Source organism: Aeribacillus sp. FSL M8-0254 (assembly GCF_038008845.1).
GTDB classification, from domain to species: domain Bacteria; phylum Bacillota; class Bacilli; order Bacillales; family Aeribacillaceae; genus Aeribacillus; species Aeribacillus composti.
This window is the reverse complement of record NZ_JBBOZY010000001.1, coordinates 1,855,245-1,970,587: the sequence shown is the minus strand read 5'-3', so window position 1 is coordinate 1,970,587 and position 115,343 is coordinate 1,855,245. Positions and strand designations below refer to the sequence as shown.

The window sequence follows — 115,343 nt, the reverse complement described above, 5'->3', positions numbered from 1 at the left end:
TTCTTATGCGTGTATATACGCATAGGTAGCGCTGTAAAGCTTGGGGTTTTCCCTTGTCGTATATTAAGTTATTCATTTGTTTTGTATTTTATCAGATTATGATGAAAAGTCAACAATTATTTTGCAAAATATAATAATAAGAGCAAAGAATCTGCAATCATAAGTGACGATTATTACCAATCATCAGCCATCCTTTTCTTTTAAATCAACCTTGTAATATTCCAACCCTCTTTGCAGCAAAACATTTACTAGTGCATTTATTTTAAATGATTTTTCTATACTTAGATTTTTTATTGTGTTATACATTTTTTCTGTTAAGAAAAAGGTCTTCTTCTCTGTTAACAACGAATGATCTACTTTTAGATAATCTTTGAACATTTTATATTCTAAATCGAAATCCTCTTCAACGTTTATTGGCGTTCTATTTTCTTGTTTCTTTTTTACAAAGGGTTTATCAGCTAATAAAACGACGATTTTACTTTTTACATCTCTACTCAATGATTCCTCTGGTGCAATGCCTTTATATTTATATTCATTTTCTTCTTGATCAAATTCAATTGCTGCATTTGCCAGTTTTCTTTCTAAGTCTTTTTTATTTATTCCTGCCATAGCTGCAACTTCTGCAATTGATTTTCCGTTGTTTAACTGTTCTAATGCTTCTATTAATTTCATTTAAATCACCTCCGATTGTTTTAAACATTATAACTGCGCTTGTGCTAAATTTTAATAACTTTTGTAGAATATTTGTGGCAATTTATAGCCATATAAATTCAGATGTGCTACGGATTCTGAAAAGAATGTATTCAAAATTTATCATGATATTTTGATCAATCTATACTTAACCGATGGCCTTATCAGCAGTTTTACAATGCCCGGTCGAACGATACAAATAAAAGATACGAATTAAAATACATCCGCCCCATCACTTATCGAAATAGTATTGGCCGTCATGCAACCTTTCTTTTATTGAGCGATTTAAAAGTGTATTTTTTTCTATTCGACTCCAATGAAATGCTAAAATATCTCACATTGAGTTACAGATTCATAGGGTTAACTGGGTATATTAAAACCTACCCAGTTAACTGTATGAACAACTTCATATACCTAATAGTTTAAAAACGTCCTCAAATCAAGTGTTCTCAAATTTAGAAGAATGACCTATCCAGACGACTATTACTATCCCCTGACTCCTAATTTGACCTAAATTTTCTATTAAAATAAATTACACTTTCTGGGTTGGCACTTACCCATTCCATTTAAGGGAATTGTTTTCCTTACCAATGAGAAACAGCAAATGTAATGTATTATGAAATGCCTTGACGTTGAATGAACGTATTATCTACCTTTAAGAGTATGGCCACCGGATTAAGCAACGGATATTCGCCTGCTTATGACATCGTTGAATAGGTTGGAAGAAACCATACGTTTTGAAATGAAATGAAGTGTATGCAATTCAACAAAGCAACCAAGCAACTGCTTAACGAGGTTATCATTGTGTTCTTCTATTTATTAGAAAATCAGGCCAATTATTTAAAATCGTTTACGTACATGTGAGCAATGCATATGACTCATCCTTGTACACCAACTTGCATCAATTTATTCAAAGACTAATGGAGATTTATCGAAATGAAGTGAAACAACTGTAGCCAGAGGAAGTTGAACAAATCGTACTTCATTCGGAGCGAACTCCGTATATCATCCCTGCTCCGCAAGGTGATCATGATTTAAAGGACATAGAGGAAGAGTTGGAGATGCCAAGTGAGAACATCACATTTATCCAGTTAGACACTGAGGATACGTAGGACATATCATCCAAAGCTTCGATACAATAATGGGTCACAATAAATCGTAACGATGACCGCGGCAATAATAATCAGGTTTAAGAAAAGATCCTTTATGATGGATTATGATGATCGCCCGTAACCATCGAAGGAAATGAAAAAAGATGGCTTCTAAACCATTCAGAAGCCTTCAAATCTCCAGATGATATGTAAAAACAAAACAGAAGGCTGTCCTCAAAAGGTTTTTACGACCTTTTGGAACAGCCTCTTTCTTTTTGCTTTAAGACAATTTGTGAATGATCGCCATTCTCCCTCTCGGAAATTTGACTTGATGATTCTTATCAAATGTCAGCGGTCCGTCCGGTTGAAAAATAAAGAACGATTCACCTTTTTCCATGTTTTCTTTAAACGTTTTATAACGCACTTCAAAAATGGCATTGGCTTCATCCAAAGATAAAGCATCGATTACTGCAAATTCTTCATCTCTCCCTTTCACTCTTCTCACGACATAATACTGATTCATACACAATCCCTCCAACATATTTTGTAAATAAAAAAACATCGGCAAGAATGTTAACGACTGTTTTCGCCATACATCCTTACCGATGATTTTTCACCATTTTTCTGGACCAAAAAGGCCTTCTGTTATATTAATTGTAAAAGGAAAGAAAAGTAAAAAACAAAATCGATTATCTATTATCATTCTATCTTACCCTTTGCCTTTTTTTAACCCATTTCATCGAATTTCTCCCTGTAAAATAACAAATCTGCTCGACAAAAGTGAAGACTGGGTAGATAACATAATGGCCACCTAGGTAGGGAATTCAATATAGAGGCAAGCAAAAGAAACTTAAAGTATATTTGTAGTAATGAAATGAAAAAGAAACGGGAAGAAGTACGAATACATCCAAGAGAAAAATTAATCGAATAATCAAATGACAATGTCCAGATGACAAACAGGAGCGAGAGGAATAGGTGGAAAGTAGTTTTTACATATTTTCCGTACCAGCCATCCCCTTCTTTTTACAAAAATCCCGTACCAGCAAAGCACTTTTTACAAAAATCCCGTACCAGCAAGGCACTTTTTACAAAATTTCCGTACCAGCAAGGCACTTTTTACAAAAATCCCGTACCAGCAAGGCACTTTTTACAAAATTTCCGTACCAGCAAGGACTTTTTACAAAAATCCCGTACCAGCAAGGACTTTTTACAAAAATCCCGTACCAGCAAAGCACTTTTTACAAAAATCCCGTACCAGCAAAGCACTTTTTACAAAAATCCCGTACCAGCAAAGCACTTTTTACAAAAATCCCGTACCAGCAAAGCACTTTTTACAAAAATCCCGTACCAGCAAAGCACTTTTTACAAAATTTCCGTACCAGCAAGGACTTTTTACAAAATTTCCGTACCAGCAAGGACTTTTTACAAAAATTCCGTACCGAGAAGAGGTTTTTACATATTTTCCGTACCCCGAGTTCGACAGCCCATTTTAGGCAAGGACAATTTAGAAAAAGCCTTTTAAGTCTATACACTAGAAAAATACGTTGATTTTCGTAGGCACACACTTCGTATGTCAAGGTTGATTATATTTTCCCCAAAATCGCCGGTTTAACATTCCCCAGAAAGATCTCATGGAACCCTTTGTTTTTCTTTTTTGGATCCTCTTTTCCTGTAATCGATAGCTTTCCCCTCTTTAGGTAATGGAATGACGTAGCAATCGATCTAACATCGCCCGAGTCTCCCACAATTTCTTCCCATTCCCCAGAGATTTTGTTGGGATATGCTCGTACCGCTGGGTGATCACTAGAAATAAGCAATGAGCGCTGTTCGGATCCAGTTTTAGGTACCCCATTTCATCGATCATGAGAACAGTTGGCTTCACAAAGACACGAAGCTTTTTCTCCAACTTTCCTTCTTGGCCGCCTCTTCTTAACTGAGTGACCAAATCACGGGCGGTAACAAAATACGTTTGATATCCTCTTACTATTGCCTCCATTCCAATCGAAATCAACCAGGTGTGTCTTTCCAATCCCCGGTGAGCCGAGAAAAAGGATATTTTCTTTTCGGTCAATACACGACAACGTAAGCAGCTCTCGAATCCATCGCTCATCCAGCGAGGGTTGCGCGGTAAAATCAAACGTATCGATCGTCTTGCGATACGGCAGTTTGGACCTTGATGAGCGTTTGGATCGATCGTTCCTGCCTTTTGACGATTTCTGCCTCTAATAAGCGGAACAAAAACTCCGAATATGGCATATTAAGAGTAGCTGCGTATTCTGCCATGGCGAACTATCGTTCCGCCATGGCAGGCAAATGGAGTCGGTGGCCATACTCGTGTATTCGTTCTTTCATAAGCTTTCTCCTCGCAGGAATGCGTCATAATTCGTAATCATGAACCATTACTCCTCTCATTGACACTATGGTTCTATTGTAAAGTGGGGAATTTTATTCGGCTATAGTGGGGATTTTATCGGCTTTAACACATATATATGGAATTTATATACTGCAATGTTCTGCACTTTTTTCTTGTAAAAAACAAATGGTAACGAAAGTGCGTATCGATTCATCGTGGCCATTCGGTTTTCCTTATCCTGATCCTCCTGCGTTTTTACTCATTTTTTCCTTTTTGTTTCCTATATGCGTTACCACGTCGATCACTTCAGAACAGAATGGTTTGGCGCCATGGCTGCTTGTTGATCCCTAATCGGGACCAACAAAAGGGACGGATCATCGTGATGAATGAACGTAACGATAAGGTGTTTCCAAATGTTGAACTATAGGTATCTATTGCTCGTCACGATGATTAAAAACAAAAAATGACGCCTGTCAGAATCCCGACAGGCGTCAGCTCGATTGCCCCCTTTTTACCCCTTCACTTCGAACTTCTTCCTGTAAAATAACAAATCCACTCCACTTTTTTGATCCGTTGAGCGGATTTTGTCCGTTATGGTGAAGCTTTCCTCTATAATCAATAGCGGCCGCGTCATCCGCTCCATCCCTCCGTCATCGATGATTTGGACGTATTCCTCTTCCCTCTCACTTTTATTTTTTGTCTGACGTAAAATATCCATAAACATAGGCTTGCCCATTGGCCAGCCTCATCCACTCTCAGTCATTACCGTCTTCCTTTTTCACGATATGGTTGAACATCATCACTTGAAAAGAGATTTGGAGGCTTTGTGTATCGGCTTTACACCCCATGTTCTACGATATGAAAGAGGCCATTTTACGATTTTATTTCTCCCCGTTTTCTTTGCCCGATATAAGGCTTGACCGGCTTTCTCCAGAAAACCACTTATCGATCGGATCCTAAGAGTTATGGTATCCTGATTACAAAGATAAAAATAAATCCAAAGCCCAATCGAAAGGAGCAAAAGAAACATGGATGATAGCAAAGAATACTGTCCGTTTTGTGGAGCTGATTTGCAAGGACCACCGATCCCGAAAGAAATCCAGCATCATTACGGCGCTACTCATGGATCCAGAAAAATCGGTATTTGCAGTCGGGAAGAAGATCATGTCATCAAATGGCGATGTCCGGATTGTGGGAAGGAATGGGAGCGGGAGTGAATCCCCTTTTTTCTTTTTTTACTTTCGATCCTGACAGTATGAGATTCGGTGCAAAGCAGATTCAAACAACGTGTCGTAGATTCCGATTTTCCGTTCCCTCTCTTACCGTTTCGTTTGGTCGCAGCTGAACCAGCTTCATCCACTTACCGTTGCTAAGCTTCTTGTTTATGGCAAAATAAATGGACAGGGAGAGGATGGGACTTTTCCTATATCCCTTGAACATGGAAGTGTTGGGGTGATTGCCTCTTAGGCAAAACAGCCCTTGATACGGCGCTTTACCACGCCCGCAGCGGCTTCATGTCAAATTGACATTCTCTACACTTTTTACAAAACGCCGCTTTTTTCTTTGCGGTCCACACATGCCTGCAGTATACCACAACAAATTGAACATACACTCGAACGGTGGCAAGCACCGTTCTCACGATGACAAAATGATCGCCTACATGAAATGGGGGGGAAGAGATATAATAGATAATAAAAAGGCTTTGTTAGTCATATCCAGCATAAATAGCAGAGGTGACGGAGATGAGAAAAAAGAAAACGTGAAACAGAAACTCGGAAAACAACAAGAAGAAAATCGAAAGGAGCTACAAGAAATCAGCATCCATTTTGTTTCGCTCGAAGAATACCAAAACCGTCCAGATCAATACCGTTGTGCGATCGTATTAGTCCCCACCTGCCAACCGGGAGGGAAATGGAAAACTTTTTTACAAAACTTGTTTTTTTAATTCTGTTTCTTGTCACCCCAATCCATGTTTGCAGTCTAAATATTCCCCGCATTCGTTTAGAGGGGGACATCCATGTTCGCGGTTCTAAAATCCCTAGGTATAAATCTGTCATCCACGTATTTTTCGACATCTCAACTAATCGCATGAAGATCAGATGATGACAGGCATCCACCCCACCCTACTGCACATTATGTCTGCCTACCGCCATGATTCCCAATGTCTGTTTGGTTTGATAACGCATCAATGGAAGACCAGATCACTCGGAGTCCGTTTGTATTTGTAGCGGAAGAAATGGAGAGCTGCTGACCTTGCAACTGAAGCCCATGCTGTCTCGCCACCAATACCGCCGGAAGCACTCCGTCTGTCTATCAGCAGTAGCGTCCCGTCTAACGACAACGCTCCTATAAACGTCTCATGCAGCAAAATCGGATCCTTGATCTGTCCTTTCACCTTTAACATCCCGATGGCTATCGCCAAATCAAATAGCGGACTATGCTTTTTCCGCTCCAGTGGTGGCAAATGAGTAATCCCTTTCGAAACCATCACTACCCAGCGGGTACAGCACGGCCAAAACCTGCTCCTTCACCTCTTTGAACGATACATCCGACAGCACGGACATCACCACTGCCGCCCCGACACCCTATCCGCCCCCGATTCAAATTGTTCAATAAGACTATTTAACCGATGCTCATGCTTTCACTGCTCATACCTCTGCTTGCTTTCTACCGCTGTTTTCTTTATTTTTTGTCTGACAAAAATTTATCTTACACAAAACAACAAAAAAGAAGAAGGGAAGGATAATGAGGTTTATCCATTGCATTTTGCTTTGATATCAGAAGAAGATGGATTTCCCCATAAGAAAACGAAGTCAGCGGCAAACGATTATTCTTTCACTCCTCACTGAAATGATTGTGATTAGAAATAAATAGCTACCGGAAAATGACAGAAACAGTGATCGATCTCGCCGCCAAGCAACTGTCGAAAGAAGAAGGGAGACTATTCACGCCATGTCAGACAAAGCAACTGCCGATCTCCGGCGGCGATGTCAGCTGTTCGCATCGGCTGTTGGCGTTCATCGTAGAAAAAGCCGAAGAAGCGGTGCGTTACGGGATGATGAAAGAAGAAGGGGAGCAGTTGGTGAAACAATAGTACGTCGATCAGCCGTTTGCCTTAAGCCGACAATGCGATTCTTCATGCAGCCTGCCGTGCGAGCTGTTCGTCCACCTCGTCTAGAAGGCTGTGAAAAAAGGTGGTTTGCCTCTAGCCGGCGTGGGACGGCACGAAATGGGAAACCGATGTGACAGTGTTTCTCAATTTGAGAAACACTGTCAGGGAGCGTGAGTTTTCGTTAAATCACCAGCCTTCTAGGTGATCGATGAAGAAATGCAACCAAGCCAGTTGATTACTTTCATCCGCTGCACCGGCGCACTTTTGTTTGCCATTGATTCCACGGGCCGGGAAAAAGAGAGTGTGATCGCCTTTACGGCGAGCTATTTGCACTGGACTCCAGAACAAACCACAGTTATGGGCCGAACTTGAGCAAGCGCTAAATGAGGTGGTGCTTTAGCCGAAATCGGCACAAATTACTCCAGTTGCTTTTTCTTTTCCTCCACAAATTTATTGAAATCTTGATTTGTCCAATTTGTAAATCCATAGGTGTGATGGAATTCTTCATGTAATTGAGGCTTTAATGGTATCCCTAAGCCATATTTAAAATGTAAATCTAGACAGGTTTTGCTTAATAAGGTCAGCTCTTCTTCTGTATATTGACCGATAGTCGGATATATTGGAAGGCCTGTTAATTCAAAAGTTTCTTGTACTATTTTATAAAAAGGATGATGTTCATTTGCATGATGAATCACAAGGTCGCCTTCTTCATTTGAAATATAACACTTATAATTTGTTGATTGTAAACTTGCCTGTTTCCATTCTTTAATGCTTCTTCTTAAAAACCTTGAAACAGAAGATACTCCATTTTTCCAATTGTGATGTTTTTCCAAACTAAAATCTTTTAAACATCCACATGACTTCGTATGTCCACTCATGAATTTATCTCTTGTTGTATAGGTTACTCCGCCACAATCACAGATAAACTCCCATAATACTTCGCCCTTTGTATTTCTAAAATCTGCTACCCTCTTTGCAGTTAACATATTTCTTTTTACACCGCTTATATCTTCTATCTCATGGTTCAAACAACCACAACTTTTTTTAGCTCCACTCATTAGATGCCCTGTTGTGGCCTCATCAGTATTTCCACAGTCACATAGCACTTTCCAAAGATAATATCCATTTCGCTTTTTATTCAATTTCTTTATTACAGTTAATCTGCCAAATTTTTTCCCTACTAAGTTTGGTGACTTTAGACATCCACACGATCTTTTTTTCCCGCTTGTTAAATCTCTAGTTCTAGCAGTGGTAATTTCACCACAGTTGCATAAGCATTTCCAAATAAATTCCTTTGTTTCTGGATTATAGTGAAAACCAACTACTAATAAGTTTCCAAATTTCTCTCCTAATAGTTCTGCTCGATTTCCATGCCGGCAGCCGCAATCAGTCTTTCTCCCCCTTCTCAAGTCACCTCCATTAACAGGTAAAGAATAATTCGGATTACAATCACAGAAAACGTTCCATATATAGCTACCATCTTTAGCTTTTCCTGCGATCCCAATGACAGTTAAATGACCAATTTTCTTTCCAGTTAAATCAATAAACCGATTTCCATGTTTGTTTAAACAACCGCAGTGTTGCTTGGAACCATTTCTAAGGAAAACCCCATTAACCTCACCTTCTTTCCCACAATCAAAAATGACTTTCCCTATTAAAGATCCGTCTCTGGCTTTTCCAACAACTGTTGTTGCCGTTAATAATCCAAACTTTCTCCCTTTGATATCCTTCATTTTTTCTATCTCTCCTTGATTCACACTATTTAAATTTAGTTTTGGCAACTTTGGAAGGTTTTAGTCCGAAATATTTTATTATTACTACTCAAGCCGAATGATACATAATGAACAATTTGATTGATAATCCAAGATATTAGATCCAGATTAAAACAATACGATGCAATTCCCCCTCACCTAGATATAGGCGATTATGAAGACCCTGACAAAAGAGAATGGAAACAATATATATTACCTCTGATATAAATGAAAAACGTGTGATGAGGTGTCCATTAAATAAAAAAGGTTTTTTATGCAAAGCCAATATTATAATATAAATAAGAGGACAAAAAAGGAGTTGAAGTGTCCTCCAACACCTCAACTCCATCAGCACAGCATATCCGCTAGATAAACGGCCTCTGTGGTACACGGTGAATAATAAAAATCCATCCGAACTTTTTTCCTTTTTAATTAAGTGAGTGGTTGTTTAGTGCAAAATGAAAGTACAGAGTTCTGCAACCAAAAAGTGCAGAGCTTCATTGCATAAAAAAAGGCTTGCCAGCTCCTAAAATACCCTCTACTGTTAAGGTTGTGAAGAACAAAACAGTGGAAGTATAGAAAGGATGCTAGCAATGCCTGACATTCATCATATCAAACATTTACGTGAAAAGAAAGTGCTATCCTGTTCTCGTTGTCACGCATTCATCGGCCAGTCTTTATATTGCTGTTCGGCTTGTTCCATGAATTTGTTTGTTAAGAATTGCAATTGTTGACCCGTAATTTTTTCTCTGATGAGTACTTGCTTGACAGCTAATTTGACCTTGGCGTAGACATCTCGGCGGTGAGGGCTTGTCCAGTCTACGGCTAATTGTTTCTTTAAGGCTTTGACCACCTTATGGATTAAACTAGCAAGAAACTCGTTTGAGAACGCTTCCTGCTCCATAGCAGTGATCGCTTTGTAAAATTCAATTTCTTCCTCTGACAGTCCTAAGTCGTGTCGCTTGCGTATTTCTTCTTCCATTTCTTTGCGCATGTTAATCATAACCCTGACCACATCGGCAGCCTGAATAACACGATTATGATAATCCCTTAACGTTTTCTCTAGAAGTTCGCTTAACGCCTTTGACTGTGGGCTTCCTTGGCTAAATGTCACTTTGATTTGGTCCTCTAAAAGTTTTTTCAGCAACTTTAAGCGCAAGTCTACATGCTCTTTTTTCGTTAAATCTGCCAAGAACGCATCATCCAATATGCTGATATCTGGGCGTTCAATTCCTGCTATTTGGAAAATGTCAACAGTTTCTTTCGCTAATAGACTATTGTCAATCAGTTCTGATAATCGCTCTTCTAATGTTTTGTTTTCCTTAGATCCCCCAGTTGACGGGCGTAAATGTTTGCGAAGCTGTGCTTTCATCATGAAATAAAGCATGACCTCATCTGCAAGTTCAAGCACTTCCGACTGATGCTTCACCAACTGATATGATTTTTCCAGTTTGGTGGCTGCTTGGATATATTCCTCGAGATCTCGGTTTAAAAGAATGTTAACAAGATCTGCAATGAAGTCTTCGCGCTCTATCTTTGGTTTTGCCCGCCAGTTTTGCACATCAATCTCGCTTGGAATAAATCCTCTTACTGCCTTCAGATGATCCATGAAGATATTAACGGCCTCTGAAATATCATAAGTAGGACTTCCCGTGCCGCCACTTTGCGTATATTTATGAGTTGCCTCTTTCAGAGAAGTGGCAATGCCAATATAATCAACGACTACACCGCCTTCTTTTCCCGGAAATACACGGTTTACACGGGCAATGGCTTGCATAAGGTTGTGGCCTTTCATTGGCTTATCGACATAAAGGTAAGAAAGCGGTTTTGCGTCCATTCCTGTCAGCCACATATCGACAACAATGACAAATTTCAAAGGGTCTTCTGGGTCACGAAGTTTGGCTTTCACTTCTTCTTGCTCTTTTTTCGATTTAATATGCGCATATTTGCTTCCCGGCTGAACTTCGCGCCACTCTTTAGGATCCTTTGATACATCCCCTGTCATAATCACTTCAACAGGAGGGCATTCCGGAATTTCTCTTAGATAATGATACAAATCCACCGCAATGCGTCGGCTCATACAAACGATCATCGCTTTTTGAAACGGATTGGCGACTTGGTTAAAATGTGATACGATATCTTTGGCTAAACGACGGAGCCGTTTTGGAGTACCGACGACTTTTTCCAGAGCGGCCCATTTTCTTTTATAGCTCTCTGACTCTTCATCGTCTCCCCCTGCTTCTTCGATAATTTTTCTGTATTTTTCATCAATGTCCCCAGCGGATAAATCAAGCGGAATTAGGCGGCTCTCATAGTAAATGGGCAATGTCGCTTTGTCTTCGACCGCCTGAGCCATATCGTAGCGGTGGATAATATGTCCGAAAATTTCTTCTGTATTGTTATCAACAAAATCGACCGGGGTTCCCGTAAATCCAATATAGGAAGCGTTCGGCAAAGCATAACGCAACTGAGCGGCAAATCCGCCCGCAAAACCGGCTTGGGTGCGATGTGCTTCATCGGCAATCACAACAATGTTTCGTCTTTCCGATAAAACAGGGTGTCGGGTTTCTCCTTCTTTTTTACGGAATTTTTCAATAGTGGAGAAAATAATTTGTCCCGCTTCCCCTCTCAGTAATGTTCGCAACTGTTCGGTACTTTCCGCGTGATGCACATGGCCGATGTATGATTTCCCTTGCACAAACGTATCATGCAACTGTTCGTCTAAGTCATTACGGTCCACTTGAATGACAATTGATGGATTTTCCATTTCCGGATGGCGAGACAAAATTCCTGCGAAAAATAACATGCTTAGCGATTTGCCCGAACCCGTTGTATGATACATTACCCCGATTTTCCGATCTCCATCCGGCCGTGTCGCACGGATCGCTTCATTGACAGCGAAGTTCACACCGAAAAATTGGTGATATTTTGCGCCAATTTTTGTAATTTTGCTTCCTTCCTCCAAAAAGACAATAAAATTACGAATATAATTTAGCAGACGGTCTTTTGGAAATAATCCTTCAATCAGCGTGCGCATCGTATTGGCGCGGTTGTTATCGACATTTCGCCCATCAATCGATTTCCATGAAGCAAAGAAATCGTAATCAGCAAACGGCATCCCATGCTTCGTTTCCACGTTATCGGAAATGACAACAAAAGCGTTGTAGTTAAATAATTGCGAAATATCATATGTATAGTTTTGAATTTGGGTATATGCATCATAAACAGTCGCCTGCTCGTTGTTCGGATTTTTCAACTCAAATACAATCAGCGGTAAACCATTAATGTATATAACGATATCTGGTCTACGGGACATGCGCCCTTCAATCGGCAATTGATTGACCACTAAAAAATCGTTGTTCTCCGGATGTTCCCAATCGATTGGGAAGACATGAGGCGTGTACGTTTCATCGTTTACCTCATAAGAAAATTCAAGTCCTTTCGTCAACATTTGGTGAAAATGCATATTTCGGTTAATCAATTTTACACCATCTGGCGCTGTTAGTATTTGTGCAAGTCTTTTTATTTCATGTTCAGGTATGGCCGGATAAGCCTTCTTTAAGAAGGCTTCCAACCGACCGTAAAGAACTACCTCGTGAAGACTATCCCGCTCTCCGCGCTGAAACAATTCCTGCGCATGAAGATAGTCATAACCTAACCGTTTTAAACGTTCAATCGTCGTCTCCTCAAATTCCGTTTCACCTAGAGGTCTCGTCATGTTGCTTGCACCTCCTAGTCGAATTTAAGTTTGTTTAAAGCACTTCTTCTACTTGTTTTTCTGCTTGAGATACATCAATTTCACCGGATAAAAGGCGAGGGAGGAGGTAATCTCTTAATCCCTGTAATTCTTCAATTTCTTTTGTATTACTCTCTATTAATGAGTCAAACTTCGATACATGTTTTTCAAAATTATCAAGAACTTCTTGAGATGGTCGAATAAATTTGAGTTGTTCAATATCCTTTTTGCTAATGGAATTAAATACTGTACCTGAACCGTATTGATCTTCAAAAGCAAATATTCTTTTAAGTGTGTACAGTAAAAACGAGTTATGCCCACTTTTGGAATTAAGCGCAGATAGACCTCGACCGATTACCAATTTACTATCCCGAAAATTTAAGTCCATGAAAAAAGCACAAAAAATCCAGGGGGTGTTAACACCAGCAGATTGGTATTTGCTGGAATAAGTCATGTTTATGCACCTGATGGTTACTGTTTCGGTTAACTACGCTGTTTGATTTGACGGCTCTACCATGACCTTAAACCCTAGTGTTTCCAACTTCCGAATCGCTTGTCTGGCGACTTGATGGCGCTTGCGTTCTTCGTAGTAATGTGGACCAAGTTCGATGTAAGTCTGCTTCTTTTTGAGGAGATGGTAGACAATAGTCAGGATGCTATGAGCGACCGCAACCGCTGCACGATTGGCCCCCCGGCGTGCAGCAATACGGTGGTACTGGCTGGATAGATAGGTGTGTTTGGACCTAGCAGCGGCACGGGCGGCTTCCACCAGGGTGCTACGAAGCTTCTGGTTTCCCTTGCGGGTTTTCCCTGACTTTCGTTTTCCGGCACTTTCGTTATTCCCTGGGGCGACTCCTGCCCATGAACACAAGTGAGCTGCCGAAGGAAACTGTGTCATGTCAGGGCCAATCTCAGCCAAAATATGCTCCGCTGTGCGCCGACCAACGCCGGGGATCGTATCTAACCGCTCCAGGTCATCTTCAAAAGGGCGCATCCGCTCCTTGATTTCAGCATCCAGTTCTTCAATCAAGGCATCTAAGTGATCAATATGCTCAAGCTGGGTTTTAAGCATCAGGCGTTGATGAGGGCCGATGAGGCCCTTCAGGGCCTTTTTCAACTCCTCTTTCTTCCGTTTGAGACGGCGCTGAGCCAGTTCGGATAGCACATCGGGGTCAGTTTCACCATTAATTAAAGCCTCGATCATGGCTCGACCCGATTTGCCCAGCACATTGGTCGCCACCGAGGAGAGTTTGATGTTAGCCCCTTCCAGTACCTTCTGGATGCGGTTGATTTCGCGAGCCCGCTCTTCAATCAGGCTGCGACGATAACGGATGAGTTCCCTCAACTCCCGTTGCTGGCGGTCAGGGATGTAACTACCTTGTAGCAATCCATGGCGTAAGAGTCCAGCGATCCACTCGGCATCCTTTACATCTGTTTTGCGACCAGGCACATTTTTGATATGTTTGGCATTGACCACTAAAATCTTGATGTCTTCCATCTCCAACAGGTTATAAATTGGCTTCCAGTAGGAACCTGTACTTTCCATGGCCACGTGAGTGACGCCATGCGCCTTGATCCAGTCTACAAGCATAAGCAAGTCTTCAGTCATGGTAGAAAACGTGCGGATCTCTTGATGATCCGGAGTAATAATACAAGCGACGACGTTCTTCTTATGAACGTCTAATCCACAAACATGAGTATGGATAATGTCCATGTTCGTTCCCCCATGCCTAACATGTAATAAACACAGGCTGGCGGTGCAACGACCATACACGTCATTCTATCCCGCGTGCTTCCCCAGGGAGCAACAGTCTGTGGTGCACCAGGTCGTCGGGGTCTGTCTAATTAACGGGCTCATGGCACCAAGGTAAGACGACCTCGCTGGCCAGCCTAAGATTAAGTATACATGGACGAACTATTTTCATCATCTGCTGGTGCCGCTTTTGCGGCATGGGGGTCTATTAGCAATATTTATCCGTCCAACTGGAGCGCGTACACTCAAAAGGATGTCTCCTTTTTTTGCAACTCGTAATTCTTGTGTGCAATAAACCGTATGAACCGGATAACGAATACCAAAGTCTTTAACCCCTTGATGAAACGGCAATCCCTTTCTTTCTCGATTGTAGAATTCAGACTTCGGAGACTGTCCCATTAGGATATTAGCAAATTCTTTAAGACTGCTTACTTTCCATCCTTTTGGAATCATCCCTAATTCCGACTCCACAAACTCTCCGTCTTGAAACGGTCCAAAATCAACAAACCAATGCTTGTAAAGCGTCATTGCCATTTCTTCGAGGGTTTTGTTCATCCGAATATTAATATCGATTTTATCGTCTATTGTTTCGAGTATCTTACCTATTCTTTCCTGTTCATTGACATCTTCAGGTATACTTATCTCTAGATTCTGAAGCATTTTCCAATCAGCCCTTGGCATTTTTGTACCACTTGAAGAAGCTGTAGCAAGATCAATCATCTCTTTTGAAGCCATTAGATAAAACAAGAAAGTTTGATTGAACTTCCTAGGATTTTTACTTGTTAATACAAGAATATCGGTTGAACATACGCCATTGAATTTAGGTCTTACTACTTTGCGAAAATATGGGCGTAATTTCCCAAATAAAATATCTCCCTTTGAGAAATAACTTTTTGTACTCGTTACTTCATTTGATTTTCCAACACTGATTAACCGTAATGTTCCTTGACCTATATGTTCTAACCCAATATAAGGTAGAACCTCATCAGGTTTGGGGTGATATGACTCTCTTTTTAGTTCAATAATATCTCCTAATTTCACTTTAATCCAATTACTCACAGTAATTCCTCCAAGTCTTTCCTAATCTTCTCTTGAAGGCGATTAGACTCTTCAAACTGTTCTAAGAGACGCTGAGTTAATTCAGCCATTTTCTCTTCAAATGGTATATCGTCTTCATTGGATACTTCCGTCCCAACATAAATCCCCGGTGTTAATTTATAGTCATTGGCTCGTACTTCATCAATTGTTGCAACTTTACAGAATCCAACAACGTCTTCGTATCCTTCTGCCCCTTCGTATTTGTAGGCACGATAAACGGCTGCGATTTTATCAATTTCCTCTTTAGACAGCGCTTTTTGCTTGCGGCTGACGAGCGTTCCCATTTTGCGGGCATCTATAAACAAAATTTCATTTTTTCTTGCCCGATAGCCGTTTTTGCCGTCACGGTTTTTGCTTAAAAAGAATAAGCAGCATGGAATGCCTGTGGTAAAGAACAGTTTTTCAGGCAATTGAACAATGCAGTCAATATATCCTTCATCCACTAATTTTTGACGGACCTCTTTTTCCTCTTTGACATTCGTTGTCATTGCTCCGTTTGCCATCACAAATCCTGCGGTGCCTGCATCGTTTAAATGGTATAGAAAGTGCTGCATCCACATATAGTTCGCATTGCTGTTTGTAACAGGCCCGATTAAGCGCGGGTCATTTTTTGATAAACGGTCTGCTCCCCAGTCTCTTTGGTTAAATGGCGGATTGGCAATCACGTAATCGGCCTTTAAATCAGGGAACTGATCGTTTAATAGCGAGTCTCCTAAGCGAATTTCTGCATTGATGCCATGCAACAAAACGTTCATTTTTCCAAGACGTACGGTCGTTACTACATTTTCTTGCCCGTAAAACGACAGAGCATGTTTGTTTGGAGCATATTCTTCACTTTGTATAAACATCCCGCCGCTGCCGCACGCCGGATCAAAAACAATCCCGCTTTTCGGTTCCAGCATGGCAACAAGCAATTTAACGATACTTGACGGTGTAAAGAATTCTCCGCCTCTGTTGCCTTCGGAAGCGGCAAAAGAACTAATAAAATACTCATATGTACGGCCCAAGATATCTACACTGTCATCCGTATTGGCGCTAAATACATCACGGGAAAAAATTTCGATTAATCCCGCCACGTTTTCAGGCGGCAAGTTCGAACCTTGGTAAATTCGCGGCAATATGCCTTCCAGTTCTGGGTTTTCCTCTTCAAGACGCTTCATTGCGTTATCAAGAATCTCTTTAATATTCGGCTGCTTGGCGTTTTTCATAATATAAGACCAACTTGCTTCTTCAGGCACTACAAAGACATTTTCCGCTTTATATTGGTCCGGATCGGTGATAATGACTTGCCGCATTTCATCGTCTTCCGTATACCAATCGCTGCTTGGATCTTTTACGATTTGCTCTAATTCTTTTCGGCGCTTTTCGTACTTGTTAGAAAGGTAGCGCAAAAAGATTAACGGAAGAACATAGTGTTTATAATCAGCAGGAGCCACACTCCCGCGCATTTTATTGGCTGCCTCAAATAAATCCTTCTGAAAATCGATGTCTGCTTTTACAGTCATACTCTGCCTCCTGTTTCTTTATCTTTTTCATACTAGATTTGTTGAAAAACAAAAGTAAAGACTTGAAATCATTAGGATGCTCCAAAGTGTTCCAACTTTAATTATACAGCGTTCCCTATTCCTTAGAAACTCTATTATAACGACTCAACTTCTTACCAGCAGATGCAGAATAGTTTTTATAAATGTATTCTGATAAAGCTAATGCATCATCCTGTATTTTCTCCACATCCCATTTATCTTTGGATAAACGCCTCTTTGCAGTTAGAACAATATTTCTATATCCTTTCTTTATTTCCCAATCATACGCAAAACTGACTTGTTGATTAGCTTCCATAAGTATGTTCCGGATTGTTTCGGCATAATCCTGTCTGCGTAGCCAGATGTTTGGCTCTCTTTGCCCATGGCCGTCACAACTCATAGAAGTATATAACCCGACTTTATTTAATGCAAATACTAGGCTAGCAATCCCGCTGTCTAAATCCAATATAGAGAGGTCATTGTCCGGATTATGGTTCCATGCAGCTGGGACTTCTTGTGGTCTTAAAACAGAAAACCAGTTCCATCCTTGTCGATGAAAAAACTCTATTTGCTGGAACAGTTCATCCGAAACAAGGGTATTCGGCTTTAGCCGAATCCCTTGTTCGCCAATGTTGATGCCTATTTGTAATACTGCTAATAAACTGACCATTTCGATGAAGTTAGATTTTGAATACCATAGATCCAAAACTAATTCCTCATCTACTACGTTCACCCAAAATCCTCGTCTTCTTAAACTATTTCTTAATTCAAGAAGAAGTTTCTTTTTCAACACTCATTCCCCCTACTTTGTCATTGGTCGGATAAAAGCTCCGATGCCAAATTTTTGATAAGCATCAAAGTATTTTTTCTTTCTCTCTTCATAAGCTTTGCGAATTAATTCATCTGCCTCTTCCAATTGTCTAATCATCTCCTGTTGCTGCTCAATAGGAAGCAAAGGCAGCTCAATGGAGCGAATATCATTTGGAGTTAAAACTGTTGCAATGGATCCGCTTTGATGAGCTTCAAAAAAGTATTGGCCAATCGGACTTTCTAAGAAACGTTTGACGTAGACAGGATCGACTTCTTTTGTAGAATGAAGGCGAATGATAATAAACATATTCGATACTAAAATCATTCCGTCGTACTCTGGAACAACGGCAATTTTCTGTTGGGTTCCCCTGCTTGACACTAAAATGTCCCCCGGCTGTGCGGTAACGCGCTGTACATCTCTTGTTTGAATTGGAAATTCATCGATGGTTTCAAAGCGTATTTCTCCATTTTCGATATCTCGTATTTGAATAACAGGGAATAACTCCCCGTCTGTATTTTCGATTTGTCTGCGGGATGGAAGATTCACGCCGCGGATGACCTCCGCAATGTCCCCGATCTGCACAAGGTTTTCCGCTTCGCCTTCGTATTTTTTCTTATTAAAAACGATCTTGCCGAATTCTGTGTCCAGTTCCACATGAATGAAGTATAAGGATGGGTTTAAGTCCCAATTGTTTTCGGCAATTTCATCTATAGTAACAATGCGTGAGTATTTTTCTTTGTTTTCATATGCCTCAAGCGTTTCAATAATTTTCTGGACATGTTTGGAAGTCAAATATTTTTGTGTTCTTGTCCGCTCATAATCCCCTTCGGCATTAATGAATTGCACTTTGCCTTTTTTGTGGCTTGGTTTATGTTTATTCAATAGAAGAAGCGCCACCTGAATACCCGTTCCGCTAAATAAATTGTTTGGAAGGGAAACAATGCTTTCGATTACATCGTCTTTTAATAGGATGGAACGAATTTTTCTTTCTGCCGCACCTCTAACCAGTGTTCCAAAAGGAACGATTAATGCCGCTTTCCCTTCCTGATTTAAAGACGCCAATGCATGTAATATAAAGGAATAATCTCCTTGTGATTTAGATGGAAGATCATATAATTCAAATCGATGATAAGGGTCATTGATGGCAAACTCATATCCCCAATCTCTTAAACCGAATGGGAAATTCATCATAATATAGTCAAATTGCATCAGACGCCCATTTTCGAGCCATTTCGGGTCACGAATGGTATCACCCAATTTCATATCTCCCTGTTCTGGCAAGATATGATTGACAAACAAATTCAGCTTGCCAATAACATATAACTCTTCGTTAATCTCTTGTCCATAAACAGAAATATCTTTTCCTTTGCCTTTAGCGTATCGGTAGGCATCAACCAGTATATTTGCAATTCCAGCGGTTCCGTCATATACGGATCCCGTAATTGGCTTTAATGCCTGAATCATTAGCTGTGACAGGCCATCAGGTGTGAAGTCATAACCTTTTGAAGATGCAAGCAGCTCTTTTATTAATGTTTCAAAAAAAACTGTCGTAGCCTCGTTATTTTGATACTCCGTTTTCGTTAATCCATATCGTTCAAGAAGGACCACTAATTTATAAAGAGTAGTTTCCTCGATGTTCTTGAATGTATCGTTAAGAAACACGCCAGAGAGTGAAGGCTCTATGCTTTCAAGCGTACGGTATAAAGATTGGATGGTCTCTTTTACATTTCCGCGGCGATTTTTAAGTTCTTCCCTTGTTATGATGTTTGTGAGCTTCTCACCATATTTTTCATTCTCCATGGCAAAAAACAAAGTATGCAGCTTTAATAATTCGACTGCTAATCCTTTTTCTACTTCAATTTCTTTCTTATTAAATTGATTTTCGAATTCATGAATAAATTGCAACGCTTTGTCACGGCTCATTATTTTACCTCCTAATTTCCTAATAAAGTATTATCAATTCCTTTTTAATTTTGATGCAAAAAAAGAAACTTCATTATGCAATAATTCCATTGTCGCAAGGATTGCCTTCAAAGACATTACTTCTAATGAAATAACTTATGGTTGACCATCTCTGTGTTTTTAATGTAACATACAACAAAATTTTTGTAAAGGGTATTTTTAATTCTTTTTTGGCTTTGTTATAATTCCTCTATAAAAACAAGAATTGTGAACTATAATTTGAGCTACAACAAATGATATAAGGGGATTTTATTCCATTACCTATCAAATTACGTGAAGGCATGGATCAAAAATTCGTCAACTCCTTTCCGCCAAAGAACTGACCCTTCTGGAATGAGAAGTAGGACTCATTCAACGGCAGCATTCCTTAACTGCTAAAGCCTTCCTGACGCTATGTGTATAGGGAGATGGTTCGCTTGGGGGTCAGTCGCTTCAGCGGCTATGCGCCAATTTGGCGCTCTGGCATGGTTGCTCCCTCCCTGTTCCAAGCTCGAATGTATTGGCATCAACGGGAGGGAATCGAGATCAGTGAACGGAAAGCGCCCGATCTCCCCCGATCGTATTAGCATCGGTTTCTTTTGCATTCTCAAACGATGAAAACCGATCTTCCCTCTCTCTCTGATGTTAGTCTAGATTATACAACGAATAGAGAAATGAATTGAGCGTTTTTCACAAAAAATGGTGAAGAACCATAAATAAAAACTGCATTCTCATGATAAAAATAGTGAAAAATTATTGAACTTTAATATTTACTGCTTTTTTTCTTAAATATTTTGTAATAAAATCAAGGTTCAAAGTGAAGTAATTGTTAGGAGTGTTAAACGTGTTGTCAACTAAGGTAAAGTGGTTAAGTTTTACTATCGTTATTCTGATAATCCTACTTGGCGTTTTTTTCTTCGTACCTTTTAAACAAACTCCACCAGACAATACGAGAATGATACTGGACCATGAAACAAAAACATACATTGCTCCAATCTGTTTTGAGGAATCGATTGCATCCAACTTTCTTGAAGAAACTACATTAAAAAAAGTGAAAGAAACAGATTATAAAGCAAGCACAAAATGTACAAAAGAGGCTTTAGAAGGAAAACAAACAACACTATTTATTATGCTTGCTGAAAAATTAGGGATAGATAAAAACAATAAACCTCATTATCCGCAAAAAGATAATGAGGTTTATTATTCCTTAACCAAAGAATGTTTGGAACAATAAATATGCGTTTAAGCTGATAATCACAACCGCTACCATCCAAGCAAGAACTTTCAACCATAATGGATTTGCGAACTCACCCATTTTCTTTTTATCGCTAGTGAATTGAACGAGAGGCACTACCGCAAAAGAGAGCTGTAAAGAAAGAATCACTTGGCTCAAAATAAGTAATTGAGCCGTTCCGCTTTCGCCATAAAGAGCAGTTACAACAACGGCTGGGACAATGGCAATCAATCGAGTTATCAGTCTTCTTAACCAAGCAGGAAGGCGAATATTTAGAAAACCTTCCATCACAATTTGACCAGCTAAGGTTCCCGTTAATGTGGAGTTTTGACCAGAAGCCAACAAAGCAACTCCAAATAAAATACTTCCAAGTGTTGTTCCAAGCAGTGGAGAGAGCAAGTGATAAGCATCTTCAATCTCCGCAACATCTTTCATTCCTGCTTTATGGAACGTAGCAGAAGAAACAATAAGGATCGCTGCATTAATAAATAAAGCGAAGAATAGGGCAATCGTTGAATCCCAAGTAGCATATTTGATCGCTTGTCGTTTACCCGAGCTGGTTTGTTCGTATTGACGTGTCTGCACAATGGAAGAATGCAGATAAAGATTATGAGGCATTACGGTTGCACCTAAAATCCCGATTGCAATATAGAGCATGGATGGATTGTTAATAATCTCTTTGCTTGGAACAAATCCCTTCAATATGCCACCTACATCTGGTTTAGAAAGAAAGATTTCAGTCGCAAAGCAAGCACCAATGGTTAGAATTAAAACAATCACCAACGTTTCAATATAACGAAAACCTTTATTCTGCAGTAGCAATACGACCAGTACATCCAGAGCTGTAATAATCACTCCATATATTAACGGAATGCCAAACAACAATTTCAAAGCGATTGCCGAACCGATCACTTCGGCTAGATCACAAGCTGCTATCATTAATTCACATAAAATCCATAAGAATATCGCCACTGGTTTGCTGTAATGATCTCGACAGGCTTGTGCTAAATCCCTTCCCGTTACAATTCCCAACTTGCCAGCCAATGCTTGAAGCAATATTGCCATTAAATTGGAAAGCAAAATAACGGAAAGTAACGTGTATCCGAACTGGGAACCTCCCGCGATATCAGGTTGGTTGTGTCCGTTTATTTCTCCAACCTTCTTTATCTGCTAACGACAGCTTTTTTATATTTTCACTCATGATGCTCACCTCATGATTGGTTTTCACTAAATATTTTGCATTAAGGAAACTTTTAGGCTAAAAAAATTGCTCCTACATTTAGAATTAGATATATGTAAGAGCAAAGAAAATGTTGCCTAAATAAATTGTACATCAGAAAATTTTTTAGTCAAGGAAAACTTTTATCGTTTATTAGTTTAAGTTTGCTAAAATATGAACAATGACTGATCTTGCTCTATATTGATTATACTTTTCGTTAGATTTTCATGTCCTCGTGATGAATTTGAGAAGTCTCAATTTGAATGGTTGTATGCTGAATTTTAAAGTGTTCCTCAATAAAATGGATCGCTTCTTGTAAAACCTTTTGGCTGTCTTGATGATCTTCAATCAAAATATGGCAACTTAATGAATCCAGCCCTGATGTAATCGTCCAAATATGGAGGTCGTGAACATTAATAACTCCGTCAATACTTTCTAAGACTTTTTTTACTTCATTTAGGTCAATGGTAATGGGCGTTCCTTCCATCAAAATGTGAACCGTATGTTTAACAACTCCCCAAGCGCCTTTCAAGATTAATAAGGCAACTAGAACAGAGATAATGGGATCAGCTACATACCAACCAAAGAGCCACATGATGAGCCCTGCAACAATGGCTCCAACAGAACCTAAAGCATCACCAATAACGTGAAGGTACGCACTACGAAGATTGACGTTATTTTTCACATCCCCTTTTCTCATTAACGCCCAGGCGCTTAAAAGATTGGCAAAAAGACCAATGGACGCAATCAACATCATAGAACCGCTAGCTACGGTTGGTGGGTTGTAAAAACGTTGAATAGCTTCCCATACGATAAACCCGGCGATAATGAACAAGGTAACTCCATTAAATAAAGCCGCTAAGATTTCAAAACGATAAAAGCCATACGTTTTATTAGGAGAAGCTGGTTTGGTGGCAAACCAAATTGCAACTAAGCTAAGAGCAAGTGAACTGGCATCATTAAGCATATGACCAGAATCAGAAAGAAGGGCTAGACTGTTTGTGATTAAACCTCCGAAAAACTCTAACAACATAATTCCAGCAGTAATGAGAAGTGCAATCGTAAGTCCTTTTTTATTCCCTTCTCTGCCGTGATCATGATGGTGTACGTGATGATGGTGATGACCATGATGGTCGTGAGAATGATGGTGGTGGTGATGATGCATGATAAAACGCCTCCTTAATGATGTTCAGAATGTTCAATGGCTTGTTTTAATAATGAAATAACGTGTTCGTCATCGCAGGAGTAAAACAGAGTTTTTTCTTCACGGCGATACTTAACTAGTCTCAGATTTCGTAAAATACTAAGTTGATGGGAAACGGCTGATTGAGACATTTCCAACACTTCTGCAATATGATTAACATTGCACTCTTCTTGCGATAACAAGTAAAGAATTTTGATTCGTGTTGGATCGGCTAATACTTTAAATATGCGCGATACATTTTCAATGGTTTCAGATTTTAGGAAAGAATGGTCTTCGGTCTTCATGATGATTTCCCTCACTTTATTTATTATATATGAGCATATATTCATATGTATGTATCATATTTTACATTCAGTTTTTTGTCAAGTTTAGGAAATGTTTTTTCATGAAAATGAGGGATTTAGATAATAAATGAGGGGGGATGATGACAACCGTTCAGGTGGAAAAATCAGACTTGCAACATGCCGATTTAAGGGTATAAAAAGGACAGCAGTGAGCTGTCCTTTAAAATATCAGCACATCTTTTGTAAATTCTTCTTCAAGTTCCCGTATGACGTTATCCTCATTACTTGTTTGTTGTGTTTGTTCCTCTTTTTTCTCAGTTTCTTTCTTGTCTTTATCCCTGTTCATTAGAAACCTCCGTATGAATGCAGTTTATCGATCGATTCAAAATGACCACTTTTTATTGCTCGTTTTCGATTTCATTTTTAGCATCCTTCTTGTTACGTTCTGTATACCATATCATCTTCACATTTTAATTGTGTCACATCCGCTTTCATACTTTTAGCGATGTCTTGAGTTCTGATGAAATAACATCGTTTTTGATAAAAAACTCCCGAAAGAACCATTTTTTGGATTATTTTCTCTACACATCCGCTAGATTATTCTTTGGGATAACATACAAAAAGGCACAATTTAACATAACGGGTTCGGTTGTTGAGTATAAAATTGAAAAAAGTAATACAAAAAGGAGTTCAATTCGCATATGAATTGGACTCCTTTTATTTGTTGATATATCAATGTTTTATTGAATTTATCACCATTAATCGCATTATAATTAGCAAGTGACTGCTGACCAACAGACAGTATTCCAAATATGTGTTAAAATTGATGCTAATTGGACATAAATTCATTGATGACTTCCCTTTATCGTGTATTTGCCAAAGAAATTCACTTATCTAATGCCCACCATTTTCTTTGTCAAACGGATAAAACAAAATCTCGGAAACAAGCTCGTGAGGAATTTATTCAAGCAGGAGTGGATTTAATCAACTGGGGAATTAACTTTGGTTATGATTACAAGTTCTTTGCAGAAATTGGCTTTTCTGAAACTGGAAGAATTATTTCATACACACCAATTTCATAAGAAAGTCATTTCAGGTGGCAGCAGTCATTATGAATACGCTGATAATTCGATTGAACATCCACTTGCGACAATTGACAGAAGATTTCGATGAATTGATTGTACAACCAATCTTTCATCATTCGAACCAAAGGACATTGCTAATCGTGAATGACAACGCCACAAATACCTTTATCCAGCACATTCGAAGACGGCTATCTATTTTAGAAAGACCATTGATAACAGCTCGTGGTGACGGAAAAAGCTATATCTATTCAAACTTTAACTCAAAGTATGCTCAAATGGCTCTTACCATACTTCGGACTTACTACAATTTTTGTTTAGCATACAAAACAAAGGAGACAGTAGGAACACCTGCTCAACGATTAGGCATTGCAAAAAAACAATTTGATTTAAAAGAAATAATCTATATGCAATAACCTTAAGGGATTTGATATTTTATAGGACCAAATCAGTATACGATTTGTTTTTTATTTTTTGCTGAAATATCAATATTTTTTGACTAAATCCTTTTTAATGATTTTGGTATTTTATGTTAAACTGAATATATAGATTACTCAGAAAATTAGCAAAGGGAAAATTAACCCATGAGGGGGAAGTGTATGAAAAAATTTTTAATTACATTATTAGTATTAATTGCGTTAGGCATTGGGGGGGATTTTGTTACTGAACTATTTAGTGCTAAACCACCTTTACCAACCATAACTGTTGGAGAAAAAAAGGTAGAAGTGGCACAAGGTTCGTATTGTTGGAATGGATTACTTAGTTCTGTTTGTGCCGATACAAGTTCTCCGCCAGAACTCATTAAAAATCAAGAACTAAAACCTGTGGTTGTACCACCAGATTCCCAATTGAAAATAGAATTCAAAGATGAGCCTAAAGAAAATACATTAGTAGTAAATAGATGGCTTACAAATGAAAAAACAGAAAATGTTCCAATAAATGATAATGTGATACTATTACCAAAAGAAAAAGGTGTATATGTGTATGATGTTTCAGCGAGATGGGAAAAGGGAGATTCAAGTTATGCCTTTGTAATTGAAGTACGGTAGTAACATTTTAGTAACAGTCTTAATTTAACAAGTCAATATAATTTTAGTTTAAAACGCTTGGAATAAACCCAAGTGTTTTAATGTGCTTTTTACTTTGTTAAATTTGGTTCGAATTTTGTGCTAATTACGCTGTTATTTGTACTGTTTTTCTTGATTTTGTACTTCTGAACCGAACCCGTTAACTTAACATGCACCTTTTTAGTAAAGTCTTTTATAGAAAAAACAAGTAAAATGAAACCAATACAAAACCGATTACAGCCATGATAACGCAGTATATTTTGGTAGATGTGCGTAAAGCTGTTCCAAAAATTTCTTTTTCCGTCACGGAAAGCATTACCCCCATCGCCAATGCGATAATCATTGCTACTAGCCAAGGGACACCCATCCCATAATTACTTCCGATGAAGGCTCCAACTCCTATGGGGGCGGAGGCTATGGTTGCCCCAAGTATGATGCTGAAAATTCCAAACCCAGCCATCAGCAAGGGAGTAAAAACAGCAATCCCTTCTGGAATATTGTGAAGCATGATCGCAGTCATCATTGGTTTAGTCAATGAATCGTGAGTATTGGCTCCAAGTGCGATGCCTGTTGGAAAATTGTGCAGGGCAATACTGAATGTTAAAAATAGACCAGAATGTACAAATAAGTCTTTTTTAGCGTCATTGGTAATAATGATCACATGATGGGAAACCTTTTCTAGATGCTTATAAATAAAATAACCAAAAATCAATCCGACAATAGCAATAAACCAACCTCCAATTTCTATGCTTTCAGGCAAAATTTCCATCGTGACCAGTCCAAATATCATACCACTACATACTGAAAAAATGGTTGGCGTTCCTTTTTGCCAGCCTTTAAACAACCAAGCAATCACTCCGCCAGATAACATTCCAATAGCAGAAGCAGAAAACCCTAAAAGCCAAAGTGAGTTCATCCATCATCCCCCTTGTACTAAGTTGTCTTTACTTTTATATCTGCCAAACTTATAAAATATGCCTTAAGAAAACAAAAAATCCTCTACCGTGGGAGGATTGTAAAGCCTTCGTTTTCGGAAAAGTGAGGTTTGTTTATTATAAAGGCATTGGAGTTTTAGTTGGTTTTGCGTAACCTTCTTTGTACTTTTCGTCAATGTAGTGGCGAATTTCCTTTATAGACATACCTTCTTGTTTCATTTTAATGGATTCCGCGGCGATTTGTAAGCAAACGCCACAACGAGTACCGTGGTCATTCCAGACAACAGAACCATCTTCATTGATTTTTTTGACAAAGCAATTCATACTACTTTTATGTCCTGCACTCTTCTTTTGTTTGGTTATATTGATTATTTAGCACATAGTTCTATTTTTTATAATTCTAAAATAAAAAAAACAGTGATTGCTTAACCTTGACTTAACACAATCAATAAATTTTTTGACGGCTGAAGAGATGTTTTTCAGAGATATTACCGCAATCCCTATGGTACGATAAATGATCTCTTTCTAAATGAATAAAATACAATGTGTGATACACGAAACAAAAGCATTTCAGGAAGTATACTGATTCCAAGATCAGCTTGATTTTCAGCTACTTCATATTTCGATCTTTGGTGGCACTTGATTTTCCTTTAAAATCCGCCTTACATTGTTATCGCTCCCCCACTCTGGCATAATAAACGCTTCTTCTTCCAGTTAGGGAAAGGAAATCATCTGTTGTTCGTGTTCGTGAAAGTGGGTTCATCCGCCAACAATGCAAACTATTATGTCTTTTTTAAAAAGGATGATGTCAAACGATTTAGATGTAGGTAAAGACACAAACACGAAATCTACTGCACCATTCCATTGATCAATATCATTGTAATCCCCTTCTAATAGTCTAATTAGAAGGATGCTGCATCTGGAATTGTTTTATAATTCTGGACAAACTGCTGTGATCAACTAGACAAATAAGAACGAATATGCTATTATCTTAGTAATCTTATCCAATTTTTTGGCGGTAATTATCATTTTTTTATACGATTTATCAAAGATTATACGCTATTATTTAAGTTAACTTACTGTTTTATCATTTTTTTATCGTTTCACTTTATATTATGTAAACTAAAATTTGAAAAATATAAAGCAGCTATTGACTACTTAACTGCCCTTTCGTTAATTTTAAAATTCTTCGCTAAATGATTTGTCATGTTTTAACAACCATGTATAATACGTTTCTAATGTAATTCAAGCAGTTCCACATGCTCGATGAATGCAATAATTTTTTTTCGATATTCATCGATAAAAGCTTTTTACTTTCTGCAACAGCATGTTTTGTCTTTAATTTTGCGTTTTGTAATGTTTCTGTATCCAAATTTTGATCCGGGAACACTTCAAATTTGCGTTTTAAGTACAATCCTTTGTCATGAGATAAATCCAGTCGTAAAATTCCTTAATGGTTTTACGACCGCTCATATATAAACGAATTTAGTTAAGTTTACTTCAAATCCACATGCTTTTAAATGATTCTCCAATGCAGTTACAATAACTTTTCTATAAATCTCTATCACCAATGCAACAAGCATTTCAAAGGAATCTGAACTAGAAAAAAATTAATTTAAGTTATTATTGTTGGTGTATTCACAATATTTATTAATTATCTAGTTAAGAAAGTGAACATCGTTAAAAAGCAGTTAATTTAACAAACCGATCGACTTGATTTTCTTAGATTTCATGCATTAATATTCAACCCGCAAATTATAACACCGCGTTTTCCTGTAAGAAAATCCGATTAAACGATAATTTAAATTTCCTGGTTCTTTTTGATACAGTTCTTCATATAAGCGCAATGCTTCCACGTACTTTTTCATGTTTAAGAAAATTCTTACTTTTTACTGCTGTTGCAAAGCTTTCATGGTGTGTATCCTTAATGGTTACTCCTTCAAATTCGAGAATTTCTTCAGGGGGTTCATTTGTGTCGTGAATTTATGAAGTTAGAATCTATTTGATTAATGCAATATTGTTGTCTTAACCTTTTTTTCTTTTATTCGCAGGATGGTTGAGGTTCTTAACAAAGATTCCTTTCTGCATCTGCTTAGATAATTTATCTAACTTCTCCAAGTTTTCGAATACAGACATGTCCCCTTCAATTGCTTTTCCAAACAACTCTTTTATGATATCCGTTTGGGCATTCTTTTGACCTTCTTATTGAATACTTTGGTGATAGATGGGCTTCTTCTACTATCTTGAACATATTGAAATTGTAGAACGTGCAAATTTAAAACATTCGAAGAAATGGATTTTACTCCTTCTATCAGTAGAGCATTTTTTACATCATGAGCGTTTATTTTGAATGACGAAATGAACTTTTTATTTGGGAAAGTTTATTTTGTAAGTTTGCGTGATCACGTTTCATTTGACTAAGGCGATTCGTTACAACTTTTTTTCCATATCCATGTGGTGCGGAGGCGATTAATATTACATTTTCTTTATAATTATTCATTTGAGAGACCTCCTAACAGCATTTTGATAAAGTAACAATAAGAATATCCTTTTGATTCAAGTATAGCATTAAATATATTCTCTTGGTAAGCCTTCAGTTTATAATAATCCCACTCTCCTAGCAGGGGCAGATGAAAGCAAAATACATAAGTCTTTACCTTAAACAAGAAATAGCATATTCTTTTTTCCAGTGAATAGTATAGCTTTTCATTATGATTATGATCATTATATGTTTGCACAACGTAAGAAGAAGTATCATCTAATGAAAAGTTCTCAGGAGTTGTTAATCCATCATATTCTTTGCAAATCATCTGGTTATCTCTTTTTTCGTAAAGAGTTACGGCTTTACAGTCCATTAATTCCTATAGCTTCTTGTTGGTACTTTGTATTTGTAGAGTAAATATTGCAGCCGACCATCTTAGATCGTAAAAGCGCTAATAGCCTTCTCCAATTTGTAATTTGCCCATTCCGCAATAAACTTATGAATTCAAATGATAGTTCATAAAAATCCCCGTATAATTCTACATGTTCTAAGCTCCGTTCTATTTCAGAACGAATATTTAAGTATTGAAGGCTTTCTTTGAAAAGAGCTGAAAGATAGCTTTTTATGTTTGAAAGAATTTCGACACCTAATGAGCATTTTTCGAAATATATGCCTTTTTGTTCTGCATCATAAAGAAAGTACCATACATAATTTTCGGCAATATGAGGCTCCTCTTTAATATTTTCGCTTATAAAATTCAACATTGAATCCGGTTCTTTACCGTGTTCGCTTAAATACTGTACTAACGATTGTTTTATTTGAGGTCTGATCGTCCGAAAATAGGTATCAAGAACTATATCGTGAACATACACGATAAGACGTTTATTTTCGTGATATGCACGTAAAAATTCAAGGTGAGTAACAGTTTTCCCTTCATCCTCTAAGAATGTTCCTGCTTTATCCGCGATAAATAGCAGAAAGATATCACTTCTTGATACGTACTCCAAACAAGTTCGGATGGCATCTTGGTGAATATATCGCATACTATCCTATCCTGAAAACAAAATTTGGCAAAAAACAACCCCCACCTAGCCTTTGGAATATAATTTCCAAAGGAAGGTATTAAAGTTTATATATGGTTTAATTCCCTTATGCACCCACTTTTTCTAACTTCACTTCGTACCCTAACCCCTCTAATTTCTTCACCGTTTGACGCACGATCTTTGCTTCCCGTTGACGATCCCAATAGTCTGCCCCTAATTCTTTATACGGTTCCTTCCGAGTTAACAGGTAATAGATGATTTCTAATATCGTTCGTCCAACTGCCATACTCGCTCGATTCGCCCCTCTTCTTGCGGCTATGCGGTGATATTTCGCGGATAAATACGTATCCTTCTTTCTCGCGGCGGCACGGGCACATTCTACTAAACACGCTCTCAGCTTCTTGTTCCCTTTCCTCGTTCGGCTTGATAACCGTTTCCCCGCACTCTCGTAGTTTCCTGGTGCCATGCCTGCCCACGATGCCAGATGGCTCGCTGATGCAAAGCGACTCATATCGGTTCCGATTTCCGCCAAAATTTGTTCCGCACTTTTCCGCCCGACTCCCGGAATCGTATCTAAGAGCTCCAGCGCTTCTTCAAAAGGGCGCGTTCTCTCCTCGATCTCCTGATCTAATCGCGCAATCGCTTCATCTAGGTATTCCACATGCCGCCATTGTTCGGCTAACATCATCCGTTGATGAGGGCCGATTACCCCGTGTAATGCGCGCTGGAGTTCTTCCACTTTTTGTTTCAATTTCCCTTTTGCGAGCTGAGCGATGACCATCGGATCGTTTTTCCCTTCGATCAACGCACGAATCATTTTTCGTGCCGATGCCCCATTGATATCGGAAACAACGGACGACAACTTGATGTTCGCTCCTTCCAATACTTTTTGAATCCGATTCAATTCCCGCGCTCTTTCTTCGATCAAACTGCGACGATATCGAACGAGTTCTCGCAGTTCTCGTTGGGCTCGGTCCGGAATATAACTTCCTTTCAACAATCCATGGCGAAGCAAGTTGGCGATCCACTCGGCATCCTTCATATCCGTCTTCCGTCCAGGAACTGCTTTAATATGCCGGGCATTGACGACAAGCGTTTCGATTTGTTCGAGTTCGAGCAAATTGTACAACGGTTTCCAGTACACGCTTGTCGATTCCATCGCCACGTGCGTCACCCCTTTTTCTTTCAACCAGTTCACAAACTCCAGCAATTCATCGGTCATGGTACCGAATGTTCGTATTTCTTTTCCTTCAGGGGTGATGGTACAAGCGGTAATGGATTTTTTATGCACGTCTACTCCACAACAACGTTCATATAATACCTTCATCGCTTTCCCTCCCTGCTTCATTTCATCTTCAGCTGGTGCAGTAGCCTATGACGAAGCATTCTATCCTGCGTGCTTCCCAACTCGGGAGCGACATTCCGTGGTGCACCAGGCTACTGGGGTCCGTCTATCTTTCGGACTCTTGCGTACCATAGATGCATCGACCTCATGACCCCAGCTGCAAGGAGTTATTTCGACAATATTCGTTTTCATCCTTCCGATGGTGCCGAATTTTTTTCGGCATGGGGGTCTATCTTCAAAACGAATAGGTTCATGCCCCATATTTTTTAATTCCTCAAATACAGCGTTTCGTATAGAGGAAAGAGCATCTTGTGCAACAGAACTTATAAAAATAGTAGTTCTATCCATATTACAAAACCACCTTACTTTTTAAACAACCTCCCGTGAATCTATTTGATTAATAGAACATTGTTGTCTTAACCTTTTTTCTTTTATTCGCAGGATGGTTGATGTTCTTAACAAAGATTCCTTTCTGTATTTAGCTTACGACAAAAGCTGCTAAATTCCTCCGCTTCCAATGATAAGTCTTTCTTCCTTACAGTGGTTTAAATGAATTAAGTAGTTTAATTAAATACTAGCATGAAGAGTTGCTTAATTTACACATCTAACTCAATACTTTACAATATCATTACAGTTAAATAAATGTTTTAGAGGTAAAGTCATGGATATCCGGATTCAGTTGCAAGAAGCTCTTGCGGAATGCGAACGTTTAAGGAAAGAAAATGAATATTTAAAACACATTCTTTCAACGATGATGCAAAAGAAAGAAAAAAGTAATTCTGTAACTACGGCTAGTTCTATAGTCAACAACCAATCGTCCCCTGAAGAAAAGATACGATTATTCAAGCGGCTTTTTCGAGGACGGACTGATGTATTTGCGGTTCGCTGGGAGTCAAAAAACGGCCGTGCGGGATATACACCTGCCTGTGCCTATGAGTGGCAACCACCTCTTTGTCGAAAACCGGAGATCAAATGCAGTGAGTGTCCGCATCGAACATTGCTACCGCTAAATGATCAAGTACTTTACGATCATTTAAGTGGGAAGCATACTGTTGGAATTTATCCGATGCAAAAAGATGAAACGTGTTTCTTTTTGGCGATTGATTTTGACAAAAAGAATTGGCAAGAGGATGTGTTGGCGTTTGTTCGTGTATGTAAAGAGTTTTCCGTACCGTATAGCATTGAACGCTCAAGATCTGGGAATGGTGCACACGTATGGATTTTCTTCTCCGAAGCGATTCCTGCTTCATTAGCTCGCAAAATGGGAATGACATTGCTCACTAAAACAATGGAAAAACGATATGAAATAGGTTTAGACTCCTATGATCGATTATTCCCGAATCAAGATACGCTTCCAAAAGGCGGATTCGGAAATTTAATCGCATTGCCGCTTCAGCGAAAGCCAAGGATAAACGGCAATAGTGTATTTGTCGATGAATCCTTTACTCCTTATCCAGACCAATGGCTGTATCTATCTTCTGTTCAAACGATCACAAAAAAAGAAGTACAAGATGTGGTACAGCTTTACGAAAATAAATCTATTACTGTAAACGAAGTTTATCCAGAGAAAATTACTATTGAATTAAAGAATGGTCTATACATTCCAAATGATAGAGTCCCCTCTTCTCTTTTAACTAAGTTGACGAAACTAGCAACATTAGCGAATCCTGAATTTTATAAAGCTCAGAAAAATCGCATGTCTACATACGGAATACCACGAGTGATTAATTGCTCTTGGGATGAGGAAGGATATTTAGTCTTACCGCGCGGCTGTTTGGAGGAGGTTATTAACCTTTTATCGTCATTGTCCATTCAAACTGAAATCATTGATGATCAATTCGATGGACAGACGATTGAGGTGGAATTTCAAGGTGAGTTAACTTCTCAGCAACACGATGCCATATTGCAATTATTGAAACACAATACAGGTGTTCTTTCAGCAACCACTGGTTTTGGTAAAACAGTTATAGCGGCCGCTCTTATTGCGGAACGAAAAGTTAATACGCTAGTCATTGTTCATCGGACACAGTTGATGCAACAGTGGTTGGAGCAATTATCAACGTTTCTTAATATTTCATCAAAAGAAATCGGACAAATTGGCGGCGGAAAAAACAAAATAACAGGAAAAATTGATATAGCAACCATTCAAAGCTTAAATTACAAAGGTCAGTTGAAGTCATTTATTACCCGATATGGCCAAATCATTGTCGATGAATGCCATCATATTTCTGCCTTTAGCTTTGAGAAAGTGTTAAAACAAGTTCGCGCCAAGTATGTGTATGGGCTAACGGCTACACCGATTCGTAAAGATGGTTTACACCCTATTATTCACATGCAATGTGGTCCTATTCGTTATAAAATTGACGGGAAAACCCAAGCAAAAGTAAGGCCATTTATTCATCGTTTAATTCCGAGGTATACGAACTTTACGTCCTCACACAACGATATTCAGCAACTTTATAAAGAAACAGCACTCAATGAACAGAGAAATCAGCAATTATTTGATGATGTGTTGTCTGCGCTTGAAGAAGGCCGTTGTCCGCTAATCTTAACAGAACGAATTGAACATGTTGAAATTTTAAAGCAATTATTTAAAGGATTTGCTAAAAATATTATTGTACTCTCCGGGAATATGACGAAAAAAGAACGGATGGAACAATTGCATCGACTTTCTTCCATTCCTGATGACATGGAAAGATTAGTGATTGCAACAGGAAAATATATCGGTGAAGGATTTGACGATGCGAGGTTAGATACTCTATTTTTAGCCATGCCGATTTCATGGAAAGGCACCCTGCAACAATATGTTGGACGCTTGCATCGAATTCATGCGAATAAACAAGAAGTACGTGTATATGACTACGTGGATAAAAACATCCCGATGATGCAAAAGATGTTTGAAAAAAGATTGGCGGGATACCGCGCCATGGGCTATGTGTTAGATGAAAAAAACAGTTTGTACAACGAACAGATGAAGTTGTTTTAATCTTAGTTATAGAAATGTGTGTATGTTTCATTTCACTTCACTTACACAAGATTACGATTAAATTAGCAGAACCCACCTCGACTCTTAACAATGTGTACCAAGGTGGGGCTTTTTCATTTATTTATGGGGGTTAGAAAATACAGCAAATGTTAAACGTCCAACTACATTTGATGAGCAACTAGAGATTTTAAGAGAACGCCGGTTGAAAATACGAATGTAGCAAGGGCGATTTTGACGAGAGTAAATTATTATCGATTATCATCCTCTACGTTCTATGTTAACTTGAAAAAATTTGGTCTTTATTAAAAATCACTTAGTAATTGTTCAACATGTTGTTTTAACTTAGGAATCTTATTCTGAACAACATCCCAGACAATTCGATAATTAATGGAGAAATAGCCGTGAATCATCATATCTCTCATGCCAGCCATCTTTCTCCATTCGATATGCGGGTGTGCTTGTCGGATTTCGTCTGGAATGTTTTTCGTTGCTTCACCAATCACTAATATATTTTTAATTACCGCGTCCGACACTAAGTCATTGTTTAGAAAATCATCATAAGATAAGCCCTTGGTGTATTTTTCAACTTTTTCTGCAGCCGCAAGAATATCTTGTAAAAAGACTTTAGGCTCTCTCCGCATACTTAGCACTCCTTAAAATACTCGACTTTAATGATGGCTTGATATCATCTAAAATGACTAAATCTACCGGCTTTTGAAAATGATCTTCCAGATTGAATTTTAACTCCATATAATTATCGAATGTCATGGCATGATCCATAAATTCTACTAACACATCAATGTCACTGGACTCCTTTTGTTCTCCCCGGCTATACGAACCAAACAAACCTATCCGTTTTACACCATATTTTTCCTTCCATATATCTAAGTTTCTGGACATTTCGTTAAGTATTTCTTGCTGTGATAACAAATTTATCACCACCGTTTTCTTAATACTCTATATCCTCATTATAGCATCCCTCATTTTAATTATTCTTCATCAAATTGTTAACTGCTACTTTTTTGCTATTTCTTTAGGATAGCTTTTTGTAGGCTTTATGAATACTTAAAACAAGTTCTCTCAGCTATGATGCAAAAGAAAGAAAATAATCAGTCTGTCACTTCGACTAGCTCGATAGTTACTAACCAATCGTCCCCTGAAGAAAAAATACGCTTGTTCAAGCGGCTTTTTCGAGGACGAACAGATTGTATATGCGGTTCGCTGGGAGTCAAAAAACGGCCGCGCGGGATATACTCCTGCTTGTTCTTTGTCGATTAGAGAATCTCTCAATAATTTGACAATCAAAACAGGGAATCTTTTTTTACTATCTATTTTTCTCCCTAAAATCTGCCCCATTGCAGCAGATCTAATAATCTTAATGTTGATATTGTCTTGCAACAGCCAATGCTATATGACTTTTTCGTTAATTGTCTAATTTTTCTCCTAAAAAACACGAAGAGCCCAAGAAAGTTCTCCAGGCTCTTTTTGTTATTGATATGGAGGGACTGAAGGAAGTTATTCACCAGTCTCAGCAAAACGTTTAATTCTTTCACCGATTTCATCGCGAACACGACGGAATACAGCTAATTTTTCCTCTTCCGTTCCTTCTGCCTTTGCCGGATCATCGAATCCCCAATGTACGCGTTTCACATTTGGCGGGGTTACCGGGCAATGGTCTGCGGCATGACCGCATAATGTTACGACTAAATCAGCATTATTTAAAATTTCCGGATCAATCACATCGGATGTTTGATTAGAAATGTCAATCCCTACTTCTTTCATGACTTTTACCGCGTTTGGATTTAATCCGTGAGCTTCGATACCGGCGCTGTACACTTCCCACTCGTCGCCAAGATATTTTTTTGCCCATCCTTCTGCCATTTGGCTGCGGCAAGAGTTGCCAGTGCATAAGAAGTAAATCGTCTTTTTGTCTTTCATGTTTCATTCCACCTTTGTTGTTAATATGATACTGATTCGGTTTTGAAGTATTTTCGTTGAAACCATAATGCTACGTTAACCAATGCAATCATGACAGGCACTTCCACCAGTGGTCCAATAACAGCTGCAAACGCTGCACCAGAATCGATTCCAAACACGCCAACAGCTACGGCAATCGCTAACTCAAAGTTATTACTGCCGGCTGTAAAGGCAAGCGTTGTGGTTACAGGGTAGCTCGCTCCAAATTTCTTCCCCATGAAGAAGGAAACAAAGAACATCAACACAAAGTAAATGAACAATGGAATGGCAACTCTCACTACATCCAACGGCAAACTTACGATAGCGTCTCCTTTTAAAGAGAACATGACGATAATCGTAAACAATAAAGAAATCAATGTAATCGGGCTGATTTTTGGAATGAATACTTTTTCATACCATTGTCTGCCCTTTGCTTTTACCAACAAAAAGCGCGTCACCATTCCGCCAAGAAACGGAATTCCTAAGTAAATGAACACCGACTTAGCGACTTCCATCATTGTAATATCAACGACAGCACCTTCTAGTCCTATCCATTCTGGAATGATTGTCACAAACACATACGCATAAACAGAGTAAAATAGCACTTGGAATACAGAGTTAAACGCCACCAATCCAGCCGCGTACTCTCTATCTCCTTTCGCTAAATCATTCCAGACGATCACCATCGCAATACAACGCGCCAGACCGATTAGGATGAGTCCGACCATGTATTCGGGTTTATCCGGCAAAAAGACAATCGCCAATACAAACATCAATATTGGTCCAATAATCCAATTTTGTACAAGGGACAAAACCAATACCTTGATGTCTTTAAAGACGCGTCCCATCTCTTCGTAGCGAACTTTTGCCAATGGAGGATACATCATTAAAATTAAGCCAATGGCAAGTGGAATCGATGTCGTTCCTACCTGCAAACTGTTCATTACGTCTATAAACCCCGGAAAGACGAATCCTAAGCCGATCCCTGCTGCCATAGCAAGGAAAATCCATAGTGTTAAGTATCGATCCAAAAACGATAGCCGTTTTTTCCCCGTATTACTCATTTTTTCCTCCCCATTTAATTAGTAGGTTAACAACCGCAACGGAGCGTAGGGTTGGTTTCCTCAATCTTACGAATATTCTCTGTTTGATCTGGAATGTGCTGCAGAATTTCTTGAATGAAATCATATAACTCATTTTGTGGGTTGAGGGAATAATAAATCCACTGTCCCCTCTTATCCTCTTTTACTAATCCTGCATCTTTTAACTTGCGAAGATGCTGACTAATCGCCGGCTGACTCATGTCAAACACTTCAAGAAGCTCACATACACAACACTCACGTTGTTTTAAAATGGCCATGATCGTTAAACGTGTTTTATCACCGAGTAGCTTTAAAACGTGTGAGGCTTTTTCTATTTCCACCACTGCTTTTTGCATTTGGAACACCCCCTATACATATAGTTATATAAATATTTACTTATATATCAATCTACTTTATGGTTCATCGCACACTAAAAAATGTCTTTTCATATCCACGACATGAATACTGTTTAGTATTATCATTTCCTTATCTTCAATAAGTATATAACAATATACTTATATAAATCAACGGAAAATACGATTTTTAACATAATTTTTATAATTGACCCGAAAGTATGAAAGAAATTTTTAAAGTCAGTGCAAATAACTTTACGCGAAACAGAAATTTTCGCTGCTTCGCCTGCATGAAAATCAAGTTACAGTCAAGTGATGCTCAACTTTACTAAAACTTCCGACCAGCTCCCCCAATATTTTCAGACCAGTATGGATATTCTTCTGTAGCTGCTGTTGTACGTGCTACTGTTTCTCCCAGTAATTTTGCTACGATGTATAAAGACATATCGATTCCAGCTGACACTCCAGCAGAAGTTAGAATATTGCCTTCATCCACAAATCGGACATTTTGAACTACTTCAATGTCCATTTAATTAGATTTCATGTATTCATTTGCAAATGAATGTGTAGTTGCCTTTTTGCCGGATAATGACCTGCTTCTGCCAACAATAGTGCACCTGAACATACCGATGCGACCATGCCGCCAGACTTGTGAAAATTTGAAACCTATTTAAGCAGCTTTTGATTTTTGAAACATGACCTGATTGCAAATAATGGTCCTCCCTGACAACTTAGTTTACACGGCTTGAATTGCAAAAATTTGCACTTTTCATATCGATTGTCCTCGACCATCTTTTGTTCCCGCACGTACATAGCTTCAACATGCTTTCGATCTCGCAGAACTATTTTGATGATTTGATTTACTGATATCACCTCTTGACTACATTTTTATACATTATACCGGTGATGGGTATAAAATACAATTTATGAGGAAAAAAATAAAACGTTAAAATTCCCTTTTTTAAGAAGCCAATACTATGTTTAAAACAAGAAGCTGTTGAACAATAACCCATGTCAACAGCTTCCTTCATCTATATAAAATTAAAAGAGGGGGAACAATTGTTAATCGCATTTTCTTATTCAGACTGGATTTTACTAAAACTTTATAGAAGATCTCGATTCAAGCAATGCTTTGAAACAAATCATCATTTTGTTAAGACACTATGTTCAAAAATCCCGCAATAAATGCCTCCGTTTAGCTTATCGTTTATCCAAAAAACTGGCTAAACGGCTGCCGCTAATTTGAATAATGGAAACTAAAATGATCATGATAACAACTGTAGCAAGCATAATATCCGGTTGATAACGATAATAGCCATTTCGAACGGCAAAATCTCCGAGACCGCCTGCGCCAACAACACCCGCTATGGTAGAATAAGATATTAAAAGAATAATAATATTAGACCCCCATGCCGCAAAAGCGGCACCAGCAGATGATGAAAATAGTTCGTCCATGTATACTTAATCTTAGGCTGGCCAGCGAGGTCGTCTTACCTTGGTGCCATGAGCCCGTTAATTAGACAGACCCCGACGACCTGGTGCACCACAGACTGTTGCTCCCTGGGGAAGCACGCGGGATAGAATGACGTGTATGGTCGTTGCACCGCCAGCCTGTGTTTATTACATGTTAGGCATGGGGGAACGAACATGGACATTATCCATACTCATGTTTGTGGATTAGACGTTCATAAGAAGAACGTCGTCGCTTGTATTATTACTCCGGATCATCAAGAGATCCGCACGTTTTCTACCATGACTGAAGACTTGCTTATGCTTGTAGACTGGATCAAGGCGCATGGCGTCACTCACGTGGCCATGGAAAGTACAGGTTCCTACTGGAAGCCAATTTATAACCTGTTGGAGATGGAAGACATCAAGATTTTAGTGGTCAATGCCAAACATATCAAAAATGTGCCTGGTCGCAAAACAGATGTAAAGGATGCCGAGTGGATCGCTGGACTCTTACGCCATGGATTGCTACAAGGTAGTTACATCCCTGACCGCCAGCAACGGGAGTTGAGGGAACTCATCCGTTATCGTCGCAGCCTGATTGAAGAGCGGGCTCGCGAAATCAACCGCATCCAGAAGGTACTGGAAGGGGCTAACATCAAACTCTCCTCGGTGGCGACCAATGTGCTGGGCAAATCGGGTCGAGCCATGATCGAGGCTTTAATTAATGGTGAAACTGACCCCGATGTGCTATCCGAACTGGCTCAGCGCCGTCTCAAACGGAAGAAAGAGGAGTTGAAAAAGGCCCTGAAGGGCCTCATCGGCCCTCATCAACGCCTGATGCTTAAAACCCAGCTTGAGCATATTGATCACTTAGATGCCTTGATTGAAGAACTGGATGCTGAAATCAAGGAGCGGATGCGCCCTTTTGAAGATGACCTGGAGCGGTTAGATACGATCCCCGGCGTTGGTCGGCGCACAGCGGAGCATATTTTGGCTGAGATTGGCCCTGACATGACACAGTTTCCTTCGGCAGCTCACTTGTGTTCATGGGCAGGAGTCGCCCCAGGGAATAACGAAAGTGCCGGAAAACGAAAGTCAGGGAAAACCCGCAAGGGAAACCAGAAGCTTCGTAGCACCCTGGTGGAAGCCGCCCGTGCCGCTGCTAGGTCCAAACACACCTATCTATCCAGCCAGTACCACCGTATTGCTGCACGCCGGGGGGCCAATCGTGCAGCGGTTGCGGTCGCTCATAGCATCCTGACTATTGTCTACCATCTCCTCAAAAAGAAGCAGACTTACATCGAACTTGGTCCACATTACTACGAAGAACGCAAGCGCCATCAAGTCGCCAGACAAGCGATTCGGAAGTTGGAAACACTAGGGTTTAAGGTCATGGTAGAGCCGTCAAATCAAACAGCGTAGTTAACCGAAACAGTAACCATCAGGTGCATAAACATGACTTATTCCAGCAAATACCAATCTGCTGGTGTTAACACCCCCTGGATTTTTTGTGCTTTTTTCATGGACTTAAATTTTCGGGATAGATAAGCTGACTACCATTCCTGCTCTCGCTTCAACAAACATTACTTTCCATATAATTTGAAATATATTAGCTCCCATTGAAATAGCTGCTTCGATGACCCCTTTATTTACTTCCACTAAAGATTGTTCTATTAGTCTGGCGAAATAAGGAATAATAGCGATCGAAAGCGGTACAGAGGCAGGAACCGTTCCAACGGATGTTCCTACCAACAGCCGAGTAAACGGAATGACAGCTACGATTAAAATTAATAATGGAAATGCGTTAATTAAATTCACTAATGAATTTAAAATATTGAAAATATGCGGCTGTTCTAATAATTGCCCTTTTCTTGTTAAAAACAGAATCGTTCCTAAAGGAATTCCAAATAGTATGCCAGCTGTTACTGAAATACCTACCATAATGGCTGTTTGCTTAGTGGCTTCTATTATATCAGGAATTTGTTGAATGATGTTTTCAAACATTTAGGATCATCCTTTTGTCCTTATTAAATATTAATTTAGCAATATCAGACTTAGGATTATATTGATTGTCTGATAACGAAAATTCCTCTAAAATACTTCCTTTTTCCATTACGGCTACTTTATTGCAAATTTTTCTCACTACATCCATTTCATGTGTAACAATAACCATCGTTATATTTAGCTCTTGATTAATTTTCTTTAAAAAGGATAGAATATTATCCGTTGTTTGTGGATCTAAAGCTGATGTAGGCTCATCACATAACAAAATTTTCGGGTTCGTTGCCAAAGCTCTTGCGATGGCAACTCTTTGTTTTTGTCCCCCCCCCCCGCTTAAATTAGAGGGGTATTGATTTGCTTTATCTTCTAATTGAACTATGGAAAGACATTCTTCTATTATACTTTTACGTTTAACGGATGGTATTCCGGCAATTTCTAATGGAAAAGATACATTGTCATAAACCGTTTTATTATGAATCAAGTTAAAATGTTGAAATATCATGGAAATCGATTGTCTCATATGCCGCAGCTCTTTCTTCTTTAAAGCCATTATATTTCTTCCTTCAATAAGAACCTCCCCTTCATCAGGCTTTTCAAGGAGATTGATTGTACGAAGAAGAGTTGACTTTCCTGCTCCGCTAAATCCGATAATCCCATAGATATCCCCTTTTTCCACTTTTAATGATACGGATTTAATTGCTTCCAATTTCTCATCTTTTTTAATTTGATAAGTTTTCTTTATATTTTTTAAATGTATCATTTGTGACAGCCCCCATTATTCAAATACTGGGATTATGTCCCCATGGAATGTTTCCTCAATGAATTTTTTAACCTCCGGTGTGTGCAAAACCTTTTTTAATTTTTGGATTTTTTCGTCATTTTGATTGTCTGGTCTAGTCGTGATAACGCCTATAAATTCAGAGCTAGAGTCTTCCGCTATTTTATCTTTTCTTGATGTCTCTTTGAAATTCCTCATGCTCGACATGTCTAGATATTCAATTGACTTAAAATTTAAGTTATCATATAGTTCGTAAACTGGGCGCTTGAGAGAAAAATAATTAACAATACCACTTTTGCTTCTCCGGTTGTTTCATCATCTGTATCGTTTGCAACATGATTTCCTTTCTTGCAAAGGGTAATAAACATTTCATGTAGTTAATAATCAAGCAGTCTTTGTAATGAATGTATTGATTGGTTTCTCTAGTATTTTCAAGAGCCAAAATAATTTTGCAAACATATTTCCGAACGAGTGGAACATTATTAAAATTGAATTGGGGTCTTTTGTTACGTTCTTCCGTATTCTTTACACAGATTGACTAATATGTCTCATTTACAAGCGAAAAAATTATTTAGTCCGCTAAATATCAACGCTTATTGTATACTATCATTATTCATTTATTGTAATTGTAGTTTTAGATGCACAATAAAAGAAGGAGTAGTTTCATGGGTGATATTAAATTATTTCGTATAAATGGAGAACATGTAAGTGAATTGGAAGGCACTTCTCTGACAATTGAAAAATCGCTGCAAACCCTTATTGAGCGTAATCTTGAAACATTTTTAGGTGTACGGTTTTTAGCATCAGAATATTCTACTGGCAAGACACATGGCGGCAGAATCGATACATTAGGTATTGATGAAAATAACTCTCCAGTTATTATCGAATATAAACGAGCTGTCAATGAAAATGTCATTAACCCAGCTCTGAGGAGTAAAAATTCTTCGAGATAAATTGAGCTTCTAGCCCCCATATTTTGATAAATATGCGATAATTTATCTGGATTTATCAAGATTTAAGGGGGATTTGTGAATGTTAACAAGGAAAGAAAAAAGAGAAAGAGAAAAAAACCAAAACTTTTTCTTCGACTTCGTTAAGATTCAAAATCATTTCTTTAAAGACTTGGTAGATCAACTAAAAAAAGTAAAAGATAAAAGGCATCAAAGCTACATTACCTATGGTCCAGAAACAATCCTTTACACCATTCTTCTTAAAAGTGTATTTGGAATCAAATCAATGAGAAGTATGACCGAATTGTTTAATAAGGATGAATGTATCGAAAATATTCGAGTAGTTTTGGGTTTGAAAGAGCTCAACGAGCTCCCGCATTATGATACAATTAATGACTTTTTAGCAAAGTTGGAGCCAAAAGAGCTTGAAACCATAAGGATTTATCTAATCAAAAAACTTTTTGAAAAAAGATGCTTAGAATCCCTCCGGATTCTAAATAAATATTGGCCAATTGTTTTCGATGGGACAGGTATCCATACATTTAAGGAAAAACACTGTGAACATTGTTTGAGAAGGGAATACAAGGATAAGGAAACCGGAGAAACAAAAGTGGCATATATGCACCATGTTCTAGAAGCCAAGCTTGTGGTAGGAGATATGGTTCTTAGCATCGCTACAGAATTTATAGAAAATGAGTCAGAAAATGTTCCAAAGCAGGATTGTGAGTTAAAAGCTTTTATGAGGCTAGTCGATAAATTAAAGAAAACATTTAAACGTCTTCCTATTTGTCTTATCGCAGATAGCCTTTATGCTTGTGAACCAGTATTTGAAATTTGTGATAAACACAATTGGAAATATATTTTCCGGTTCAAAGAAGATCGGATTAAAACGGTTTCTCAAGAATTCAGAGCAATCCAATCTTTAGAAACGAATGGTAAAAGCTCAGAATATTTCTGGGTCAATGATATTGCTTATAACGATCGTTTGGTAAATCTTGTGGAAAAAGTAAAAGTAACTGAGAATGAGAAAAAACAGGAGTTTCTGTTTATTACAAACTTTCGAATAACTGAAAGGAATGCAGAAATACTTGTTCAGGCAGGTCGAAGACGCTGGAAAATAGAAAATGAGGGTTTTAATAACCAGAAAAATGGTTGGTATGAAATTGAACATGTGAATTGTCATAATTACAATGCACTGAAAAATCATTACTTACTTGTTCAAATAGCTGATATCCTTGTTCAACTATATAAATATGGGTCAAAACTTTTGAAGCAGCTGAAAAAGTCAGCAAAAGAAATATCCTCGAAGCTGTTAGAAGCGATCCGAACCCGCATTATAACAGTCGAGGATTTGAAAAAATGTAAAAAAATACAGGTTAGGTTTACATATACCTAACAATTCTATTATAGCAGAAGGGTGTGATGAATAGGGAGTAAAAAAGCAAGTTATCCACAACTTTATAGAAAAATCGCATTAATAGGACTAGTTTTTAAAAATTTTAGAAGGAAAGTAACTGGAAAATTTTACCAACTGTGGATAATTTGAAAATCCCTATTTTGACGAAAAACTTTGAAATATACTCTTCATAGCTGTCATTAACCAAGGATTATATTATCTGGACTGGCTGTTGGATCATAAAGCAGAATTCACTCTTATGGTAATGCGCAAATACGGCAATAACTTGGCTGACGCAATTGATTGGACGAATCCGCGCTTATTATGTATTGCGGGTGGATTCACAAAATATGACGAACATGCTGTTCAACAAATTAATCGGAACATTGAGTTGTACCAGTATAAGTTTTATAAAGATGGATTTCTTTTGCTCGATTTAGTAAATGCAACAACTGCACAACCATTACTGGAAGTTGAAAACCATATTAACTCATCGAAGCCCGGATATAAGACAGTCTCCGAATATCTGGAACAATCCAGTACAGAATTAAAAGACCGGTTTGAAGCAATAAAAGCATATATTATGGCACTAGGCGATGATGTACAAATGGCTGTATTAAAATACTACATAGCCTTTAAGCGCATTAAAAATTTTGTCTGCTTAGAAGTGCATCCTCAGACAGAAAAAATCGTCTTATTTTTAAAAGTGAATCCAGATGAAATTGAACTCGAGCCAGGATTTAGCCGTGATGTTCGAAATATCGGTCATATCGGAACAGGGGATTTAGAAGTCAGTATTTATAATGATGAAGATTTTGAAAAGGCAAAGCGACTTATTCATATGAGCTATGATAGAAGTTAAAAATCGCCGGTAATTATTATACTTGGCGATTTTTAAGTGTTTTTCAATATCACTAGCGTTGCATTAATTTAATTCGAAAATTCCGAATTGAAAAAAGTCCATAAAAAACAATCATGAATTTTCATTCACAACCCTGGCATGAAAATGGATATTTCTTTCCCATAATGTAGATAACACAAACAGTTAACAATACGTAGGCTTTTATGGTGGATGATACCCTGAATAAAAAACTGTTTGAGTGGATTTGGTGAACAACCCATTGTTAGCTCATTCCTTTAGAATGATGACTACGTACAGAAAAATGCTTATATTTCAAATTCACTCGCTGTTTGTGAATCTACTTTATGGGAGGGATTATATTGGATGTACTGATGACACGTTGTGCAGGATTAGATGTACATGCTGAAACAATTGTTGCTTGTGTCATGATTGGCGAACAGGACGATGAATTATTCATTGAAACAGAAACTTTCCCCACTTTAACAAAGGATCTCTTTCGTTTACTAAAGTGGTTGGAAAACCATGGCATTACGCACATTGCGATGGAAAGTACTGGGATTTATTGGAAGCCCGTTTATAACATTTTGGAGGATTACTTTGATATTACATTAGCGAATGCTCAAAGAATCAAGAATGTCCCTGGAAGAAAAACAGATGTTTCGGATGCAGAGTGGATTGCAAAGTTATTGCGTTATGGACTGATTGAAAAAAGTTTTGTTCCACCAGAAGATATACGAAACCTTCGTGATTTAACTCGGCTTCGTAAAAAATGGATCGGCCATTTGACTTCAGAAAAAAATAGGATTCTGAAAGTATTAGAATGCTCAAATGTTAAACTAAATTCAGTTATTTCAGATGTGTTTGGTGTTTCTGGAAGAAAACTTCTATCCAAATTAATTCAAAATGGATATGTTGATTCCATTGATGTAGAAAATAGTATTCACGGAAGAATGAAGCACAAAAAACAAATGATTACAGACTCTTTATTCGGTACTTTAAACGATCATCAAGTCTTTCTAATCAAACAATCTTGGCAACACATCGTTTATTTAGAATCATTAATCAGCCAAATCGAGGAAAGAATAGATGAAATTCTGAAGAATTATAAAGAAGAAGTGGAGTTATTACTAACGATTCCGGGTATTAAAAAGGATTCCGCAGCAATTATTATTGCAGAGATTGGGGTGAACATGGAACAATTTCCTACCTCTCAACACTTAGCGTCTTGGGCCGGAGTTGCTCCAGGAAATCATGAAAGTGCAGGAAAACGAAAGTCAACTAAAACGACTAAAGGGAATCCTCATATCAAAACTGTACTGTGCGAAGTAGCATGGGCAATCTCTAGAAGTAGGAATCGTTGGTTAGCTGCTAAATATTGGTCGATTGCTGCAAGAAGAGGAAAGAAAAAAGCACTCGTTGCCATATCGCATCGAATGCTTCGAATCATTTACTCTATGCTAATTAATAAGGAGCCTTATAAAGAACCTTTAATTAATTAGTATAACCAAAGAAGAATAAGTTTAAACAAAGTTACCTTCCATTAGGTAGCTCTGCTTTCTTATTGTCTTTTTTAGGTTATTTATATATTACCCTCAATAGATCGAAGCTATTCATGGGCTAAGTGGAATTAAATTATTTTCACAGAAAAATCCTTTATAATGGATGGTACAGGTGGTCCCTGTCCAAATCCAATATAAAGGATGAAGCCTATGGACAAGGATACACTATTTTCTTCATTTGGTAAATGGGTCACTCCTCTCAATTCTGTTAAATTTACACAAAGAATTGAAGAGATGAAACAAGATAAATATACGAAAAAATTAACCACAAAAGCGTATTTACTTTTGTTTTTGCATGCTCAACTTCAACAACGAGAAGGACTGCGCGCCATCGCCGATGATGCGTTACTGGATGATTTTCAGCGAGAATTAGGATTGACATCTATTAGTGCTTCACAACTTTCTCGAAAACATCGCCAAGTAAAACCCGAATTGCTCGCAGAAATCTTTCTGGATTTAGTGAATCAAATCCGCCAGATGTCCACGAATTCCTCCAGTCAGGTGAGTGGCTTAAAAATCGTGGATTCTACGACCATTTCACTGAATCTGAAAAAATATCAATGGGCTACGTTTCGCAAAACGAAGTCGGGAATTAAGGTTCATTTACGACTGGTGTTTGTCAATGAAGATACGGTTTATCCGGAAAAAATGGTCATGACCCCAGCAGGGAACAATGATCGAACACAAATGGAACAACTGATCGACGAAACAGATGCCATGTACGTGTTTGATCGTGGTTATGTAGACTACGAAAAGTTCGATTATTCCTGTGATAAAGGCCTCTTTTTCGCCTCCCGTCTGAAAAAGAATGCCTATGTTCGATTTCTTGAATCGTTCTCTGTCCCATCCAATTCCTCTATTTTATCTGATTCGATGGTGGTCATTGGGACACCACAAAAACGAACGGAAAATGTCTTTCGATTAATCGAAACATTCGATTCGGACGGGAATCGAATTCGAATCATTACGAACCGATTCGACCTAAGATCCAGAAGAACTTGGTGATATCTATCGTTCTCGATGGGCCATTGAACTATTTTTTAAGTGGATTAAGCAACGTTTAACACTCAAACATCTTTATGGAACGAGTCCAGAAGCTGTAGAAAATCAGGTTTACTTAGCTCTGATTTCTTACTGTTTACTCATTCTTATTCAACTTGAAATGAAATCGAAACATTCTCTCACCCAGATTTATCGTTGGCTTTGCGTTTTTCTTTGGAAACCAAGTACCGTGTGGGTGGAACGAATTCAACGAGAATGAGTGAAAAAAGTCGACGAAGCGCGTTAGCCATGTAACGATAAAACAAATACATTTATTACCAAATGGATAGTGATCACCTTTAGTTGGTTACTGCCTTGTTTTTCGTTTATCATAAAATATTTTATTCAGAAAATTCTGCATAAAATGTTTTTATTTTTTATGCAACGCTACTGTTTCAATATATTATATTTATAATTGTTTTCACTAATATCTTTTTAACCTTTCCTTCGTAATATACCCCAACCTTTAGCTGATAAAATATGACTAATAATACCTTAATTTTCTACTTTAAAAATTTGGTGTTAATTTGCGTTTAACTTCTTCTAATTAAATAATTGCTCAGTCTAAAAATATAGTAAAATTTATTTTATGCACTTTTTTCCATGATACAATTTCAATAAAAAGTGTTTATTAAGAAGAGACAGGAATTGTCAAAACATATAGGTGGAGCAGATTTTTGAAGGAATTTGCGGACGAAAGCAGTGATGATACTCTACATATATTTAGCAAAAAGGCAGTGTTAGAATATGAATAGCTGGAGGGAATCTTGTGAATCAAACTTTAAAGAAACAACCTGTTGCGTTTGTTACAGGGGCTTCAAGCGGCTTTGGATTGCTGACAAGTGTAGCGCTTGCCCGCGAAGGCTACCGCGTGCTGGCTTCAATGAGAGATTTGAATAAGAGAGGACGACTGAAAGCGGCGGCCAAAGAAGCAGGTGTCACAGACCGGATTGAGATTATCCAACTAGATGTAAACGATTTTTCCTCAGCGGAAACTGTGATTCAGAATGTGATTGAAGAATACGGCCAAATTGATCTGTTGGTAAACAACGCGGGGTATGCAGCGGGAGGATTTACGGAGGAGCTTGCTGTTGAAGAATGGCGTCGGCAATTTGAAACGAATTTTTTCGGTTTGGTGGCAGTAACAAAAGCTGTTTTGCCGTCGATGAGGGCACGCAGAAGCGGCAAGGTTGTGAATATAAGCAGTATCAGCGGACGAATCGGATTCCCTTCTATGGGACCTTACGTGGCATCCAAGTTTGCGGTGGAAGGATTCAGCGAGTCTTTGCGTTTAGAGATGCTGCCGTACGGTGTTCATGTCGTTTTAATTGAACCGGGATCCTATAAAACGGAAATCTGGTCAAAAGGGCTGGATGCGGTATCGGTCAATCCGGATTCTCCTTATGTTAAAGAGATGGAGAAAATTTTGAAATATGTCAACCATGTTGCTGACACGGCACCCTCTCCGTATGAAGTGATCCAACAGATTGTACACGTGGCAAAGTCTCCTTATCCGAAATTGCGGTATCCGGTTGGCAAAGGCGTGAAATTAGGAATTGTCTTGAAAAATATATTGCCGTGGAAGTGGTGGGAGCGGATGGTGATGAAGCGGCTGTGGGACAGATAGAATCCGGATACTAGGATTTTCTTCCAAAAAATCTAGAAGTACGTTTTCCACTCTATTTTTGTTTTTAAGGTATTTAAATTATCTAGAAATTTACAATTGATATTTCTTGTTTAAAATGAAGTATTGCTTGCGGCAATGCTAACCTTTTTGGTTAACTATCTTGTGAGTGCCAATATCGTTTCAAATATTCCAGCATGGTTTTACTGGTCGCTTATCTTTCTAGGTCTTGTCATAAAAAATTTTGCTATACAAAAAATATGTTCCTGGTCAGCTCATTGCTGCTGTTACTCATTTATTCGTTGTGGTTCCATCAATCTTTTCCATTGGAATTTTTGCGGTGCTTTTATCTGTAATTGTATTCATATTGCAATTATGAATATAAAAAAGCAAAACTACGGATTCGCAAGTTGAGTTGAACGGAATTTACACAATAATCATTTCAGATTTTATAATTCATAAAAAAATTCGCCCTAATGACTAATGTCACCATATGACATTTAAATGAAACAAGGCGATTTTTCCATACTATCGCTACTAATGAAATATAATAGCTGATAGTTGTCTTAAAAATATTTGTCGCATTAAAAAAATGATGGTAATTCAACTTTAACGGAGATTTAGACGATGACGACTAATCCAATTCAAGGTCCTAATTGCCAATCTTTTGTCCATCTGTATTGTACAAAATAAAAATGCTATGAGGCAATTTCCAAGTATCAAAACTCTCGTAAGTTGAACTACCTTTCGTAATAAGCTTTTTTTAAGAATCTACTAATGGCGGGCATGAAGGGCTCAAATATTCTTTCGTCATATCGCTTATTTCAAAATCTTAAATCCGAATTTTTCAAAAATTTGAAACGAATCTTCTGTCTGTAGGTACTGATAGAAATCGGCAGCCTCTTTTTTATGCTTTGTGTCCTTAATGATGCCAACTGGATAAATAATAGGATCATGCATATTTTCGTCTGCAATGTCGACAATTTTTACCTTATCAGATATTTGGGCATCAGTTTTGAATACAATTCCTGCGTCCACTGTATTTGCTTCTACATATGATAATACTTGGCGCACATCCTTTGTGTATACGACTTTCTCTTTCACTTTTGTCCAAAGATTTAGCTTGGTCAGAGTTTGCTGCCCGTATTGACCTGCTGGAGTAGTTTCAGGATTTCCTAATGCAAATTGCTTAATACCGCTGTCTGCCAAAGACTGAAATCCTTTTACTGTGTCTGCTTTATCTTTCGGAACGATTAAAACGATTTCATTTCCTAACAAGTTTTTACTCTCTTCTTTGTTAATCAATCCTTTGTCTACGAGTGGGCGAAACTTATTTTCAGCAGCCGAGAAAAATATGTCTACCGGCGCTCCTTGTTCGATTTGCTGTTGCAATGCACCAGAACTTCCAAAGTTAAATGTAATTTTTATATTTTCATGTTCTTTTTCATACTTTTTCTGAATTTCCGTTAAGGCATCTTGTAAGCTTGCGGCTGCTGAGATGGTTAATTTTACTGTCTGTTTTTCCTCTGTCTTCTTTGATTCCTGTTTTTCTCCCTCGTTTGTACAACCAAAAATAAAAAAGATTGAAGCACACAAAAACATGATCATGATCATGCGAATAGAATGCTTCATGCTTTCTCTCCCCCTTCTATTTTTAATCTAATATAAAACTTATTATAATTTCTTATAACTATTTTTTGTATTATATAATTAATTTATATAAAATATAATTATATAGAATGGTAAAGTGTCTCCGTTCATGGATAGAAAAAAACATTTTGTTCAGTGCAATGAAAAAAACCATAAGGTGCTTTTTAATCGACCTTGCCAATACCGCCTTTTCAATAAATGCTTTTATCAACTTTTACTTTATCTACGTTTTCGATTCTTTTTTCAAACCATCCAATCTTAGATGTTTCTATTGCATCAAACATCGGAACATAAGGCTTTATATCGAGTAGAGGTGTTTCGTTCAATACATCGACATCTAGGACATGGATATGGTTCCCCTTAATACTTTTCAATCGAACGACTGAAAAGCCGATTGGGTTCGGTCTTTTCGGGAATCTTGTTGCAAAAATACCATGGGGTTGATCATCTAAGAAAGGAACTACCTACAATGAATATTTAGGAACCTTATGAAAATAATAAATAAGAATAAGATGAGAAAAGCCGTCCAGATCTTTCATTCCTTCTACATACAATGGGTTAAGCTCTAATGTTCCTTCTACATTTTTCGCCGCCGCCGATTGAATCGGCATTCCTTCCAAGATGTTAAAAGGGGTTAGAATTTTTCCTATCGCTTTAAAATGTATGTTCATCTTTACAACATCCTATTTTCTTTTATTTATAATTAATTATATTTAATTATAAATAAATATAATAGAAAAAGATATACTTATGTTTCTCTTTTTGGTTTTTCATTTCCAGTGCTCACGAATCAAGAAAACCAGATATTCCAGTGCCAAAAAGTGATAAAACAAAGCCAGAGGTTTTTAAGAGAAACCCCTGGCTTTTAGCTGGATCCATTTCAGCTTTCATAAACGACTTGCCCGATTTGTGATAAATCATAGCCTCCTAGTGCTTTTAAATCGTTTTGAAAGTGAACCGATCTTAAAATTTGCAAGACTTGACTAATTAACTCTCTATTCTCATCGTTCTTTAAAATAACCAAATCGTACTTTTCATTAACTAACGGAATGAAATCGACATCTTTAACTAGGTTAGCCCCTCTTTCAATTCCTACCCCGACATCTGCATCCCCTTTAGCGACAGCACTTGCGACACTTACGTGATTGGTTACCTCATTGTCATAGCCGTTAATTTCAGAAACAGGTATGCGATACTTTCTCAAACATTCATCTAGTAAAACACGAGCACCCGCACCTTTTTCCCGGTTCACAATTTTTATATTTTTTCTTCTTAAATCTTCCCAATGCTTAATATTCAACGGGTTTCCCTTTTTGACGTAAAAGCCTGCCTTCCTTGTTAGTAAATGAATCACGATATACTGAAAATTCACTAGTATCTTACTGATATACGGAATATTATATTCACCTGAATTTCCTTCGATTAAGTGTGTACTGACAATGTCTGAATATCCTTGATACATTGAAATTAGGCTTTCTAAGCTTCCAACATAAGAACGAAGTGGCCGAAACCTTTTCGAGGATTTTTCTAAGTAGTTCGCCAAAATATCTAAGCTCATATCCTGGCCGCTTATAATTAATTGTCTAGGTTGCAAATACCCTTGAGTTTCAATCGATGTTTCTTTTTTTGATGACTGTACGGAGCTTGGCTGCAGTTCTTCTTTTGACTTTTTTATATACTCTTCTAGATCGGAAGGATCAATTCGCATTTGTCGTCCGACACGATAAGCAGGTAATAACCCTTTTTTCACTAAATCATATACGGTTAATTTTGAAACCTTTAATATGTTTGCCACTTCCTCGGTTGTATAAGAAAGATTTTTTTCCATGCCTACTTGCTCCTTCATAAAAAAAATTCGTTATAAGTAATTAAATGTAATTTGATATATTGTATTGATAACTTCTGTATCAATGATTTATATTTAAATATAAATAAAATTAATTATTTTCTTAACAAGAAGATGGCTATGTAGTTTATATCTAATCTTGATTATATCATGTTTTGTTTCGCTCTTTTTCAATGGAAATGACTCAACTTCTTGTTTTACCATTTCCTTTACTCCAAAGTTCAAAATAATTATAACCATTTATAACGAAAAATGATGAAACTTTATGAAAAGGTGAACGACAAATATGAATTACTCGCCGCTTATGCTCTCTTTAAAAACGGCAACAATCGCCACGTTTATCGTATTTGTTACTGGGGTTCTGTTGGCACGATTGATCAGTCGTAACTCCTTTCGAGGGAAAAGTGTTATAGAAGCGATTATTTTGCTGCCACTCGTGCTTCCGCCTACAGTTGTAGGCTTTGGTTTATTATATATATTTGGTAAAAACGGATTTATTGGTCGATTACTGCTCGATTGGTTTGATTTCCAAATTGTTTTCACTTGGTATGCTGTTGTGATCGCAGCAGTCGTCGTGTCTTTTCCTTTAATGTATCAAAGTGCATCTGCAGCGTTTCGGCAGTATGACCCAAATATTGAAAATGCTGCATATACAATGGGGGCATCGAAATGGAGAGTGTTTTGGACGATATCTTTTCCACTGGCATGGCCAGGACTGTTAGCTGGCTTAGTTTTATCCTTTGCACGAGCGTTAGGAGAATTTGGTGCCACTCTCATGCTCGCCGGCTATATTCCGAATGTCACCGACACCATTCCTTTAGCTATTTATTTTGCGGTGGAGTCAGGTAATTTGGAAGCAGCAAAATTTTGGGTGATCATTATCGTTGCCCTCGGCTTTAGCGCTATTTTATGGCTAAATTGGTGGAGCAAAAGGAATATGATGAGACATGTACAAAAATAGTAAGTTCAAAAATTTTTAGAGCTTATTTGTCGCTTACTTAAAGTCCTGCGGTAATATGTCAAGGTGAAAAATCATAGAAATTGGAAATTCCCTTGTCCGATGATCCGAAAAAAGGCAATACTGAAGAAACCCAGTATTGGTACATGTAATAAACTGGGTCTAAAGGTTGATATTGGTATACCAGATCGATCCTCTTATCGATCTTCCCCCTTTCTTGGCGTGTAGATTTGACCGTTGCGTAGCAGCGCATCGATCACACGCACGAGTTTTCTAGCGGTGAGGACGAGGGCTCGTTTATGTTGGTGTTTGGGCACTTCCTCATACTTCTTCCGGTAGTACGCACGAAACGTCGCATCATGCCGTTGCACCGAGTTGGCAGCCTCCACTAGGTAGTAACGGAGATAGCGATTGCCGGAACGAATGAGGGAGGTGTCCTCGGCTTGAAAACGGCCCGATTGGTGCTTGGACCATGTCAAGCCGGCATATTTTGCCAAGGCGGCCTGGTTGTGAAACCGCTCGATTTGCCCGATTTCGGCCAGGATGCCTGCGGTATAAACCGGTCCGATGCCTGGGATGGTTTGCAGTGTGTTCGGAATGCCTTCAAGATGGCGGGTAATGGCTTTATCGAGCTCTTTGAGCTGCGATTGCAGGCTGCGGATTGATTGAATCGACAGCCCTAACAGCAAGTCGATGGAATCCTCGACACACTTGGACAACCGATACGACGAACGGGCCGCCTTTTGAATCGACTTGGCGATGCATTCCGGATCGGCAAAGCGATTGCGCCCTTTTTGGCGCAGGAAGTCGGCCAACTGCTTGACATCCATTTGGCAGATGTCATCGAGGCTCCACGACTCAAGCAGCAGTTCGAGAATGGCATGTCCGAAGATCGAACTGTCCACCTCTTGGGTAAAGGAACTGCATTTGTAAAACAAGTGCTGGAGAAAATACTGTTTCTCACGGGTTAACTGGTGGACGAGATGATATCGCATGCGTGTCAGTCGCTGAAGCGCGAGAAACTGCTCCTTGAGGACAGCCGTCATCTTCAGACGGCCGAAGCGAAGCCGATCCGCAATGATCCAAGCATCGATGTCATCCGTTTTCTCCAAGTCGACATAGGCTTCTTTAAACTTGCGAATGAGCTTTGGATTGATCGTAAACACCTTGACGTTCCAAGCCTGCAAGGCCTCCTGCTGGTGGAAAAACATAGCTGGATGCCAACTGTAGACCGAGGTGGCTTCCATCCCGATCAGAATTTCGGTTGGCTTTCGCTTGTTAGCCCACAGGAGGATTTGATCCCGAAGGAAGGTGGCGCCCAGAAGATGATTATCCACTTTGAAGCGTGCGCACGTATTTCCTTCATGATCCATAATGCAGGTGGCTAAGTCGCGTGAGCTCACGTCGATCCCGACGTAGAGTTTCATGAGATCACCTCCTATTGTTGTAGGATCGAGGGGTCGGACTCTTCGGGATGCCCCCGGATCGCGCCTGTTGACCAGTCACCCTCGCATATGAGAACTCACGTTGGACCATGGGCTACCCTGGAAGCTGCTCCTTCCAGCATGGGGAAAACCAACGGGAACAGCCTGCGGGTTAGACGTCCAAACAGGGGCCGAGGAGACAGACTTTACAAGTAGTCAAAGCTACAGGAGTGAGAAGAGTATCCCCGATGATCCTAAGACCATTATCCAGGAACATTGCGAAAAGTCCAACCCCGGTACGCTCAACCCTTTGTGGGAGGGGCGCGCCCCTCCCACAAAGGCAACCACCCAAGATATGCGATTGTCAAGGAGCGTATCGGACTGGAAATTCGATAAAAAAACTTTCTGAAACTTAGTATACGAGGAGTTTTTTCTTATGCTTATCGTTGAAATCCAAAAAAGACTATCCCATTTTGAATTAGATGTAAAATTTTCAGTGGCTAATGAGATTGTTGTCCTTTTTGGCCCCTCCGGCTCCGGAAAAACGACTATCTTAAATTGTATTGCTGGGATAAGCAAACCTGCTGCTGGCATCATCCGATTAAACGACACCATTTTATTTGAAAATAAAAAAGTGTTTGTTCCTATACAAAAAAGAAACATCGGCTATGTATTTCAAGATTATGCGCTTTTTCCCCATATGACTGTTTGGAAAAACATTGCTTATGGCATGCAAAATGAAAGTTTTGTCAAAAATTTAATGAAAGAGCTGCGAATTGAACACCTTAGAGATAAATACCCGTCTGAAATTTCAGGCGGCGAAAAACAACGGGTCGCCATTGCACGAGCCATTGCAACCGAGCCGGCTGCCTTGCTTTTAGATGAACCTTTTTCTGCCTTAGATAATCAAACACGTGTAAAAGGTCATGAAGAGCTATTACGTATCCATAAGCTTTGGCGCATTCCCATTATATTAGTCACCCATCATCTTGAGGAAGCAAAAAAATTGGGGAATCGAATTTTATATTTACACGAAGGAAAAATTCGTGACAGTGAAATGAACGCGAATCTTATTCAGAGTTAATTGACAGACTTACTTTTTAAGCTGAACATCAGTTATACCAATTATGAGGAAAAAGGGGGTTTATAGCATTCCCCTTTTTCAGATTTTGTGTTAACTTCCTTAAAAACAGTAAATTAAATTTATTTTTTTATATTGTTCATTTAGCACATAGTTCTATTTTTACTGGGTACGTCTCTCGCTTGTAACATTGTGCCTCTGCAAAACGGCATAATTCTTGCTCGTGAAAATATGTAAAACGATGCTTTTTATTGATAAAATCTATAATTTTTAATGCAAAAGGATCAATGACGGACAGTTGAACAAAGAATTCTGGGGACAAATTACAGCGCTCGTCTCATTCATTTGTCGCCGGCAGTGGTTGCATTGGGCGCAGCTTATGGTGCATTAGAATTAAGCTCAGACGTTTCTGGAAAAGACTGGCTTTCAGGTTGAGAGCTTGGCACAGGGGAAAAATTATTCTGCAGCGCCCTCGACCCATTGGATATCGTCACTGGCGTTAGTTCGTTTTCTAAATTCAGCAGCGCGGCCCGGTTACGCCCTCTTCGAGAAGCAATGGATCCAAAGCTATTTAAGCTGGATTGTATCAAAAATCACTACATGCCTGCGACATGGTTGTCCGTGCAGAAGTAGGCGTATCTTCCAGCATCAAAAGCGCCAATGCAAGGAATCAACAATTTAAAGGTATGAAAGCGAAATGCCTATGGATATAAGAATTTTACCCGTTTTCGCTCAAAAATACTATGAATCCACAAGTATAAAAGAATTGAGGGACATATAGGCTAGCGCTACCTTTTCTTCTAGAAAGGGAGGTACCCCTTTTTTAGAAGAAAAGGCCACCAAGCGAAGCGCGGCAGCCTGAACCCCAATATTTGACAAAGAACCTTTTTTATTACACCGGATATACTCCATGCTTTCTTTCCGAAAAGACGATATATTTCGACATATAGGCATCAAAGCGACGAATCAATTCTTCGCGAAGCTGGTTTGGAGCGATAATTCCATCTATCACCATCTCTGAGGCTAAACGATAAATATCAATATCGCGGCGATACTCCTCCCGTTTTTGTTCAATAAAGGCTGCCTGTTCTTCTTTAGGAAGCTCAGCAATTTTATTGGCATAGACTGCATTAACCGCTGCTTCTGGTCCCATCACGGCAATTTGCGCATTAGGAAACGCTAAGCAGCAATCCGGTTCAAAGGCCGGGCCAGCCATCGCATAAAGACCTGCCCCATACGCTTTTCGCACAATAATAGAAATTTTCGGAACCGTTGCTTCTGACATCGCTGAAATCATTTTCGCTCCATGGCGGATAATTCCTGCTCTTTCCACTTTTGTGCCGATCATAAATCCTGGAATATCGGCTAAAAATAAAAGCGGAATATGGAAGGCATCACATAAAGTAATAAATTTGGCTGCTTTATCAGCCGAATCATGGAATAGGACACCGCCTTTGATGCGCGGCTGGTTAGCAAGGATACCGATTGGCTGTCCATTCAAGCGAGCAAGTCCTGTAATCAATTCAGGTGCAAACAGCTTTTTGATTTCGCAAAAAGAGCCTTCATCAATAAAACGCTCGATCAAGTCATACATATTAAACGGCGCATTTTGATTCAGGGGTAAAATGTCCTCAATCGTTTTTTCAAAGCTCTTCGCTGGCTTTGCTTCGACAATTGGCGGTTTTTCAGCGAAATTGGCTGGAAAATAAGATAAGTACTTGCGTGCAAACTGAATGGCTTCTTCTTCTGTTTTCACAAGTACATCTCCACACCCAGAGACACTGCAATGCATTCGCGCTCCACCCATCTCTTCAAGCGTCACTTTTTCGCCAATCACCATCTCGGCCATTCGCGGCGATCCTAAATACATCGAAGCGTTTCCTTCGACCATAATGACGATATCGCAAAAAGCTGGAATATAAGCACCGCCGGCCGCCGATGGTCCAAATAATAAGCATATTTGCGGCACTTTTCCAGAAAGCTTTACTTGATTGTAAAAAATGCGCCCTGCCCCGCGGCGACCAGGAAACATTTCGACTTGATCCGTAATCCGCGCTCCAGCCGAGTCTACTAAATAAAGCATCGGGCACCGAAGCTTTTCTGCGGTTTCTTGGATACGAATGATTTTTTCTACGGTCCGTGATCCCCACGATCCCGCCTTTACCGTTGAATCATTGGCCATTACACATACGGTTTGCCCGTTGATTTTTCCGATCCCTGTTACCACGCCATCAGCTGGCAGACCGTCAGCAAGACAATTGGCAAATAAAGCATCCTCAAATTGCATTCCCTCATCAAATAACAGCTTTAGACGATCTCGTACGAATAGTTTGCCTTTCTCCGCATTTTTTTGATGGTACTTTAATGCGCCGCCTTGTTCAATTTTTTCGACTTGTTCCGCCAATTTCTCGGTCAATGTTTTTGCTTGCTCGTTGATCACTTGCACTTCCTCCTTTACTCTCCTTTATAAACAGGCTTCCGCTTTTCTTTAAAGGCTTGCAGCCCTTCTAAACGATCCTTCGTTGGAATTGTCACCTCATAAGCCATCTGCTCCAGCTTCAAACCTGTATATAAATCGACTTCCAGACCTCGATTAATGGCTATTTTAGCTTGGGCAACAGCAATCGGCGCATTTTGAATTATTTGTCCGGCAAGTTCGTTTGCCTTTTCCATTAACTGCTCATACGGCACAACATATTCTACTATTCCGATGCTGGCTGCTTCCGCTGCCGTTAGCCGTTTAGCCGTAAAAATGAGCTCCTTTGCTTTCCCTTTTCCGATTAAACGCGGGAGACGCTGAGTTCCGCCGGCACCTGGAATAATCCCAAGCGCCGTTTCGGTTAATCCAAGCTGAGCATGATCAGAGGCAATGCGGATATCGCAAGCTAACGCCAATTCGAGGCCTCCGCCAAATGCAACGCCATTAATCGCGCAAATAGTTGGTGCTGGAAGCTGTTCAAATTCATTGATCGTCTCGCGAATCAGTGCAACCGTTTTTCTCACTTCTGTTTCAGTCATACTGGCACGTTCTTTTAAGTCAGCACCAGCACAAAATGCTTTTTTTCCACTTCCTGTTACGATCACACAACGGATCGAGCGATCAAACGTTAATTGCCCAAGCTTTTGCTTCAGTTCCATTAACAGCGCGGTAGACAAAGCGTTGGCTGCTTGCGGGCGATGCAAAGTCAGCACTGCCACTCCATTCGCCGCCTCATAGAGAATAGAAGATTCCATTTAATCACTCTCCTTTATTAGGACAAACACGGATCAACAGTTTGCAAATAATGGCTATTGAGCGCTCGACCGATTTTATTTTGAATAAATAGAGCTGCCTCCGTTAACCGCCCAGCATCAATGCCTGTAGCAATATCCATGCCATGAAGCATATATAATAAATCATCAGTCGCTACGTTTCCGGAAGCTCCCGGTGCATACGGACAGCCGCCCAGTCCACCAAGCGAGCTGTCAAAAGTCGTAATCCCCATTTCTAATGAAAGCAGTACATTGGCTAAGGCTGTTCCCCTTGTATCGTGAAAATGCATGGATAGCTTTTCTTTCGGGAATCTCTTTAGAAGCGAGTTGAGCACAGCTTCCACTTGGCGAGGGGTAGCAACACCGATCGTATCACCTAAAGAAAGCTCATCCACTCCCATTTCAAACAACCGCTCTGATATAGCAGCTACCTGCTCAATGGAAACTTCCCCCTCATAAGGGCAACCAAAAACCGTTGAAAGATAGCCGCGAACGGTTTTCTTAGCGCGCTTTGCCTCCTGAACAACAGCTGTTAAGACAGGAAAGGTATCAGAGATTGATTTATTAATATTTTTTTGATTATGCGTCTCGCTTGCAGACATAAATACAGAGATTTCATCAACTTGAGTCGTCAAAGCATTTTCAAGCCCTTTTTGATTTGGAACAAGCGCTGCGTAAGTAACACCAGGAGCTCGTTCAATTCCTGCTGCAACATCTAACGCATCGGCTAGCTGCGGAATCCATTTTGGATGAACAAATGATGTTATTTCAATGTACGTCAACCCTGTTTTGGAAAGCTGATTGATCCAAGCAATTTTATCTTTAGTCGCAATGGCTGTCTTTTCATTTTGCAGCCCATCACGAGGCCCTACCTCTTTAATCGTAACGTGTTTAGGCCAGTTGCCCACGCGCCTCACCTCTTATTCAAATTCAAGCAAAATGTCGCCTTCATTGACAAAATCGCCTTCCTTCACATGAATTTCTTTAACGATTCCGCTTGCTTCTGCAGCAATAGGAATTTCCATTTTCATTGATTCTAAAATCACGACATCTTGCCCTTCCTCAATGTGTTCACCGACAGATACAACAATTTTCCATACATTCCCTGCCATTATTGCAACAATTTGATTCATCTTTTTACTCCTCCATTTCCTGAGCTTGCAGATTGAAGGTCTTCCACTCTCTAATCAAGAAAAGTGGAAGACTTAGTCAACATCTTATTCTTTGATAGAAACGTTGTTTAAATGCCGATTTACAAAATCAGTTGTTGTATGTCCCGCTTGAAATTCTGGGTGTGTCAACACTTCTTTTAGCATTGGAATGTTTGTTTTTATTCCTTCAATTTGATAGCTGTCAAGCGCTTGCAGTATGCGATCAATCGCATCCTTTCGGTTTTCGCCTTTTACAATTAATTTAGCAATCATTGGATCATAAAACGGCGTTACGACCATTCCGCTTTGAACAGCTGTTTCATTGCGAATATGCTTTCCCTCCGGTAATTGAAGCGCAGTAATGGTTCCGGGGGATGGAAAAAATGTTTTTGGATCCTCCGCGTAAATCCGCACTTCGATGGCATGCCCTTGACGCTGGATGTGATCTTGGCTATAGCCGAGCTTTTCCCCGGCAGCGATGCGCAGCTGCTCTTCGACAAGATCCAGACCGGTAATCTCCTCAGTTACTGGATGCTCTACCTGAAGACGCGTATTCATTTCAAGAAAGTAGAAGTTTTTCTGTTCATCAACAAGAAATTCAATCGTTCCTGCATTTGTATAACCGATATATTGGGCAGCTTGAATGGCTGTCTCCCCCATTCTTTTTCTTGTTTGCTCATCTAAAAACAGAGAAGGAGCTTCTTCAATCACCTTTTGGTGACGCCGCTGAATCGAACATTCACGTTCCCATAAATACACATAATTCCCGTAGTGGTCAGCAAGAAGCTGAACTTCAATATGGCGCGGATTCTGAATATACTTTTCCAAATACATTGCCCCATCGCCGAAGAAGGAAGTCGCCCGCTTTTGGTTGCCTTCAAACACTTTGTGCAATTCCTCTTCATTATGGACGATTTGCATTCCGATGCCGCCACCGCCGCAAGACGCCTTTAACATAATAGGATAACCGATCGTCGCTGCTGTGCTTGCTGCTTCCTCAACATTTTGAAGTGGAAAGGAGATGCCGGGGACGATCGGCACGCCTGCTTCTGACATTGTTTTCCGCGACTCAATTTTACTTCCCATTTTCGCAATAACATCAGCATTCGGTCCGATAAATACAATTCCTTCCTCTTCACAACGGTGCGCAAATGTCGGGTTTTCCGACAAGAGACCATATCCTGGATGAATCGCTTCAGCTTTCGTCGCTTTTGCAACCTCAATGATTTTGTCAATATTCAAATAACTTTCACTGACATGCGGCTTTCCAATTAAATAAGCTTCGTTTGCCCATTTTACATGGAGCGAATCAGCATCTGCTTCTGAGTATATGGCTACTGTCTGAATTCCTAACCGCCGGCACGTTCGAATGACTCGAGCTGCAATTTCTCCCCGATTGGCCACTAACACTTTTTTAAACATGCAACTCCTCCTATTCATGGGTTGTCTTTGTACTAAGAATTTGTTTAGCCTGCTCGCGCAATTTAAATTTTTGAATTTTCCCAGATGCTGTCATCGGATACGAATCGGTAAATTCAATATAACGGGGGATTTTATGACGCGATATTTTTCCGCGGCAAAATTCTTGAACCTCTTCAGCCGTCGCAGTTTGCCCTGGTTTTAAAATAATCCACGCCATTACTTCTTCTCCGTATTTTTCATCAGGTACACCGACCACTTGAACATCTAGAATTTTCGGATGCTGATATAAAAATTCTTCAATTTCCCGTGGATAAATGTTTTCTCCGCCGCGGATGATCATATCCTTTAGTCTTCCAGTAATGCGGCAATATCCATTTTCATCCATTATTGCTAAGTCGCCTGTATGGAGCCATCCTTCCTCATCAATCGCTTCTTTCGTCGCTTCCGGATTGTTATAATATCCTTTCATGACATGATAGCCTCGCGTACATAGCTCTCCTTGCACACCGCGCGGTACTTCCTTGTTTGTGCCTGGCTCGACTATTTTGACTTCAACGTTTGGAAGAGCACGCCCGACTGTCTCGACGCGCAAATGAATAGGATCATCCGTTCTCGTCTGAGTAATGACAGGCGAAGATTCAGTTTGTCCATAAGCAATCGTAATTTCTTTGGCTCCCATTTTTTCAATGACTGCCTTCATTACTTCAATTGGACAATTTGATCCCGCCATAATTCCTGTCCGCAATGAAGACAGATCGTATTTTTCGAAATCAGGATCGTTCAACTCGGCAATAAACATGGTCGGCACACCATGTAAAGCGGTGCATTTTTCATCTTGAACCGTTTGAAGCACTTGGGTAGCATTGAATTCTTGAATTGGTACGATCGTAGCGCCGACAGAGACGCATGCTAAGACGCCTAGCACGCAGCCAAAGCAATGAAAAAATGGCACAGGAATACATAAACGATCATCTTTAGTGAGTTTCATGCATTGCGCAATATTGTAGGCGTTGTTGATAATGTTATAGTGGCTGAGCATAACTCCTTTTGGAAAGCCTGTCGTTCCTGAAGTGTATTGCATATTGATGACATCATGCGGGTCAAGGGAGTTCATTCGTTGATCGAGTTCCTCTTCAGCGGTATCTTGAGCCATCGCCAAAAGATCATTCCATGTATATGTGCCAGGGTAACGCTTATCACCAAGAACGATGACATTTTTTAGACGTGGAAGACGCTTCGCTTTCAGCTGTCCTGGCTGACATTCGTACAGCTCCGGGGCAATCTCATAGATCGTGTCAATGTAAGAGGTATCGCGATATTGTTCGATTAAAAGAAGGGTCGTGGAATCTGATTGCTTCAATAAGTATTCTAATTCAGCTGTACGGTAGTTCGTGTTGACCGTCACAAGTACAGCCCCCATTTTGCCTGTAGCAAACTGGCATGCCAGCCATTCAGGAGTGTTGGTTGCCCAAATTGCAATATGCTCTCCTGACTGAATGCCCAGTTTCATTAAGCTTCGAGCAACAAGACGACAATATTCATCAAACTGCCTGTATGTCATTCTAAGTCCGCGATCTGCATACACAACAGCCTCATGCTCTGGATAAGCATTCGCTTTTTCTTCTAATAGTTTGCCAACCGTAACCTCTAACATCTCCGCCATAACATGCGCCTCCTTTGTTTGAATAAATTTTCATCCGCGCCATTTTTCTGTCCTTTAACATCCAAGCTGACGGGCAATAACGAGCCGCTGAATTTCTGATGTGCCTTCACCAATTTCCATGAGCTTAATATCGCGCAAATGGCGCTCGACCCCATATTCTTTCATATACCCGTATCCTCCATGAATTTGAATTGCCTGATTACATATGCGGAAGCCAGCTTCAGAAGCGAATAGTTTAGCGAAAGAGGCTTCTTTTGTAAACGGTTTCCCTTGATCTTTTAGCCAGGCCGCTTTATACACCATGCTGCGGGCTAATTCGATTTCCATCGCCATATCGGCAAGCTTAAATTGAATCGCTTGGAATTTAGAAATGGATTGACCAAATTGTGTCCGTTCCTTCGCGTATTGAAGCGCTTTCTCAAACGCGGCTTGAGCGATGCCAACGGCAAGAGCAGCAATCGAAATGCGACCGCCATCTAGAGTATATAAAAATTGCTTAAATCCCTTTGCCGGATCCCCTAATATGTTCTCTTTCGGCACGCGTACATTTTCAAGCACAAGCTCGCACGTATTCGAGGCACGGACACCCATTTTGTCGTAATTGCATTGAATCGTAAATCCCGGAGCGTTTGTTGGAACAATTAAAGCAGAGATGATGTTTTTATCCTTGTCATCCTTTCCGGTCACTGCGGTGACAATCACTTGTCTTGCATGCCCTGCATTCGTAATCCAGCATTTTTCTCCATTAATCACATATTCATCTCCGTCAAGCACCGCTCTCGTTCGGGTTCCGCCAGCATCTGAACCGGCATTCGGTTCAGTTAACCCAAACGCTCCCAACGCCTCTCCTTTGGCCATCGGAACAAGCCACTTTTGCTTTTGCTCTTCTGTACCAAAATAGTAAATAGGGCTTGCGCCTAATGAGACAGCAGCAGCATAGCTAAGACCTGTTCCGCCACAGGCGCGACCAATTTCCTCTACAGCAACAGCATATGAAATCGTATCGCCACCAGCTCCGCCATATTCTTCTGGGAACGGGATTCCCAATAGCCCTAGCTCTCCCATCTTTTTGAATATTTCGATGGAAAAATAGGCTTCTTCATCCCATTTCGCTGCGTTTGGTGCAATTTCCTTCTCAGCAAACTCCCTTACCATTTCTTTAATCATCTGTTGCTCTTTTGTAAGTTCAAAATTCATGCTCTCTCCCCCATTTCTAACATATTATTCTAAAACCGACTAGTCGGTTTTTTACGAAAAATTTACGTTAACCAAAAATCATTTTTTAAATTTTAAAATGATTGAAGCGAAGTCTGCTTGCTTTTGATGAAATAAATGATATTTTCCGCCTTTTGCTTAGCCTTTTCTGTAAGGACAGAATGCAGAATAAAATCAATAAAATAGTCGGCAATTTGCTCGATTGTCATCGGTCCTTCCGGCTTATACCATTTATACGTCCAGTTCACCATGCCAATAATCGTCATGCCTGTAATTTCCACTGAAAGCTCTGGGCGAAACTCGCCTGCGTCAATTCCTTCGCGAATGACCCGAAAAATCACCTGCTTAAACTCATCACGCTTTTCATTAATTTTTTGTGCATACTCCGGCTTTAAATAATTGCTTTCTTGATAAAACACCGTTATATGCGGCTTATATAAATGAAATACTTTCACAAATGATTGGATAATAGCACATAAACGCTCTGTAGGGGTTTTGTAGTTTTCATAGGCCGCCTGTGCCTTGTTGAGCACATAGGTGATAAACACATCGTGAATGTGATAAAGAAGTTCATCTTTTGATTTAAAATTATGATAAAAGCCGCCTTTTGATGCGTTGATTTCTGTGACAATCCGATCGACAGTAACCCCATGATAGCCGTATTGTTCAAAAAGATGCAGAGCCGTATCGATAATTCTTTCTTTTAAAGTTTTATTTGCCATAGAAAATCTCCTTCATCAGCTTATATTAACACAATTTTCAGAAAAGTTAAATATTTTATAGCTGTTATCTATAAAATACGTAATAAATGCCCCAAATGTCAATCCTCGTTTAATAAGATTGAGTCAAAATTTTGTGGGTATTTTCTTTTTTGTACAGAAGGATTTTTTTGAAAGCGTTTACTGAACTCCTTAGTTTGCTTGTGCAGTACCGTTTAGGATTTTTTAAATCTAACCATCGCTATCAAGGCATGATACTCGGGTTGCCAGATGAATGTTGTAGGTAAGGAACTGATCAAGAAGACACAGATATTGCTTTGATTTGTTCTCTCTTATAAAACAATCGTTTGATATCTTCGCACAAGAGTTAATAGTTGTTTTTTTCTTCTTTCCTGACTTAAAAAAATTCCGGAATAGTATGTATTAATCTAAGTTTGCATGTTTCATAAATTCTCATTCCAAATTCATCCATTGGTACAGATACAATGTTCGTGCCGCAGGATCGGCATACATTTGAGTGCAGTTGGATAAATAGGTACTTCTTGAAATCTCCCTGAAGGCAATCGTTCCCCCTCAGACACAATGTTTTTAGGTTAGTTTTTGTCTAATTCTATGTTGTAAAACGGCCTCCTTAAACCGTCTAAAAGAATAGGTTATCCTTTGCTTTGTTTCTCTAACAGTTCAATGATTCTATCCAGCTTCTTATCAATTTGTGCTGAACTTTTCTCATGACTAATGATTTGACTACAAGAACACTGCACGTGCAAAAGCAATAAGAAAAGCAAACATGACCAATGGAAAAATGAATGATTCCCAATCACCCATCCTCTTTTTTCTAACTGTATCACAAAGAAACAAAGGGCTGGAATCTTTGGTTGTATCCCGACTCACCATACAGTTAACATAACATTTTTATTAAAAACTTTAACAATCAGTAAATAGCAAATTTATTTTGATTGTTTGCTCTAGAGTGAAAAGCATCCATTATGCTTCTGTTTGATGCCCTTTAAAGAATTCTCTGTTTTTAATCCTTTTTCTTCTCCTTAAACTTCCATTTTTCCTTTACCTTCTTGTTTAATTATTTTCATTATTTTATTTCAATGTTCATTTAGCACATAGTTCTATTTTTGAAAAATAAGCGTTCACACTATACAATTTCTTATTAAAAAATCACCCGCCTAAAAAGGATTCTTATAAAAAAGAAGCAGGAACGTCTTCCCTGCTTCAGTTTCTTAGCTTCAATTGTTGGTTTTCCATGACATATATATGATCTGCTACACGATCAATAAACATGCGATCATGTGATACGAGAAGGACAGTGCCTTCATATCCTTTTAAAAAGCGTTCTAACGCTTCGATACAAAAAACATCCAAAAAATTTGTCGGCTCATCTAAAACGAGTATATTGTATCTTCCCAAAAACAGTTGACACAATACTAGACGGATTGCTTCTCCACCACTTAAATCGCGGACATTCTTTCTCCAATCATTTTCTGTAAAATTCATTGCGTGAAGGACGGCACGGATCTTGCTTTCATCGTAGTCGCTTCTCTCCTTCATATATGCCATTACGGTTTCATCTTTTTCAAAATAATATCCCATTTGTTCATAAGATCCGATGACCGCTTTAGGAGAAATGATAATGCCTTCTCCTCGTTGTAAAATGTGGCGAAGGAGTGTTGTTTTTCCTGAACCATTTTTTCCTGTAATCGCGATAGTGCTCCCTAATGGGAATTGGAAACTTGCTTCCTTGAGAAGGATTTTGTTTCCTGCCTTTAGCGTTAATCGATCTGCCATAATCGGAAACTTATTGTGTAGCTTGAGAGCTGCTGGCTGAGGAAAATACAGTGTTTGTTCCTTTTTTGGTGCCTCCACTGCTTCGAGTTGTTCCGCTCGTTTTTCGATTGCTTTTGCTGCACGTTGAATCGCCTTTTGGCTTGTATCTTTTGATTTAGTCATAAACATTTTATTTGCCTTTGCTTTCGTTTCTTTCTTTGACATGCGTTTATTTGCCTGAGTAACTTTTTCCGCCTTTTTCATCTTTTCCTCTGCCGCTTTTAAAAGACGTGTTTTTTCTTTCACGTATTTTTCGTAATCCTTAAGCTGTCTATTACGAACGAGTTCTTTTTGTGCTAGGTAGTCTGAATAATTCCCCGTATATTCCGTTACACGCCCGTCTTCTACTTCCCAAATTTTTGTAACGAGTTCATCTAACACATAACGATCATGGTTTACAAGAACAAGCGCGCCGTAGTAATAACGCAGCTGATCGATGAAAAACTGTACACCGGCTTCATCTAAATGTGTTGTCGGCTCGTCAAGCAATAAACCTTCATGATAAGTGGAGAAAATTCCCGCTAACTTCAAACGCGTTTGTTCACCACCACTTAAATTTTTAAATTCTGTTTGAGGTATAGATAGCTTTCCTAACAGTTCATCATCTACTTCTTCTCTTTCAGCTGGCCTTGACAGTTGATCGAAATAGGCAAAATCTGCAAAACGATTTACTTGGCCTTTATCTGGCGTAATTTGACCGGCCAAAAGTTTCAATAACGTACTCTTTCCAGCCCCATTTTTTCCAACAATCCCGATACGATCAAACTGGTGTACTGCTAGTCGAGGGATATTTAATACTAATTGGCCTAAAAATGAGACTTCAATATTTTTTAATTCAATATATACTTTTTCCATTATTCACTGCCCCCAATCATTGGTGCGGTTTTTACTCCAACTAAAATATCTAAATCCACTGTGATCTCAACGGAATCCCGATGAATAAACGCATCCATGCGTTCTTTATCCGCGGACCAAGCAAGAGGAGTCATTTGAACTAGATTTTTCAGTTCCACGTTATTAAGGTTCTTCGTATAACATAAATGGAAAACATCCAGTAGATGGAGATGCTTTTTAAAAAGCGACACTATGTGATCATTTTTATAGACCTTTTTTTCATTGTTATCAAAGAGTGCTTCTCGCAGCTCCTTTAGATAATTAGAACGAGGAACGACTTTAATGACTAGTCCATCTTCAACTAAAATCCTCTTAAATTCCTTGTAATTGGCAGGAGATAAGATATTAAGAATCACATGAAACGATTGATCCTCTAATGGTGATTTTGCCAAGTCACCTACTAACCAGATTAGGTTTTCGTATCTCTTAGCAGCCATGGCAATGCCTTCCTTTGAAATATCAAGACCAACCCCAGTCATTGCCGAAACCTTACATTCGTCCAAAATCCTTTGTAAATGGGAGCCCTCTCCGCACCCTACATCTGCAACCATTAAAGGTTTAAAAGAAACGTCCATATACTCCTTTATCGACGTTGCAATCGCTTCATGCACGAATGTGTATAAGTTACTTTCCTTGATGATTTTGTGTCTTGCTTCAAACAGTTCCTTTTTGTAATGACTATTAGCGGGATGAGGCATCAAGTTTACATATCCCTGTTTTGTGAAATCAAAAGTATGGTTTTTAGAGCAGATTAGGCTTTTAAAATCCACAACCCTCATCGAACTTTTACAGAGTGGGCATCTAAATGCTGCCACAAATTCACTAACAAGTTTTGCGCTTTTTATTTTTCTGGTCATGTTATCTCTCCCTTTCGAAATAAAAAAATCACAGGCGATCTGCCTGTGATTCAGAGTAAAGGGAAGAAGACCCATCCTTATTAGATTAGGGGCTATTAGAAGCCGTCATCAAATAAACCTTCCTTTTGCTAAACAGAAGAAGGAGAATTAATAAAAAAAGGCAGAACGATCTGCCTTTTTTCACATTACATATTTTCTATATGAAATGAAGATTAATGAACCTCTCCCACCTTTATTCTATGAAGAGATGGGAGTTTCTTACTACCTCTACCAAAGAAGCTTCTGCGCAGAAGAAGGCGGTCTCCTTCTACTCGATGAATGCATCGGAAGCCTTCTCGACGGGTTCAGTAAGCAACATCGGCATCACACCGATGGGGTGGTCCAACCCTTCCACTACTTCTTGCTTACGCAATCCGTAGATACGTCAGCCGATTCATCCCCCTCCTTCACTCCGTTTAGAGGAAGGGAGGCTTCTCGGAAAAAATGTAAAAAAGGACAGACTGCTCCCATTTACTCTGCATACACAAGCAGAGCCTTTGAACGTATTTAATTACCGGTTCAAAGTTGGGAAACGCAATCTGATAAAATGCATTTTTTTAATAATCCTCCTGTAAATTTAAAAGTACAATAATTATTATAGAGAGCCTTTTAGGAAAAGTCAAATGGTTAGAAATAATGAATTGCTGGAGGGAATCTTGTGAGTCAGACTTTTGACAAATAACCGGTTGCGTTTGTTACAGGAGCTTCAAGTGGCTTTGGTTTGCTGACAAGTGTGGCGCTTGCTGGTGAAGGCTATCGCGTGCTGGCTTCAATGTGAAACTTGAATAACAAAGGACGGCTAGAAGCAACTGCTAAAGAAGCAGGTGTAACAGATCGGATTGAAATTGTCCAATTTTTATGGTGTGAAAAGGCACTAGGAATTATCCTAATGCCTTTTTGCGTACCATCATTGAAGTTGGTGTGGATAAGCACACTTCTTATATGTCCAGCTTTCGTTTTTCCTCTAAAAGCATCTGGAACTCTCTTTCTAGTTCTTCACTTGGCTCGATACTTAATCGACTAAGCACTTCTGAGATTTTTGTTTCAAGCAAGAGCCGGGTATCTTCCTTAGCATCACGTTTGCTTTGATGTTCATATTGTTCGTATTGCTTAAATGTTCCATCAAATAGTTTAATCTTTTGATCCCGAATAACCAAAATTCGGGTGGCGACATTTTCAATGAATCGGCGGTCATGGGAAACAAAAATCACGGTTCCTTCATATTCCTGCAGCAGTGACTCCAATGCACTGGTTGCTTCAATGTCAAGAAAATTCGTCGGTTCGTCTAAAAGTAATGTATTGATATCGCTGACGAATAATTTGGCAAGGGCGACTTTCACCCGCTCGCCGCCACTCAAAACCCCCACTAACTTATAAACATCATCCCGAAAGAAATGCAGGCGTGCAAGTATGGTCCGAATGAGTGTTTCATCCTGTTTGGAAGTGGAGCGTACATTTTCTAAAATCGTCTTGTTGACATCTAAAATATCTAAGTTTTGACTAAAATACCCCATTTTCACGGATGGGGAAATGGTAATTCCCTTATCTTGATTCAGGATCTTTTTTACCAGAGTGGTTTTCCCGCTTCCATTCGGACCGATAATGGCGAGTTTATCGCCGCCACGCACCTGAAAACTGGCTTTATTCCATAGAACACGTTGGCCAATGACGCCTGCCACTTCCTGCATACGGATAATGACCCGATCTTTAAAAGCCTCTTCATTAGGCAAGTTCATTTTGATTGGAGGGAGTTCTTTCATTTTCTCTACTTTTTCTAGTTCCAGCAATTCCAGCCGCTTCTCAATCGCTTTTGCGGCTTTTTGCAATTTCTTTTGTTTTTTGGCAAAGTATGGTTTTGCGCCAGTGATTTTTGCTTCTGACGGGCTGGTTTTTTTTGGTGCCTTTGTTGCTTTTTCAGCTTTTTGTTTTTTTAATTCCAAAGCTCTCTCCAAAGCTTGTTTCTTTCTCTCATATTGTTCATAGGCCAGTATCTGTTGACGGCGCTCCAGCTCCTTTTGTTCTGCATAGTCACTGTAGTTGCCTTTGTACTCTTTGATTGTTCCTTCGTTAATTTCCCAGATAGTGGTACAAAGGGCGTCTAGAAATGCTCGATCATGGGAGACAATGACCAAAGCACCTTTCCATTGAGCCAACTTTTTTTCCAACCATTCAATGTGTTCTCTGTCAAGATTGGTGGTTGGTTCGTCTGCCAATAAGATTTCTGGTGCTTGAACGATCGCATCATGAATATAGGCTTGTGTCACTTCACCACCACTTTTGGTTGTATCTGTTCGTTTCAACTGTGGCAAAAGTTTACATTGAGTATGACAAATGACTGTCCCATTTTCTGGGGATATATTTCCGGCCAATATGTTTAACAATGTTGTTTTTCCACTGCCATTACGGCCAACTAAACCAATGCGGTCATTTTTTTGAATGACTAATCGATCGACGTCCAATAACAGACGGTCTTTGACATAATGCTTAATATTGAACGCTTCTAAAAGAATCATACTATCATCCCCTATTTTCCGTTTTCTGGGGACAAAAAAATGCCCCCTATCTACACGGAATAGGAGGCATACGTATAGCAGGACACCAAAAAGAGAACAACTCTATTTGGGTTCAACTAACAATGGAAATGCCATCCTATTCCGAAAACGCCAATTGAAGGCAGCAAAAATAAGGCAGAAAAGCCCCTTTGCAGAAAAATACAGAAAAAAACCCTTCAATTCATGGCTTTCGTAAATAGGATTAGCACTCCATGTTAGTTCGTTCACCCTTCCGTTCTTAAGTTTAAATTTACTATAAACGATTTACTAAGAATAGTCAAATGTTAATTGTAAATAAAAAACATTTTTGTTAATGGAACAAATTTTTACATTCCACTCATACATAAATAGCATTCGAGGAGTTTCGTCACGTTTACACATCGACAGTCTGACAAAATTAAATATTACGCGTATCAAGGTATTTTTGGGATTAGAAAACGTCCCAACTGCATTTGATGAACAACAAAAGATTTATGATCGCGCCTGCAGAGGATTGAATATATGGATGCAGCAAGGGCAGCTTTACGAGAGTAAATGATTAAATGGTAGTTCTTATGTTAATAACATGTAACTTTTTTGCTCCTTGCAAAAAATTGTTTCGTTAGCCAACCATAAAACGAGTTCACACACAGAAGTTGGAATTTAACTCATATTTCATGGGAGTACAATTGCTCCCACAATTATTCTACAACAGAGAAAATTAGCGAATCTTTTGTGTAAACCTGCATTTGGGATAGGTGCTGCAGCATTTAAATTTTCCATATTTTCCATTTTTGATTACTAGAGCGCTGCCGCATTTCGGACAGCGGTTTTGCTGAATATATCGATCCTCCTGCTTTCTATTTGTTTGAATCGTTTGTACATGCCGCTTTTTTATTTCTTTTTGTTGCTGCTTGTTCTTGGCAATGACAGTTTCTAATTTTCGAATCAACTGTTGTTTTGTTTCTCCGTCGATCTCGCTTGTTCTATGCTGCTCAAGCACTTGTTTCAGCTGTTTTGGATAAATAACGTATGCATTGGAAAAATGAATTTCTGATTTGAACTTTGCCCGCGGCAGAAGCACGACGACCGAGTGAATTGGTATATGTGCAAACTCCTCCCCAAGCCAGTTTCTTAACGCCTTGATATGACCTTTATTTTGAAAAATTGGATTAAGAAATTTTTCTTTTCGTTTGTAAATGACTTGTGTCCAATATTTTGACGTTTCATCACCAAAAATCGAGCAATATCGCAGCCTACTAACACAGCTTGAGGCGATTACTTTATACAGTACAAGAAATACTGCTGAAAGAATAGAGGCAGTATATTCTTTTGTTTCTCTGTCTTATTGATATTTTTCCAATATTGAAACGGCTGATCAGTCTCATCGCTTGCAGGGCAAGACCGTTAGCCTTGAGCCGCTGCTCCCAACCCCAAACACTGTCCCGCCGAAAGTGACCGCTGCAACGGGGCTACATCCGAAAAAGCTGCCAAAAAAGAATGCTACATGGTTATAAATGACGGTATCTGCTTGTGAGAGACGGCATTTCAAGACTTATTTGAATGAGCTTTTCCGCAAGCTCTGTTGCTGGAACATTTGTCATGCCTAACAATGTGGAGTGGCCATTTTTTCGAGCTTTTTTTTAATTGCTTCGTCCAGTTCTTTTTTACGATGACCATGTACGTTAGTCAAACGGAAGAAAAGCCGTCATATATTCTTTTCCTTCAATATCTTTAACTTTCATTCCTTGGCCGCTATCAATTATTAAAGGATGATCATCATCTGTGTAAAAGGTAGTCATAGATATTTTTTACTTTTTTCGATTAATTGTTGTTTCATTTCTCTACCTCCCAATGAATAAAGACTGGCTGTTTTTCTAAATAGTGAATATAGGCATTCAGATCTTTCCTGCAATCAACAAAAAAGATCCGGCAGCCGCGTTCATCTCCATATTCTTTTAGGTTTGTAATCCGTTGATACCCCAGCTTTTTACTTGCAACATAGCCAGTAGTATATTCAGGATCGTCTGACCAACATAGTTCAGCGATGGTAGCCGGATGCGCACACACCTTTGTGGCAATCACAAGTGCTTCCCTGATTCTTGTACTCTTGGGCACATGAAAGTAGTCTGCCCAATGTTCAAAATTCGTCTTCATCCAATCGATTCTTGAAACACGAACTCCCTTTTCCTGCCTATCATCAATACGTTTTCCTGAATGAACATCAATTAATATAGCGCCTCTCATTCCTGAATATTTCGTCCATTCTGTAAATGCTTTTTCAATAACCTGTCTTTCGATACCGACTTTCTCCAAAAGCAGCCTGGACAACTTTCGCCCTTTCTCTACTGTATCTGCCTCATTTGTGTCAATATGTAATGGTTGAATTCGTTTAATCGGTTCGTGAATAGATTCAAATTGAATTTGCATAAAATCAGGAGTACCTCTTGAGTGATGAAGTCCCTTTTCTAATAAAGCATTTACTGAATTTTTTAAATCACTATAGGTTGAAAGCAGTTCTCCACCAGATATATGTTTTCCGCCATGTTCATGAGGTCCATTCTTGGCAGCTCTCATTCTGACACTATAATACCTTTCCTCTTTCATTCGTTGGCCTCCAGCCTCCGTCATTTATTTTATGTCAATGAATTTCCGTCAAAATTCATTAAACTAATTAAAGAGCTATTTCTAATTTTTCAACCTCCAATCTTTTTTATGTTAACTTTTAAAATAAAAAGGTTAACAATTAAATGATAAAATTGTAAACTATTAATGTCAATTGGTTAACTAAAATACGCACTCAAAATGGCAGCCAGTCTCGGGTGAAAGGAGCTTTTATTGAAGATAAGCGGTTAAGCTGAGTAAGAATGTTTTGCAAAATGTTTTTATCTTAAAAAATGCCGTCTAAAAGGATATGATTATTCCTCGCTTTTCCCATTCATTATCAGTTTAATACCGATTTGAAAAAAATAATGTAGTCTTCGTTGAAATGGCTGGAGCATGTTATAATGAGAAAGGATAAAAATGAAGAAATTTGGGCCCATCTTATAGCTAAGATGATTTTACAAGTGTTGAAGGAATTAGCGGAGCAACTAAAAAATCATACGGAAAACGAGGCAGCCCTTTGAACAAATCGATTAACGTTTTAAATCAAACAAGCTGATCAACAGTTTGAACTAACAAAGCAGCAATTGACCGAAATTAATGAGCGGTTGGACCAAGTCGAAAAAAAGATTACCCAGATGGACAAACAACTCAATGATATAGCATCCGGTCTTTCTCTAAAAAATGACAAACCAACTGTTGCACAAACAACGGGTATTGTTGGCATTCAATTGAACAATTCAAGGATTCGTTCGTTATTCTATCAATCTAAATTATATGAACAGGAAAAAGCGGACTTTTAAAAAATCGATTCCAATTCAACTCGTAGTTAAAAAGAATCTAGTTCAGCAAATTGTTCTTCTGAAATGACCTGAAACCCGTTTCTCTTTAGTAAAGCAGCTGTTACCCCACTTCCAACCATTTTCTTTCCAGTAAATTCGCCGTTGTAAATCATTGAACTACCGCAGGACGGACTATTCTCTTTGAGAACTACTAATGTTGCTTTTATTTCTTTTGCTTTTTTTAAAGCCGCATAAGCGCCCTTTATGTAAAGCTCTCTCACATCGTTGCCTGACCGATCCACTACTTTCGCCTTTCCATCCAGTACATCCTCCCCGTTTCCACCGATGATCTCTGCAGGTTCTCTAGGAGTTGAAAATCCGCCTAATATTTCAGGACAAACCATTTCGGCTTTCTTCTCCTGAACTAATTTCCATATTTTATTATGTAAACAATGCGTCCCATTATACCTCACTTCTAACCCCGCTAAACAGGAGCTTACTAATATCATCAAATCACCTCTTTTGCAACTAATTTTCTTATGTTATACCTATTAAAATTATAAATTGCTATATCGGAACAAATTTATATTCCTTAATTTTCGGTTTAAAAAGGAAAAAAGTTCGTTAAACAGTTTATTTTTCTTGAAAACAATTTAAAATTGGAAATATTAAAACAGGGAATAAATCATTTGTTACTTATTATCCATAAAATAACCGTCCCTTCTGTACCGTTGTTTGGTGAATTATTGTTTCAAAAGAAAGGGGTGCCCGATATTCAACTTTTGGGGCACCCTCTTTACTTTCACAGCTATTTAGCTTGAATGACTTCATTTTTCTTATATCCATAAATTGAGCCATCTTTAATTTTTATGTCGTCTTCCCATGGCAACTTATATTTGCCTTCAGCCAAGTCTTTGATAAATGTATAAGGATTTTCTTTAACACCGCCTGGAACAGCTACATAACCTCTCGTTCCCAAATTAAATATATTGTTTTCAAGCCCCCAATTCAAACGTGCTTGATCTGCCAGTTTCGGATATATTTCAGCCGTAACGATTTCCCAAGGATTTCTGTGTCCTTGAACCAATGTCGTTCCATCAAAATTACAAATTTGGCCTTCTCCGAAATAATAAAATACCCCATCGTAACCGGCTAGATTTACCGATAATGTATACATTAAATTATGCCATGCATTTGAACGATTTGTTAAAATCCATTGTTCATTTACTTGTGTACTGTATCCCGAAATTCTAATTAAAACATTAGCTCCTTTATAAGCAGCTTCTCGAGCAATTTCAGGGAACATGCCATCATGACAAATGCATACTGCCAATTTGCTTCCGCCTGGTCCATCACAAACTGGCATACCTAAATCCCCTGGCTGCCATGGTTCAATAGGAACCCAAGGATTTAATTTACGATACTTAAGAATAATCTCGCCTTGCGGATCGATGATAATGGCTGTATTGTATGGCAGTCCTCCGTCTGGATTTTTTTCCATAATTGAAAATACCCCATATACTTGAGCTTCTTTACATGCTTGCGCAAACGCATCTGTTTCTGGACCAGGTATTGTACATAAAAATTCATCAGTAGTCCATTTTTTTGTGTTTAAACCTTGTGTACTATATTCAGGGAATACGATTAACTCTAATCCGGGATATCCCGCTTTTGTGGAATGAACTGTTCGAACAATTTGTTCAATTTGTTTTTCAATATCTTTTCTGGATTCCACTACTGGAACCGGATATTGAATTAAAGCTGCCAAAAACCCTTCTGGTGGCTTCGTCATACTTCCAATACTTCCCATTATCAAACTCCTCCTGTTCTTTTAATTCAATTTATTTTTTTAAATAGGAAATGACTCATAAAGATTCATTCCTATATTTACTAACTCTAATTAGAAATTTTTCCATGCAGATAAATCACTATTGCCGTCAAATTAATGCTGTTTATATTTATTAGTCTACTTTTTAAAGCTGGGAAATGACTAAAAGTACGATCTAATTCTAATTTGTTATAAATAATTACCTACAATGTAATTAAATATAACATAATTATAACATATTTTTTGAGTTTTTTAAACGTTTGAAATCATGAATTTTTGCTAGAAAACAAATTTTATGTTAATTTTTATTACATAAAAATGCGCACACCTTTCTGTCTTGAATGATTGATCATTCTTTTTGGGGATTTTTTCTATGAAAATAGAGCGTATTTACTTTTGTAATAGTGAAAAAAAGGAAAATCAAAAGAGATCCGATTTAATTACCGGCTTTTTTTCTAAAAAGGATGCGAAACAACTACTATTGCTCCTTTGAACGTTTTTTTCGGATATTCCATTTATTCATTTTTCGATATAACGTGCTTCTCGTAATGCCAAGAATTTGTGCTGCTTCCGTCATATTTTTTGTTTCTTGTAGAACCCGAGTTCGACAGTTTTGAGGTCATTTTAGGCAAATGGAAATGACCAAAATGCTGTTATATCATGGGTTTCGTAATGCGGATCCTAGGAAAAAACGCTGAATTTCATAGGCACACGATTTATTAATTTTTCCTTTTAAAAATAAATTTTATACGTTATAATATAGGCATGTACATACGACGAGTCACACGCAAAAACAAGGATGGAACAACCGTTGCTTATCTCCAGCTTGCTCACAATGAATGGGATCCAAAGGCCAAATATGCGAAAGCGAAGGTGATTTATTCATTCGGGCGCGAAGATGAAGTGGATCGCGCCGTCTTGGAACGTCTGGCCAAAAGCATTTCGCGATTCCTTTCTCCTGAGCAGGCTTGGGAAGTCGAAACGTTGACAGGAGAAGCTTCCGATGACTTTCAATTCCAGTCATGCAAACACCTCGGCGGCGTCTGGCTCTTGGATCAGCTCTGGAGACAACTGGGGTTGGGAGAGATTCTCCACTCCTTGTTTACCTCCCGACATCACCAGATTTCGCTGGAACGGCTGATTTTTGCCATGGTGGCGAATCGCGCCCTTCATCCGTCAAGCAAGTTGGCGATGGAGGAGTGGGTGGAGAAAGACGTGTATATCCCTCACCTTCCTCAAGCCGCCAGCCACCAGTTGTACCGGGCGATGGATGAACTGCTGGCCGTGCAGCCGGAATTGGAACGTCAAGTGTTCCATGCTGTGGCCGATTTATTGAATTTGGAAGTCGACTTGATTTACTTCGATACGACTTCGTCGTACTTCGAAGTGGATCCCTCTGAAACACCGGAAGGAGAATCGCTTCGAAAACAAGGATTCTCGAAAGACAAACGCCCAGACTTGGTTCAAATCGTCATTGGGCTGGCTGTCACCCGGGAAGGAATCCCGATTCGCGCTTGGGTATGGCCTGGCAATACGATGGACATGACGGTCATCAAACAGGTGAAACAAGACTTGATTGGCTGGAAGCTTGGACGTGTGATCAGCGTCATGGACCGCGGCTTTTCCTCTGAAGAGAATTTGCGAATCTTGCAACAGGCCGGCGGACACTACATTGTCGGCGAAAAAATGCGATCCGGCAAAGCCGCCGTCGAAGAGGCCTTAAGTCGTCGCGGACGTTATCATGAAGTGGACGAGAATTTGCACATCAAAGAAATCATCGTCGGCGACGGAGAAGCGCGTCAGCGCTATGTTCTCGTGTACAATCCCAGCGAAGCCGAACGCCAACGCAAGGAGCGAGAAAAGCTGCTTGAATCGCTGAAAGAGGAGTTAGAAGGGCTTCGCCAACTCCCAAACGAAGCCCATCATAAGGCGACCTGCCGGTTGCGTTCCCATTCGTCCTACGGAAAATACTTGCGCCAGTTGAAGGACGGAACCCTTCGCATCGACAAGCAAGCGGTTCGTGACGCGGAAAAGTACGACGGCAAATATCTCATCCGGACATCCGATGACACCTTGTCTGCCGAAGATGTCGCCATCGGGTATAAGCAGCTGGTGGATATTGAGCAGGCCTTCCGAACATTGAAGTCTACATTGGAATTGCGGCCTATGTATCATCGCTTGGAAGACCGCATTCGGGCGCATGTGCTGCTCAGTTGGCTTGCTCTCTTGTTAGTTCGGATCGTGGAGATTCGAACCTATGAATCGTGGCCGAACGTAAGGGACGAATGCGAACGTCTCATGCTTGGACATTTTTCTTCAAAAAACGGTGACCTTTATCAACGAACCGAACTGACGGCCAAACAGGCTCAATTCTTTGCGGCTCTAGGGCTGGAGCCTCCTCCGAAGATTCTAGGCATTCATCCTCGCACCTAGATACACGCCCAACGTATGCCCAAATGCCTCTCGTCCCTTTGGTATCAAGGGATGAGAGGCATTTTGTTTGCCTAGTGACTGTCGAACTCGGGTAGAACTTGCTCGATCATTTGTTTTTCCACATATTTGAGATTGCCAACGAAATGTTGTTTTATTGTACTGAAATTTTGGAAGTCTTCAGGCAAGTGTAAAGGGAGAATTTTCGGCTCATGAATGGCTAAAAGAAATGCTCTTTGCATGATGTTTTTCAATTCACGTATGTTGCCTGGCCAATGATAGGAGTGAAGCATTTGCAATGCGGAATCACATAACTCTAGTGGCCCTTTTCCATAATACTGATGAAACTGGTGCAAAAATTGTATAGATAAGTAAGGAATATCTTCTAATGGTAAACACATTCAATCTCATTAACCAATGGGAGTTCGTAAGATAAAAAACTGCTTTCGTAGTAACTATTTTAACAATTCTAGCTTTTATCGCTATCTATATTAACAAAACCTACTTCTGTCAAAATAGACAGCATTTCAATAAAATCTTAATTCGGATCACCTATTGATTTTTTCTATACTTTAGCATTTGATTATTTTCTTTTGTATTAAAATAAGACTTGTAAAACAGCATGAAGACGAATATTTAATTGGCTTGAACAGTTTGAACAATAAAGATCAACCAACACAAAGGGTTTATTTCGATGATGATGAAAAATTTAGATTCCTGATTTTGAAAAGCAATTTTATGCCTTTCTACATAAAAATACCTTAATTCTCAATTATCTTATTCTTTAATATTTCGAACATACTATGAATGATAAAGCGAAAGCATAATCTTCTACATATTCCACCGACTTGTTTGAGTATGAATCCCTTTATCGTCACATAGTCTTTCAGATGTAAATGTTTTATTAATGCTCGGGCATTTTTGATACTGCATTTAATCAATTCAAGGCACCCAATTCGTACTTGTCAGAACCATTTCATTCGAATAAAATTGAGGAAAGGAGATTTTTAAAAGGAGTCAAAAAATGGAACAAAAACTCGACTTAATTTTAGAAAAAGTGATGTCTATTGACAATGATCTTAAAAATGTGCATGATCGACTAGATTATATCGGGACGCGATTGGACCAGGTAGATGATCGATTAAATCGGGTCGAAAATCGGTTGGATCGAGTAGAAGAGCGTTTAGATCAAGTAGAAACACGCTTAAATCATGTTGAAGAGCGATTGAATCGGATTGAACAGGAACAAAAATCAATTAAACAAGCTGTAATGGAAACAAACGAAGAAATGAAAAACCTCCAAGAAAGCTTCAAATCTGTTTACGAAATTATTGGCGAACATGATGTTTCCATCCGTACGTTACGAAAAAAAATTATGTAACCTACAACTACCTCAAAAAGTGATAACCTCACTTCTTTTTTTAACCCTGTGCTATTCCCTGGAAATACCATACACAAAGTAAAAATTTTTTTCCATTTTATTCAAAGTGCCTGTATTTAAACTTTTATTCTGACCTTTGAAAATAAATAAAAAAACATGCCCAATCATACAGTTCTCTATTTGGCATATTGTGCTAATGAATAACTTAGGATTGCTAAGGCTGGTGAGCACGAGCATATTCAAAGCCGCCTCATCTTGATGTCTTCTCCATTTTTTCACTAAAAGGATGTAAAAAATATCGAATACTATAAACTACTAATCTAAACTGATAGTTGATGAGGTAGAAAGACTTCCCTATGTTTGACTGGAGTTGATTTGATGATTGCTACTATGTATAAACGGAGAATGAAAGCAGCATTTGCTTTATCTTCTATAGTTATGCTCATTGGTATTTCTGTTTTTTTCATCGATCGACCAAATTCTTTACAAAATTGGTTAAATCTTTCTTCAATAGGTATTGTAGGTCTTTTTTTGTTTTTTACCGGAGTTTCAAACCAGATTAAATATAACAAGGTGAAAGATATTCAAATTCATGAGTCAAAGCTTCCCTCCTTGAGTTGGATCATTTAGTTTTAAAAAAAGATCTTGGTTTTTTTCCTCGTCTCCTACTGTTTGAAAAAAGCGGCCATTTTGTTGGAACGATTAAGCCAATCCGTATTGCTTTTATTTTTTACCCAATGAGCCTGCTGCTTCGTGATTCACTGATCATGGCGCTTCCGATTACTTATGGTGTTTTTTCGAATAAAGGAAATGTGCTGTTTACCTTTAAGAGAAAAGGAATGAAAAAGTCGATTGTAACAGTAAAGAATGTACATGGCCGAAAACTGGGAGAATATGTACAAGAGGATTGGAAAAGTCTAGTCAACATAAAAGGTGAGCTGAGAGATGCTGATGATAAGCTGATTCTCCCTGTTAAGGTTAAGGCCTTTTCTGGTGATTTTACATTAACAGATTCCGAAGGTCGGCAGTGGGCCCGTTTCTACAATGGATATTTCCCTCATGAATTTACGAATATTTTTCGTGATGTGTACAATGATATCGTTGAGCTCTCTGACAACTTGTCGAAACATCATAAAATGCTTTTAATTGCAATGATTGGCTTTTTATTTTTGCAGCGCAACCAATAGTCTAGTGTTGTTTTGGGAGTTTTCCCGCTACCACTTTACGATTTCCAAATTAACAAAAAACTTTTTAAAATAGATCCAGTGAACTGCACGAGCTTACTAGTTGATGTGTGTAATAATAAATCCATGCAGGAAAAGATGCTCCTGCATGGATTTTTGTACTGAATATCGTCCTTACAACGAAATTTTTTTAGGGGGGTAAACGCATTATCACTTCCGGCGTGTCGAATTTATTTTTTTAGCTGTATCAAAGCACATGGCAGATGTTTGATACAGTCTTTTAATCTATCAAAAGAGTTTTTATGGACAGTCAAGTTATTTCGTTAATGCAGGTTCATTTTGTGCACTTTCCTCTTTTTTTGGCATTTGGCGGACTCCAAATGCAACACGTTTAATGTTAAACAAGTGATTGACTGTAACATTGTCAGATGTAACGTTGTTGCCAATAGCACCGCAGCCAAGAGTCAAGGACGGTTTTACGTTCACTGTAGCCCCAATAGCGCCAAATGTTGTACCGGCATTTACAATGATACGTCCTGCTGGTTTATCGATTGTGTAAGCTTCGATTACTTTTTCATCCTCAGCGTGAATTCCGACTGTGTGACCAAGTCCGCCTGCATCAAGAAGTTTTTGGGCAAGCTCGCTTGCTGCTTGCATATCTTTCACTGTATAAAATGCTAGAGTTGGAGATAGTTTTTCAATTGAGAATGGATATTCTTTCCCAACTCCTGTTTCTTCTGCAACGATCACTTTCGCCTCGGACGGAACTTCAATACCTGCCATTTCACCAATCACTTGAGGTGACTTTCCTACCATTTTTGCATTCAGTCCACCGTTTACGAGAATGATGGATTCTACTTTTCGTTTTTCTTCTTCATTCAAGAAATAAGCGCCTTGTTTTGTCATCTCTGCAACAACTTTCTCTTTAATCGACTCATCCACTAAAAGAGCTTGTTCAGAAGCACAAATTGTTCCGTAGTCAAAAGTTTTGCTTTCAATGATAAGTTCAACTGCTTTTTCGATATTGGCACTCTCATGAATGTATACAGGTACGTTCCCAGGACCTACACCGTATGCTGGTTTTCCGGAACTGTAAGCAGCTCTCACCAAACCAGGACCGCCTGTGGCAAGGATGACATCAGTTAATTTATGTTTCATCAGCTCGTTTGTTGCTGCCAATGTTGGTTGGGTAATGCAAGAAATCAAACCTTTTGGTGCTCCGGCGCACTCTGCCGCTTCTTGCATGATTCTTGCTGCTTCCGCTGTACATTTAGCAGCAGCTGGGTGAGGGCTGAAAATAATCGCATTTCCTGCTTTAACTGCAATCAATGATTTAAAAATGACTGTTGATGTAGGATTTGTAGATGGGACAATTCCTGCAACGATCCCTACAGGTTGAGCAACTTCCCATACGCGGTTTTCTTCATCACGACGAATAATCCCGACAGTTTTCACATCCTTGATAGAATTGTAAACATCATTCGCTGCGAACAGATTTTTTACAGTTTTATCAGGAACATTTCCAAAGCCAGTCTCTTCTACTGCCATAGCAGCCAATCGCTCAGCTTCTTCCCTAGCTGCTTTAACCATGCTTTCAACAATATGATCAATCTCGCTCTGAGTCATCTTTGCCATTATTTTTTGAGCTGTTTTCGCTTCCTCAAGGTAATTTCTTACTTCTTGTATAGATTGTAAATCAATATCTCGCAACATCTTTGCTTCGCTCCCTTTCATAGTTTTCATTTAACTAGCAGATTCATATTGTCATGATCTCAAATGACACTATTTCAATTTTGTTCGCTTGAACAAGCATCATTTTTTGTGTTTCTGCCCTCACCTCCTCAAATGCTAGTAGTTTGACATCACTGATCCTTGTCATGAAATTCTCATACCACTTTATCGAACGACGATCTAATCTAATGTCGTCACCAATATGCAAAACTCCTTCTTCCAATACTTTCGCTTTTTGACAAAGAAGAAGCATTTCAACCGCTCAAAAATTGATAACGATTACAAAAAAGCGGTTTCATAAAACGTGAAAATTAGTTGAAGTTTATTTTTTATTTATTTAAATATCTAGAATCATCGATATAAATAATTATAAATCGATAATTCTCGATATCTGAATCTATAAATATAATAAAACAAAATAAAAAGGGATTCAAGCCAAAAGCAACAATTAAAAAATTAGGCCTATAAATCCCTTGATAATAATTCATTCAATTTTTTGATGTTCTCTTCATCCCTTTTATAATAAGTCCATTGCCCAACACGTTTTGCCTTTATTAATCCGGCATTTTGCAGCATCGATAAATAATGGGATACAGTAGATTGTGACAGTCCAACTTTTTTATGGATATCGCTCACACATACACCATCTTCGTGTATATCACCGTGCTGCGGTTTGGGAAAGTGAGCTTCTGGATTTTTGAGCCATTGTACGATTTGCAGCCTCGTTTCATTTGACAAGGCTTTAAACACTTCTATAAGTTCCATTGCTACCTCCAATTGACAATACTTATATTTCAAAACAACAGCGGAATAAAATTTGCATTAACAGACAATAAAAAGACGAACAACGACAATCCTAAAACGGAGGTTGATCACTCTTGCATGGATAGATTAGCATATCACCAACAAATCTACAATACCTTGACGACTAGCTCTAATTGTTGACAGCGTGGCAGTGATCATTAGCCCCTAAAACGTAATTAATAATTTTATTATTAATTCAATAATACACGAAGCCCAACCATAAAAGCAAAATCCAAGTCTTTTAGCAATAAACTGCTTTATTTTCTGCAAAGCCCTGATAATAAAATTACATACAATTGTAATCAACTTGATTCTTGAACAGTCAATCAGCCTCCTCAGCGCTTCATGTTCAAACACAACCTTATAAACATGTTTTCAGAGCAGCCAATTAAAGATGAACTGTTGAATCTTTGATCCGGATGATCGTAAAAGCAAATTCATTGTTCCTTCTATAAGCGAAAGACATCTATATTGAATGCGGGCAAAATCCTTTTCAGACACACTTGCAGAGCGAAATTGTTTTTAGATTGTGGTGAAAGCGCGCTGAACACCATTGCATGATCGGGCGAATCATTGCATATAGTTCATGTTTGTTTTCATCATACACTTGATCACTATAGCAAAAATTTTAAATTACATCCTTATCATCCAAGTAAGAGCTCCTAATATTCTCTTGTTTTTCCTAACTTTCAAACCAATAAATGATATGCCATAATTATTATACATCTTGCTCCGTTTTTTCGAATCACACATGAAAGTTTTTTCACTGACGGCTTAAAAAAATATCGACCCAAATTTTCACCGCCGTTGCCAAAATTAAAACGGCTAAAATGACTTGGAGTACTTTTGTATTCATTTTTTGTCCTGCTTTTGCCCCTAGCGGCGAGGCAATCAAACTGGCAACCACCATAATGAAGGCAGGGATGTAATCGACCTGACCGGTGGTGATTTTGCCAAACGTCGAGCCAATGGAAGAAATAAAGGTGACAGCCAATGAAGTGGCAATCGTCATTCTAGTAGGAATTTTCAGAATCACGAGCATCACAGGAACGAGAAGAAACGCCCCTGCCGCTCCAACAATCCCGGAGCCAATTCCGATCAGAAATGCCAGTGCGGCAGCCAGCCATTTGTTAAAGGCTACCTTGTCTAACGGAATATCATCAATCCCTTTTTTCGGTACAAACATCATGACGGCTGCCAAAGCTGCCAAAATGCCGTAAACGACGTTAATCGTTCCTTCACTCATCAGTTTGGAGCTGTAGCCGCCGATGAAACTGCCGATTAAAATACTAATCCCCATATAAAGAATTAACGTTTTATTTAAGTAACCGCCTTTTCGATATGCCCATACACCACCAATCGTGGCGAAAAAAACTTGCACGGCGCTAATGCCTGATACTTCATGGGCACTAAACGCAGCAAGGCCAAATAGCGGAGGGAGATAAAGCAACATCGGATATTTAATAATCGAACCACCGATTCCAACCATTCCCGAGATGAAAGAACCAACAAAACCTATAAGAAAAATAACAATAATATAATTGAGTGTAACATCCATTTGATAAGTCCCCCTTTATAAAAATCGGGGACGCCTTGTGCATCCCCCGATTTTTCCTTTTTAATGCGTATGATGTAACGCACAACGGTTCGGTCCGATTTCCAACTCTTGTTGTTGTTCGGCATCGACAACTTTTTGACCGCGGTTAATCGCCACGATATCTTCAAAGTTTGGCGGTGTTTCTGTATTGGCATTTTGGACGACGATTTCAATAAATTCTTCTTTTTGTTTATTTTGCATCATCTCATTGCGTGAACGGATGTTGCCTAACGTATCTCCGATATATCCTGCTTCGTTCATTTCGTCGTCTAAGTTTGCATAATGCCCTGGCAACACGATCACATCGTCCGCAATTGTAGCGACTTTTTCATAGACTGTGTCGTATAAATCCGCTGCCCATTCTGCCGCTTTTCCTCCTAAGTCTGGACGTCCTAGACCACCGACAAAAATCGTATCTCCTGAGAAGAGAAGTTTTTGGTTTACGAAGAACGATACACTTCCTGGCGTATGTCCTGGTGTTTTCACTGCTAGCACTTCTAACTGAACTTGCTCAAACTCAATTTTGTCATGCGCTTCTAGCGGTTCAAAATCAAAGACCGCTCCTTCGCTTTTCATTAAATAATATTTCGCCCCTGTGCGTTCTGCTAACGCTCTTCCGCCAGAAACATGGTCAGCGTGCAAGTGTGAATCAACGATATGCGTAATGTTGACGCCTTCTTCTTTCGCCGCATTCTCGTATACATCAATAAAGCGTGAAGGATCGACAACAAGTGCTTCGTTTCCGGAGATGACCATGTAAGACAAACAGCCTTTTCCAACGCGAATAAATTGATATACTTTTATTTTGTCATCTTCATACACTTTTGCTTGATGAAGATGTTCGCTCCATGCTTTCATGCCGCCCACAAGCGTATACACATTGTCAAAGCCCGCTTCTTCTAGTTGTTCCGCCACGAACGCAGACGATCCACCTTTAGCACAGACAACGACAATCTCTTTATCGGTTGGAATGCGGTCTTTCACTGCGTCAATACCATCCAACAACTCAAAATAAGGAACGTTTAAGTATTCAAAATTTTCCGCTTCAACTTTCCAATCGTGAAAATCGCTTTCGTTACGCACATCGAAAATCAAGACGTTTTCTTTATTTAATACTTTGCTTGTTAATTGTTGTACTGTCATTTCTTTCATATCTTATACCCCCTATAGTATAAATTTATCAAAAAAAAACCCCTTCATTACAACTGTTCTGTTTCCACCGGTCCATTCCATTTGGACATCCCTGGAACGACATTCCAAACGTTCGAAAATCCTTTTTCCACTAATGTTTGCGCGGCCAAGTCGCTACGATTACCTGTACGGCATACAACATAAATCGTATTGTCTTTCGATAATTCTTCTGCCCGGTTTTCCAATTCACCAAGCGGAATGGAAATGGCTCTTGGAATATGTCCGAACGCATACTCTGCTGGTTCGCGAACATCTAAAATCGTAACAGATGCATCATTCAATTTCGTAAGCAATTCTTCATTGGAAATGACATGAGGAAACTTTGCTTCTTCTTTTGTTTCGTTCTCGCTTGTTTTGCGAATGTAATGTTTTAAGACGTTTCCTTGTTCGATCGTGCCAAGATATTGATGTCCTGTGCTTTCTGCCCACGCTTTAATATCCGCTTTGGAACCTTTATCTGTTGCTTCGACTTCTAGCACTTGACCTGGTTGTAGTTCGTTGATCGCTTTTTTTGTTTTAACAATTGGCATCGGGCATGATAATCCTTTTGCATTGATGGTCATATTCACTTGAATCATGTTCTCTCTCCTCCTTGCAATATTTGCTTATTCAACAGGCCCTTCCCATGCTAGCATGCCGCCTGTCATGTTCGTAACGTTGTATCCATAGCTTTCTAAAAATTGAGTAGCACGAGCGCTTCTTGCACCTGAACGGCAAACAATAATGTATTCTTGATCTTTTTCTAATTCATTCATGCGAAATTCCAATAAACCTAACGGAATATTGACAGCGCCAGGAAGTTTCCCAGCAGCGACTTCTTCGACCTCCCGAACATCAATGATATTTAATGAATTTCCGTTTTGGAGAAGTTGTTCTACTTCTTTTGTAGTGATTTCTTTCATTGTTTCTCCCTCCTTACATCCAAGGATTCATGCCGCCTGTCACATTCGTGACGTGTTTAAAACCGAGTTTCTTTAATAATTTGCTCGCTTTTGTGCTTCTCATACCGCTTTGACAAATGACAATGACTTCCTTTTCTTTTGACAATTCATGCGCTCGCTTCTTCAATTCATGAAGCGGAATGTTTTGAAAGCCACGAATATGATTCGTACGAAATTCCATCGGTGTTCGAACATCGACATATTGTACATCTTTTTTGCCTAATTCCTTTTTTAATTCGCTCGCCGTAATCGTTCGCACACCTTTTGCCGGCAAAAGCCGACCGGTAAGAAACGAAGCAGCGAGCAAAAATAATAATATATTCACAATGGTTTGAGTCATTAATCTTCACCTTAAATAAATAAGTTGACGTTGCCTTCGGAAGCGTCTGCTAAGTAAGTGGCTACACCCGCAAATTCGATGCCGTCAATCAATTCTTCTTGCTTTAGCCCTAACAAGTCAATCGTCATTTGACAAGCCACGAGTTTCACTTCTTGCTCTTTTGCCATTTCAATGAGCTGTGGAAGAGGCATCGCATTATGTTTTTTGATCACATGTTTAATGAGCTTCGGGCCCACACCTGCAAAGTTCATTCGTGAAAGACCCATTTTATCCGCTCCGCGTGGCATCATTTTCGCAAACATTTTTTCTAATAATCCTTTTTTCACCGGAACTGTCGAATCTTTACGCAATGCGTTAAGCCCCCAGAACGTATGAAAAATTGTAACCTCATGGTCATAGGCAGCAGCGCCGTTCGCGATAATATACGCTGCCATCGCCTTATCATAGTCACCGCTAAACAAGATGATCGTTGTTTTTTTCTTTTGCTGCGACATTTTGTTTCCACCTTCTTCTCAAAATACTAATAGGGGTATAAAGATAGCAAAAATTATCCCTTTTTGATCCAAAACGTAAAAACGCCATTTTCTTCTTTCATATTAACAACCGTATGTCCACTTGCCTTTGCCCAAGCGGTCAAATCGTTTTTGGAACCTTTATCCGTTGTATGCACCTCTAAAACTTGACCAGCTTCTAACTCATCAATTGCTTTTTTTGCTCTTACGACTGGCATTGGGCATGCAAAACCCTTCGCATCTAATACTTTATCTGCATTCATTGTCAATGACCTCCTTTAATATTACCATTACCCCTATATGTATATTAATAGGAATAAAAAAGCTGTCAACTTTTCAAAGAAAAGTTGACAAATTTTTAACGACTTTTTACCAACAGCTCTACTGCTTCTTTTACTAGGTGTTCCGTTTTTTCCCCATTTTCTAAGCTTTCACGGATACATTGCTCTAAATTGGAACTTACAATAACGGCAATAGTGCGATCAATAGCGTTTCGTGCAGCAGAAAGTTGAGAAATCACGCTTTTGCAGTCCTTTTCTTGTTCCATCATACCAATAATCCCTTTTACTTGTCCTTCAATTCGTTTTAGGCGGTTTTTGATTTCTTTGCTGTATTCCATTTGGCATTTCTCCTTTCTTTGCAAGGACAATCGGCCATTGAATAGCTCTTCACTTTAAAACCGCGGCTGCGCAAAAAGCGAATGCCTAAATTTTTTCCTACTTCATCACTTGCAATCACATGGATTGGTTTATCAGGAATTTCATAAACATGCCGTTTTAAATAAGCAAACGGTATGTGAAAGGAATTCGCAATGGGATAATGATTTGTTTTTTCGTTGTAATCACGAAGATCTAGAATCGTTAAAGAATTTATACTTTCATCGCGGTAGTCAACACACGGAACTCCTCTTACTGGATAATACCGCCGATAGACAGATATTGATAACAAAATAAATAAAGCCAAAAGCAGTATTCCTTCCAATTTTTCTTTTCACCTCATTCATTGTTTATAGTCTCTCGGAAATTAGTTTTCCGCATTCGCTCTAGTCTTTGGACTAGGGCTTTTTTATCGTTTCACCCCTAAAACAGGGATGCGAACAAACTTTCCTCTTGACAAACATACATTCGCCTCAACAATTAAGTGAGGTTATTTTTTATACTGAATACGGGGGAATTTGTATGCTTGGCAACATTCGTTCACACGAATCATATCTAAAATTTGTCGTTGAAGAATTCGACAACCATTCTATTAGTAAAGCCTTTTTAAAAGATTTCTACTTTGAACCTATTATCTGGTGTTCCTTAATGGACCTAACAGATACAGCGGATCTGCTTAAACATCGTTACTCCTCTAACCCTAGGGGAAGAAAGCCACGGAACCCTTGTGATATGCTTCGAAGCTTGCTTCTGATGCACCAACAAAGGGTAACCAGCGTCGATCATTGGGTATTTCATCTAAAAACGAACCATGTCCTTGCGATCCTTAGTGGTTTTTCACCGGGCAATGTGCCTGGAGTAGGTACATTTTATGACTTTTTTAACCGGCTTTGGCTTAGTCCTACTCCGCACCTGTCCAACCGTAAAAAGCGAAAATTGAAGAAACCCAGGAAAAAAGGGAAAAAGAATCAAAAGCTTGAACCCAAGAACCCACAAATTGTTGAGAAACTGGTTCGCCGTGCTTTAAAAAATAAGAAAGTCCGGTATACACCGAAGGCACATGATCAACTTCAAATCCTATTCCAATCCCTATTTGTAAATAAATCGGCATCAGCCGGGTTATTAGGGGAAACTCAGTCCCTCAGTATTCTCGCTGATGGCACTCCTGTTGAAACCGGTGGCCGGCCATACGGGAAATTCCTTTGTGACTGCCGGAAGAAAGGGAATTGGAAGTGCGATTGTAACCGCCAATTCTCAGACCCCGATGCCGATTGGGGTTGGGACAGTTCAAGAGAAAAGTACTATTACGGACGAAATCTTTTTATGGTGGCTGCCTCGGACAGTCCGTATAACCTGCCCATCTACCCAAGGTTGTACCGGGCAAGCAAACACGATTCCGTCCTGTTTGTGAGTACATTCCATGAACTTCTACACTGGTATCCCGATTGGAAGTTCGGAGAAGCCATCCTGGATTCAGCTCTGGATGCTTATGCCATTTATGAAATGTTGGAGCACTATGATGTTTCAGCGATTATTGACCTGAACCCAAGGCGTTCCAAAAAATTTCAGCACAAAGAAATGGATATTAATCTCGATGGTGTTCCAATCTGCCCCATAGGTCGACAGATGATCCATTGGGGATTAAATCAGAAAACCTATCGTCGTAAATGGCGGTGTCCAGCTGCAGTTGGGAAATGGAAATGTCCCAATCCGTGCTCTGATTCGGCATATGGACGCACCTTTTATACATCGACAAAGGATAATCCTCGTCTTTTTCCAAGAGTGAAACGTGACAGCAAAGAATGGTATAAGCGCTATTCTTTGCGCACTGGGGTCGAGCGTTGTATCAAGCGTCAAAAGATTGATTATCATTTGGAGGATTCAAGAGGGCGCAGTTCAAGACATTGGAGTATTCGCACATATTGCATCGGCATGTGCCAGCATGCCGATGCGTGGACAAAGGAGGCGGAAAAGAGTAACTTTTCCAATATAGATCCAATAATTAAAGCTCTTTTGTCCCTATAAAGCCATCTTAAAATACATTTTTTTAAAAATCCACTTCATGTGGTTTATTTGGCATGAATTTTTTTGAAAATGACTTATGAAAACTCCAAAGTTCCTCCAAAAATTAGCTTTCATCCCCCAAAATACCCGGAATCAGTTAGTTAATTTCCGAGCCTCTATTGTTTTTATTTATGAACAATTATATACATGTATAAGTATATAATCAACCGATTTATTTTTCTAAACAAATTTTGGAATAGAGGCATTGTCTTTACTTGTTAGTTATCAATATAGCTTTCCGTTTACTTAATTTAAAAAATATTTGCGGAGGGAGAAAAAGGAGACTCGGCATGAATGACTCAAGTCTCCCTTTTTTAATCATTACCGGACTGCGCAACGGTTTGGACCGATTTCCATCTCGCGTTGCTGCTCTTCATCTGGATGAAGCTTTCCCATATTTGTTTGCCGAATTTCCTGATAAGCATTCGGCTGCGGAGGCAAGTTTTCCGTCACCGTTTTTCGAAACTCTTCTTCGCTCGCGATATTGAGACCATGATTTTTTGCGTACAACATACCCAATGTAGTACCAACACTACCATCGTCATTCATTTCACCCGGTACCATAAAATGTGCAGGCAAAACCAACAGGTCATCTGCTAATTGTTTATAGCGCTCATATAATGTCTTGTGCAAATCCCCCACCCAATCCTGCGCTTTTCCAGCCAAATCCGGACGACCGATCGAATCGATAAATAAAACATCTCCCGTTAGTAAATATTGGTCATCTATAATAAACGAAGTGCTGCCAATTGTATGTCCCGGTGAGTAAACAGCTTCGATCACTGCATGACCGACCTGAATGCGATCCTCATCTTGAATCGGTGCATAGGAAAAGGTCACTTCTGTCGCATCTTTTGGAGGCAAATAGTACGTCGCTCCCAATTGTTCAGCTAACTTGCGGCCGCCGGAAATATGGTCTGCGTGCAAATGGGTATCAATGACATATTTAATAGAAATCTCGCGTTCCTTCGCAAACTCAACGTATACATCCGTCATGCGATTTGTATCAATAAGCGCACCTTCTCCGTTTGATTCGATCAAATAGGACAGGCAGCCTTTCCCGAGACGGACAAATTGATAAATCGCACCGCCGTTTTTCAGCTCAGCGATTTTGACCGGTTGTAAATGCTCGCTCCACGCTTTCATACCGCCTTCAATGGAATAAACATGTGAAAAACCTTCTTGTTCAAGCTGTTCGGCAACAAATAGCGATGATCCTTATAGAGCAGCTAGTCACATTTTATTTCCAATCCGGATAAAGATCCGTGCGTCGATCACGCCACGTGGTGACAGAACCGCTTTCGCGAACCTGATATAACAGCTCTAAATCGAGATCAGCGGTTACAATCATATCATGATTGATTTCTCCTTCTACCAAGATGCCGCGCGGAGGAAATGGGATATCGTTCGGTGTAATCACCGCCGCTTGCCCAAAATTTGCCCTCATGAAATCAACCGTAGGAAGGGAACCTACCGTACCAGTGGTGACGACATAAACTTGATTTTCGATTGCTCTCGCATGGCTGGTGTAACGAACACGATAAAATCCGTGACGATCATCGGTGCATGAAGGGCAGAAAATGACATCAGCCCCTTTCGCCTTTGCCATTCGAACGATTTCTGGAAATTCGATGTCATAGCAAGTCAACATCGCAATGGTTCCCTTGTCTGTTTCGAACACCTGCAAGCTTTCTCCAGGAGACATATTCCATTCCTTTACTTCCGTCGGAGTGATGCTAGTATAGTTTCATGGACACCCTTTAGTGAAATATAATATTAACGAAGGGATGTGTCCTGATATGGGTAACACAAGCGAAAAACGTAAACGTTATCATGCTGAATTTAAGGAAATGGTGGTTGAGCTTTATCAAACTGGAACACCAGTAAAACAGATCTGCAGCGAATATGGCCTGTCTGAAATGACAATCTACAAATGGATCAGAAAACAAAAACCGGTTAAGCTGGATGACGGGGGCTCTTTTACCCCGGAAGAATTTCTGAACCTGCAAAAAGAATTGCACCGGCTGAAAGAGGAAAACGAAATCTTAAAAAAAGCTATGGCCATATTCGCAAAGAAGTAGATCAAACCACTGTTATATCCATGATTGACGAGATAAGAGCCAAACACCATTATGACCTTAAAACCATGTGTACGGTCCTTGGCGTGCCGAGAAGTACCTACTATCAATCCAAACAAAAAACAGAGTCAAAAACAAAACGGGAAAACCGGGAGCTGACAGACAGAATACGAAAAATCCATACGGAAAGCAAGCAGAGATACGGAGCACCGAAGATCCACCATATGCTTGAAAAAGAAGGGCTCAAAGTCAGCCTGAAACGGGTTCAGCGTTTGATGAAGGCTGCAGGCATTTATTCCATTATCAGAAAAAAGTACCGCCCCCATTCCAATAAGGGCAAGATGGAAGAACACGATAACCTGCTGAACCAGGACTTCTCAACGACAACCATCAACGAGAAATGGGTTACGGATATTACGTACATTCATACTTTGAGAGACTGGTGGAGTGGAAGGTGCTCGTAACGGAGCGTGTTACATGGTTGGAGGGGATTCTGAAGCTTGGAACGTTGTCGAGCCTCTTTTCCGAGATACCGCTGTGGAAAATGGGTATTTATATACAGGAAAAGCAGGTAGCGGCCACTTCTTAAAAATGGTCCACAATGGGATTGAATACGGGATGATGGCGGCCATTGGTGAAGGATTCGAAATATTGGAGAAAAGTGAATTCGATTATGACTACGAAAAAGTGGCAAGAGTGTGGAATCACGGTTCTGTTATTCGTTCATGGCTCATGGAATTAACAGAACGCGCCTTTTCTAAGGATGCAAAATTAGAGGAAATCAAAGGGATTATGCATTCTTCCGGTGAAGGAAAATGGACAGTCGAAACGGCTTTAGATCTACAAACCGCTACTCCTGTCATCGCTATGTCTTTATTGATGCGGTATCGTTCATTAGAAACCGATACATTTACAGGCAAAGTGGTAGCCGCTTTACGCAACGAATTTGGTGGACATGCTGTAGAAAAAAATGAGGAGGAATAAGCCGTTATAATCATTTGAAGCATCTCCAGAAAAAACTTTTAAGGAAACAGCATAAAACTCCTCTATTTTCGATCAGAGAAATACAACTATCCATTCATGATAAATGAACTTCTCAATTTGAAAAAGCTGACTCTAAACGATCACGTGTAGGGTGACCGTTTGTGCCAGCTTTTTATTTCCGATAATAATCGCACGAAAACCGTCTGACAAGCCGATGCGGGATAATAATGCGCTTAATCGGTTCATTTGGGTTGGCGATTTTTTCGATTAAGTTTTTCGTTGCTTCGTAACCGAGTTGGAAGATATGAATGTCGACCGAGGTTAACGGCGGGCGCGACATTTCCGCCAGCAGCGTGTTGTTGAAGCTGACGATCGAAATGTCATCGGGAACGCGCAGTCCCATTTCATCCAATGTCTTCAGCACGCCTAAGGCCATTAAATCATCGGCAACGACGAGCGCTGTCGGCGGCTCAGCGAGCGAAAGCAGCTCTTTCATCGCTTCTTGGCCGCCTTCCTGCAAAAATTCTTCGTGCATGATATAGTCTTCGCGATAAGGAAGGCCCGCTTCTCTCAAAGCCTCCTCGTAACCATGCAATCGGTCGACAGTCACTAAATATTGCTTATTGCCGCCGACAAAAGCGATTCGTTCATGGCCGCGCGCGATCAAATGCTCCGTCGCTTCTTTGCTCGCCCGGTAATTGTCATTATCGACATGGGTGATTTGTTCTTCCTTTTGATGCGGCTTCCCGATGACGACAAATGGGAATTGATGTTTTTGCAAATATTTCATCAGTCTATCATTGATGCGCGAATATAATAAAATCACTCCGTCGACGCGGCGGCCTTGAAGCATGTCCACAACCCCTTCGTAAATTTCTTTTTCTTTTTCGCCTGTGGACATTTGCAAAGCGTATTTTTTTTCATGTGCTGCTTTGCTGATGCCGCGGATGACTTCTGGAAAGAACGGGTTTTGCAGCGCCTGTTCCGCTGCGCTTGGCATGACAATGCCGATCACCTGTGTTGCTTGATTGGCCAAACTGCGCGCAATAAAATTCGGATGATAGCCAAGTTCTTTCATTGCCTGTCGCACTTTTCGCTTCGTCTTCTCACTAATTCGCGGACTGTCGGCAATAACGCGGGAAACCGTGGAGGGAGCCACGTTTGCTCGTTTTGCAACATCTTTTATCGTAACGTTCATCATTTACTCCCCCATTCGATGCTCATTCACTTTGGATGAGTAGGATACGCTGATGAGGATCAAATATCGCATTTTGTTCGTTTCCATCGATCGTGACTTTCGTCTGTTCCGTCGCGTGATGAATTGCAAAAGAGAGCTTCCAACTTGGTTGATACGTTCCTTCGCTTTTCGTTACGATATGCACGGAATTTTCGCCATATTCGACCTCAATATACATGCGTAAATAATCTCCCTTTTCGTAAGAGAACGTTTGTCCGTCATCATCATACAGTACATACGTCGCTTTGCCACCATTGGCCTTATAAATATGAACAGTCCGATGTTCGTCCGGCATTTCTGTCGAACGCTTAACGTCACCTAAGGCAATAGCCGATCCTTGTTTAATGAAAATTGGCAATGTCTCTAAATCCGCAGAAATTAAATGGTATTGACCGCCTTCTAGCACTTCGCCTGTCCAATAATCCACCCAGTTTCCTTTCGGGAAATAAGCGACGCGACGGGTCGTGCTCGGCGTCATGATCGGCGCAATTAATACATTGGCACCAACGAGAAATTCGTCATACAGATTATACGTGTTTTCATCATCCGGGTACTCGAAAAACAATGGTCTCATGACAGGTGCCCCTGTTTCATGTGCCTCCGCAAACAATGTATATAAATGTGGAAGCCACTGATAGCGCAATCGAATATATTTTTTTATGATGCGCTCATATTTTTCCCCAAACGCCCACGGTTCTTGACGGCGGAACCCAATCGCGCAATGATTGCGAAAATATGGCGTAAACGCCCCTACTTGCATCCATCGCGTCAACAGCTCTCCATTCGTGTTATGGGCAAAACCGCCAACATCCGGACCGCAAAACGCAACTCCAGATAATCCTAAGTTCATACACATCGGCAGTGACATTTGCAAGTGTTCCCAGAAGCTGCGATTATCCCCCGTCCATACCGCGGCATAGCGCTGAATGCCGGAAAAGCCAGCGCGTGTTAATAAGAACGGGCGCTTTCCGTTTAATAATTTTTTCATTCCTTTATACGTTGCTTCTCCCATCATAAAGCCATACACGTTATGAAGCTCGCGATGCGTTTTCGGATCGCCGTCGTTGTCGTGTATCACTTTGACGTCCATCGTTTTCGTTTCGTTAAAAACGGATGGTTCGTTCATGTCGTTCCAAATGCCTTCAATGCCTAAATCCGTATAAAATTGGTGCTTTTCTCCCCACCATTTTCGCACCTTTTTATTTGTAAAATCCGGAAACGCGCTCTTGCCCGGCCAGACTTCTCCAAAATAAACGTTTCCTTCGATATATTTGCAAAAATAATCATGGTGAATGCCTTCCTGGTAAATGACGTATTCTGGGTCTTCTTTCACTCCGGGGTCGACAATCGGAACAACACGAATTCCTTTTTGTTTTAAATCGGCAATGAGCTGCTTCAGATTCGGAAAACGGTTACGGTCAAACGTAAACACGCGATAGCCATTCATGTAATGAATATCTAAATAAATGACATCAAGCGGAATGTCTTTTTCGATAAACGTTTGTGCGATCTCTCTTACTTCTTGTTCGGTTTCATAGCTATAGCGGGATTGATGATACCCGAGTGCCCATTTTGGCGGAAGCGGCATTCGGCCGGTAAGATCCGTATATTGTTCTAACACGTCCTTTGGCGTTGGACCAGCAAAAACGTAATAATCAATGGCCCCTCCTTCTGCGGAAAAACAATACTCATCGGTCGCTGTTTGAAAATCAAATGTTGTTTTGTACGTATTGTCAAAGAAAATGCCATGCGCACTTCCATTTCGCACCGTCATAAAATACGGATGGGATTGGTATAACGGGTCCGTTTCCGGATTGTGTGGCGCATACACATCCGTATTCCACATCGTCATTGTTTCGCCACGCTTATCGAGGAACCCTGTTTTTTCACCAAATCCGTAAAAATGGTCAGCTTCATCCATCATTTTAAAACAGCATACTTCTCCTTGGTAGGTAAACGCCATCCCCTTTTTTCCTTCCGCAACAAGCAGTCGTCCATGATTGTCGTAAATGCGGACGCGAAACGGTCGTTTTTGCAAAACAACCGTCAGTTTTGCCGATGTTAACGTCACCTCTTCCTCGGTTTCATGTACGGAGGCATCTACTTTTTCCGGCTCTTTTACGACAGCGACACTTGTGGACAAACTTGTTTCGCCAAAAGGGTTGAAGGCGATACGGACAATATCTTCACGGTAAAATCGAATTTTGACGATTCCTGTGTCGCAATGGAATGAAAATACGTGTTCCGTATGAGAAAATGTATGCATATTCCCGATGTCGATCCGGTGCGTTTCTTGCGTTTTGTCATCTTGTTCCGGCTGAATGGCGAAGCTTGTATCCTCGAGCATCTTTTTTCCCTCCTAGGTTGTCTGTTTTGACCTTTTCTTTACATAATATAAAAACAACCCAAATAGCACATAAATGGCAATTAACGTTGCAATAAATGGAATATTGAGCCCCGTCTTTTTCGCAAGCACATAAATTTCCGCTGTCTCGCGATTTAAAATGAGATCATATCCGTCGCGATCGCTTCGGACTAAATCTCCTGCCAGCAGTCCGCGTAGTTCTTTTCCCGGGGCAAGTTGATTGTTTGTCAAATGAACCTTTCGTGTTTTTCCGGTATTGTTAATGGCAATGACCGCTGTTTCGTCTTTATACGTCCGCTTAAAGACAGCCATACCGTTTTTTTCATATAACAATGTAAAATCGCCGCGCCGTAGCGATGGTAGCTGTTGGCGCAGTTCCCCTAATTTTTTAATATAATCAATGATTTCCTTGTCAGTACGGAAATTCATTAAGCGACGATTATCCGGATCGTTCCCGCCGTCCATTGCAATTTCTGTTCCATAATACATAATCGGAATGCCCGGTGCAGAGAACAAATACGTTAAACCGAGCTTAATTCTCGTTATTGGATTTTGCTTATTTTCTATCGCAAGTCTTGTAAAACGTACCGTATCATGATTGTCTAAAAATGTTCCAAGCAAATACGGGCGATCGTAAAATGTTTTGTCATACTCCCATACGTCGTAAAGCGGCCGCAACGATTGATCGCGCTTGCTGAACACTTTCGTGATTTCGTTGTAAAGCGGATAATCGACAAACCCGTCGATGCCGTATTTTCCGTAATCCGCAATATAGCGCGGATCATCAGCCCATACTTCTCCAAGCAGCAAGAAGTCTTTTTTAACTGATTTTACTTCTTTGGAAAACTCTTTCCAAAATGATTTTGGCACATGGCGAACAGTATCTAAACGATAGCCGTCAATATCGGTCTGTTTGATCCACCACTTTGCCGCATCAATTAAATAGCGCTTCACTTCCGGATTTTCCTGCGCCAAATCCGGGAGGCCGTACACCCAGCCGTTTTCTACTTGCTTTTGGTTATTCCAATCGAAAATTTCTTTTTTCTCATGGAACCAATCCTTTTTTGCCGGGTCATTCAGCCATGGATGGTGGTAGCCGGTATGGTTGGCGACAAAATCCAGAATCACCTTCATGTTGCGTTTATGCGCTTCTTTCACTAACGTTTTTAAATCTTCCATCGTGCCAAAATGCGGATCGACTTTGTAAAAGTCTTGAATCCAATACCCATGATAGCCGCCCGGTTCATTTTTAAAAATCGGTGTCAGCCAAATCGCCGTAAATCCCATATCTTTAATGTAGTCTAGTTTGGCGGTCACTCCTTTTAAATCACCGCCGTGATATCCTTTTGGATCATTGACATTAACGTCTTGGTCATTGGTCGGATCCATGTTGTTGAAGCGGTCGACCATAATAAAATAAATTGCCTCATCTTGCCATGTCCGTTCTTCTTTTTCAGCAGCTTGTACCGGAACCGCACAAAAAAGAAGAAACGGAAGCATAAATAAAGCGAATACTCGATTCCCCATTTCCGCTTCCCCTCTTTATCTCTAGTATCGTTTGACTCATCGGAAAGGGGTAATACCAATTCTATCATAACGGTTATTACCCTTTTGTTCCACCTGCTGTTAAGCCAGAAATTAAATAACGTTGCAAGAATAAGAATACGATGGCAATCGGCGCAGCAATTAAAATAGAACCAGCGGCAAAACGAGTAAAGTTATTGGCAAATCGGTCGCTAATAAAGTTAAACAATCCGACTGCAAGCGTATATTTTTCTGGATCGCGTAAAACGATTGATGGCAATAAGAAATCCGTAAACGGTGCCATAAAATTGAACAGCGCCACAACCGCTAAAATCGGTTTCGCAAGTGGAAGCATAATTCGGAAAAACACAGCCAAATGTCCTGCACCATCAATGCGTGCCGCCTCATCAAGCTCGCGTGGAATCGTGTCAAAATACCCTTTAACAAGCCAGGCGTTAAACGGAATTTGCCCACCGACATAAATGAGAATAAGTCCCCATAGAGAGTCTAAAAGCCCAAGCATATTTAGTAAAATATAAAGTGCGACCATCGCCATCAATGACGGAAACATTTGTAGCACAAGAAATAAATATAATCCCATTTTCCGTCCAACAAATTGGTAGCGGGAAAACGCATAAGCAATTAATGCTGTAAAAAAGACAGATAAAATAGAATTGGCAAATGCAACGAATAAGCTATTTTTATACCATAGCAAATAATCACTCTGCGGGCTTGTAAATAACCATTTATAATGTTCCAAAGACGGCTTTTCTGGAATTAACGATGCAGAATATAAGCTCGTTCCCGGATTGAATGACATGCTAATGGTCCAAAGAAGCGGATATGCGATAATAACAAACATAAATGCAATAAATAAATAAATCAACGTGACTTCGATTCGTGATTTTGTTTTTCGACTCATTAAATGTTCCCCTCCTCTTTAAAGGAACGTGTACGTCTAAATTGGTATAAAGCAAAGCCGCCCACAATCAATCCGATAATAATGGAAATCGCTGCAGCCATATTGTAGTTGTTTGTCGTAAACGTTAAATCATATACCCAAGAAATTAAAATATCGGTTCCTCCGGCATTTTGACCACGCACTGCCGGACCGCCATCGTTGAATAAATAAATAATATTAAAGTTATTAAAGTTGCCGGCATACTGCATAATCAATAGCGGAGCCGTCGCATAGAGCACATGCGGCAATGTAATCGAGCGAAACTTTTGCCAGCGAGAAGCTCCGTCGATGTCCGCCGCTTCGTACCAATCGCGGGAAATGCTTTGCAGCACGCCAGTAAATAAGGCAAATACAAACGGGAAGCCTAACCATGTTTGAATCAAAATTAAGGCGACTTTTGTCCAAAACGGGTCGTTCATCCATGGAATCATCACGCCAAATGCGCTTAAAATATCGCGGTTAATCGCTCCGAATTTATCGTTAAACATCGCTGCAAACACGAGAATCGTCACGAACGCTGGAACCGCCCACGGCAAAATTAATACAGTCCGAATGAACCGTTTAAATTTAATGCGCGGGTCATTGACTAAAAGGGCTAAAAATAATCCTAGCGCAATTTGCGAAGTGGTAGCGACAATTGTCCACACAATCGTCCAAGAAAATACGCTGAAAAATGTATTTTGCCAAATTGGCACGGATACTAAGTTTTTAAAGTTTTCAAACCCAACCCAATGCAACAAATGGCGCGGTGGAGAATTATATAAGTTATAATCAGTAAACGCTAGGGATACCATAAAAAGTAGAGGTAGCACGACAATAAATACCAGCATGACAAGACCAGGAGTGACAAATACATATGGGAATCCTTTATCCCAAGCGTTTTTGCAAGATTCGATCAGCGACGGAAACGGTTCTCCACGTTGAAGGCGAAGCGCATCTTTCCGCGCGTCCATAATATTAAAATAGTAAAGAGCGGCCGCAAATGCGATGATAATGACAGAAACTAGACCTTGAATTAACAAGAAAATCGAATGATCGACTTTCGGAATTTCCCCTAATGTAATGAGTCCCCATAATCCAATGTTTAAAAAGTTATAAAACGTCATCAAAAAAGCTGCTTCAATGATAATAAATAAAATCCCTTTGACATAGCGCCGATTGTATAATTGCCCTAAGCCAGCAAAAAGGACCGATAACACAACGGCAACAACCGGATTATGCCGCACCCTTTTTTCAGGCATGTTGTATCCCCCCTATACGTGATAAGAATGGTGGATAGAGAGCTCTATCCACCAAATTATTACGTCATTTTCCACCGCTTGCTGCGATTTTATCTTGAATCGTTTTTACTGCTTCCGTTAATACTGCTTTTGGATCATCACCTTTTGCGATGAATTGTAACGCATTGCCCATTGGATCCCATACTTGTGACATTTGCGGTACGTTTGGCATTGGCTCTCCGTATTGAATTTGCTCTGCAAATCCGGAAATTAATGGGTTATTTTTAATTTTTTCATTTGTTAACGCTTTTTCATTTGCTGGCATTTCACCAGCAACTTCATAGTAATGAAGTGAATTTTCTTCGTTAGTCACAAATTTCATAAAGTCCGTCGCCCATTCTTTGTTCTTCGAATAAGCAGATAACATCCATGTTTTCACACCGACAAACGATTTTGGATGTTCGCCATTTTCTAATACTGGAAGTGGAGCAGTCGCTAATTTATCCCCTAACGCATCATGATATGTGGCAATGTTCCATGGGCCACTAATAATCGTCGCTACATTTCCTTTTTGAAATAAGCCGTTCATAATATCTTCGTTAATTTCTTTTGGAATGTATCCATTTTTAAACCAAGATTGAACAAGTTCAGCCCCTTTTACAGCTCCATCATTTGCCAACCCGATATCGCTTGTGTCCACTTTGCCATCTTTGTTATGGAACACGTAGCCGCCATACCCTGCAAAGAATGGATAGACAAAATAGAAGTTTGCTGCTTCCATCAAGAAACCATATTGGTCTTTTGCAGCATTTGTTTTTTCTTTCGCGATTTTCATAAGATCTTCCATCGTTTTCGGAGCTTCAGGTACTAAATCTTTGTTGTAGAATAGACCGTATGTTTCCACGACAAAAGGTACACCATAAGTTTGACCGTCATAAGTAACCGCATCAATTGCTGTTTTGTTATATTCGCTTTTTGCATCGCCAAGATCAACTGGATCAGCTAAACCTTGGATAACAATGTCACCAATGCGGTCATGCGGCTGGAAAAACACGTCTGGACCTTTTCCTGCCGGACCGTCCAGCGCTATTTTTTGCGCTTGATCAAGCATGTTCACAGCGACCATTTCAATTTTGATTCCTGTTTTCTCTGTGTATTTTTTAAAGATATCGCTTAATGCCTGTTTTTGCTTTTCTTCATCATTTACCCAAACAACTAATTTTTCTGGTTTTTTTACATTTTCTGTTGTAGTTTCCTTTTTGTTTTCTTTCACTTGTTCGGTATCACGCTTTGGACCACACGCAGCCAAAACGCCGATCAGAAGAATCATCACCATAAACAATGAAACAACTTTTTTCATATATCCCCCTCCTAAAAGTTAATTCACTTATAGCGCAATCGCTTGTATTAGGAAATCGTTTGCACAAAACTACAAAAAAAGAGTAAGTTATCCATGAAAACGATTGCACCGCTCACTTTCATTATATCGTCTATTTTTTATTTGACAAGTTTTTTTCAATAAAAATTTGACTTTTTTGTTCAATTATCCTACTCTTTAAGTACAAAAACATATTTATGTGCAAACGATTGCTCTTGTTAAAGGAGTGGCAAAGAAAATGTTGAAAGAAGCCATTTATCATCGTCCAAAAGATAACTTTGCTTATGCGTACAATGAAAAAACGTTACATATTCGCCTTCGTACGAAAAAAAATGATATCGAAACCGTTTACCTTCTTTATGCTGATCCGTATGAATGGGTAAACGGCGTTTGGCAGCTGAACCGTGCTCCCATGGTGAAAAACGGGTCAGACGATTTGTTTGACTACTGGTTTATTGAAGTTGTTCCTCCATACCGCCGCCTTCGTTACGGGTTTGAATTAACAGCAGGCAGTGAAACGATAGTATATACGGAAAAAGGTTTTTACAACGAGGCACCAACAGATGATACCGCTTACTATTTTTGCTTTCCTTTTTTAAATAAAATCGATGTATTTCATGCGCCCGAATGGGCAAAAGATACGATTTGGTATCAAATTTTCCCGGAGCGCTTTGCAAATGGAAATCCGTCTTTGAATCCAGAGGGAACGCTACCTTGGGGAAGCGAAGAACCGACACCAACAAGTTTTTTCGGCGGCGATTTTGAAGGGATTATACAACACCTTGATTATCTTGTTGAGCTCGGTATTAACGGCATTTATTTTACTCCTATTTTCTATGCGCCATCTAATCATAAATATGATACGATAGATTATTTTGAAATCGATCCACATTTTGGAGATAAACAAACATTTAAAAAACTTGTTGATCTTTGCCATCAAAAAGGAATAAGAGTGATGCTAGATGCAGTATTTAATCATTGCGGTTACTATTTTGCACCGTTTCAAGATGTGCTAAAAAATGGTAATAATTCAAAATATAAGGATTGGTTTCATATTCACGAATTTCCGTTACGGACAGTCCCAAGACCAAACTATGATACGTTCGCATTTGTTGAGCAAATGCCAAAGTTAAATACGGAAAATCCTGAGGTAAAGCAGTATTTATTAGATGTAGCAACATATTGGATTCGCGAGTTTGATATCGATGGATGGCGATTAGATGTAGCAAACGAAGTAGACCACCAATTTTGGCGAGAATTCCGTCAAGCGGTGAAAGCAATCAAACCGGATGTTTATATTCTCGGAGAAATTTGGCACGATGCAATGCCATGGCTTCGAGGCGATCAATTTGATGCTGTCATGAATTATCCATTTACGAATGGCGTTATCCGCTTTTTCGCCAAAGACGAAATCCGTGCTGAACAATTTGCTAATATAATTATGAACGTTCTGCATTCTTACCCAGCAAACGTCAATGAAGTCGCTTTTAACTTGCTTGGCAGTCACGATACACCAAGAATTTTAACGACATGTAACAATGACGTACGAAAAGTCAAACTGCTATTTTTATTCCAACTCTCTTTTACCGGTTCTCCATGCATATACTATGGTGACGAAATTGGTATGACAGGTGGGCAAGATCCAGGATGCCGCAAATGTATGATTTGGGATGAAAGTAAACAAAACCGCGATATATTAGAACATGTGAAAAAACTCATTTCGCTTCGCAAGACTCATCCTGCTCTTGGAAGTCGAGGAAATATTACATTTATTGATGCAAATAATGAAACAAATCATTTAATATATACGAAAACATACAAGCACGAAACGATTTTAGTTATGATCAACAATAACAACAAAAATATTGAAGTCACGGTCCCATTGTCTCTTAAAGGAAAACGGCTAACGAACTTATGGACAAACGAGCAATTTGCTGTAGAAGCAAAAACATTGCGTGCAAACATTCCTCCATACGGTTTTCTCCTCTATCAAGTAGAAAATTGATAAAAGGCGAGAAGGAAGTATCCTCTCGCTTTTTTTACATCCGATGCACAGTACGGCGATATTCTGTCGGTGTAACTCCTTCTATTTTTTTGAATAGCCTTGAAAAATAGGCGCCATCTTCAATTCCTGCTCTCTTGGCAATCGCTTCAATCGTTTCATTCGTTTCTGCCAACCATTTTTTTGCTTTTGACAAGCGATAATAATTCAAATATTGCACAAAACTCATGCCAATTGTTTTTTGCATGCAACGGGTAATGTAGTCAGGATGAAATCGTAATGATTGGGCGAGCTGCTGAATCGTAATCGGTTCAGCATAATGCCGTTCGATGTAAGCAACCGCTTCGGCACACACTTTTTCAGAAGCGCTTGGAATATGCAGCTCCTGTTTTTGCAATTGCCAAAGGAATTCAACAAAATAGAGTAATTGCTTTAATGAACGATCTGGATCTCTTTCCTCATTCAGCTCGACTAATTGTTGAAGCAATTGTTCGATGCGTTCCCTTTGCTTTACTTTCGCATATTGCCGTATCCAAAAACGATATTGAACCGACTCGACATATGTTGCTTCCCTCTCAATGACATTTTGCCAGCTTAACGACTGTTTTGGAACAATGTCATATCCTCCTTCGATCGTAAAATGAAGCCAAACTAGTTGTGTTTCTTCCGTGCAAGGATAATGCCCGTAATGCTCTCTTCCCGGAATAAGAATAAGATATTCTCCTTCTTTTACAGCAAATTCCTTGTTTTCTTCTGTCATATATAAGCATCCCTTTTTCACATATAACAAATCAAACACAGAAAACGTCCGTCGAAAATGTTTTTGTCCTTTTGGAAATACGCTTTCTGCCCCTTTAATAAAAATCGGAAACGGCGGAAAAGAAAATGTTATGTATTCCATTCCAAACATCCTTTCACATGTCGGAAATATACAAATCAAATCGCTCTTTTCTCTTCTTATTATGCAATAAACTAGATAAACTTGATATAGTTTTAAAGTCGGAATGATTAAAGGAGTTGTCTTGATGAACACCGATCAGAAAAAACTTTCCTTATTTGCGCTGACATGGCCGATTTTTATTGAAACGCTATTATATATGGTCATGGGAAATGCCGATACATTGATGCTAAGCCAGTATTCGGATCACTCTGTTGCCGCTGTCGGCGTAGCGAATCAAATTATTGCTGTGATTATTGTCATGTTTAATTTTATTGCCTTAGCCACTTCCGTCTTAGTGGCGCAATATTTGGGGGCTGAAAGAAAGCAGCATGCAGTGGAAGTTTCGCTCATCTCTATCGCTGTTAACTTTTTGTTCGGCCTTGTACTTAGCAGTGTGCTATTCTTTTTCGGAAAGCCAATTTTATATACGATGAAACTATCGAACCATTTGCTTACAGAGGCGAACGACTATTTAATGATCGTCGGCGGATTTTTATTTATTCAAGCGCTCATTATGACCATTGGAGCTATATTAAAAAGCTATGGTTTTACCCGTGAAACGATGTACGTAACCATCGGCATGAACATACTGAATGTGATTGGCAACTACTTATTTATTTTTGGACCGTTCGATTTTCCAGTATTAGGAGTAAAAGGGGTGGCAATCTCGACAACCGTCAGCCGTCTCATCGGATTGATCGTTATCTTTTCTTTATTATTGAAACGGACAAAAATGCCATTTTCATTATCTGTTCTTCGTTCTTTGCCATTTCATCATATCCGGGATCTATTGAAAATCGGAATTCCATCCGCTGGAGAACACTTGGCGTACAATACGGCGCAAATGCTTATTACGTATTTTATTACTTGGCTTGGAGCAGAAGCGTTGACAACGAGAGTATATACGCAAAATATTATGATGTTTGTTTTTTTATTTGGCATTGCGATAAGTCAAGGGACGCAAATTCTTGTCGGCCATCTCGTCGGGGCCGGACGCTATACAGAAGCATATACACGTTGTTTAAAAAGTTTGCGCAGCGCCATCGTCATCTCGATCACGATGGCATCGATTAGTTTCATTTTCTCAAGACAGCTGCTTTCATTGTTTACAGATAATGAACAAATTATCGAAACAGGCCGATTGCTTCTCTTATTGACAATAGTATTAGAGCCCGGACGTTCGTTTAATCTCGTTATCATTAGTTCACTGCGAGCAGCTGGAGATGTTAAATTTCCAGTATATATGGGGATATTGTCCATGTGGGGCGTTAGTGTTGCCATTTCCTATTTTCTCGGTATTGAGGCTGGTTTAGGACTGATTGGGGTATGGATTTCCTTTATTGCTGATGAATGGCTGCGTGGATTGCTGATGTTATGGCGTTGGCGTTCGAAAGTGTGGATGAGAAAATCACTTATACCAAGCATAGAAACTGCATAGACAAAAAGAGCTGCGACAAAGGCAGCTCTTATTCTTTTATGGTAATGCCGTATTTTTGGAACCAAACATGCACTTGGCCAAGATACGCCAATAGTTGTGGTCCTGTCATTAACTGTCCAAACCAAGGCGCTTGGAATGATTTTCCTTCTGTTTCCACTAACTCTTCTAATTTTTTCGCATCAAAAAATTCATAAAGAATCGATGAGCGGTCGTGCAATAATTCTTTTACCCAATTTTTTACTAGCTTCGTATAAAGCGGATGGTGGGTTTTCGGATACGGGCTTTTTTTGCGATATAACACTTCCTCTGGTAAAATTCCTTCCAATGCCTTGCGCAAAATGCCTTTTTCGCGGTTGCCGTACATTTTCATCTCCCAAGGAATATTCCAAACATATTCTACTAACCGATGATCGGCAAACGGCACGCGAACTTCCAAACTCGCGCCCATACTCATGCGGTCTTTTCGATCCAAAAGCGTTGTCATAAACCAAATCATGTTCAAATAAAACAATTCGCGCCGCTTCGCATCTTCCGCACTTTCCCCTTCCAGTCTTGGAACCTCGGCTATCGTTTCATGAAAACGCGTTTGTACATATTCATCCAGCTGCAATTTCTTTCTCCAATCTTCTTTTAATAAATCCATCCGTGCCTCTGTCGAACGCATCCAAGGGAATCCGTTCCGCGCTAAATCGTCAGGACGGTGAAACCATGGGTAGCCGCCAAAAATTTCGTCCGCACATTCCCCGGATAAACTAACGACAAAATCTTTTCTTATTTCTTTGCAAAACCATAGCAACGAAGAGTCCACATCCGCCATGCCTGGGACATCACGGACGATCACCGCTTCCTGTAAATGATGAAACAAATCTTCCTGACTAATGACACAATGATGATGGACGGTTTGGAATGTTTTTGACATTAGTTCAATCCAAGGCGCATCGGCATTTGGCTGAAAATCATTTGCTTTGAAATATTGGTCGTTCCCTTCGTAATCAATAGAATACGTATGAAGCTGTCCTTTTCCTTCTTTCGCAAACACCGTTGCGGCAATGGCGGTAATGGAACTCGAATCAATCCCGCCGGATAAAAAAGTGCAGACAGGAACATCGGAAACAAGCTGGCGCGTAACAGCATCAATAAGAAGAAAACGCAATTTTTCCACCGTCTCATCCAGCGAGTCTCTATGCACATCGCTTTGCACATTCCAGTAGCGCCATACTCTTATCCCTTCGCGGGAAAACTTTAACGCGTGCGCCGGGCGCAATTCTTTCATTCCGCGAAACACGCCATGCCCTGGTGTCCGTGACGGACCTAATCCAAACACTTCTGCTAGTCCTTCATAGTCCACTTCTGCTTTTACTTCCGGATGTGCCAAAATTGCTTTCATTTCTGAGCCAAATAAAAGACTATCATGGACATGCCGATAAAAAAGCGGCTTCACGCCAAGTCGGTCCCGCGCTAAAAATAGCTGTTCGCGCTGTTCATCCCAAATCGCAAAAGCAAAAATTCCGTTAAAATAATCAACACAGTGCTCTTTCCACTCTATATAAGCGTTTAATAATACTTCCGTATCCGAATGCCCTTGGAATGTATACCCCTTTTTTAATAGTTCTTTACGAATGTCTTCTGTATTATATAATTCTCCGTTATAACAAACGGTATAACGATACCCATTTTTCATTCTTGTCATCGGCTGTTTGCCGCCTGCTGGGTCGACCACGATAAGCCGCTTATGTCCAAATGCGGCATGTTCGCTAAACCAAGCATTTGTATCGTCAGGTCCACGTTTCGCTAATGTTTCTGTCATTTTAGAGATAATCTCTTTTTCCATTCGCAAGTCGCGCTGAAAATCAACCCAACCGGTGATACCACACATACGAACCAATCCTTTCTTGATAGATAACAAAAAAGCTATTTTTAACATAACACGTCTCGAACGCCATACCTTTTCTTTTCCTTAGCTAAGCCAAGCTATCTCGCGCTTGAGGGATTTTATCATAGTTCTTCCCGCCTTCGCTTTCTTTTTAACCTTCGCTTTCTTTTTAATTTGGTATTCTCCGTATTGGCATGATTCCATTTTATGCAGCACCTCTCATTTCGATGAATTGTCCGATTGTAAGAACGATGTGAATAAATGGAAGACAATTTGGCAAAACAGGAAATAAAGGAGGAGGAGGAAAAGTGAACATCGAACATCGTCTTCAATGCATAAATGAACAAAAACGAGCTTATATACAAGGAACGATTGAATTCGTAAACGACGAGTGGATCTTTTTTGATGAAGAAGATGAGGAAGCATCATTACTTGAGGAAATGACAGAAGGAAATATAGAGATTTTCCGCCATGGTCATTGGATGTGCGGCCAATTACAAAAAGACGGGATGGTCGATATAGGGATCGAAGTTTTCCCTCTTCAAAGCGGCGAACACGTCCGTTTTCGAAAGCGGCTTCCATACGCTTATCAACAATGGCTCGAATCGCTTTCGGATAAAACGTTTTTTCATTTTGTACAGTGGCTAAATGAACTCGGCTTTTCTTTATACGATTGTTTATACTGCTATAATGGATTGTTATTTAAGAAATATTCTGGTGTTAATTTTATTATTTATGATAATACTGAATTCATTAGCAACGTCCAACATTACTATGAGCGTGGAGATACATATAAAGACCGCTTTGAAATCACATTTAATACCGGAAAACGGTTTATTTGCGCGCACATCGGATAATGGGGAAAGAGTTGTTTTCTTTCCCCAATTCTCTATTTGTGGCTTACCGTCATATATGTTGACAATTCTTCTGCGGTTACCGGACGATACAATGCATATCCTTGTGCGTGATGGCAATGCAGCATTTTTAACAATTCCAGCTGCTCGACCGTTTCCACCCCTTCGGCTACTGTTTTTAGCCCTAATCCGTGCCCCATCGTAATAATTGCCTTTACGATCGCGATATCCGAAGAATTTGTATGCATTTTCTCAACAAATGAACGATCAATTTTTAATATGTTTACTGGTAAATTTTTTAAATAACTAAAAGAAGCGTATCCACTTCCAAAATCATCAATAGCAATACCGACACCGAGCTGCTGTAATTCTTTCATTACTTGAATACTGTAATGAAGATTACGAAGCATAGAGTTCTCCGTTAATTCTAAATGTAAGCAATTTGGGGAGAGCTGCGATTGCTCTAGCGCCTGTTTTACATCATCAATAAAGCCTTCATGCTGAAATTGTCTCGCCGACACATTCACAGAAACGAAGAGTTGTTGATTCCATAATTGCTGCCATTTTTTTGTTTGTTTGCAAGCCGTTACTAATACCCATCTTCCAATTTCATGAATGAGCCCCGTCTCTTCTGCTAGTGAAATAAATTCATTCGGTCTAACAAGTCCTAGCTTGGGATGGCGCCAACGAATTAACGCTTCGTTTCCGACAATAACACCTTTATGTATATCAATAATCGGCTGATAGCATAGAAAAAATTCTTGATTTTCCAGTGCTTTTCGCAAATATCTCTCCATCTCTAAACGGTATAACGTTTCTTCATTCATTTTTGCAGAATAAAATTGTATTCGATTTCCCCCACTCTGTTTTGCTCTATTTAGGGCGATATCAGCATTTTTGAGCAATGAATGTTTATCCACACCATCGTTTGGATAGAAGCTGATTCCAATACTTATAGTGATAAAAAATTCTTTGTTTTCATATACAATCGGCTTCATCACTTCTTTTGAAATGTGCGCTGCTGTTTTAAACACTCCTTCTGAATCGGTGCGCTCTGTTAAAAGTAAACAAAACTTATCCCCATGAAACCTTCCTAAATACGCTCCAGCTGGCAAAACATGCTGAATGCGCTGAACGACTTGTTTTAAAATTTCATCTCCCGCATAATGCCCTATACTATCGTTAACTAGCTTAAAACGGTCTAAATCGATGAATACGACTGCTATATAAGTTGCAATAAAGATTTTCCGATTGTTCGATTCTGTTTTCCTTCATAACAAGTCATTTTGATAGAATGCAGCGGGCGTTCTACTGGATGTAAAACAAAGTTTCAACTTATATAGCTTCCTATTTTTTTGCTTCGCCTTTTCTAACTGTTCATCGATGATTTCCATAAACTTTGTCCGGTTTGGAAGATGGGTATCCGGGTCATAATACGCTAAATATGAAATTTTTTCTTCCGCTTTTTTTGTTCGGTAATATCTCTTCCAATCCCGTAAATGCCTACTTTTTTCCCATCAACGATAATTGGAACGTTTTTAATTTGGAATAATAATGTTTCCCCTGATTTTGTAGGAATCTCCAAATTATAATATTGAATTTTTCCACGCAAAGCTCGATAAAAATGTCTGCTAACACGAGGTACATCATTCGGATGCATGTATTTTAAAGCGTTCGTATGTAAAATTTCCTCTTTTGTGTAACCTAGAATTTTCTCGAAAGCGGGATTCACGTTCGTAAAATTCCCATGTAAATCAGTAGAATATACAATATCTGTATTATGTTCAAAAAGTGATTGTGATATTTGTACATGAACGCGAAGCCTCTCCATTTCTCGAGAGGAGGTGGACATTAAATTCGCTAGCGTCATCACCCCTTGAAACATCTCAGGAATAGATAAAGAAACGGAAGCACTGCTATTCTCTCCGTTCTGATTTCCCTCCGATAACGCAAGCATGCTAAAAGTGGCTGAACGTATATCTCTATCCTTGATCACCAGTTCTACAAATATAAATGGCGTAAAAGTAGGAGCAACTTGCTCCAGCGTTGTCGTTATTTGCTCTAGCACTGGATATGCATAGCCTTGTACGGCGATGCTACGATAGAAAAAAATCGCTTCCGTGTATTTTTTCGTCAATTTGTTTAATTCATCGGATATAGTCCAAACCAATGACGTTAAATGAACGTAGCTAAACTTAACCTTCTCCCCTTGATGGACGTAACCGTTTAGTTCAATAGAACCATCCTCATTTACTTTAACGATGGATAAACATTCTTTATGGCCATTTTTCTCAATAATGAACGGAAATTCCGCTCCGGAAAAAGGCAATCGATCGATAAATTCCTTTCCTAAATAACGTTGCAGCAATTTTATTGCTTTTTTTCCATCAAGCTCGTATAAATTATTTCCGCTGCATTTCGTTATTCGAAAAGCAGTGCCAACTGGTTCCCATAAAAACGGATGTGATGATTGAACACGAAAAGAAGAACCGTTAAAACTAATTGCCAGCATACCGCCAGTGACAAATCCTTCATGCGAAAACAAACGCTCTCCTTCATTAATTCGCCCGGCAATCACAACCGTTTTTTCATTTGCTAGTGGTATATGGCGAATAAGGGAATGAAGATTGCTATTCTGGTCAGTAAATAAAAGAAGAAGATTTGTTTCTTCCGTTATAAGCGTATCCGAAATATATGTTACAAGCTCAAGTTCATTTGCAAATTCTTCGTATGATAATAAAACAGAGTGAACGCTAACTTTTTCGAACACAGTAAAACATATAAAAAATTTGTCATCGAAACCAAAATGTTCGCCGTATGTGACGCCAAATAGCTGCGCTTGTGGAAGATAACGCTGAAGCAACCCAATCATTTTCCGAAGTTCAAGCTGATCGACTTTATTGGCTGCAACTTGTACAAAAATATGTTCATATTGGGCAAGGTGGTGCTGTGCGATAAAGTCATACAATTCTTCTGTATTATGACAATGTAGACGGTACATGTCGTTTTATTGGCGAGTTTTCCGCGGATATTGGCCTTAGCAAAGATGGACAATTGTACATGTACGAACTGAACGCCAAACCGATGATTTTCGACGAACCGGACATTCAACATCATGGTGCCAAACAGCTTATCTCCCTATTTGATGAATTAGCTGGTTTTTTATCATCGTAAAAAATAGCTGGCTATATTGAATGGCCTGCTGTAATGAGTGATCTGCCGCTTTTTGTGCAGCTCCCGATAACATCTCACTTGCTTTTCGACACAACATTCCTTTTTTTAATTCATTGGAACAAAGCGCATACAACAGTTCGGAAACCGAAGCTGTTACGATCTTTTCACTGTCGCTTTCTTCATATGCCCCGGCAAGTAAATAGTGAATATATTGCCATAGCTTATATTGACGTGTTATATCCTCTAAATACAGAATAAATTGTTGTTTCCACGTTTCATCGCTCACTATTTCTGCCATCTGTTCTGCTAGTTGCGTTGATGTTCTTGTTATGTACAGCAGTTGTTTCACCGTGCGTATCATTGTGTTCCCTCCTTGCTTGTCCTGCTTTTTGACATATATATGATGAATACGAATAATCTATGCTTTTATAATACAAACTACAAAAAACAAGGAGGGACGCATTATGACGGAACGAAACAAACGGAATTATCAAGATTCCCAATATGAAGGACGCGATGAACACTATATGGATATCGACCGTATGATCAATGAGGGATTGGCAGGGGGCTATGTCCATGGCCACGGTGATGCCGTAAACATCGAGGAAGCGCGCGACTTAGCAAAAGAAGAACCTCCTCATGAAACAACGTAGCCATTCAAAAACCGATTTTCCTTTTTATTGGGAAAATCGGTTTTTCTTTTTGTATAATAAGTGAAAGGAATCATTCAGATGTAGAAAGGAAACATCGCCATGCTCAAACAGCTAAAATCCTACTATAAGGATGCAATCGTCATTAATGAACAAGTAGCCGACACTGATGCATATGAATGGTTTTATACAAAAGATGGAGATAAAATTGGAATTTGCAAACAACGTCTATCGAAACAGGAAAAACAGCTATTATCGATTTTTCTCACGCCGATTCCCGATGTCAGC

100 protein-coding genes and 16 pseudogenes (1 of these 116 only partly in view) are annotated in these 115,343 nt (G+C 39.4%); 35 read left to right on the top strand and 81 right to left on the bottom strand.

The annotated features are described in order from the left end of the window. Positions 1–183: 183 nt before the first annotated feature. Both NSQ44_RS09460 and NSQ44_RS09455 read right to left on the bottom strand, forming a co-directional pair. On the bottom strand, positions 184–672 hold the full coding sequence (locus NSQ44_RS09460) for a hypothetical protein (RefSeq protein ID WP_340856823.1): 489 nt from the start codon (positions 670–672) through the stop codon (positions 184–186). 1,389 nt (positions 673–2,061) lie between these two features. Then, positions 2,062–2,304, bottom strand: a complete 243-nt coding sequence (locus tag NSQ44_RS09455; RefSeq protein ID WP_016838737.1) for a hypothetical protein — start codon at positions 2,302–2,304, stop codon at positions 2,062–2,064. 452 nt (positions 2,305–2,756) lie between these two features. On the opposite strand from NSQ44_RS09455, the gene NSQ44_RS09450 reads away from it, so the two are divergent. Then, positions 2,757–3,329: a hypothetical protein gene (locus NSQ44_RS09450; protein ID WP_340856816.1), complete on the top strand. Its 573-nt coding sequence runs from the start codon at positions 2,757–2,759 to the stop codon at positions 3,327–3,329. 145 nt (positions 3,330–3,474) lie between these two features. Here the strand turns inward: NSQ44_RS09450 and NSQ44_RS09445 are convergent, their stop codons facing one another. The 3 genes and pseudogenes from NSQ44_RS09445 to NSQ44_RS09435 form a co-directional block, all read right to left on the bottom strand. After that, positions 3,475–3,792 carry an ATP-binding protein gene (locus tag NSQ44_RS09445; protein WP_340856814.1) on the bottom strand — a complete coding sequence of 106 codons (318 nt, stop codon included), beginning with the start codon at positions 3,790–3,792 and terminating at the stop codon, positions 3,475–3,477. Further along, positions 3,728–4,037 (bottom strand): annotated as a pseudogene (locus tag NSQ44_RS19045) (ATP-binding protein). The gene NSQ44_RS09445 and the pseudogene NSQ44_RS19045 overlap by 65 nt, the downstream one beginning before the upstream one ends. Before the next feature lie 608 nt (positions 4,038–4,645). Further along, positions 4,646–4,870 (bottom strand): hypothetical protein, encoded by a 225-nt coding sequence (locus tag NSQ44_RS09435; protein ID WP_289666581.1) that lies wholly within the window; start codon positions 4,868–4,870, stop codon positions 4,646–4,648. A 292-nt stretch (positions 4,871–5,162) separates the two neighbouring features. Between NSQ44_RS09435 and NSQ44_RS09430 the strand changes: the two genes are divergently transcribed. Then, positions 5,163–5,351, top strand: a complete 189-nt coding sequence (locus tag NSQ44_RS09430; RefSeq protein WP_340856809.1) for a hypothetical protein — start codon at positions 5,163–5,165, stop codon at positions 5,349–5,351. A 359-nt stretch (positions 5,352–5,710) separates the two neighbouring features. Then, complete coding sequence (locus NSQ44_RS09425; RefSeq protein WP_340856806.1) at positions 5,711–6,079, top strand: hypothetical protein; 369 nt, start codon at positions 5,711–5,713, stop codon at positions 6,077–6,079. 240 nt (positions 6,080–6,319) lie between these two features. Here NSQ44_RS09425 and NSQ44_RS09420 read toward each other — a convergent pair whose 3' ends face one another. After that, entirely contained in the window at positions 6,320–6,622 is a 303-nt protein-coding gene (locus NSQ44_RS09420) for a magnesium chelatase domain-containing protein (protein ID WP_289666578.1), read from the bottom strand. A 375-nt stretch (positions 6,623–6,997) separates the two neighbouring features. On the opposite strand from NSQ44_RS09420, the pseudogene NSQ44_RS09415 reads away from it, so the two are divergent. Further along, positions 6,998–7,309: pseudogene (locus NSQ44_RS09415) on the top strand (glycerol-3-phosphate dehydrogenase); the annotation flags it as partial. Positions 7,310–7,662: 353 nt separating this feature from the next. Here NSQ44_RS09415 and NSQ44_RS09410 read toward each other — a convergent pair. Beyond that, positions 7,663–8,979 (bottom strand): hypothetical protein, encoded by a 1,317-nt coding sequence (locus tag NSQ44_RS09410; protein WP_289666577.1) that lies wholly within the window; start codon positions 8,977–8,979, stop codon positions 7,663–7,665. Between the two features lie 120 nt (positions 8,980–9,099). Between NSQ44_RS09410 and NSQ44_RS19040 the strand changes: the two genes are divergently transcribed. Beyond that, on the top strand, positions 9,100–9,225 hold the full coding sequence (locus NSQ44_RS19040; protein WP_445659500.1) for a YqcI/YcgG family protein: 126 nt from the start codon (positions 9,100–9,102) through the stop codon (positions 9,223–9,225). Between the two features lie 427 nt (positions 9,226–9,652). Here the strand turns inward: NSQ44_RS19040 and NSQ44_RS09405 are convergent, their stop codons facing one another. From NSQ44_RS09405 to NSQ44_RS09375, 7 genes are all read right to left on the bottom strand, one after another. Beyond that, on the bottom strand, positions 9,653–12,715 hold the full coding sequence (locus NSQ44_RS09405; RefSeq protein WP_340856802.1) for a type I restriction endonuclease subunit R: 3,063 nt from the start codon (positions 12,713–12,715) through the stop codon (positions 9,653–9,655). Positions 12,716–12,749: 34 nt separating this feature from the next. Beyond that, positions 12,750–13,187: a hypothetical protein gene (locus NSQ44_RS09400; RefSeq protein ID WP_340856799.1), complete on the bottom strand. Its 438-nt coding sequence runs from the start codon at positions 13,185–13,187 to the stop codon at positions 12,750–12,752. Between the two features lie 33 nt (positions 13,188–13,220). Continuing rightward, positions 13,221–14,447, bottom strand: coding sequence for an IS110 family transposase (locus tag NSQ44_RS09395; RefSeq protein WP_044897903.1), 1,227 nt, complete (start codon positions 14,445–14,447; stop codon positions 13,221–13,223). 210 nt (positions 14,448–14,657) lie between these two features. After that, positions 14,658–15,545, bottom strand: coding sequence for a restriction endonuclease subunit S (locus NSQ44_RS09390; RefSeq protein ID WP_340856797.1), 888 nt, complete (start codon positions 15,543–15,545; stop codon positions 14,658–14,660). After that, positions 15,542–17,089, bottom strand: coding sequence for a type I restriction-modification system subunit M (locus NSQ44_RS09385; RefSeq protein ID WP_340856795.1), 1,548 nt, complete (start codon positions 17,087–17,089; stop codon positions 15,542–15,544). The genes NSQ44_RS09390 and NSQ44_RS09385 overlap by 4 nt, the downstream gene beginning before the upstream one ends. 115 nt (positions 17,090–17,204) lie before the next feature. Continuing rightward, a complete protein-coding gene (locus NSQ44_RS09380) occupies positions 17,205–17,900 on the bottom strand; it encodes a hypothetical protein (protein WP_050367249.1) in 696 nt (231 codons plus the stop codon). A 9-nt stretch (positions 17,901–17,909) separates the two neighbouring features. Beyond that, positions 17,910–19,841, bottom strand: coding sequence for an N-6 DNA methylase (locus NSQ44_RS09375; RefSeq protein WP_050367248.1), 1,932 nt, complete (start codon positions 19,839–19,841; stop codon positions 17,910–17,912). A gap of 862 nt (positions 19,842–20,703) precedes the next feature. Between NSQ44_RS09375 and NSQ44_RS09370 the strand changes: the two genes are divergently transcribed. Then, positions 20,704–21,093, top strand: a complete 390-nt coding sequence (locus NSQ44_RS09370) for a hypothetical protein (protein WP_340856789.1) — start codon at positions 20,704–20,706, stop codon at positions 21,091–21,093. On the opposite strand, the pseudogene NSQ44_RS09365 reads toward NSQ44_RS09370, so the two are convergent. The 4 genes and pseudogenes from NSQ44_RS09365 to NSQ44_RS09350 all read right to left on the bottom strand — a co-directional run. Beyond that, positions 21,067–22,221 (bottom strand): annotated as a pseudogene (locus NSQ44_RS09365) (Nramp family divalent metal transporter); the annotation flags it as partial. The gene NSQ44_RS09370 and the pseudogene NSQ44_RS09365 sit on opposite strands and share 27 nt — an antisense overlap. A gap of 308 nt (positions 22,222–22,529) precedes the next feature. Then, positions 22,530–23,477: a cation diffusion facilitator family transporter gene (locus tag NSQ44_RS09360; protein WP_340856788.1), complete on the bottom strand. Its 948-nt coding sequence runs from the start codon at positions 23,475–23,477 to the stop codon at positions 22,530–22,532. A gap of 14 nt (positions 23,478–23,491) precedes the next feature. Continuing rightward, the gene (locus tag NSQ44_RS09355; RefSeq protein ID WP_340856786.1) at positions 23,492–23,800 is read right to left on the bottom strand and encodes an ArsR/SmtB family transcription factor; all 309 of its coding nucleotides are present in this window, start codon (positions 23,798–23,800) and stop codon (positions 23,492–23,494) included. A 220-nt stretch (positions 23,801–24,020) separates the two neighbouring features. Next, entirely contained in the window at positions 24,021–24,146 is a 126-nt protein-coding gene (locus NSQ44_RS09350; RefSeq protein WP_256368158.1) for a hypothetical protein, read from the bottom strand. Between the two features lie 502 nt (positions 24,147–24,648). On the opposite strand from NSQ44_RS09350, the gene NSQ44_RS09345 reads away from it, so the two are divergent. From NSQ44_RS09345 to NSQ44_RS09335, 3 genes are all read left to right on the top strand, one after another. Then, positions 24,649–24,882 carry a hypothetical protein gene (locus NSQ44_RS09345; RefSeq protein WP_236933431.1) on the top strand — a complete coding sequence of 78 codons (234 nt, stop codon included), beginning with the start codon at positions 24,649–24,651 and terminating at the stop codon, positions 24,880–24,882. 29 nt (positions 24,883–24,911) lie between these two features. After that, on the top strand, positions 24,912–25,298 hold the full coding sequence (locus NSQ44_RS09340) for a hypothetical protein (RefSeq protein WP_050572329.1): 387 nt from the start codon (positions 24,912–24,914) through the stop codon (positions 25,296–25,298). Between the two features lie 183 nt (positions 25,299–25,481). Beyond that, entirely contained in the window at positions 25,482–25,931 is a 450-nt protein-coding gene (locus NSQ44_RS09335; RefSeq protein WP_050368667.1) for a hypothetical protein, read from the top strand. Positions 25,932–26,142: 211 nt separating this feature from the next. Here NSQ44_RS09335 and NSQ44_RS09330 read toward each other — a convergent pair whose 3' ends face one another. The 6 genes and pseudogenes from NSQ44_RS09330 to NSQ44_RS09305 form a co-directional block, all read right to left on the bottom strand. Continuing rightward, positions 26,143–26,865 (bottom strand): ZIP family metal transporter, encoded by a 723-nt coding sequence (locus NSQ44_RS09330; RefSeq protein ID WP_340856766.1) that lies wholly within the window; start codon positions 26,863–26,865, stop codon positions 26,143–26,145. Positions 26,866–27,001: 136 nt separating this feature from the next. Beyond that, positions 27,002–27,232, bottom strand: a pseudogene (locus NSQ44_RS09325) (PCYCGC motif-containing (lipo)protein); the annotation flags it as partial. 1,388 nt (positions 27,233–28,620) lie between these two features. Then, the gene (locus NSQ44_RS09320) at positions 28,621–28,752 is read right to left on the bottom strand and encodes a hypothetical protein (RefSeq protein WP_340856761.1); all 132 of its coding nucleotides are present in this window, start codon (positions 28,750–28,752) and stop codon (positions 28,621–28,623) included. 473 nt (positions 28,753–29,225) lie between these two features. Continuing rightward, positions 29,226–29,384, bottom strand: coding sequence for a hypothetical protein (locus NSQ44_RS09315; protein ID WP_165381934.1), 159 nt, complete (start codon positions 29,382–29,384; stop codon positions 29,226–29,228). A gap of 344 nt (positions 29,385–29,728) precedes the next feature. After that, the gene (locus NSQ44_RS09310) at positions 29,729–30,409 is read right to left on the bottom strand and encodes a DUF4062 domain-containing protein (protein WP_340856759.1); all 681 of its coding nucleotides are present in this window, start codon (positions 30,407–30,409) and stop codon (positions 29,729–29,731) included. A 106-nt stretch (positions 30,410–30,515) separates the two neighbouring features. Continuing rightward, positions 30,516–31,736, bottom strand: a complete 1,221-nt coding sequence (locus NSQ44_RS09305) for an IS110 family transposase (protein WP_044899176.1) — start codon at positions 31,734–31,736, stop codon at positions 30,516–30,518. 679 nt (positions 31,737–32,415) lie between these two features. On the opposite strand from NSQ44_RS09305, the gene NSQ44_RS09300 reads away from it, so the two are divergent. Then, entirely contained in the window at positions 32,416–34,740 is a 2,325-nt protein-coding gene (locus NSQ44_RS09300) for a TOTE conflict system archaeo-eukaryotic primase domain-containing protein (protein ID WP_340856755.1), read from the top strand. 302 nt (positions 34,741–35,042) lie between these two features. Here NSQ44_RS09300 and NSQ44_RS09295 read toward each other — a convergent pair whose 3' ends face one another. From NSQ44_RS09295 to NSQ44_RS09265, 7 genes are all read right to left on the bottom strand, one after another. Further along, entirely contained in the window at positions 35,043–35,381 is a 339-nt protein-coding gene (locus NSQ44_RS09295; protein ID WP_066248612.1) for a HepT-like ribonuclease domain-containing protein, read from the bottom strand. Further along, the gene (locus NSQ44_RS09290; protein ID WP_066248648.1) at positions 35,365–35,640 is read right to left on the bottom strand and encodes a nucleotidyltransferase family protein; all 276 of its coding nucleotides are present in this window, start codon (positions 35,638–35,640) and stop codon (positions 35,365–35,367) included. Before NSQ44_RS09290 ends, NSQ44_RS09295 begins: the two co-directional genes overlap by 17 nt. A 615-nt stretch (positions 35,641–36,255) precedes the next feature. Next, positions 36,256–36,678 carry an arsenate reductase (thioredoxin) gene (arsC, locus tag NSQ44_RS09285; protein ID WP_340856751.1) on the bottom strand — a complete coding sequence of 141 codons (423 nt, stop codon included), beginning with the start codon at positions 36,676–36,678 and terminating at the stop codon, positions 36,256–36,258. Positions 36,679–36,698: 20 nt separating this feature from the next. Beyond that, a complete protein-coding gene (gene arsB / locus NSQ44_RS09280) occupies positions 36,699–37,760 on the bottom strand; it encodes an ACR3 family arsenite efflux transporter (protein ID WP_340856749.1) in 1,062 nt (353 codons plus the stop codon). A gap of 26 nt (positions 37,761–37,786) precedes the next feature. Continuing rightward, positions 37,787–38,134, bottom strand: coding sequence for an ArsR/SmtB family transcription factor (locus NSQ44_RS09275; RefSeq protein WP_340856745.1), 348 nt, complete (start codon positions 38,132–38,134; stop codon positions 37,787–37,789). A gap of 325 nt (positions 38,135–38,459) precedes the next feature. Beyond that, on the bottom strand, positions 38,460–38,660 hold the full coding sequence (locus NSQ44_RS09270) for a hypothetical protein (protein WP_063388320.1): 201 nt from the start codon (positions 38,658–38,660) through the stop codon (positions 38,460–38,462). A 671-nt stretch (positions 38,661–39,331) separates the two neighbouring features. Beyond that, a complete protein-coding gene (locus tag NSQ44_RS09265; RefSeq protein WP_340856742.1) occupies positions 39,332–39,586 on the bottom strand; it encodes a hypothetical protein in 255 nt (84 codons plus the stop codon). A gap of 192 nt (positions 39,587–39,778) precedes the next feature. Here NSQ44_RS09265 and NSQ44_RS09260 point away from each other — a divergent pair, with 192 nt between their 5' ends. Beyond that, positions 39,779–41,005, top strand: a complete 1,227-nt coding sequence (locus tag NSQ44_RS09260) for an IS110 family transposase (protein ID WP_044897903.1) — start codon at positions 39,779–39,781, stop codon at positions 41,003–41,005. A gap of 105 nt (positions 41,006–41,110) precedes the next feature. Here the strand turns inward: NSQ44_RS09260 and NSQ44_RS09255 are convergent, their stop codons facing one another. From NSQ44_RS09255 to NSQ44_RS09245, 3 genes are read right to left on the bottom strand one after another with little or no spacing between them, the layout of a single operon-like run. Further along, on the bottom strand, positions 41,111–41,587 hold the full coding sequence (locus NSQ44_RS09255) for a methionine ABC transporter permease (protein ID WP_340856738.1): 477 nt from the start codon (positions 41,585–41,587) through the stop codon (positions 41,111–41,113). Next, entirely contained in the window at positions 41,580–42,344 is a 765-nt protein-coding gene (locus NSQ44_RS09250) for a methionine ABC transporter ATP-binding protein (protein WP_340856736.1), read from the bottom strand. The genes NSQ44_RS09255 and NSQ44_RS09250 overlap by 8 nt, the downstream gene beginning before the upstream one ends. A gap of 15 nt (positions 42,345–42,359) precedes the next feature. Beyond that, positions 42,360–42,560: a MetQ/NlpA family ABC transporter substrate-binding protein gene (locus NSQ44_RS09245; protein ID WP_232515759.1), complete on the bottom strand. Its 201-nt coding sequence runs from the start codon at positions 42,558–42,560 to the stop codon at positions 42,360–42,362. A 467-nt stretch (positions 42,561–43,027) separates the two neighbouring features. Between NSQ44_RS09245 and NSQ44_RS09240 the strand changes: the two are divergent. The 6 genes and pseudogenes from NSQ44_RS09240 to NSQ44_RS09215 form a co-directional block, all read left to right on the top strand. Continuing rightward, positions 43,028–43,291: pseudogene (locus tag NSQ44_RS09240) on the top strand (DUF91 domain-containing protein); the annotation flags it as partial. Between the two features lie 103 nt (positions 43,292–43,394). Next, the gene (locus NSQ44_RS09235) at positions 43,395–44,708 is read left to right on the top strand and encodes a transposase family protein (protein WP_044897475.1); all 1,314 of its coding nucleotides are present in this window, start codon (positions 43,395–43,397) and stop codon (positions 44,706–44,708) included. 259 nt (positions 44,709–44,967) lie between these two features. Beyond that, positions 44,968–45,570, top strand: a complete 603-nt coding sequence (locus NSQ44_RS09230) for a DUF5655 domain-containing protein (RefSeq protein ID WP_340856732.1) — start codon at positions 44,968–44,970, stop codon at positions 45,568–45,570. 359 nt (positions 45,571–45,929) lie between these two features. Continuing rightward, positions 45,930–47,069: an IS110 family transposase gene (locus NSQ44_RS09225; protein ID WP_340856730.1), complete on the top strand. Its 1,140-nt coding sequence runs from the start codon at positions 45,930–45,932 to the stop codon at positions 47,067–47,069. Positions 47,070–47,279: 210 nt separating this feature from the next. Next, positions 47,280–48,390, top strand: a pseudogene (locus NSQ44_RS09220) (IS4 family transposase). Positions 48,391–48,939: 549 nt separating this feature from the next. Beyond that, complete coding sequence (locus tag NSQ44_RS09215) at positions 48,940–49,797, top strand: oxidoreductase (RefSeq protein WP_340856728.1); 858 nt, start codon at positions 48,940–48,942, stop codon at positions 49,795–49,797. A gap of 816 nt (positions 49,798–50,613) precedes the next feature. Here NSQ44_RS09215 and modA read toward each other — a convergent pair. The 3 genes and pseudogenes from modA to NSQ44_RS09200 form a co-directional block, all read right to left on the bottom strand. Continuing rightward, positions 50,614–51,426 (bottom strand): molybdate ABC transporter substrate-binding protein, encoded by an 813-nt coding sequence (gene modA / locus NSQ44_RS09210; protein WP_117017193.1) that lies wholly within the window; start codon positions 51,424–51,426, stop codon positions 50,614–50,616. 209 nt (positions 51,427–51,635) lie between these two features. Next, positions 51,636–52,055, bottom strand: a pseudogene (gene tsaA / locus NSQ44_RS09205) (tRNA (N6-threonylcarbamoyladenosine(37)-N6)-methyltransferase TrmO). 269 nt (positions 52,056–52,324) lie between these two features. Further along, positions 52,325–53,272 carry a helix-turn-helix transcriptional regulator gene (locus tag NSQ44_RS09200; RefSeq protein WP_340856724.1) on the bottom strand — a complete coding sequence of 316 codons (948 nt, stop codon included), beginning with the start codon at positions 53,270–53,272 and terminating at the stop codon, positions 52,325–52,327. A gap of 304 nt (positions 53,273–53,576) precedes the next feature. On the opposite strand from NSQ44_RS09200, the gene modB reads away from it, so the two are divergent. After that, positions 53,577–54,251, top strand: a complete 675-nt coding sequence (modB, locus tag NSQ44_RS09195) for a molybdate ABC transporter permease subunit (RefSeq protein WP_340856722.1) — start codon at positions 53,577–53,579, stop codon at positions 54,249–54,251. A gap of 194 nt (positions 54,252–54,445) precedes the next feature. Here modB and NSQ44_RS09190 read toward each other — a convergent pair whose 3' ends face one another. Next, positions 54,446–55,675 (bottom strand): IS110 family transposase, encoded by a 1,230-nt coding sequence (locus NSQ44_RS09190; RefSeq protein ID WP_027725928.1) that lies wholly within the window; start codon positions 55,673–55,675, stop codon positions 54,446–54,448. A gap of 433 nt (positions 55,676–56,108) precedes the next feature. Here NSQ44_RS09190 and NSQ44_RS09185 point away from each other — a divergent pair, with 433 nt between their 5' ends. After that, positions 56,109–56,756 carry an ATP-binding cassette domain-containing protein gene (locus tag NSQ44_RS09185; protein ID WP_340856720.1) on the top strand — a complete coding sequence of 216 codons (648 nt, stop codon included), beginning with the start codon at positions 56,109–56,111 and terminating at the stop codon, positions 56,754–56,756. 889 nt (positions 56,757–57,645) lie between these two features. Here the strand turns inward: NSQ44_RS09185 and NSQ44_RS09180 are convergent. The 10 genes from NSQ44_RS09180 to NSQ44_RS09135 form a co-directional block, all read right to left on the bottom strand. Further along, complete coding sequence (locus NSQ44_RS09180; protein WP_063389473.1) at positions 57,646–59,193, bottom strand: acyl-CoA carboxylase subunit beta; 1,548 nt, start codon at positions 59,191–59,193, stop codon at positions 57,646–57,648. Positions 59,194–59,207: 14 nt separating this feature from the next. Then, a complete protein-coding gene (locus tag NSQ44_RS09175; protein ID WP_340856717.1) occupies positions 59,208–59,987 on the bottom strand; it encodes an enoyl-CoA hydratase in 780 nt (259 codons plus the stop codon). A gap of 17 nt (positions 59,988–60,004) precedes the next feature. Continuing rightward, on the bottom strand, positions 60,005–60,913 hold the full coding sequence (locus tag NSQ44_RS09170; RefSeq protein ID WP_340856715.1) for a hydroxymethylglutaryl-CoA lyase: 909 nt from the start codon (positions 60,911–60,913) through the stop codon (positions 60,005–60,007). Positions 60,914–60,925: 12 nt separating this feature from the next. Continuing rightward, positions 60,926–61,138, bottom strand: a complete 213-nt coding sequence (locus tag NSQ44_RS09165; protein ID WP_340856713.1) for an acetyl-CoA carboxylase biotin carboxyl carrier protein subunit — start codon at positions 61,136–61,138, stop codon at positions 60,926–60,928. Positions 61,139–61,222: 84 nt separating this feature from the next. After that, positions 61,223–62,578 (bottom strand): acetyl-CoA carboxylase biotin carboxylase subunit, encoded by a 1,356-nt coding sequence (locus NSQ44_RS09160; protein ID WP_340856711.1) that lies wholly within the window; start codon positions 62,576–62,578, stop codon positions 61,223–61,225. A 10-nt stretch (positions 62,579–62,588) separates the two neighbouring features. Further along, complete coding sequence (locus NSQ44_RS09155; protein ID WP_340856710.1) at positions 62,589–64,241, bottom strand: AMP-binding protein; 1,653 nt, start codon at positions 64,239–64,241, stop codon at positions 62,589–62,591. A gap of 54 nt (positions 64,242–64,295) precedes the next feature. Further along, entirely contained in the window at positions 64,296–65,438 is a 1,143-nt protein-coding gene (locus NSQ44_RS09150; RefSeq protein WP_340856708.1) for an acyl-CoA dehydrogenase, read from the bottom strand. Between the two features lie 92 nt (positions 65,439–65,530). Next, the gene (locus tag NSQ44_RS09145) at positions 65,531–66,178 is read right to left on the bottom strand and encodes a TetR/AcrR family transcriptional regulator (RefSeq protein WP_339192816.1); all 648 of its coding nucleotides are present in this window, start codon (positions 66,176–66,178) and stop codon (positions 65,531–65,533) included. A 1,221-nt stretch (positions 66,179–67,399) separates the two neighbouring features. Next, positions 67,400–68,866, bottom strand: coding sequence for an Msr family ABC-F type ribosomal protection protein (locus NSQ44_RS09140; protein ID WP_340856706.1), 1,467 nt, complete (start codon positions 68,864–68,866; stop codon positions 67,400–67,402). Then, on the bottom strand, positions 68,866–69,762 hold the full coding sequence (locus tag NSQ44_RS09135) for a putative RNA methyltransferase (RefSeq protein WP_340856704.1): 897 nt from the start codon (positions 69,760–69,762) through the stop codon (positions 68,866–68,868). The genes NSQ44_RS09140 and NSQ44_RS09135 overlap by 1 nt, the downstream gene beginning before the upstream one ends. Before the next feature lie 697 nt (positions 69,763–70,459). On the opposite strand from NSQ44_RS09135, the pseudogene NSQ44_RS19035 reads away from it, so the two are divergent. Continuing rightward, positions 70,460–70,654, top strand: a pseudogene (locus NSQ44_RS19035) (short-chain dehydrogenase/reductase); the annotation flags it as partial. A gap of 85 nt (positions 70,655–70,739) precedes the next feature. Here the strand turns inward: NSQ44_RS19035 and NSQ44_RS09130 are convergent. From NSQ44_RS09130 to bioW, 5 genes and pseudogenes are all read right to left on the bottom strand, one after another. Then, entirely contained in the window at positions 70,740–72,314 is a 1,575-nt protein-coding gene (locus NSQ44_RS09130) for a Vga family ABC-F type ribosomal protection protein (RefSeq protein ID WP_340856702.1), read from the bottom strand. Positions 72,315–73,053: 739 nt separating this feature from the next. Next, positions 73,054–73,335, bottom strand: a complete 282-nt coding sequence (locus NSQ44_RS09125; protein ID WP_340856700.1) for a topoisomerase DNA-binding C4 zinc finger domain-containing protein — start codon at positions 73,333–73,335, stop codon at positions 73,054–73,056. An 87-nt stretch (positions 73,336–73,422) separates the two neighbouring features. After that, positions 73,423–73,572, bottom strand: a pseudogene (locus tag NSQ44_RS09120) (nuclease-related domain-containing protein); the annotation flags it as partial. Between the two features lie 313 nt (positions 73,573–73,885). After that, a pseudogene (locus tag NSQ44_RS09115) lies at positions 73,886–74,115 on the bottom strand (aminotransferase class III-fold pyridoxal phosphate-dependent enzyme); the annotation flags it as partial. A 53-nt stretch (positions 74,116–74,168) separates the two neighbouring features. Continuing rightward, entirely contained in the window at positions 74,169–74,939 is a 771-nt protein-coding gene (gene bioW, locus NSQ44_RS09110) for a 6-carboxyhexanoate--CoA ligase (protein ID WP_340856697.1), read from the bottom strand. Positions 74,940–75,574: 635 nt separating this feature from the next. Here bioW and NSQ44_RS09105 point away from each other — a divergent pair. Next, the gene (locus tag NSQ44_RS09105; protein WP_158640189.1) at positions 75,575–75,739 is read left to right on the top strand and encodes a hypothetical protein; all 165 of its coding nucleotides are present in this window, start codon (positions 75,575–75,577) and stop codon (positions 75,737–75,739) included. A gap of 26 nt (positions 75,740–75,765) precedes the next feature. Here NSQ44_RS09105 and NSQ44_RS09100 read toward each other — a convergent pair whose 3' ends face one another. From NSQ44_RS09100 to NSQ44_RS19030, 3 genes and pseudogenes are all read right to left on the bottom strand, one after another. Then, positions 75,766–76,227 (bottom strand): DUF523 domain-containing protein, encoded by a 462-nt coding sequence (locus tag NSQ44_RS09100; RefSeq protein ID WP_340856694.1) that lies wholly within the window; start codon positions 76,225–76,227, stop codon positions 75,766–75,768. Between the two features lie 299 nt (positions 76,228–76,526). Further along, complete coding sequence (locus NSQ44_RS09095) at positions 76,527–77,528, bottom strand: formamidase (RefSeq protein ID WP_327848778.1); 1,002 nt, start codon at positions 77,526–77,528, stop codon at positions 76,527–76,529. Between the two features lie 496 nt (positions 77,529–78,024). Continuing rightward, a pseudogene (locus NSQ44_RS19030) lies at positions 78,025–78,135 on the bottom strand (helix-turn-helix domain-containing protein); the annotation flags it as partial. Between the two features lie 176 nt (positions 78,136–78,311). Between NSQ44_RS19030 and NSQ44_RS09090 the strand changes: the two are divergent. Beyond that, a complete protein-coding gene (locus tag NSQ44_RS09090; protein ID WP_094244483.1) occupies positions 78,312–79,979 on the top strand; it encodes an IS1634 family transposase in 1,668 nt (555 codons plus the stop codon). Between the two features lie 71 nt (positions 79,980–80,050). On the opposite strand, the gene NSQ44_RS09085 is transcribed toward NSQ44_RS09090, so the two are convergent. Next, entirely contained in the window at positions 80,051–80,377 is a 327-nt protein-coding gene (locus NSQ44_RS09085; RefSeq protein ID WP_340856692.1) for a hypothetical protein, read from the bottom strand. Between the two features lie 623 nt (positions 80,378–81,000). Between NSQ44_RS09085 and NSQ44_RS09080 the strand changes: the two genes are divergently transcribed. From NSQ44_RS09080 to NSQ44_RS09070, 3 genes are all read left to right on the top strand, one after another. Beyond that, complete coding sequence (locus NSQ44_RS09080) at positions 81,001–81,357, top strand: coiled-coil domain-containing protein (RefSeq protein ID WP_340856690.1); 357 nt, start codon at positions 81,001–81,003, stop codon at positions 81,355–81,357. Between the two features lie 378 nt (positions 81,358–81,735). Next, entirely contained in the window at positions 81,736–81,987 is a 252-nt protein-coding gene (locus NSQ44_RS09075) for a hypothetical protein (protein ID WP_340856687.1), read from the top strand. After that, complete coding sequence (locus NSQ44_RS09070) at positions 81,975–82,544, top strand: hypothetical protein (RefSeq protein WP_340856683.1); 570 nt, start codon at positions 81,975–81,977, stop codon at positions 82,542–82,544. Before NSQ44_RS09075 ends, NSQ44_RS09070 begins: the two co-directional genes overlap by 13 nt. A 312-nt stretch (positions 82,545–82,856) precedes the next feature. Here the strand turns inward: NSQ44_RS09070 and NSQ44_RS09065 are convergent, their stop codons facing one another. The 11 genes from NSQ44_RS09065 to NSQ44_RS09015 all read right to left on the bottom strand — a co-directional run bounded on the left by NSQ44_RS09065 (position 82,857) and on the right by NSQ44_RS09015 (position 90,638). Then, on the bottom strand, positions 82,857–84,254 hold the full coding sequence (locus NSQ44_RS09065; protein WP_340856681.1) for an acetaldehyde dehydrogenase (acetylating): 1,398 nt from the start codon (positions 84,252–84,254) through the stop codon (positions 82,857–82,859). 480 nt (positions 84,255–84,734) lie between these two features. After that, positions 84,735–85,037 (bottom strand): ArsR/SmtB family transcription factor, encoded by a 303-nt coding sequence (locus tag NSQ44_RS09060; RefSeq protein ID WP_094245798.1) that lies wholly within the window; start codon positions 85,035–85,037, stop codon positions 84,735–84,737. Between the two features lie 802 nt (positions 85,038–85,839). Then, entirely contained in the window at positions 85,840–86,634 is a 795-nt protein-coding gene (locus tag NSQ44_RS09055; protein WP_340856679.1) for a sulfite exporter TauE/SafE family protein, read from the bottom strand. A 60-nt stretch (positions 86,635–86,694) separates the two neighbouring features. Beyond that, positions 86,695–87,825, bottom strand: coding sequence for an MBL fold metallo-hydrolase (locus tag NSQ44_RS09050; protein ID WP_340856677.1), 1,131 nt, complete (start codon positions 87,823–87,825; stop codon positions 86,695–86,697). A gap of 47 nt (positions 87,826–87,872) precedes the next feature. Further along, positions 87,873–88,442 (bottom strand): sulfurtransferase TusA family protein, encoded by a 570-nt coding sequence (locus NSQ44_RS09045; protein ID WP_340856674.1) that lies wholly within the window; start codon positions 88,440–88,442, stop codon positions 87,873–87,875. Between the two features lie 27 nt (positions 88,443–88,469). After that, the gene (locus NSQ44_RS09040; RefSeq protein ID WP_340856672.1) at positions 88,470–88,766 is read right to left on the bottom strand and encodes a rhodanese-like domain-containing protein; all 297 of its coding nucleotides are present in this window, start codon (positions 88,764–88,766) and stop codon (positions 88,470–88,472) included. A 13-nt stretch (positions 88,767–88,779) separates the two neighbouring features. After that, positions 88,780–89,145 carry a rhodanese-like domain-containing protein gene (locus tag NSQ44_RS09035; RefSeq protein WP_340856669.1) on the bottom strand — a complete coding sequence of 122 codons (366 nt, stop codon included), beginning with the start codon at positions 89,143–89,145 and terminating at the stop codon, positions 88,780–88,782. Between the two features lie 11 nt (positions 89,146–89,156). Beyond that, complete coding sequence (locus NSQ44_RS09030; protein ID WP_340856667.1) at positions 89,157–89,639, bottom strand: DsrE/DsrF/DrsH-like family protein; 483 nt, start codon at positions 89,637–89,639, stop codon at positions 89,157–89,159. Between the two features lie 53 nt (positions 89,640–89,692). Further along, positions 89,693–89,920, bottom strand: a complete 228-nt coding sequence (locus NSQ44_RS09025; RefSeq protein ID WP_066246718.1) for a sulfurtransferase TusA family protein — start codon at positions 89,918–89,920, stop codon at positions 89,693–89,695. A gap of 95 nt (positions 89,921–90,015) precedes the next feature. After that, positions 90,016–90,276, bottom strand: a complete 261-nt coding sequence (locus NSQ44_RS09020; protein WP_063389517.1) for a metal-sensitive transcriptional regulator — start codon at positions 90,274–90,276, stop codon at positions 90,016–90,018. Then, complete coding sequence (locus NSQ44_RS09015) at positions 90,243–90,638, bottom strand: sulfurtransferase (RefSeq protein WP_240326745.1); 396 nt, start codon at positions 90,636–90,638, stop codon at positions 90,243–90,245. The genes NSQ44_RS09020 and NSQ44_RS09015 overlap by 34 nt, the downstream gene beginning before the upstream one ends. Positions 90,639–90,835: 197 nt before the next feature. Here NSQ44_RS09015 and NSQ44_RS09010 point away from each other — a divergent pair, with 197 nt between their 5' ends. Continuing rightward, complete coding sequence (locus NSQ44_RS09010; RefSeq protein WP_094244664.1) at positions 90,836–92,338, top strand: transposase; 1,503 nt, start codon at positions 90,836–90,838, stop codon at positions 92,336–92,338. 360 nt (positions 92,339–92,698) lie between these two features. Here NSQ44_RS09010 and NSQ44_RS09005 read toward each other — a convergent pair. Both NSQ44_RS09005 and NSQ44_RS09000 read right to left on the bottom strand, forming a co-directional pair. After that, a pseudogene (locus NSQ44_RS09005) lies at positions 92,699–93,595 on the bottom strand (MBL fold metallo-hydrolase); the annotation flags it as partial. 22 nt (positions 93,596–93,617) lie between these two features. Then, positions 93,618–94,112 (bottom strand): annotated as a pseudogene (locus NSQ44_RS09000) (nitrilase-related carbon-nitrogen hydrolase); the annotation flags it as partial. A gap of 64 nt (positions 94,113–94,176) precedes the next feature. On the opposite strand from NSQ44_RS09000, the gene NSQ44_RS08995 reads away from it, so the two are divergent. The 3 genes and pseudogenes from NSQ44_RS08995 to gnd form a co-directional block, all read left to right on the top strand. Further along, the gene (locus tag NSQ44_RS08995) at positions 94,177–94,458 is read left to right on the top strand and encodes a transposase (protein WP_340856664.1); all 282 of its coding nucleotides are present in this window, start codon (positions 94,177–94,179) and stop codon (positions 94,456–94,458) included. Positions 94,459–94,478: 20 nt separating this feature from the next. Then, positions 94,479–94,919: an IS3 family transposase gene (locus tag NSQ44_RS08990; protein ID WP_340856662.1), complete on the top strand. Its 441-nt coding sequence runs from the start codon at positions 94,479–94,481 to the stop codon at positions 94,917–94,919. Beyond that, positions 94,894–95,439, top strand: a pseudogene (gene gnd / locus NSQ44_RS08985) (phosphogluconate dehydrogenase (NAD(+)-dependent, decarboxylating)); the annotation flags it as partial. The gene NSQ44_RS08990 and the pseudogene gnd, both read left to right, overlap by 26 nt. Before the next feature lie 172 nt (positions 95,440–95,611). On the opposite strand, the gene NSQ44_RS08980 reads toward gnd, so the two are convergent. From NSQ44_RS08980 to NSQ44_RS08955, 6 genes are all read right to left on the bottom strand, one after another. Further along, a complete protein-coding gene (locus NSQ44_RS08980; RefSeq protein ID WP_340856660.1) occupies positions 95,612–96,637 on the bottom strand; it encodes a LacI family DNA-binding transcriptional regulator in 1,026 nt (341 codons plus the stop codon). A gap of 22 nt (positions 96,638–96,659) precedes the next feature. Next, positions 96,660–99,023, bottom strand: coding sequence for a glycoside hydrolase family 31 protein (locus NSQ44_RS08975; RefSeq protein ID WP_340856658.1), 2,364 nt, complete (start codon positions 99,021–99,023; stop codon positions 96,660–96,662). 12 nt (positions 99,024–99,035) lie between these two features. After that, positions 99,036–100,568 (bottom strand): alpha-amylase family glycosyl hydrolase, encoded by a 1,533-nt coding sequence (locus tag NSQ44_RS08970; RefSeq protein ID WP_340856656.1) that lies wholly within the window; start codon positions 100,566–100,568, stop codon positions 99,036–99,038. Positions 100,569–100,644: 76 nt separating this feature from the next. After that, positions 100,645–101,487, bottom strand: a complete 843-nt coding sequence (locus NSQ44_RS08965) for a sugar ABC transporter permease (protein ID WP_012749390.1) — start codon at positions 101,485–101,487, stop codon at positions 100,645–100,647. Continuing rightward, positions 101,487–102,767: a carbohydrate ABC transporter permease gene (locus NSQ44_RS08960; protein ID WP_339211495.1), complete on the bottom strand. Its 1,281-nt coding sequence runs from the start codon at positions 102,765–102,767 to the stop codon at positions 101,487–101,489. The genes NSQ44_RS08965 and NSQ44_RS08960 overlap by 1 nt, the downstream gene beginning before the upstream one ends. Before the next feature lie 64 nt (positions 102,768–102,831). Then, entirely contained in the window at positions 102,832–104,106 is a 1,275-nt protein-coding gene (locus NSQ44_RS08955; protein WP_340856651.1) for a sugar ABC transporter substrate-binding protein, read from the bottom strand. Between the two features lie 256 nt (positions 104,107–104,362). Between NSQ44_RS08955 and NSQ44_RS08950 the strand changes: the two genes are divergently transcribed. After that, positions 104,363–106,129: an alpha-glycosidase gene (locus NSQ44_RS08950; protein ID WP_340856649.1), complete on the top strand. Its 1,767-nt coding sequence runs from the start codon at positions 104,363–104,365 to the stop codon at positions 106,127–106,129. A gap of 34 nt (positions 106,130–106,163) precedes the next feature. On the opposite strand, the gene NSQ44_RS08945 is transcribed toward NSQ44_RS08950, so the two are convergent. Next, on the bottom strand, positions 106,164–107,027 hold the full coding sequence (locus NSQ44_RS08945) for an AraC family transcriptional regulator (RefSeq protein WP_340856646.1): 864 nt from the start codon (positions 107,025–107,027) through the stop codon (positions 106,164–106,166). Positions 107,028–107,151: 124 nt separating this feature from the next. Between NSQ44_RS08945 and NSQ44_RS08940 the strand changes: the two genes are divergently transcribed. Continuing rightward, on the top strand, positions 107,152–108,504 hold the full coding sequence (locus NSQ44_RS08940) for an MATE family efflux transporter (protein ID WP_340856644.1): 1,353 nt from the start codon (positions 107,152–107,154) through the stop codon (positions 108,502–108,504). A 28-nt stretch (positions 108,505–108,532) separates the two neighbouring features. Here NSQ44_RS08940 and asnB read toward each other — a convergent pair whose 3' ends face one another. After that, positions 108,533–110,380: an asparagine synthase (glutamine-hydrolyzing) gene (gene asnB, locus NSQ44_RS08935; RefSeq protein WP_340856642.1), complete on the bottom strand. Its 1,848-nt coding sequence runs from the start codon at positions 110,378–110,380 to the stop codon at positions 108,533–108,535. Between the two features lie 305 nt (positions 110,381–110,685). Here asnB and NSQ44_RS08930 point away from each other — a divergent pair, with 305 nt between their 5' ends. Continuing rightward, positions 110,686–111,234, top strand: a complete 549-nt coding sequence (locus NSQ44_RS08930; RefSeq protein ID WP_081188621.1) for a DUF2777 domain-containing protein — start codon at positions 110,686–110,688, stop codon at positions 111,232–111,234. A 32-nt stretch (positions 111,235–111,266) separates the two neighbouring features. On the opposite strand, the pseudogene NSQ44_RS19025 reads toward NSQ44_RS08930, so the two are convergent. Further along, positions 111,267–112,454: pseudogene (locus NSQ44_RS19025) on the bottom strand (putative bifunctional diguanylate cyclase/phosphodiesterase); the annotation flags it as partial. A 117-nt stretch (positions 112,455–112,571) separates the two neighbouring features. Further along, positions 112,572–114,232: pseudogene (locus tag NSQ44_RS19020) on the bottom strand (PAS domain S-box protein); the annotation flags it as partial. Here NSQ44_RS19020 and NSQ44_RS08920 point away from each other — a divergent pair. Continuing rightward, positions 114,199–114,405: a YheC/YheD family protein gene (locus tag NSQ44_RS08920; protein WP_339195746.1), complete on the top strand. Its 207-nt coding sequence runs from the start codon at positions 114,199–114,201 to the stop codon at positions 114,403–114,405. The pseudogene NSQ44_RS19020 and the gene NSQ44_RS08920 sit on opposite strands and share 34 nt — an antisense overlap. Here the strand turns inward: NSQ44_RS08920 and NSQ44_RS08915 are convergent. Then, on the bottom strand, positions 114,362–114,766 hold the full coding sequence (locus NSQ44_RS08915) for a hypothetical protein (protein WP_328268072.1): 405 nt from the start codon (positions 114,764–114,766) through the stop codon (positions 114,362–114,364). The genes NSQ44_RS08920 and NSQ44_RS08915 overlap by 44 nt on opposite strands. A gap of 103 nt (positions 114,767–114,869) precedes the next feature. On the opposite strand from NSQ44_RS08915, the gene NSQ44_RS08910 reads away from it, so the two are divergent. After that, positions 114,870–115,058, top strand: a complete 189-nt coding sequence (locus NSQ44_RS08910) for a hypothetical protein (RefSeq protein WP_012749319.1) — start codon at positions 114,870–114,872, stop codon at positions 115,056–115,058. Between the two features lie 99 nt (positions 115,059–115,157). Further along, positions 115,158–115,343, top strand: the beginning of a protein-coding gene (locus tag NSQ44_RS08905) for a PucR family transcriptional regulator (protein ID WP_094245757.1). Its footprint extends 717 nt past the window's final position; the window shows 186 of its 903 coding nt (coding positions 1–186); its start codon is at positions 115,158–115,160; its stop codon lies off the right edge, out of view.

Bases quoted from the DNA above. Each gene is read 5' to 3' on its own strand.
- NSQ44_RS09460 (WP_340856823.1), bottom strand. From the start codon at position 672: ATGAAATTAATAGAAGCATTAGAACAGTTAAACAACGGAAAATCAATT.
- NSQ44_RS09455 (WP_016838737.1), bottom strand. From the start codon at position 2,304: ATGAATCAGTATTATGTCGTGAGAAGAGTGAAAGGGAGAGATGAAGAA.
- NSQ44_RS09435 (WP_289666581.1), bottom strand. From the start codon at position 4,870: ATGGGCAAGCCTATGTTTATGGATATTTTACGTCAGACAAAAAATAAA.
- NSQ44_RS09430 (WP_340856809.1), top strand. From the start codon at position 5,163: ATGGATGATAGCAAAGAATACTGTCCGTTTTGTGGAGCTGATTTGCAA.
- NSQ44_RS09425 (WP_340856806.1), top strand. From the start codon at position 5,711: ATGCCTGCAGTATACCACAACAAATTGAACATACACTCGAACGGTGGC.
- NSQ44_RS09420 (WP_289666578.1), bottom strand. From the start codon at position 6,622: ATGGTTTCGAAAGGGATTACTCATTTGCCACCACTGGAGCGGAAAAAG.
- NSQ44_RS09410 (WP_289666577.1), bottom strand. From the start codon at position 8,979: ATGAAGGATATCAAAGGGAGAAAGTTTGGATTATTAACGGCAACAACA.
- NSQ44_RS09405 (WP_340856802.1), bottom strand. From the start codon at position 12,715: ATGACGAGACCTCTAGGTGAAACGGAATTTGAGGAGACGACGATTGAA.
- NSQ44_RS09400 (WP_340856799.1), bottom strand. From the start codon at position 13,187: ATGACTTATTCCAGCAAATACCAATCTGCTGGTGTTAACACCCCCTGG.
- NSQ44_RS09395 (WP_044897903.1), bottom strand. From the start codon at position 14,447: ATGGACATTATCCATACTCATGTTTGTGGATTAGACGTTCATAAGAAG.
- NSQ44_RS09385 (WP_340856795.1), bottom strand. From the start codon at position 17,089: ATGACTGTAAAAGCAGACATCGATTTTCAGAAGGATTTATTTGAGGCA.
- NSQ44_RS09375 (WP_050367248.1), bottom strand. From the start codon at position 19,841: ATGAGCCGTGACAAAGCGTTGCAATTTATTCATGAATTCGAAAATCAA.
- NSQ44_RS09360 (WP_340856788.1), bottom strand. From the start codon at position 23,477: ATGCATCATCACCACCACCATCATTCTCACGACCATCATGGTCATCAC.
- NSQ44_RS09355 (WP_340856786.1), bottom strand. From the start codon at position 23,800: ATGAAGACCGAAGACCATTCTTTCCTAAAATCTGAAACCATTGAAAAT.
- NSQ44_RS09350 (WP_256368158.1), bottom strand. From the start codon at position 24,146: ATGAACAGGGATAAAGACAAGAAAGAAACTGAGAAAAAAGAGGAACAA.
- NSQ44_RS09340 (WP_050572329.1), top strand. From the start codon at position 24,912: ATGAATACGCTGATAATTCGATTGAACATCCACTTGCGACAATTGACA.
- NSQ44_RS09335 (WP_050368667.1), top strand. From the start codon at position 25,482: ATGAAAAAATTTTTAATTACATTATTAGTATTAATTGCGTTAGGCATT.
- NSQ44_RS09330 (WP_340856766.1), bottom strand. From the start codon at position 26,865: ATGAACTCACTTTGGCTTTTAGGGTTTTCTGCTTCTGCTATTGGAATG.
- NSQ44_RS09320 (WP_340856761.1), bottom strand. From the start codon at position 28,752: ATGAAAAAGTACGTGGAAGCATTGCGCTTATATGAAGAACTGTATCAA.
- NSQ44_RS09315 (WP_165381934.1), bottom strand. From the start codon at position 29,384: ATGAATAATTATAAAGAAAATGTAATATTAATCGCCTCCGCACCACAT.
- NSQ44_RS09310 (WP_340856759.1), bottom strand. From the start codon at position 30,409: ATGCGATATATTCACCAAGATGCCATCCGAACTTGTTTGGAGTACGTA.
- NSQ44_RS09305 (WP_044899176.1), bottom strand. From the start codon at position 31,736: ATGAAGGTATTATATGAACGTTGTTGTGGAGTAGACGTGCATAAAAAA.
- NSQ44_RS09300 (WP_340856755.1), top strand. From the start codon at position 32,416: ATGGATATCCGGATTCAGTTGCAAGAAGCTCTTGCGGAATGCGAACGT.
- NSQ44_RS09295 (WP_066248612.1), bottom strand. From the start codon at position 35,381: ATGCGGAGAGAGCCTAAAGTCTTTTTACAAGATATTCTTGCGGCTGCA.
- NSQ44_RS09290 (WP_066248648.1), bottom strand. From the start codon at position 35,640: ATGTCCAGAAACTTAGATATATGGAAGGAAAAATATGGTGTAAAACGG.
- arsC (WP_340856751.1), bottom strand. From the start codon at position 36,678: ATGAAAGACAAAAAGACGATTTACTTCTTATGCACTGGCAACTCTTGC.
- arsB (WP_340856749.1), bottom strand. From the start codon at position 37,760: ATGAGTAATACGGGGAAAAAACGGCTATCGTTTTTGGATCGATACTTA.
- NSQ44_RS09275 (WP_340856745.1), bottom strand. From the start codon at position 38,134: ATGCAAAAAGCAGTGGTGGAAATAGAAAAAGCCTCACACGTTTTAAAG.
- NSQ44_RS09270 (WP_063388320.1), bottom strand. From the start codon at position 38,660: ATGGACATTGAAGTAGTTCAAAATGTCCGATTTGTGGATGAAGGCAAT.
- NSQ44_RS09265 (WP_340856742.1), bottom strand. From the start codon at position 39,586: ATGGACGAACTATTTTCATCATCTGCTGGTGCCGCTTTTGCGGCATGG.
- NSQ44_RS09260 (WP_044897903.1), top strand. From the start codon at position 39,779: ATGGACATTATCCATACTCATGTTTGTGGATTAGACGTTCATAAGAAG.
- NSQ44_RS09255 (WP_340856738.1), bottom strand. From the start codon at position 41,587: ATGTTTGAAAACATCATTCAACAAATTCCTGATATAATAGAAGCCACT.
- NSQ44_RS09250 (WP_340856736.1), bottom strand. From the start codon at position 42,344: ATGATACATTTAAAAAATATAAAGAAAACTTATCAAATTAAAAAAGAT.
- NSQ44_RS09245 (WP_232515759.1), bottom strand. From the start codon at position 42,560: ATGAGGAATTTCAAAGAGACATCAAGAAAAGATAAAATAGCGGAAGAC.
- NSQ44_RS09235 (WP_044897475.1), top strand. From the start codon at position 43,395: ATGTTAACAAGGAAAGAAAAAAGAGAAAGAGAAAAAAACCAAAACTTT.
- NSQ44_RS09230 (WP_340856732.1), top strand. From the start codon at position 44,968: ATGGTAATGCGCAAATACGGCAATAACTTGGCTGACGCAATTGATTGG.
- modA (WP_117017193.1), bottom strand. From the start codon at position 51,426: ATGAAGCATTCTATTCGCATGATCATGATCATGTTTTTGTGTGCTTCA.
- NSQ44_RS09200 (WP_340856724.1), bottom strand. From the start codon at position 53,272: ATGGAAAAAAATCTTTCTTATACAACCGAGGAAGTGGCAAACATATTA.
- modB (WP_340856722.1), top strand. From the start codon at position 53,577: ATGAATTACTCGCCGCTTATGCTCTCTTTAAAAACGGCAACAATCGCC.
- NSQ44_RS09190 (WP_027725928.1), bottom strand. From the start codon at position 55,675: ATGAAACTCTACGTCGGGATCGACGTGAGCTCACGCGACTTAGCCACC.
- NSQ44_RS09185 (WP_340856720.1), top strand. From the start codon at position 56,109: ATGCTTATCGTTGAAATCCAAAAAAGACTATCCCATTTTGAATTAGAT.
- NSQ44_RS09175 (WP_340856717.1), bottom strand. From the start codon at position 59,987: ATGGAATCTTCTATTCTCTATGAGGCGGCGAATGGAGTGGCAGTGCTG.
- NSQ44_RS09165 (WP_340856713.1), bottom strand. From the start codon at position 61,138: ATGAATCAAATTGTTGCAATAATGGCAGGGAATGTATGGAAAATTGTT.
- NSQ44_RS09160 (WP_340856711.1), bottom strand. From the start codon at position 62,578: ATGTTTAAAAAAGTGTTAGTGGCCAATCGGGGAGAAATTGCAGCTCGA.
- NSQ44_RS09155 (WP_340856710.1), bottom strand. From the start codon at position 64,241: ATGGCGGAGATGTTAGAGGTTACGGTTGGCAAACTATTAGAAGAAAAA.
- NSQ44_RS09150 (WP_340856708.1), bottom strand. From the start codon at position 65,438: ATGAATTTTGAACTTACAAAAGAGCAACAGATGATTAAAGAAATGGTA.
- NSQ44_RS09145 (WP_339192816.1), bottom strand. From the start codon at position 66,178: ATGGCAAATAAAACTTTAAAAGAAAGAATTATCGATACGGCTCTGCAT.
- NSQ44_RS09140 (WP_340856706.1), bottom strand. From the start codon at position 68,866: ATGGAAAAAGTATATATTGAATTAAAAAATATTGAAGTCTCATTTTTA.
- NSQ44_RS09135 (WP_340856704.1), bottom strand. From the start codon at position 69,762: ATGACCAGAAAAATAAAAAGCGCAAAACTTGTTAGTGAATTTGTGGCA.
- NSQ44_RS09130 (WP_340856702.1), bottom strand. From the start codon at position 72,314: ATGATTCTTTTAGAAGCGTTCAATATTAAGCATTATGTCAAAGACCGT.
- bioW (WP_340856697.1), bottom strand. From the start codon at position 74,939: ATGAAAGAGGAAAGGTATTATAGTGTCAGAATGAGAGCTGCCAAGAAT.
- NSQ44_RS09105 (WP_158640189.1), top strand. From the start codon at position 75,575: ATGGACAAACAACTCAATGATATAGCATCCGGTCTTTCTCTAAAAAAT.
- NSQ44_RS09100 (WP_340856694.1), bottom strand. From the start codon at position 76,227: ATGATATTAGTAAGCTCCTGTTTAGCGGGGTTAGAAGTGAGGTATAAT.
- NSQ44_RS09095 (WP_327848778.1), bottom strand. From the start codon at position 77,528: ATGGGAAGTATTGGAAGTATGACGAAGCCACCAGAAGGGTTTTTGGCA.
- NSQ44_RS09090 (WP_094244483.1), top strand. From the start codon at position 78,312: ATGTACATACGACGAGTCACACGCAAAAACAAGGATGGAACAACCGTT.
- NSQ44_RS09085 (WP_340856692.1), bottom strand. From the start codon at position 80,377: ATGTGTTTACCATTAGAAGATATTCCTTACTTATCTATACAATTTTTG.
- NSQ44_RS09080 (WP_340856690.1), top strand. From the start codon at position 81,001: ATGGAACAAAAACTCGACTTAATTTTAGAAAAAGTGATGTCTATTGAC.
- NSQ44_RS09075 (WP_340856687.1), top strand. From the start codon at position 81,736: ATGATTGCTACTATGTATAAACGGAGAATGAAAGCAGCATTTGCTTTA.
- NSQ44_RS09065 (WP_340856681.1), bottom strand. From the start codon at position 84,254: ATGTTGCGAGATATTGATTTACAATCTATACAAGAAGTAAGAAATTAC.
- NSQ44_RS09060 (WP_094245798.1), bottom strand. From the start codon at position 85,037: ATGGAACTTATAGAAGTGTTTAAAGCCTTGTCAAATGAAACGAGGCTG.
- NSQ44_RS09055 (WP_340856679.1), bottom strand. From the start codon at position 86,634: ATGGATGTTACACTCAATTATATTATTGTTATTTTTCTTATAGGTTTT.
- NSQ44_RS09050 (WP_340856677.1), bottom strand. From the start codon at position 87,825: ATGAAAGAAATGACAGTACAACAATTAACAAGCAAAGTATTAAATAAA.
- NSQ44_RS09045 (WP_340856674.1), bottom strand. From the start codon at position 88,442: ATGATTCAAGTGAATATGACCATCAATGCAAAAGGATTATCATGCCCG.
- NSQ44_RS09040 (WP_340856672.1), bottom strand. From the start codon at position 88,766: ATGAAAGAAATCACTACAAAAGAAGTAGAACAACTTCTCCAAAACGGA.
- NSQ44_RS09035 (WP_340856669.1), bottom strand. From the start codon at position 89,145: ATGACTCAAACCATTGTGAATATATTATTATTTTTGCTCGCTGCTTCG.
- NSQ44_RS09030 (WP_340856667.1), bottom strand. From the start codon at position 89,639: ATGTCGCAGCAAAAGAAAAAAACAACGATCATCTTGTTTAGCGGTGAC.
- NSQ44_RS09025 (WP_066246718.1), bottom strand. From the start codon at position 89,920: ATGAATGCAGATAAAGTATTAGATGCGAAGGGTTTTGCATGCCCAATG.
- NSQ44_RS09020 (WP_063389517.1), bottom strand. From the start codon at position 90,276: ATGGAATACAGCAAAGAAATCAAAAACCGCCTAAAACGAATTGAAGGA.
- NSQ44_RS09010 (WP_094244664.1), top strand. From the start codon at position 90,836: ATGCTTGGCAACATTCGTTCACACGAATCATATCTAAAATTTGTCGTT.
- NSQ44_RS08995 (WP_340856664.1), top strand. From the start codon at position 94,177: ATGGGTAACACAAGCGAAAAACGTAAACGTTATCATGCTGAATTTAAG.
- NSQ44_RS08990 (WP_340856662.1), top strand. From the start codon at position 94,479: ATGATTGACGAGATAAGAGCCAAACACCATTATGACCTTAAAACCATG.
- NSQ44_RS08980 (WP_340856660.1), bottom strand. From the start codon at position 96,637: ATGAACGTTACGATAAAAGATGTTGCAAAACGAGCAAACGTGGCTCCC.
- NSQ44_RS08975 (WP_340856658.1), bottom strand. From the start codon at position 99,023: ATGCTCGAGGATACAAGCTTCGCCATTCAGCCGGAACAAGATGACAAA.
- NSQ44_RS08970 (WP_340856656.1), bottom strand. From the start codon at position 100,568: ATGGGGAATCGAGTATTCGCTTTATTTATGCTTCCGTTTCTTCTTTTT.
- NSQ44_RS08965 (WP_012749390.1), bottom strand. From the start codon at position 101,487: ATGAGTCGAAAAACAAAATCACGAATCGAAGTCACGTTGATTTATTTA.
- NSQ44_RS08960 (WP_339211495.1), bottom strand. From the start codon at position 102,767: ATGCCTGAAAAAAGGGTGCGGCATAATCCGGTTGTTGCCGTTGTGTTA.
- NSQ44_RS08955 (WP_340856651.1), bottom strand. From the start codon at position 104,106: ATGAAAAAAGTTGTTTCATTGTTTATGGTGATGATTCTTCTGATCGGC.
- NSQ44_RS08950 (WP_340856649.1), top strand. From the start codon at position 104,363: ATGTTGAAAGAAGCCATTTATCATCGTCCAAAAGATAACTTTGCTTAT.
- NSQ44_RS08945 (WP_340856646.1), bottom strand. From the start codon at position 107,027: ATGGAATACATAACATTTTCTTTTCCGCCGTTTCCGATTTTTATTAAA.
- NSQ44_RS08940 (WP_340856644.1), top strand. From the start codon at position 107,152: ATGAACACCGATCAGAAAAAACTTTCCTTATTTGCGCTGACATGGCCG.
- asnB (WP_340856642.1), bottom strand. From the start codon at position 110,380: ATGTGTGGTATCACCGGTTGGGTTGATTTTCAGCGCGACTTGCGAATG.
- NSQ44_RS08915 (WP_328268072.1), bottom strand. From the start codon at position 114,766: ATGATACGCACGGTGAAACAACTGCTGTACATAACAAGAACATCAACG.
- NSQ44_RS08910 (WP_012749319.1), top strand. From the start codon at position 114,870: ATGACGGAACGAAACAAACGGAATTATCAAGATTCCCAATATGAAGGA.